This is a genomic window from Mesorhizobium sp. C268A (genome assembly GCF_040324475.1).
Lineage (GTDB): Bacteria > Pseudomonadota > Alphaproteobacteria > Rhizobiales > Rhizobiaceae > Mesorhizobium.
This window is the reverse complement of the sequence record NZ_JAMYVX010000001.1, coordinates 4,419,043-4,532,719: the sequence shown is the minus strand read 5'-3', so window position 1 is coordinate 4,532,719 and position 113,677 is coordinate 4,419,043. Positions and strand designations below refer to the sequence as shown.

Sequence of the window (113,677 nt, the reverse complement as noted above, 5' to 3'; positions counted from 1 at the left end):
GCGTGGTACCGTCAGCGCCTTGCACGGACCCGATAGGAACAGCCCATGTCCCATTTGTCGCTTCCCGCGCCGTCGCGCAGGAGGTTGTCGCTGCACGATACGAAGGTGCGGGGCATCTTCTACCAGCTCTTGCTCGCCGGCTGCCTGCTGGCCTTGGCCCTGGGCATCGGCATGCAGACTGCATCGAATATGCGGGTCCGGGGGATTCCGCTCTCATTCGACTTTTGGAATGAGTCTGCCGGCTTCGACATCAATCAAACCCTGATACCGTACGATGCATTGTCCAGCTACGGTCAGGCGTTCTGGGTGGGAGTGGCCAACACCCTCTACGTCAGTCTCCTCGCAATCCTGTTCGCGACCTTGCTTGGCTTCGTCATCGGCGTTGCCCGCCTGTCGCCGAACTGGATCGTTTCGAAGGTGGCGACCGCCTATGTCGAGCTTGTGCGCAATGTTCCGTTGTTGCTGCAGCTGCTGTTCTGGTACAACGCCGTCCTCAAGCCGTTGCCCTCGCCGAAGGCGTCCATCGCCATTCCCGGCGGCATCTACCTCAACAATCGCGGCCTCATCGTTCCGGAGATTCATTTGCATCCGGGAGCGGGTCTGGTGGGCCTGGCATTCGTTGCGGCCATTTCCTGCTGCGTTGCGTTCTGGTTTCGCGCCAGGAGCATCCAGAGACGGACGGGCAGGCAGCTGCCGGTGCTTCTGGTCAGTCTGGCGACCTTGATAGGACTTCCGCTGGTCCTGTTCCTGGCGGCTGGCGAGCCGGTCTCGTTCGTCGCCCCGCAGCTACGGGGTTTCAATTTTCAAGGCGGGCATCAGCTCTATCCGGAGTTTGCCGCTCTCCTGATCGGTCTGTCGGTCTACACCGGTTCATACATCGCCGAGATCGTGCGAGGTGGAATCCAGGCAGTGCCAAAGGGCCAGACCGAGGCTGCGCATGCGCTGGGGCTGGCGCCGGGCAAGACGCTTCGTCTGGTCGTCGTTCCCCAGGCGCTGCGCATCATCATTCCCCCTTTGACAAGCCAGTATCTCAATCTCATCAAGAACTCGTCGCTTGCCGTGTTCATCGGCTATCCCGACCTCGTTCAGATCTTTGCAGGCACGGTGCTCAACCAGACCGGAGCCGCCGTCCAGGTCATGGCGATTACCCTGTCGGTCTATCTCGTTATCTCCCTTGCCACGTCATTGGCCATGAACGCGTGTAACCGACATTTTGCAATCGTTGAAAGGTGACGGATGAGCGATCAGTCCATGCGTTCGCCAGTTGACGTCAGCGCGCTCATACCAGCCATGGCGCCTCCCGCGGACGTTCGACCGGGTCCAGTGAGCTGGATGAAAAAGAACCTGTTTTCGACGCCGTCTTCAGGCGCGCTGACGGTATGCTTTGTCCTCCTCGCCGCGTGGCTGCTGCATCACTTCCTGAGCTTTGCGATCTTCAATGCGGTCTGGAGCGGCGGCCACGAAGCTTGCCGTGCGAACAGCCAGGGGGCTTGCTGGCCTTTCATCGCCGAGAAGTTCGACTACCTGCGATACGGCGCGTATCCGGTTTCCGAGCGGTGGCGGGTGGACCTTGCGCAGGCGATCGGCGCCATCCTCATCGTTTGGCTCCTGTGGACGAAGGCTCCGCGGCGCAAAGTGGCGGCGTTGCTGTTCTTCCTCGTCTACCCCGTGGCCGCGTTCGTTCTCGTGCGCGGCGTTGCCTGGCTTCATTTGCCTGTCATCGATACGACGCTCTGGGGCGGTCTCTTGATCACGTTGCTGATGTCGATCGTGGGTATCGTCTTCTCGCTTCCGATCGGGGTTATCCTGGCGCTTGGACGCAGGTCGGAACTCCCTTTCGTCAAGACGGTTTGCGTCACGTTCATCGAAGTCGTCCGCGGCGTGCCGTTTATCACAGTGTTGTTCATGGCGAACTTCATGATGCCGCTCTTCGTCCCGGATTATCTGACGCCTGATCGACTGTTGCGCCCGCTCATCGCGATAGCGTTGTTCTCGTCCGCCTATATGGCCGAGGTCGTGAGAGCCGGCCTTCAGGCGATCCCGAAGGGCCAGTACGAAGCGGCCAAGGCGCTCGGGATCGGCTACTTCGACATGATGCGCCTGATCGTCCTCCCTCAGGCGTTGACGATCGTCATACCGAGCATCGTCTCGACCTTCATCGGTCTGTTCAAAGACACGACTCTGGTCGCCATCGTCGGCATCGCGGATTTCCTGAAGGCCGTCGAAACGGCGCGCGTCGATCCGAACTGGGCAGGCCCGACGATCTCATCAACCGGCTACCTCTTTGCGGGGTTGGTCTACTGGAGCTTTTGCTTCGGCATGTCGCGTTACTCGCAATCTATGGAGCGCCAATTGGCGCGTGGCCACAAATCCTAGGAGGCGATGATGATGCCACAAGCAATGCCCGCGGCAAGGTGACTATCAAATGGCTTGTGCAGACACGCCCGCATCGGCGCATGGGCAGCGACATATCGCGGGAATAGATTTCGACCAGATCCACGACCGTCAGCAGTTCGGATCCGTCAAATGGGCCAACCAGTGGGACGAGTTCTCTCCCCAGGTCGAGGGCCAGGACCTGCTGTCGCTGTGGACGGCGGATATGGACTTCCGCGCTCCGGAAACCGTCATCGCGCGACTGCGCGAGGCCGCGGAGCATGGCATTTACGGCTACACACGCCGCGATCCGCGCCACTATGAGATCGTGCAATCGTGGTTCGCGCACCGGCACAACTGGTCGCCGAAACTGGAGACCTTGCTTCCCGCGCCGGCGATCATGCCGTCTGTGGCTGCGATACTGCGAACCTTCACCAAGCCCGGTGACGGCGTCATTGTGCAGTCGCCCGTGTACTCGCCCTATTTCGAAGTTGTTCAGGGAAACGGGCGGGTTCTGCTTACGAACCGGCTGAGGCTGCAGAACAACAGATATGAACTCGATCTGGATGATTTCGAGAAACTGGCGGCCGGCGGTGCCAAGGCATTCCTGCTGTGCAATCCTCACAACCCTGCCGGAATGGCCTGGACACGCGAAGAATTGGCGGCGCTCAACGACGTCTGCGAGCGCCATGGGATCCTGGTCATATCGGACGACATTCACTGCGACATAAGGTTGTCGGATCGTCCTCACATCGTCTTCTCCTCCATCTCGGAAGATGCTGCCGAGAAATCGTTCATCTGCACCGCTCCAACGAAGACTTTCAATCTTGCCGGGGTTCCTTCGGCAACCATTTCGGTAGCCAGCAAAAAGCGCCGCGGGGCGCTTCTTGCCGCAATGCAGGCGTCATTCATGGTGAATGCGAACTTTTTCGGCCGCCTGGCCCTGGAGGTTGCTTACAGCAGCGGCGCGCCATGGCTCGACCAACTCACGCGCTATATCGCCGGCAACATCGATCTGGTTTGCGAGTTCGCCGGTGAACACCTTCCAGGCATCACGCCCATGCGGCCCGACGCATCGTTTCTGGTGTGGTTGGACGCGTGCGCGCTTGATCGCCGAGTGGGTGGAATTCAGAAATTCTTTGTCGATCGGGCCGGGGTTAATCTCTACGACGGCCGCGTCTATGGGCCTGGCGGCGAAGGCTTCATTCGCCTGAATGTCGGCTGCCCGCGTCCCCTGTTGCGCCAAGGGCTGGAGCGCATGTCCAGCGCGCTGGCATCCCTGTGATCGAGCGCCAGGGTGCTTCGGATGCGAGCCTGGTACTTGATGCCGGCAGCCGGTAAGGAAACGTCCGAGAGCGACGAGCCGGGTGGCCCGCAAGTCCGGATTCCATAGCCGTGCCGGACACGACGCTCAAGCCAAGGTCGACATGTCCATCTCGGTCGCGGCTACCATTTCACAGCGAACCCGAGCTTGGCGCCCAGGGCGTGGCTATCGCCAAAATCCTTGAGGCTTGTCCGCGCTGTCCCTTCTCCGAAGACGGCGTAGCGGCCGTCCGCCCAGCTCAGCGAGCCACCAAGGCCGACACCGCCCCATAGCGCCTGATTTTCGCTGACCAGCTTCGTGCCAGAGACATCGACATCATTTCCGTCGAGGAAGTCGTAGTAAAGGTTGCCGAGCCCGTAAATGTGGGTGCGGCTTACTTGCCCGGCATCGTCCACCCACTGGTCTTCATAGTCCGCGGAGAGGCCGAGGCGGCCAACGAGGCTGTTGCTGCTGCCGGGCGACACGACGGCGCCAAACGGGTCCGTGAACGTGTCGAAGTCGACCGACGAATAGGCAAGCTGGGCTTGGGGCGTCAGCGACCAGTTGCCGTTGAGGGCGATCTTCTGTCCGGTCTCCACGCTCAGCCCGTAGCCGAAACCGTTGTTGCCGTCCGCAAGCGTGGTGCCCAGCGTGGCCGACCGGATGTCACTGTCATACCATGTCGCCTCGGCCTGCGCGTCGACGTAGAAGCCACCGCTGCCGAACCAGGTGAGCGTGCTGCCGACGCCGTAGCCGGTGGCAGCGATCGACCCTGCCCCGAAGATCGAGGAGACGTCCGACGACGCGGTTCCGTAGTGGGCCGTAATCCCTCCGATCAGGGTACCGGCGTCGCTTTCGTGCAGCAGGCCATCGACGCCGGCCTGCAGCTTCCAGGTGGTCACGTCATAGTTCGTGCCGGAGGTCGACGTCTCCGGCTTGATCTCGGCATGGGCAGCTTCGATGCGCGCCCATATCGCCTTGCCGTCGACCGAGCCCTGGCCTGGCAGGTCCGCACCTTGCGGCGTAGCACCCTCGCCCCACGAGCGATTGCCAATGCGTTGCTGCATGGTGCCCAGTTCATTGAAGGCCTGCAGCACCCCTTCATAGGCCTCGTACAAAGGCACGCCGGGCGAATAGAGCGGCTGCGGATCGGGATCGCCGTTGACCAGGGCCGAACGCAGATACCAGTCGCCGTCGGCCGGCGTGCTGACGCCGTTCTTGTAGAGCCTGTATGCATAGGCCCCACCGACCACGGCCTGGTCGCCCTGGAAGACATAGTCGCCAAGCAGGCTGAAGGTGCCCGCCGACGTGCCGCCGATGTCGACCACCTTGATGCCTTCGACAGTCTGCGCCCCGCCGCCGCCCAGGTTGACGACCTTCAGATCGGTGGCGCCCGACGTATTGCCGGTGACCACGAGCTTGTCGGTGGGTGAAGCATCACCGCCGAGCACAGTCTCGATCTCCAGCACGCCGCCATTGCCGACATAGTTGCCGGCTACCGTCAGCGTGCCAGGCACGCCGGGATTGCCGGCCGCGATAACGCCGCCGGCGAAGTTGTTGGTGTCACAGACAGTGCCGGTGCCCTGGAGACGGCCGCCCGCGTTCACATTGACGATGCCGCACAGGCTGCCCGACACGGCGAGCGTACCAGCATCGATCGACGTCGTGCCGGCAAAGCCCGAGCTGTCCGAGGCGATGGCCATCGTCCCCGTGCCGCTCTTGGTCAGGGTGCCGGCGCCGGCCAGGGTCCCGTCCCAGGTCAGCGTCGTGCCGGCGTCGGTGAGCACCGTGCCTTGGCCGAGAAGGTTCATCGCGCGGCCACTGTTGAAGCTGGCGGTCGTGTGCAGCGTGCCGCCGTTGAAAGCGAGAGCGCTGGCCGCATCCCCGAGATTGCCGTCGGCGGAGACCTGGAGCGTGCCGCCATTGATCGCGGTGCCGCCGGTGTAGCTGTTGGTGCCGGTCAGCACCAGCGTCCCGAGATCGGTCTTGACCAGCTGGGTGTTGCCGGTCAGCTGCGCGGCGATGGTGGCCGTGATGCCGGCTCCGGCCGCGGTGCCGTCGCCGACACGGATATTCGATGTCGGTCCGCCGGCCAGCGCGACGGGACCGCCCTGGATGACATAGCCGTCGGTCAGGAACTGCATGCCGGAAGCCGCGACCTGGCCGAGGCCGTTGTCCACCGTTACCGTGCCTGCCGCGCCCGCGAAGATCGCGAATGCGCTGTCCGTGAAGGGGGCATTGACCGCGCCTGTGCTGTCTGCCCAATTGTCGTTGCCGGTCGAGTTCTGCCACACACCGTCGCCGCCATCGATGACGCCGTTGAACTTCGGACCAGCAGCCCCGTCCCAGTAATTCAGTGTCAGCCCTTCAGTGTTGACGAGGTTCACCTGGTTGGCGATTGCCGTCTGCACGAAATAATCCGTCGACGGGATCGTCCCGACCGACAGCCCGTTATTGGTCAGGGTACCGTTGTAGTTGAACACCCGGTAGACGCCGGGGCCGAACGTGCCGCCTGGCGAAACCGAGACGTTGAGCGTGCCGTCAAGCACCAGATTGCCGCCGACCGTGGTCAGGTCGTTGAGCGCGCCGCCTGCAACATTCGCCTGACCGAAGCTGTAGTTCAGGATCGAGCCGCCCGAGAGCGACAAATTGCCGGCGATCGCGAGCGTGCCTGGAGTGCCATCGGCCGCACCGGGAGACAGCGTGGCGCCGTCGGCGATTGTAACGTCGCCGCCGAGCGTGCCGGTGCCACCGAGCGTGGCGCCGCTCTGGACCGAGGTGAGCCCGGTTGCCCCGCTTTGGTTGCCATTGACGAACAGGCTGCCGGCCGAGACCGTGGTCGGGCCGGTGTAGCTGTTGGCGCCGGTGAGGGTAAGCGCGCCGCCGCTGGTCTTGGTGAACCCGCCCGCGCCGCCGATCAGGCCCGACAGTGTCAGACCGGCATTGGTCTCGAAGGTGCCGCCGCCGGCATTGAGCGTCACGTCGCGGGCGGAACTGAAGGCCGCGGTGTTGCGCAGCGTGCCGCCGTCGAAGCTGAGCGCTCCGGCCGCGGCACCCAGGTTACCGTCGTCCGATACCTGCAGCGTACCGCCGTTGATGGCGGTGCCGCCGGTGTAGCTGTTGGTCCCGGCCAGAAGCAACGTGCCGAGACCGGTTTTCACCAGTTGGGTGTTGCCGGTCAGGTTCGAACTGATGGTCGCGCTGTAGGCCGCGCTGGCGGCCGTGCCGTCGCCGACGCGGATGATCGACTGCGGACCGACCAGGGCGATGTCATTGCCCTGGATCAGGTAGCCCCCCGTGGCAAACTGCATTCCGGAAGCGCTGACGCCGCCCAGGCTGTTGTCGACCGATACGGTTCCAGCCGCGCCGGCAAAGATGGCAAACGCGCTGTCGGTGAAGGGAGCGTTGACGATACCGGCGCTGTCGGTCCAGTTGTCGTTGCCGGCCGAAGCTTGCCAGAGCCCGTCCCCGCCATTGACGAAACCGTCGTTCTTCGGTCCGGCCGCGCCGTCCCAGTAGTTCAACGTAAGTCCGGCCGTGTTGACCAGATTGACCTGATGATCGATTGATGTTTGCACAAAGAAGTCAGGCGAAGGGATGGTGCCGATATTCAGGCCATGGTCGAACAGGGCGCCGTCATAGCTGATCACCCGATAGATGCCGGGGCCAAAGGTTCCCCCGGGAGAAACGGCGACATTGAGCGTGCCGTCGAGGATGAGATCGCCGCCGACTTCAGTCAGGTCGTTGAAGGCGCCGCCGGGTACGTTCGCCTGGCCGAAATTGTAGTTGAGGGTCGAGCCGTTAAGCAAACTCAGACCGCCGTTGATGGTGAGCGTTCCTGGTGTGGCCCCGACATCACCTGGGTTCAATGCGCCGTCATTGAAGACAAAGACATTACTGCCGATGATGCCCGTACCGCCCAGCGTACCACCTGCATTGACGGCTGTCAGGCCTGTGGCCGCCGACTGGTCGCCATCGACCAAAAGCGTGCCGCCATCGACAACCGTATTGCCCGTATACGTGTTGTTTGCGGTCAGGATGGTCGTGCCGCTGCCGAACTGCCTCAAGCCGCCTGCGCCGCTGATCGTGCCGCCGAAGGTGAAGTTATCCGAGCGGTTGAACGCCAGCGTGCCGTTGTCCGTCACGTCGCCGGTGAACGAGCCCGCAGAGCCGCCATTGCCGAGCTGCAGCGTGCCGGCCGAGATCGTCGTGCCGCCGCTGTAGCTGCTGTTGGCCGTCAGCACCGTGGTGCCGGTTCCGATCTGCCGTACGGCGCCCGTGCCGGTGATCGCGCCACCAAAGGTCAGGCTGTCCGAACGATTGAAGGCCAGGACGGCGTTGTTGGTCACGTTGCCGGCCAGCGTGCCGGCCGTCGCCCCGTTGCCGACCTGCAGGATGCCCGCGGCGATCGTCGTGCCGCCCGAATGCGTGGCATCGCCGGCGATCACCAGCGTGCCGGCGCCGTCCTTGGTCAGCCCGCCTGCCCCGGTGATGCCTCCGGTCAATGTGGTCGTCGTGCCGCCATTGGTCAGGAACGTGCCGGCGCCGGCGAGCGTAACGGCACGCCCGGTCGTGATGTCTGCAATCGTGTTCAGCGTGCCGCCGCCGAACGTCAGGCCGCCAGCGGCGTTGCCGAGATTGGCGTCCTGCGAGATCCGGACTGTTCCGCCATTGATGCTCGTGCCGCCGGTATAGCTGTTGGTCCCCGAGAGAACCAGCGTGCCGAGATCGGTCTTCACCAACTGGCTGTTGCCGGTCAGGCTCGAATTGATCGTCGCGACGTAGGCTGCACCGGCGCCCGTGCCGTCGCCGACGCGGATGATGCTCGCGCCGCCGACCAGCTCGATCGGGCCGCCCTGGACCAGATAGCCATTGGTGGCAAACTGCATCCCCGCGGCCTGTACCTGGCCGTTGGTGTTGTCGACGGTCACCGTGCCCGCGGCGCCCTGGAAAATCGCGAAGCTGGCATTGGCGAAGGGAGCGGCGAAAAGGCCGGTGGAGTCGGTCCAGTTCTGGTCGCCGGCGGCGCGCCAGGTGCCATTGCCGCCATTGACGATGCTGTTGGAATGCGGACCGGCATCGCCGTCCCAGTAGCTAAGTTGTAGCCCCGCCGAATTGACCAAATTGACCTGGTTGGCGACCGAGGTCTGCACGACATAATTTGGGTCGGTGACGTTGAGGCCATTGTTCGTCAACGTGCCGCCATAGTTGATGACACGGTAGACGCCAGGGCCGAACGTGCCACCGGGGCTCTGTGTCACGTTCAGCGTCCCGTCCAGCGTCAGATTGCCGCCGACATTGACCAGATCGTTGAAGGCGCCGCCGGCCACATTCGCCTGGCCGAAATTGTAGTTGAGAGCCGCGCCGCTGGTGAGGCCCAGACTGCCGTTGATCGTCAGGGTTCCGGCGGCGTTGCCGGGAGCACCTGGGGCAAGCGCGCCGGAGACGTTCGCGCTGCCGCCTATCGTTCCCTTGCCGCCCAAGGTAGCACTTGGACCAACGGTGGTGGTTCCGGTCGCGCCCGACTGGTTGCCGTCGACGATGAGTGTTCCGCTAAGGACAGTTGTCGTACCAGCGTAACTATTGTCCGCGGTGAGCGTGGTCGTGCCGAGATTGTTCTTCGACACTCTTCCCGAGCCGGTGATCGTCCCGCCGAAGGTATAGTCGTTGTTCAGGGCGAAATTTAGAGCGCCATTGTTGACGACAGTTGGCGTGTTCAGCGTGGCCGCCGTTGGTCCGTTGCCAACCTGCAGCACCCCGCCGCTGATCGTCGTCCCGCCGCTATAGCTGTGGTCTCCGAAAAGCGTCAGCGTACCAGCGCCCTGCTTGTCCAGGCTCTCGAAGCCGCTGACGCTGGCGCCCTGCAGCGTGCGATTTATCGCGGTGACCACCCGAAGCGTGTCGCCTGCACCGCTCTCGCCGCCAGTGCCGGCGTTGACGCCAACACCGCTGATCGCGGCGGCATCGTTGAGCACCAGCGTATCGTTGCCGGCGCCGAGGTTCAGCGCGGCGGCGCCCGTATTGAGCGTGCCGCTGACATTCACCGTGTCGTTGCCGCCGCCGAGGTCGCCATTGGCCAGCAACGTGCCGCCCAAATTGACGTTGATCGTGCTCGCCCCGGCATCGCCGGTCACCGTCGACGACGTGGCGCCGGGACCCTGCACGGTGCCGTTCACGGTCAGCGTGCCGGCGCCGTTCATGGCGATCGTCGCCGTGGTCAGGACTCCGTTCACCTGCAGCGTGCCCGCGTTGACGCTGGTCGCGCCGATGGTGTTTCCGACCGAGGTCAGGACCGTGGTGCCGGAGCCGATCTGCGCCAGGCTGCCGGGTCCGCTCAGCGTCCCGGTGAAATTGAAGGTGTCGCTGCGGTTGATCGACAGCGTCGAGGTCGGCGAATTGACGATGACGTTGCCGGCGCCGGCATTGCCGGTGGTGCCGCCATTGCCGATCATCAGATTGCCGTCGTTGATGACGGTGTTGCCGGTAAAGGTGTTGTTGCCGGTCAGAGCCCAGGTGCCGCTGTCGTTCTTGGCCAGCGTGGTGACGCCGCCGGGGCCGTTGGCGATGGCGCCGCCCATCGTGTTGAGGCCGGTGTTGGTGCCGCCGAGCGCGATCGTGCGGTCACCGTTCCCGGTTTGCGTCACTGCCGCCGTGTTGCTGAAGACGACCGCGCCGGTGCCGGACGACTCGATGAAGCTGGTCCCGGTCGAGAGTGTGAACAGGCGGTCGGTGGTATCGCCCGCCCCGGTATAGCGCAGGGTCGAGCCGGTGCCGATCACCAGGTTCGACGCGAGGCTGGATGACTGGCCGATACTGCTCGCCTGGCCGCCATTGGCCAGCTTGTCGACGCCGAGCACGCCGCCGCCGCTGATGTTGGTGGCGCCGGTATATGTGCTGGCTGAGTTCTTCAAGATCCAAGTGCCGGTACCGGTCTTGGCCAGCGCTGTGGTGCCGCCCGAGGGATTGTCGATGCGCGCCGAGAGCGAGTTGTTCCCGGTGTTCGTGCCGGTCAGCGTCAGGGTTCGGTTGCCGGCGCCGGTCAACGTCACCGGCGCGGTGCTGGTGAAATTGATGGCGCCGGTGCCGGAGGCGTCGAGCGCGCCGCCGGCCGTCCCGATGGTAAACTGACGATTCGTGCTGCCACCCGTACCGATATAGACGAGCGCGCCACCATCGAGAACCAGACTGCTCGCGGCGCTCGTGGACGCCCCGATGGAGCTGTTGGTGCCACCATCACTCAGGCAGGTCACGTTAAGGAATCCTGACTCGATCACGGTCGAGCCAGTGTAGCTGCTCGCGCAGCCGGTCAGAGTTTCGGCGGCTCCCGGGCCACCGCTCTTGCGTAAGCCCCCACTGCCGCTGATGACGCCGGAAAAGGATGCATTGCTGCCGTTGCTGATGGTTAATGTGGCGCTGCCTAGCATAATGCTGCCCGGGCCAGGATTGCCGGAATCATCGCTGAGAAAGCGCACGGTATTGCCGAAGCCGTTCAGGTCCGCTGTAGCGCCGGCACCGACACTCAGGCCGCCGGTCCCGCCAAAGGCGCTTGCCGATCCTGCCCGCAAGATACCGGCCCGGACGGTGGTGTCACCCGTATATGTATTGGTTCCCGACAGCACGAGCGTGCCCGGTCCAGACTTTACCAGCGCACCTGCCCCAACCACCGAGCCGCCAAGTCCAAGGGTGGTTGCGGCGTTGCTTACCTGGATGAAGTTGCCGCCCGAGGCCAGCGTCAAGCCCCGGTCGATGCTGACGTTGTTGCCGGTGTATACCAGCGTACTTGAGGCGAGCACGAGATTGGAGGAAGCTGCCCCCGACATGCCGATGTCGCTGGCCGAGCCGCCATTGGCAAGGCAACTCACAAAGAGATTGCTATTCGTAACAGTCGTGACGCCCGTGTAAGTGTTGCCACAGCCGGTGCTCATAATCTGCGTTCCAGCTGCAATAGTCACACCGCCGGCACCGCTGATCACGCCGGTAAAGCCGGTGCCAGTGCTATTGTTGTTGATCCGCAAAGTGGCGCTGCCAAGCGTGACCGCGCCGCCTCCATTGAGGCCGCCGACCGTGTTGTTGAGGCCGTTGAGGTCCAGGGTACCGCCAGCATTCACCGTCATGGCGCCAACGCCTGTGCCATTGGAGTCACTGCCGCCAAAGGCTTGGGTGGAACCGGCCCGCAAGACACCTGCGTTTACAATTGTTCCGGCCGTATAGGTGTTGGTTCCCGTCAGAAGCAGCGTGCCCGCGCCCTCTTTGCGCAGAATGCCGCTGCCTGTCGCTTGCCCGCTCATGGTCAGGGTCGTGGCGGCGTTGCTAACGTCGACACCGCCGCCGGTTACGCCTGCACCTAGCGTAAAACTCCGGTTGGTGCTCGTGGAGGCGCCCGTGTATTTCAGATTGGCGGCCGAGCTTATGATCAAATTGGCCGCGTTGCTGCTTGCGGCCCCAATACCGCTCGCCAGCCCACCGTCGGCGAGTGTGCTTACGGCCAGCGTGCCGCCGGCAATGGTGGTGACGCCGACATAGTCATTGTTCGCGTTTGCGAGGGTCAATGTACCCGCGCCGGACTTGGTAAAGCCGGCATCGTCCGGGCTGGTGACCTGGCCGGTGAAGGTCAGGTTGGTGACGCCATCGACCTGGACCGTGCGCGACGCGCCTCCATTGACCAGCGTAAAACCGCGATCGGTGGTGGCGGTGGCGCCGGTGTAGTGCAGCGTGCCGCCCTCGATCACCAGATTGGACGAGGCCGCCGACGAGGCGCCGATGGCGCTCGCCGCGCCGCCATTGCCGATACTGTTGACGTTGAGAATGCCGGAACTCAGCGTCGTGGCGCCGGTATAGGTGTTGGCGCCGTTCAGCGTGACCTGCCCGGTCCCGCTGCCACCGCTGACAAAGCTGGTGGCGCCGCCATTGTTGACGATGGTGGAATTGATGATGAAGCTGCCGGCGCCGTTCTGCAGCACGCCCAGAACGCTGCCACCAGCACCTCCGGTCAGATTGCCGCCGGTGATGGTCTGCGTCCCTGACGTTGACGACACGATGATCGCGCCGTCTACGCCCAACGTGTTGCCGGCGCCGACGGTCACTGTCGAGTTTGCCGCCGCCGTGTATTTCAACCCGCCGAGTTGTTTGCTGCCGCTGACCGTACCGAAATAAGGCGTGTTGGCGGCGCCGGCCGTGTCGCTGACCACATCGCCGTTTACCCAGGTGGCTGCGTTGTCCTTGTTCGCGTAGGCGGTGAAGGCGACGATGTTGTTGCTGCCGTCCACCGCGGCATAGTCGGTGCCGTTGACGGTGGCCCAGCCGCCCAGCGTCGCCGAGGTGGTCTTGATGTTGCCGCTGGCCGGCAGTGTGAAATCCACCAGGCCGCCAGTACGGTTGACGGCGCCGAGATTGACGGTGAGGCTGCCGCCGCTCGCGCCGGACGTTGCGGTCACCTTGTTGCTGCCGGCGGTGATGTTCAGGCCGTTGAAGGTCTGGGTGTTGGCTTCGCCGGCGGCGCCGGTCACGGTCAGAGTGCCGCCGTTCATGTTCAGGGTGGACGCAGCGGAGACGATGTCACTGACTGGTCCGCCGGCTGGAGAAAAGTCCAGCTTCAACGTGCCGCCGCCGATCGTCGTGTCGCCCGTATAGCTGCTGGCACCGGTCAGCGTCAGCGTGCTGAGGCCAAGCTTGGTGAGACCGCCGCTGCCGGTCAGGCTGCCGGCATAGGTCTTGCTGGTATTGCCATTCAGGATCAGGTCGGCGCCGGCATTCAGTGCCACGCTGCCGCCCGTGCCCTCGAGCGACGCAAAGGTCATGTCGAAGCCGTTGAGGTCCACCATGCCGCCATTGACGACGAGCGGATTGGAAAGCCCGAACGCAGTAGAACTGCCGGCCGTGAGGGTGCCGTTTTGGACCGTGGTGGTGCCGGTGAAGGTGTTGGCGCCGCTCACCACCCAGGTGCCGGCGCCGTTCATCGTCAGATTGCCCGCGCCGGAGATCAGGCCGGAAAACGTGTTCGACCCCGCGAAGCCGCCGCCCAGCGTCAGTGTGTCGGCGACCCCGCCCGCGACGAAGCTCGTCGGCCCGCTGAATGCGAGCGCGCCAGTGCCGTCGTTGCCGATGGTGGTAGGGCCCGAGATGGTCAGCGTACGATCGCTGGCCGAGCCCGCTCCCGTATAGCTCAGCGTACTACTTTGAAAGTTGATCGTGTTGCCGGTGCCGAACGAGCTGTTGGCACCACTGTTCGCCAAGGTCGCGGCCTTGACGGTGATGGTGGTGATGACGGTCGGCCCGGTATAGGTGTTGGCATTTCCCAGGGTGATGGTCCGGCCGGCGTTGCCGCTGAATTGAATCGTCCGGGCGGCCGAGGAACTGATGACGCCCAGCAGGTCCATGTCGGCGGATGCCGCAGAAAAATTCATGGTGAGTGTGAAAGCGCCTGCCGCCGCGATGTCACCAGTCAGCGTCAGCTTGCCGGTGCCGGCGTTCTGAAACGTATTGCCACCGCTGGAAGTGTTAGTGAACCGCCAGTTGCGGTTGGAGCTGTCGCCATCACCGGAATAGATGATCGACCCACCCAGGCCGCCGCCAGCGCTGACCGCGATCGTGCCCAGGGTCGCGTCGGTCGGCGCGCCAAGCGAACTCGCCACACCGAGATCTGCGACGGAGGTGAAGCCGTTTGTGCCTTGGCCGAAAATCGTTTGGCCCGTGTAATCATTGGCGTTGTTGCTGATCGTGCCGGAAACTTGTAGGCCTCCAGCGCCGGTGAAGCGCGCCGTAAGAGCACCGCTCCCGGCGACCGCACGCCCACTAACGATTGTGATGACGCGGCTGGCGGCCAGCGCGCCAGTCGAGCTGATAGAGGTACCGTTTGCAAGCGACACGCCATTGCTGGCGTTGCCGAGCGCAGCATCATTCGCGAGCCCAAGCCCTCCGCCCGAGACGGAGATACCACCGGTAAATGTATTGACTCCGCTGAGCGTGAGTCCGCCTGCGCCTGTCTTGGTGATGCCCGCCGATCCCGCGATGATCGAGCTGATGGTGGTCGCACCTGCCGTGGAGATGGTTGGCGTGGCGCCGCCGAGCGTCAGCGTGCTGCCGTTGAGGATATAGCCGCTGGTTTCAAAGGTGAGATTGTGCGCGGTGATCGGCACGCCCAGCGTCACCGTGCCGGCCGTAGTGCCGCCAAAGAAGGCGTCGTCGAGCGCGCCATTGCTCCAGAAAGTATATGGCCCGCTGGTGCCGTCATTGTTCGGGCTCCAGAAAAGCCCCGTCGTGTTCCAGGCACCCGTGCCGCCTCGGCCCGCGGCCGTGCCGTTGGGGTCCCAGTATCTGTCGGCGCTGCTGGCCGAACCCGCGGCAAGCCCCATCAGCAGCGCCGCCGGCAAAAGCCGGGCGCCCCACGCGCGAACGGTGGCTGTGACCAGCTGCGCCATCGACGGCGCATAGCTGGCAGCTTCGCCGTTGCACTTGGTCATGCGGCCACCGCGCAACAGCCGCGAATCGAAAGCTGCACCTCGCAGGTTTCCGGATACGCCGAAGCAAGACTGACCAGCGCCGTCGCGGGACCGGGAGAGCAACTGGGCCGCCTCGCCACCGAGCAATTCCGACATGCAGCCTCCCCCGCCCTATATCATGGATGGCTAATGTGCACATCCATTCTCCTCGACTCAGACACATACTTGAGAAGAAACCTAGAGTTGAGCATTACCTCGCAATATTGTTGAGAGCATCTTAATTTTTCGGCGCTCTGTCACATCCATGCCACGTTTTCGCCACTTGTCGAAGACTGCCTCGCAGCCTGCTTACTCGATCCCCCAGATCTGGCCTCCCGAACCGCGCTGAGTTCACTGTCTCAGCCCGTCTTCAGGACCCGGTTAGCGACGTCAAGCAGGGGTAACCCCCCTGAAGTGCGAGCTGCGAGGCCGGTGGCGTGCGCCTATCCGCTGCTTGATGATTGCCACAGCGGCGGCCATCCGGTTCTGGAGCGAAGTGGGGAGAAAGACGCCGTTTCACTGCCTGTGGCCGAATCCCCCGGAACACGGGCGATCCTCAGCGGAAACGGGGTTTTCGCTCGGCAAAGGCCGCATCAAGGGCTTCCAATTGACGAATGCTCGTCGCAGGGCTGCTTCCTGCTTCTAAGCTTCCTGGACGACAGAAGCTGCCACGGAAACCGAAGGCGCTTCCAGGCTCCATGTTATGCCATGCGGACCGTGTTCGAGAATTCCCTGCCCACTAACCGCTGCGGGCGCGACCCGCTTCAGCACCACGGTTCCAAAGCCACCTTGTCCGACAGTCTGAACCTGCGGCCCATCGGTTTCGACCCAGGTGAGGTGAAAGAGCCTCGAAGCACCGGAACCGGTGATGCCCCATGTGACCGAGATCCGGCCCTTGTCCCCTGAGAGAACCCCGTATTTGGCCGAGTTGGTCGCCAGTTCGTGGAAGGCAATCCCGAGATACTGAACTGCGTTGGGACTGAGCACCAATGATGGGCCCGACATTTCGATCAAATCCCCCCGCGGGAAAGGCTCGACCTGGGCCGCCAAGAGGTCGCTGATCGTGGCACCCTTCCAATCCGCCGATACAAGCAGGTCGTGAGATCGTGACAACGCCATGATGCGCTCGCGCACCTGGGTTTCAAATTGTTTTGGCGTCTCCGATCGCTTGTTGGTCTCCCGGATCATCGACAGGATGACCGAATACTGGTTTTTCACCCGGTGGTTGACCTCGCGCATCAGCATGCGGATGCGATATTCATTCTCCTTCGTCGACGTGATGTCTCGCGCTATCTTCGATGCGCCCGTGATCTGCCCGGTTGCGTTACGCACGGGCGATATCGTCAGTGAAACCGGAACCAGGCTGCCATCCTTGCGCTGGCGGGTCGTTTCGAATGGTTCGACGCGCTCGCCGCGGCGAATGCGTTGGAGAATGCGGGGTTCCTCGTCCTGATGGTCTTCGGGGATCAGCATGGTCACCGACCGGCCAATCGCTTCGTCGGCGGTATAGCCGAAAAGCCGTTCGGCGCCCTGGTTCCAGCTTTTTATGATGGTGTTGAGATCCTTGCTGACGATCGCGTCAAATGAGGATTCCACGATCGCTGAGAGGTGCTGCCTGGTTTCTTCGGCACGTTGGCGGTCCGTCAGGTCCAGCAGCATGTTTACGGCGCCGATCAGAGCGCCGTGCTCGTCCCGCAGCGGTGTCGGGTAGGGCAGGAACGGAAAAAACGATCCGTCGGGACGTTGCGCAACAGCTTGCTGATTGCGGACCGGCCTGTTCTCCTTGAGCGCAATGGCCATCGGGCATTCATCGTGCGGCAATTCCTTGCCGTCGGCAGTGAACAGCTTGAACGTCACGCACCATTTATCCTTGCCGATTTCAGGCTCCCTGCCTGCCAGATCGGCCGCGGCGCGGTTGTAGTAGGTGATCGTCCCATCCTGATCGGTCGTGTAGATGGCGACGGGTAGGCCGTCGAGTATCTGGTGATAGGTACTGTCATGCTGCCTGAGCTCCGAGCGGGTGTGCACCAAGTCGGTTACATCGACCGTGAAGCACCGGGTGTTGATCAGCTTGCCGTCCCGGAAATGTCCGCTTGAGGTGACTTCGACGTGCTTGATCGATCCATCGCTGGCCCTCAATCGCGCCGGATATCTTACGATCTTCTCGCCATTGGCAAGGCGACCCAAAATGTCCTCTATGACGTCCCGGTCGGGATAGAACTCGGCGATGTGGCAACCGAGGTAGTCCTCTGCGGGATAGCCGAGAAGGTCGAGCTCAGCCTGGTTGGCATGCACGATTACGCCGTCTGCGTTCACCAGATGGAGGGCAACGGCGCCGTTTTCGAAGAAATCCTTGTAATCGAAATCCAGACCGTCATTGCTGGACACCCCCGGGTTTTCGAAGGCGACAACATTCGCCTGTGTTGCTTCATGCATCCCAAACACCTTGTCCAGTCCAACCAGATATAATGCGGCTTGGATCAGTTGGTTCCCATTGCTCGCGGTCTCGACCCGCTGCGTACGGGAACCGGACCCTAAAAGGGTCGTAGCCTCGACTCGTCTTCCATCTACAAACGTGCGATCATCCGCGCATGGGCAAACCCTTGGTCCTTGTCGTCGACGACGAAGCCTTGATAGCACTGGATATGGAGTCCACTCTTTCGGAGGCGGGCTTTGCCGTGGCATTGGCGGCGACATGTTCCCAGGCGAAACGTTTTCTTGCGGACCATACCCCCGCCGCAGCGATCCTGGACGTCAGGCTGTCGGACGGCGAGGCTGTTGACGCGGCAAAAACCTTGGCAGGGCGGGCGGTTCCTTTCATCGTCTATTCCGGCCTGGGGCTCGAGGAAACCCCCGAAGCGTTCTCGTCTGGCGTAAGAGTGATGAAACCCGCCGGACCTGCAGAGGTGGTCCGGGCTCTCAAAGCGATGACCGCCGGGCAGCAGAAGGCGACGGGATAGCCGTGCTCTGAGCACCTTCGGTCTAAATTAGCCAGGCGCTGCCGGAGCAGCTGCCGCGCCTCACGGAGCAGCGAGTTGCGGCCGGTGCCGATCAGGCGAACAAGTTCGCGCCCGTGATCCTCGGTGATGCCGGTCTCCCTGGCAATTGACAGCACCAGTGCTTCTTCCCTTCCACTTTCTTAGGGTCGTGCGTTGCCCGTGCTGATCATGCCTTCTCCATCGGCTCAACGCCAAGATCTGAGAGAGACTCATTCCTCGACGCACGGTCAACCTCGTTGTGCCGCGTTTGAACGGCAGAGATAGCGGCTCAATTATTGCGTTGCCAGGATCGATCCTGGCACAGCCAAGTGGCCGATCCATTCGCACGATAATGCGCCCCGCGCAGGGACGGCGCCAGCACGGGCCAGATCGACCGGACAGATTGAGCAGTCCTATGCCTCTCCGAACTCGGCTTCGTTTCTCGACTTCGGGTGCCGCTCGTAGTCAACGGGCGGCGGCAGGAGCATGATTTCGGTCTCCTTGCGGCCGAACTCTCGGCCGATCTGGAACGCCGCGTAGATCGCGCCGAGGCGGATAAGGAATCTGAGCATGGGGTTCTCCTTCGGTGTTAGGAACCGCAAGGCCGCGAGATTGTTCCATGGCTTGCGAGTGGGGGACGATCTTGCCGTCTCACCAGGCATTCCAGCGCCGGCGCGGCAATCTGAGACATGGCGGTGCGGCTAGGCTGTTGCGGCCGTTGCCTGGGCCGGGATCCGTTTTCGAGGGGCCGGACGCCGTCGATCGCGGCGTTTCGAAACGACTTTGAGGGGAACGGCCGGCGCTGGAGAAAGTGCGCCAAGCACAGCGTTGACCATGCCGTGGGCTACGAAATCGGCGCTGATGTCGGCGGCCAAAGCTTGCCTTTCTTGCCCGACATCGCCCTGCTCCGCGTCTGACCAGAACACAATCCCAATTCTCAAACCTGCCTTGGCGCGCTTCAGTCTGCGGACCAGAAAGCGGGCATGCTTGAGCGAATCCCGGTTCAGGAAACCGACCACGACGGTGTCGATCGCCTCTAGTTCGAGACGACGAATACCTGCCGGCTCCATATCGACAAAACTGGCCTTCGCCACCGTAGCACCTTGCACCTCCAGCACCTGAGCGAGCATGGCGGCAGCGGCATCGTCGAGTTCGCCGCGACCGCCGGCACAAAGCACCGACATGTCCTTGCCGTCGGGCAGTTCGATCTCTTCCTCTTCGATGCCATCTGTTTCCTTGCTCGCGCTCCCTTCCGCGGTGGTTGTCGGCGCATCTTCCTCGCTTGCCTCTTCCTGTGCATCGTCGGCAAGATTTGCCACAAGAATTTGGGCGCTCGCCGCCACCTGCCTTCGCTGTTGATCGCCCATCACGCCACGCATGCGGTCCTGCTCGCCCAACAGGAGAGCAGGAATGGCGACAGTGTCGTAGAAATCGATCAGGTACTTCTCCTCGAGGATCTCCTCGGCATGGTCAGTTGCCTCGTCGGGATCGCCGGCCAGGAGCCGTTGATAGAGCCGGGCGTGAGCTTCAAGGACGGGCTCGTTGCCAAACAGGACGTCGAGAAATTCGAACTGCGGAACATGTCGCCCGAGGACGACGAGGCAAACTGTCAGCGGCGTCGAAAGGACCAGGCCGAGCGGCCCCCACAACCATGTCCAGAAAATTGCCGCAACGATGATTGCCAAAGGAGAAAGTCCCGTGCGCGAGCCGTAGAGCCACGGTTCGATGACGTTGCCGGTTACCAATTCCATGACGACAAACAGTGCGGCGGTCCACAGCACCAGCGACCAGCCGGGCGCAACCGCCAAGGCCAGAAACAAGGGCAGCAGCATGCCGATAACAGGGCCGATATAGGGAACGAAGCGCAGCGCCAGTGCCAGCAACCCCCACAGCAGCGCGTTGGGAATGCCGAGCACCCAAAGGCCAATCGCGATTGGTATGGCGTAGACGATGTTGACCACCAATTGCATGATCAGATAGCGGCCAACCCGTTTGCCGGCATCCTGCAATGCCTGCGTTGTGCGATGGAGGTCGCCATAGCCGACGAGGCGGATAAACCGGTCGCGCAGATCCTCGCGCTCAAGCAACATGAAGATGACGACGATGATGATCAGGCCAGCTGATGCCAGCGGGCTGATCAACGGTCCGATGATGTTCTGCAATACCTCCAGAGGTCTCTCGCGGGCGACGATCTCGACGGGAACAGGCTCGCGCCGGGGCTTGTCGGCCGCAGGCGGCGCCACATCCTGCTTGTCGATCTCCTGACCGACACGCTCGATCACCCCGCTCAGCCTGGCAATTATGCCGCCACCAACGCCCGTCTCCTTGAGGGAACGTACCTTGGTCAGAATGTTTGTCTGGTAGACGGAAATGTTCTGAGCAAGCTCGCTTACCTGGGTCGCAACAATGAAGCTGAACAGGCCCAGGGCCGCGAATGCGCCAATCACGCTCAGAAGCACTGCGGGCAGCCGAGGCAAGCCGACACGCTTCAGTGCGGAGACCATCGGCACCAGAGCAAAGGTCAAAAGCAGCGCGATGGCAATGGGAAGGAACACCTCACGACCGAAATACAGCGCAGCTACTGTCGTGACGATGGTTGCCACGGTAGGCAGAGCTGTGCGCGGATGGGCATTGCCTGCCGCAAGAATCCGTCCTAGCCCCCGCTCGGACGATGAGATGTCGTTTCGACGATTGGCAGCCACGTGATTCCCCCCGTTTCCTAGCGATAGTTAGACCCATTCGCCTGCCGGGCAATGTTTAGCAGGGCCGAATACATACGTTTTGCGGTTTTGCGCCCTGGGCGCTGTGCTCTGACGGTTCAGTCGATATCGTCGGAGCCGCAAATCTGTGGTAAAGCCGCCGCCCAACCAACCAAAGGACGACATCTGTGAGCGAACCGACTGTGGCCGAAGCGACCGAAAGTATCTATGCCTCGCTGCGGGCGGACAATGCCGACATCGACGCCCATATCGCGACGCTCAAGGCAGCGCTGACACGAGAGGGCGCAAAACAGGCGGTGTTCGATCCGGCAAAATTGGCGCAGAACAACCGCTCGGGCCGTAAGTTGATGCAGGCTTATTTTCGCCAGCGCGGCGTGAGCGTGAAGTTTTCGGACCAGTAGCGCGCGGCAGCTTGGGGGAACCGCGTCTCGACGGACGGTCCGTATCTCGCCCGCTCCGCCCTGCGGTGGACTTTCGTCAATCGCAGGCGAATCCCGCATTGCCCCTGCCCAGGTCGGTGTCGCCCCCTGCCCCTGCAGCTCTTGACGGAAACCGGTGCCTCCTGTTTGAGGTGGACCAGGACGTTTGCTGCATGGGGAGATGGTGGGCAAGGGTGGGCAAACAGTGAAGCGCGTTCTTCGGATGCTTGCCGCGGCGATCATCGCGTCCGGGGCGACCGGCTGCACGAGCATTTCCTACTACGCGCAGTCGTTGCAGGGTCACGCGCAGATCATGGCCGCCCGCAAAAATATTACAAAACTCATCCGTGATCCTTCGACGCCCGAGGCATTGCGCGCCAAATTGACGTCGGCCAGCGCGATAAGACGGTTTGCGACGGATGAACTGGCATTGCCCGAGAACAGCAGCTACCGCAGCTATGTCGACATCCATCGCGACGCCGTGACCTGGGCCGTTTTTGCCGCGCCGCAATTCTCGCTTGCGCCACGAACATGGTGCTTTCCGGTTTTCGGCTGCGTTCCATACCGGGGTTATTTCTCCCGGAAATCCGCGACTGAGAACGCAGTCGAACTTCAAAGACAGGGGCTGGACGTCTATGTCTCGGGCGTCACCGCCTATTCCACGCTTGGCTGGTCGAGTGACCCGCTACTGAGCACCATGCTGCGTCAGGACGACACCTATCTCGCCAGCCTTGTTTTTCATGAGCTGGCGCATCAGCGCCTCTATGTGGATGGCGATTCCGCATTCAACGAGGCGTTCGCCGTTGCCGTCGAAACCAGCGGCGTCAGGAAATGGCTCCGCGCCGCCGGCGACCGGGCCGGATTGCGCCGCTACGAAGCCGATCGCAAGCGCAGCGCCGATTTTCTTGGACTGGTGGCGAAGACGCGCGACGAGCTAAGGCAGGTCTATGGTAGTCCCCGCACCCCGGAAAAGATGGCGGCCGCCAAGGCAGCAACCATCGACCGGTTGCGGATGCGCTATCGGCGGATGCGCGACAGGCACTGGGCCGGATACCGGGGATACGACGCCTGGTTCGCTGCCCCGATCAACAACGCCAAGCTCGCGGCAACTTCTGTCTACGGTGAACAGGTTCCGGCCTTTCTTCGCTTGTTCGACCTTTGTTCGGGCAACTATCCAAGGTTTTACGCTTCTGTCCGGCGGATCGCGGATTTGCCCAAATCGTCCCGCGCCGAAGCGCTCAAGGCTGCTGACACGTGCAATTGACTTGAACAAGCACAGGCAGGTCCTGACGATCACCCCAGCGACAGTTCCTTCGTCTGGTGTCTCAAAACGAGGCCGACCGCGCCCAGCAAGGCATCGTTCTCGGTGTGCTTGCCAACGATGATGCGCGTGCGCAGGGCGGGAGCGATATCGCGGGACTTGATCAGCGTATGGCGTTCATAGGACGCGATCAGCGGCGTCAACAGAATGTCCCCTGCCAAAGCCATGTGGCCGCCGATGATGATAAGCGGCGGATTGAGCACCGAGCCGATCAGGCCGAGACCCCGGCCGGCGATCTCGGCGGTATCCTCGATCATCCGCAACGCCCTGACGTCGCCCTGCTCGGCCATGGCGATGACATCGTCCATGGTGACTTGCCGCCCAACGACACGCGAAATCTGTTCCAGCGGCCGGGTAAAACTCGCGTAGAGCTCCAGGCATCCGCGATTGCCGCAGCGGCAAAGGTCGCCGCCGGGATCGATGCTGATGTGCCCGAATTCGCCGGCGCCGCCGGCGACGCCCGTCACCAGCCGGCCATGCTGGACAATGGCGCCGCCGACACCCAGATCGATCTTGAACAGCACGAAATCGTCCTGGCCGACGGCCGCACCCCACATCAGCTCGGCAATGGCCGCGCAGTTGCTCTCGTTGTCGGCGAAGATCGGCTGTTCCAGGACGGGTCCGAACACATCTCGTATGTTGACGCCGGCCCATGTTGGAACCATGCTTGCGCGCAGCACCACTCCATCGCGGCTGACAGGGCCGGAGACGGAGACACCAACCCCCAGGAGCCCCGCCATCGGCAGACCATTTTCCCTGTAGGATTGGGCAATCGCCGATTTGACCGCCTGGGCCGCCTGTTGCGGCTGGTAGTCCAGCGCCATTGGAATATTTTGTTCGGCAATGACGGAATGCGAGACATCGGCGACGATGAGCCGTATCTGCTGAAGAGCCAGGTGAATGCCGACGCAGGTGCCCGCTGTCGGATTGAGCGTCACCGCCGCGGCTGGCCTGCCGATGCCTCTGATGCCGTCGCGGCTGGTCGGGGCTTCGATCACCATTCCAGACTTTTTCAAGCCGTTAAGCGCGGTTGACACCGTCGAGCGCGCCAGACCGGTGGCGCGTGCGATCTGCAACGCCGAGAGTGCGCCGCGCTCGCTCAGGCAGCGCACGATCATGCTCTCCGGCGACGCGGAGGGTCTGTCGATCAGCCAGGTTCTAAGCGAAGGTTTTGTCATGGCTCAACATAAACATCGTTGACTGATAGCTCCAATATGTCATCTTGGAAAGAACTCGAGATTGACGCATCTCGCCGGCGGCGGCTTCAAACCGCGGCCATAAGCGGTCGAGACGAACCGTGCAACACGATATGGGAGTGAAACGATGAAGTCCGTCATGACCGCGCTTGCGGCCGCTGCTGCGTGCACATTTTTCGCCGGGGCAGCCTTCGCCGAACCCAAGACGAACCTTTTGCACCAGTGGGCGACCGGATCGGACGCCCAGGCGATCGCCAAGCTCGGCGAGATGTTCACCGCCAAGGGCGGCAAATGGGAACAGACCTCGATCGCCGGCCACACCGCCAATACGCTGGCCAAGCTGCGCGCCGACGTGATCGCCGGCAATGCCCCGCCTGCCGTGCAGCTCAAGGGCCCGGAAATCGCCGAGTGGAACGAGACCGGCATGACCGCCGATCTCGACGAGTTGGCGGCCTCGGAAGGGTGGGAGAAAGTGGTGGCGCCGGAATTGCTTCCGGTGATGAAGCCGACCGGCAAATGGGTCGCCGCGCCCATGAACATTCACCGCATCAACTGGCTCTGGGCCTCGCCCAAGGTCATGCAGGCGGCCGGCGTGGCGGAAATGCCGAAGACCTGGGCCGAATTCAACGCCGCCTGCGACAAGATCATCGCCACAGGCAAGATCTGCATCTCGCATTCGACCGCCGACTGGACGGATTCGACGGTGTTCGAGGTCGTCCTCTACGGCCAGGACATCGATCTCTACCGCAAGGCCTTTGTCGAAGGCGATGTCGAGTCCATGCGCAGCCCGGGAATGGTCAAGGCCTTCACGCAGATGCGCCTGATGACGAGCAAATACATGGATCCGGGCATGGTCGGCCGCGACTGGGATTCGATGTCGGCGCTGGTCGGCAAGGGCGACGCGGCGTTCCACATCATGGGCGACTGGACGATCGGCCTTTTGACCGCCGCCGGCTTCAAGGAAGGCACCGACTATGTCTGCGCCCAGGCGCCGACCGATTGGGGCAAACCCGGCTTCATCCTCAACTCGGACTCGGTCGTGTTCTTCAAGCAGAAGGACCAGGATTACATCGACGGCCAGAAGCTGCTGGCCAGCCTGATCCTGTCGCCCGACTTCCAGACGGTCTTCAACCAGGCCAAGGGCTCGATCCCCGCACGCCTGGATATCGATCTGTCGAAGGGCTTCAATCCGTGCCAGCAGCTCTCGCAGAAGGATCTGCAGGCTTCGATCAAGGACGGCACGCTGGTCCGCTCGATGGCGCACAACATGACCATCCCGCAGAAGATGCGCGGCGCGATCATGGACTCCATTACCGAGTTCGTGGCGACGCCGGACATGTCGCCCGAGGATGGCGCCAATGCGATGGCCGACGCGGCGGAAGCACAGAAATAGATGGCAATGGCCGGGCGCCGTCCGCACCCGGCCATCCGCCATCCCGGTCCCGCGCTCCGCCAGTCCTGTGCTCTGCCAATCTCCGTGCTCTGAATGTCAAATCACGACCTGATCCTGTCGGTACCGGCGCCCGCCCGCCCCTGGCGCGAGCGGCTGGGCTCCGCGATGCCCTTGCTGGTGCTCGGCCCCTCTCTCGTGGCGAGCTTCGTCTACGTCTTCGTGTTCACCGGCTGGACGCTCTATATCTCGCTGTCCAACTCCTCGCTGCTGCCGACCTACGGCTTCGTCGGCCTGGACAACTACGCGTCGCTGTGGGCGAACCGGCGCTGGAACATCGCCTACAACAACCTGTTTTTCTTCAGCGCTTTCTACATCGTCGGCTCGATGGCGGTGGGACTGCTGCTGGCGATCCTGATCGACCAGCGCGTGCGCGGCGAAGCGGCCTGGCGCACGATCTTCCTCTATCCGCTGGCGGTGTCCTTCATCGTCACCGGCACGGTCTGGAGCTGGCTCTACAATCCGACCGACGGCATCCAGGCCATGGTGCGCGGTTTCGGCTGGACGAGCTTCAGTTTCGCACTGGCCAGCGACCGGCACTATGCGATCTACGCGGTGATCATCACCGGCGTCTGGCAGGCCTCGGGCTTTGCCATGGCGCTGTTCCTGGCCGGCCTGCGCTCGGTAGATTCCGACCTCGTCAAGGCCGCGCAGATCGACGGCGCATCGACGTTCCGCATCTATCGCAAGGTGCTTCTGCCAACCATTGCGCCTATCTTCCTGGCGGTCGCCGTCATCCAGATCCAGTTCGCCATCAAGACCTTCGACCTCGTGGCGGCCCTCACCAAAGGCGGCCCGGGGATCTCGACCACCTTCCCCGCCATCTACGTCTATGACCTGATGTTCCAACGCGGCCAGATCGGCGAAGGTGCGGCCGCCGCCATCATGATGCTTGCCGCTGTTGCCGTGGTGCTGGTGCCCTATTCATTCTGGGTGGTCTGGCGCCGGCGCAAGGAAGCCGGCCATGGCTGACGTCTCCCTGGACCAGTCGCTCGACCGTCGCGCTGCCGCAGTCGCGTCGCGCCGGCATTTTCTCACCCGCTTCGCCATCTATGGGCTGCTGGTCGTCTTCGCGGCGATCTACCTGGTCCCGTTGCTGGTGGTGGTGCTGAATTCATTCCGCGACCAGCAGGAGATCGCGCGCAACGGGTTGATCTCGCTGCCGCGCAGCTTCCGCCTCGATGCCTGGGGCCAAGCCTGGAGCACCTATTGCATCGGCGGCACCTGCGAGGGCATGCAGCGCAACTTCTACAACTCCCTGAAGATGACGATCCCGGCCACGATCATCTCGACGGCGGTCGGCGCGATGAACGGTTACATCCTGTCGAAATGGCGCTTCAGAGGTTCGGAAGCTTTGTTCACCTGCATGCTGCTCGGCGTCTTCATTCCGGGCCAGATTTCGTTGATGCCGTGGGCGTTCATCCTCGGCAATCTCGGCCTCAGCAATTCGGTCTACGGGCTCGTCCTCATCCACGTTATCCAGGGCATTTCGTTCACCACTTTGTTTTGCCGCAACTACTACGTCAGCATCCCCGACGACCTGATCAAGGCGGCGCGCATCGACGGCGCCGGCTTCTGGCGCATCTTCCGCAAGATCATTCTGCCGCTCTCCTCGCCGATCCTGATCGTCACGGTGATCTGGCAGTTCACCGGCATCTGGAACGAATATCTGTTCGGCGTCGTCTTCACCTCCGGGCAGCAACAGCCGATCACGGCAGCGCTCGTCGCGCTGACGGCAAGCGGCACCAATGTGCGCGCCTACGATGTCATGAGCGCCGCCGTGCTGATCGGCGCGCTGCCGCCGCTGCTGATCTATCTCTTCGGCGGCAAGTATTTCGTTCGTGGCCTGACCCAAGGGGCGATCAAGTGAGGCGCCGTCAAGTGAGGCGCGATCCAGTGAGCGGAGCCTGTCTCCTGTCGCCGATCGTCCCGTCCGCCAAGAAGGGCATCGCATGTCGACATTGACCATCCGATCGCTGCGCAAGAACTTCGGCGCGGTCGAAGTGCTGAAGGGCATCGATCTCGAAGCGCGGAACGGCGAGTTCATCGCGCTGGTCGGACCGTCCGGCTGCGGCAAGTCCACTCTGCTGGCGATGATCGCCGGGCTCGAATCTGTTACCTCCGGCGAGATCCGCATCGACGGAAGGCTGGTCAATTCGGTGCCGCCGAAGGACCGCGACATCGCCATGGTGTTCCAGTCCTACGCGCTCTACCCGACGATGACGGTGCGCGAGAACATCACCTTCGGCATGGAAAGCCGCCGCGTCCCGAAGCCGCAGCAGGACGAGGCCGTCAAGCGGGTTGCCGCTTTCCTTCAGATCGAACCGCTGCTTGGCCGCAAGCCCGGACAGCTCTCGGGCGGCCAGCGCCAGCGCGTCGCCATGGGCCGGGCGCTGGTTCGCGATCCCAAACTGTTCCTGTTCGACGAGCCGCTCTCCAATCTCGATGCCAAGCTGCGCGTCGACATGCGCACCGAAATCAAGAAGCTGCATCACCGCGTCGGCAAGACCACGGTTTACGTGACCCACGACCAGGTCGAGGCGATGACGCTGGCGTCGCGCATCGCCGTGATGCACCAGGGCGAGGTCCAGCAATTCGACGATCCCGCCACGATCTACAACCGTCCGGCCAACATGTTCGTCGCCGGCTTCATGGGCTCGCCGGCGATGAATTTTTGGCCGCGGAACTGAGCCAGGAAGGCGGTCACGCCACTGTTGTGTTGCAGGCCGCCGATGGCAAGACGGCCAGCCTGCCGATCGTCCAGGCGCTCCCATCCGATACGCCGCGACAAATCATTCTCGGCATCCGGCCGGAGCACATCTACCGCTTCGATCCGGATCTTGCGCGCCGCAAGCCGGGTATCGCGCAAATCGATGCCGTGGTCGAACTGGTCGAGCCGACAGGTGCGGAGACCATGGCCGTCCTGCGCCTGGGCGGCAAGGAGATCACCGGCCGTTTCGACCCCGACGGCACGCCGCTTATGGGCGAGACGGTGACGCTCGGCATCGACATGGCGCGGGCGTGCCTGTTCGACCCGACGACCCAACGCCTGATCTGACCGAAGCTTGATCTGAAAAGAGTTCCGCCTTGTCCTTCGCCACCTATCCGAGCCTGTCCGAGCGTGTCGTGCTGATCACCGGCGGCGCGTCGGGCATCGGCGCCGACACGGTCCGCGCCTTCTGCGCCAATGGCGCGCGCGTCGCGTTTCTCGATCTGCAGCAGGAGGCCGGCGAGCAGCTTGCCCGCGACCTCGCCGGCACGGCAGCGCATCCGCCCCTGTTCCTGCGCTGCGACGTGACCGATATCCCTGCCCTGCAGGCCGCGATCGGCACGGTGCGCGACCGCCTGGGGCCTGTCTCGGTGCTGGTCAACAACGCCGCCGATGACAATCGCCAGCCGGTCGCCGACGTGACCCAGGCGACATGGGACCATGCCCAGGATGTGAACCTCAGGCACCACTTCTTTGCCGCTCAGGCCGTGCATCCGCACATGAAGGAAGTGGGCTTTGGTTCGATCGTCAATTTTTCCTCGATCTCCTGGCGTTTCGGCGCGTCAGAGATGGCGCCCTATGCGGCGGCCAAGGCTGCGGTGGTCGGGCTGACCTTCGCGCTGGCGCGGGCGTTTGGCCCCGACAACATCCGCGTCAACGCCATCGAGCCGGGCGCCGTCATCACCGACCGGCAGCGGGAGCTTTGGTACAAGACCCAAGGTTCGGTCGACCAGGTCGTGCAGCGCCAGGTGATCCGCAAGGTTCTGCTCGGCGAGGAGATCGCGCGCACGGTGCTGTTCCTCGCCGCCGACGACAGCCGCATGATCACCAAGCAGTCGATCACCGTGGATGCCGGCCTGAGATGACCACACCTGACTCAAAGGATCGCTTCATGCTCGAGGTCGGCCTGAACCCCTACGGCCTGACCTATCATCTCGGCCTCCAGGGCCGCGGCACGCCACGCGCCAATCCTAGACCTGCGGGGCTCGAAGGTTTCATCGCGCTCGCGACCGAACTCGGCGCGCGCGTGCTGGAGATCTGGGTGCCATGGCTGACCGAGCTTTCCGACGACGCGGTGATCGCGCTGCGCGAACGGCTCGCCGGCCTTCGCATCGCGCCGGTCGTCAGCGGCGGCCTGCTGGTGGGCGAACCGCTCGACGATGCCTTTCGGGCCGCGCGCCTGCTCAAGGCCAAAATCATCCGCACGGCGCTGACGCCCATTCTCTGCGGCGACCGCAACGCCGCCGGCGAAAAATGGAGCGAGTACGCCGGCATTATTCGGGGGCGATTGGTGGAGTGGGGTCCCCGCGCGAATGCCGAAGGGTATGTCCTTGCGATCGAAAACCACCAGGACTTTACCAGCCGGGAACTCGTCGATTTCTGCGCCCTCGGTGGTGACAGTGTGGGCGTCACCTTCGACACCGGCAACACGTTCCCGGTCGGCGAAGCGCCGCTCGATTTCACGCGCGCGATCGCCCCCCATGTCCGCCATGTCCACCTCAAGGATTACCGCGTGCAGTTCACGACCGAAGGTTACCGGCTGATCCGCTGCGCCATCGGTGACGGTGCTGTGCCGTTCGCCGAGCTGTTTGCAATTCTTGCCCAGCACCATGATCGCCTGACCGCCGTCCTCGAACCGGGCGCATTGGAGGCGCGGCATGTCCGCTATCTCAGCAACGACTGGTGGCGCGGCTATCCCCCGAAGACGGCACGCGAATTTGCCGCCTGCCTGGCGGCCGCGCAGCGCAACCGGCTGCCCGACGATGCCGACTACCGCACGCCTTGGGAGCGCGAGGACGACGTCTCACTGGTTTCCTATGAGCTCGACATGATCCGGCGCAGCGCCGCCAACATGCGCAAATTTGGTTTGATGGAGAAAATCCGATGACGGCACGTGAACTCGATGGATTGACCGCCTTCGTAACCGGCTCCGGCCGAGGCCTCGGCCGCGTGATGGCCGAGCGCCTGGCCGAACTCGGCGCCAATGTCGCGATCCACGACATGAACGAGGAAGCGCCGGCCAAATATGGCGAGTTCGCCAATCTGAGCGAAGTGGTCGAGCGCCTGAAGCGGCACGGCACGGAGGTGACGTCGGTGACCGGCAACATTGGCGACCAGAAGGCGGTGGCCGCGATGAAGCGCAAGATCGAGGCCGATCTCGGTGACGTGCATGTGCTGGTCAATTGCGCCGGCGGCGACATCGGCGCCAAGGGCGGCAAGCCGAACCCGAACAACGCCCTCGACATCGAACTGGACGACATCCGCGTGCTCACCGAGAACAATCTGATCGGCACGATGCTGGTCTGCCAGGCCTTCGTGCCGCCGATGAAGCAGCGCGGCGGCGGCTCCGTCATCAACATCGCGTCGGCGGCGGCACATCTCGGCTGCTCGCCCGAGGTCGTTTACTCCACCTTGAAGGCCGCGGTCGTGCATTACACGCGCTGTCTCGCCAAGGAACTGATCGACGACGGCGTGCGCATCAATGCGGTCAGCCCCGGCGCCACCAAGACGGCACGCTTCCAGGCGACCCGCACGGTCGATCCGGAGCGCATGGATTCGAGCAAGAAGTCGCTGAACCGCTATGCCGAGCCGGAGGAGATCGCCGAGGCGGTGGCCTTTCTAGCCGGCCCCCGCGCACGATTTATCAATGGGCAGGTGCTCCGCGTCGATGGCGGGTTTACGATCTTTCCGGGGTGATGGGGGAGGCCTCGAATTTCAATTTCGGGGCCGAAAGCGGAAGGTCCGTTTTCGGGATTCCTGGGTTAAATTGCCCCCTCACGCCTCGATCTTTTCGCAGCGTCAAAACGGCTGTGGAGGGATTGGCAGGCTATACCGCTGACGAAGCGCACATGTGACGCACCGAGGATAAGTAACCCCGCTTGGTCACGAGGGCGCTGCCGACCGGTTGGTCGAAACTGGCGCTGGCACTCGCTATTCACGAAATTGCCGATCACCCTGACGAGGTCCACTAAGCAATGGTGAACGTCATTTCTGAAGTCGCAAGCAACTCGGCCGCCCTACTCCATTGAGGTCAGCCATGCCTTCGCGGAGCCGACGCAATCTCTGCTGGAGCCTGCATGCTTCTTCAGGCGCGAGCGCTGTGTCTCAGTGCGGCATGAATCCTTTTCTCAGCCAAGCCAATATCTTGCTCCCATTGAGGACCCTGCGGACACGCCCGGCGGCCCAGCCAGCCTGCATGGTGGCGCCGGTGTGGCAACTGCAGACGATCTCATGCAACTGCCAATCGGAGAGTTCGAAGAAGCGTCTGGCTTCCCCGTAGGTATCCGATTGCATGCCCGACGCACGCAGCAGTGGATCGTCAAAGGCGACACTGATCGCCGATCCGACCGCGCGCGCTTCTCCGCGGACAGAGGGATGCAGATGCTCAGTCCCGGTGAGAGCCACAAGGGAGCGCGTCGGATTTCGATAGAGCAGTTCCGCCCACCGCTCTATCCGTTGCGTCCTTGTAGCCAGCAGAGCCGGCGATAGTGGACTGATGTCCGCGACTGACTGGAGTTGATCGAGTGTCTGGTGCTTCATGACTGCCTCCTGTTGGTCGTTCCAATCCCTAGGCCTTTGCTGCAGGATTGGCTCACACGCTAAGCCGCCTCGTAAAGGAGCGGCGGCCGATCAGGTGTTGCCACCAATCGCCCACAGGCACCACGCGGCGGCATCTGCAGCGACACCAACTGCATTCCTTCGCCAATGTTCCAGCGGGATGAAAAAAACTGTGCGGCCGGCCGACCCGACGGACCCGGCTGGCGCACGCAGGATCCTGAACTGCTGGACGATGATGACGCAGGCCTGGAAAGGCGGCTAGGTTGGACCTTGCTTTTCAGGCTTGACCATGATGTTTCACTACCCGCTCGGTCATCGCGGGAAGGCCAGGAGCAGAGCCGCTGGCGGCAACGATGAGTTGCGGACGAGGTCGGGCGGTGGAGGACGACGCCCTTGGGCCGCCAGGTCACTGAAGGACCAACCGAAGCGGCGCTTCGGGCGTAAAAGCGATGTCCTTGTAGGTCTGCAATGTCTGCTTATGGAGGAACGGCGGCAAGGCCTGTTTGACCGCATGGGGCGCATTGCTGACCGGCAGATTTTCGGCCGACAGCAGACCCTCTGCTGCTTGGGTACCCAGCACGCAAGCTGACATGTGAGACCTCGGTGCGAAGGCCGGGACCAGGCCCACTGCGAACGTACGTGTTGGTTCGCATGTTGGCGCTGAAGCGCCTCATCGTTCAGCCTCGCGGCACATAGATCATATGAACCGTATCGTCATCGATCAATGTGCTCGACACCAGTTGCAGCGGAGGCCTTGCCTCGTGGAAGAAAGGCTTGCCCTTGCCGAGCACGAACGGCCTCACGTGCAGGTGATATTCCTCAATCAGGCCCAGCCCGGTCATAAGACCGGCCAGTTCCGGACCGGAAACGCTCAGGATACCCTCCGTGCGGGCCGCGATCTCGCGAATCTGCGTTTCAATATCGCCGGAGATGAGGGTGGCGTTCGGGCCGACCCGTGAAAGTGTGCGCGAAACGACCCATTTGGGCAGCTCGCGCCAGAGTGTCGCGAACTGGCGAAGCGAAGCATCCCATTCCGCGTGATCATCGTCCCAATAGCGCATGACCTCGTACATCCGGCGGCCATACACAGCGCCGGCATGGTTGCGAATCGTCTCGATCCAGTACTCGAAGTGCTTCTGGCTTGGTGCGCCCATGACCAGATTTCCGGCAAGGTCATCGACATAGCCATCGATGGAAACGTTCATTCCCAAGATAAGTTTGCCCAAAAGCAGCGCCTTCGCATAGTGGGTCCACGGACCAACCGCTTGTAATGCAAGCGGTCAGAGGCTATCGCAACTGATTGCAAATCGCAAGCAGCATGGAAGGAAGCGTTCGTGCCGCAAACGAGCCCTGCCTTGTCCCATCAACCCTGCACTTGAACAGCTGGGTGATCCGTCCCGGCTACCGCCATCTACGCCTGCCGTCCCGAATCGAGTTGCACCCCAAGTCGCTCGTTCCGTCTCCACCGCACCACGGCGCGATAGCTGGTATGATCGACCGGCACGTGAAGCACGAAACGGTCGGGGATTGCGATATCGGCCTTCACCCGCAGCTCCGCACCGTGGGCGTGCTGGTTACAAACCAGACAATTGATACTGGCGTCGCCAACGCGGATTGTCGCTTCCTTCAGAACAAGATCACGGATATGCGACCGTCGCTCTATCGGTGGGTCAGTCGGCATTGCCTTATCCCTCTGATTTGACGACCTGAAACTCTTCTGAACCCGGAATGGAAAGCGCACTACCGGCCCAGCGGTTGCCTCGAAAGACTGACGAGCTCGGCTTCGTCGACCACGCCGGCCATATAGTTCGCGATAATCCGGGATGCGATGGCGTCGCGTGCTTCGGGCGACTGACCGTCGCGCTTAAGCTGCTCGAATACACGGCCCAACAGCTCGAGTTCGGATGGCTGCAAAACGCCGGCCTCGGTGGCTTTGCGTCGAATGGGCATTTGTGATCCTCCACTACGGTCAACAACATACGACCGCGGCAGGGAAACTCAACTCACCTGTCGAGGGCGCCGCGCGGGCGGCGCCGACCACAAATCCCGTTTACCCGAGCGGGGAGTTTTTGACTTAAAGCCACAGTGATCTGGCGTCCATACAAAGCCCGCCAGCAAAGCCGGCGGGCGCAATAGTCATAAGATACGCCGCTAGAACCAGCTTCGGTCGCGTTCCTGGCTTTGCCCGAGCAGCATGCCGATCAACAACCCGGCAATGCCGCCAAGCACGAAAGCGCTGCTGATGGTGCCGGGATTTTGCTGGACGGCTTCGGACACCGTCTGCGCCTGCGATCTCAGCTGCTGCGTTGCCCGTGCCGCGCGCTCGGTCGCGCTGCCGTACCAGCCGCCGGCTTCGCCGACGGCATCTTCTGCGCGCTCGGCAAGCGTCCGGTTGATCTTGCTGATCTCGCGCTTCAGCGATGCGACCTGCTTCTCCAGGGCCTCCTGGGCATCTCGGGCGGAAATCTTCGGGGTGTCCTTCGGGGTGTCCTTCGGGGTGTCGTTCTCGGCCATGGCTGTTCCTTTCGTTGAGGCAGGGGGAACGGCCAACGGACAAGGATGGTTCCGCTGCCTGCGCTCACAGTCATTCGCCGGGCCGGCCGCCAACTTTGGGAACACTCTCCCGATCCAACGGTTGTGGCTGATGGAGGGCACGCATTTGTCGAATCGATCGAGCCATGCTGAAACGCTGCGGACGGTCTCCGACCTGCTCCACCGGGCCCGCCGTGTCATTCGCGACGGCGGCCATGCGGCGGCGATGTTCGAAATAGACACGCTGCTGCAGGTCGCACAAACAGAGGTTGCGCGCCGCCTCGAACGCAACGATCGCTGAACCTCGATAGGCCACCGCGGGCGGTGTTCATTTGCCGGCGGCGAAGGCCTCGTTTCCCTTTGCGATGGACTTGCAAGGCGCCCATCGAGCGGGTCGCCGTCCGCGCCACGCGTCGACATCGCAAAGGCGCAAAAGCCGAGGATGAGGGGCCATCATCGCGGCATCGACCCTCCCGGTTATAACGCTTGGGCGGCGGAACAAAGCTTGGCCGCACTGGTTAGGCTCACAGCACGATGTGTGCCCCAACGAGGATCTCTGTCCATGAAAACACGTGTTCTTCTAGCTTCGCTGGCCACCGCCACAGCCATGGTCTTTGCCCTGCCCGCCTTCGCCGCCGACAGTGCTCAGGACTTTGTCGACAAGGCTGCCATCGGCGGCCTGTTCGAGGTGGACTCCAGCAAGATCGCAGAAGGCAAGGCCCAGGATCAAGGCGTCAAGGATTTCGCCAAGAAGATGATCGACGATCACGGCGCCGCCAACGCCAAGCTTGCGACCATCGCCGGCGAACAGAAGCTGAAAGTGCCGACGGAGCTGGACGCCAAGCACAAGGCCGATCTGGAGGCTCTGCAGAATGCCAACGATGCCGTCGACAAGCCCTATGTCCAGATGCAGCGCGATGCGCATTCGGAGGCGGTCACGCTGTTCGAGAGCTATGCCAAGGACGGCGACAACGCGCAGTTGAAGACCTTCGCCTCCGAGACCTTGCCGACGCTCAAAATGCATCAGGAAATGGTCGAGAAGATCGCTTCCGCCGACAATGCATCGTCGACCACCAGCTCCACCACCCCGGCCGTGAGCACGACCGACACCACCAATCCGGCCGCCCCGGTCCCGGGTGCCAACAGCTTCACCGAGGATCAGGCGAAGAGCCGCATTCAGGATGCCGGCTTCTCCGGCGTGTCCAAGCTGACCAAAGACGAGCAGGGCATCTGGCGCGGTCAGGCCACCAAGGATGGCAAGACCACGACCGTGGCGCTCGATTATCAGGGCAACGTCGTTGCCGGCGCCAACTGAACCCTCTGAACCAGAACGAGGAGATCAAGACCATGAAAACCGTAACCGGACTTTTCGACAACTACGATGATGCCTCCGATGCCGTCGGCGAGCTGGAGGCAATCGGAGTGCCGCAGGCCGACATCAGCATCGTCGCCAACAATTCGGATGACTGGTACGACGACGGCGACACTTCCAACGCCGCCGAGGATGCAGCCGGCGGCGCCGGTCTTGGAGCCGTCATTGGCGGCGCCGGCGGGCTTCTGACAGGGCTCGGCATCATGGCCATTCCGGGCGTCGGTCCTGTCGTGGCCGCAGGATGGCTGGCCGCCACCGCGGTCGGCGCCGTTGGCGGCGCGGTCGTCGGTGGCGCTGCCGGCGGCATCGTCGGGGCGCTGACCGAGTCAGGCGTCCCCGAAAGGGATGCGCATGTCTATGCCGAGGGCGTTCGCCGCGGTGGCACGATGGTGACCGCCAGGGTCAGTGACGAACTCGCCGATGAGGCCGAGCGTATTCTTGGCGAGTCCAACTCGGTCGATCTGCAAGACCGCCGACGCGCCTATGAAGCCGGTGGCTGGACCGGCTTCGATGCCAATGCCGACCCCTACACCGACATCGAGGCCGAACGCGACAAAACGCGCAACGCCAGCCCACTCTGATCATCGAGCCCCGCCGCCGTACAGCGGCGGGGCCAAGGGTGCTGTCGGTGCGCTGCAAGCGGCGTTCAGATTCGGCCATAAGGGGCGGGTTCTCATCGGACCTGCCCCTTTTCGCTGTTACCTTGGCTTGACCGGCTCTTGCCGTGTTAGCATCGAGCCAACGAAACCAGCCCAAGGAAAGCATGAGCCCGTCCCCGCAACTGATTGCCGAATGGCCGCTGTCGCCGTCAGCGACACTCGGGTCCGCCGTGCGCTCCAAGGGGATCGAACGTGAAGTCAGAGCCCGGCTGCCATGGGCAGTCAGGAAGCACGTCAAGGCCGAGACGGGCCGCATCGCATTGCGAATGTCGAGATCCGAAGCGGAAGCGTTCAAGGCCGCCTCTGCCAGTATCTCCAAAACACTGGAGGGAGTGGAAACGCTGCCTGTGCTTCCACGCGAGGTCGAGGATATTCTTACGATCTCTTCGCGCGAGCGCCACAAATGGCTCAAGGACGGTCGGCTGCAAAGCACCGGCACACGTACCGTCAAGATGCGTGGGCGATCAAAGTCTGTCACCTTCCACGTTTTCGACGCGCACCACATCGAAGACGTCCTGGACCGCGATCTGGCAACCGTGTGGAGAGAGCAGGATGTCCAGGCGGTCGCCGAGAACAGGCGGCGCGGCGCGGGCAAGGCCGCGCTGACGCGCGCGGGAAAGGGCACCGGGCAGGCTCGCACTGCGAGGAACGCCCGGGACACGGATGGCCCGCCGCCCGGACTGAAGGGCTGGGATGCGTTCGAGGACGAAGGCCTGCTGCGATAATGATGCTGGCGCTTGCCCTTGTCCTTTGGGCCGGGCGAGCCTCAGCCTCAGCCTCAGCGCATCAATCCCGCTGCCCTGAGCGCGTCCTCGATGACCTTGGTGATCCCGGCCGCCGGACCGCCTGGCGGATTGACGGGCTCCGGGGTCGGATCGACACGGACGGCTCGCGGTTTTTCCTTCGGCGAGAAAGGCTGCAATACAGTGCCTGAAGCGGCCTCGGCTTTCGCCGCGCGTCGTACGTCTGGCTTCGTCAGCCCCCAGAAACGGGCGATGTGGCGCGTCGAGGAAATCCCGACATCCAGCATGAACGGCCCTGCTTTGCCGAGAGCATTGTCGCCGCTCGCCTGCAATGGCGTGCCATGGCCCATGCCGGCAATGCTGTATGCCTCGACCACGTCGCGGCCTTTCCCATCGCACCAGACTTTTCGGCTCTGACCGTCGACCTTTTCCGTGCGTGTCGGCGCTTGAGCGAGGCCGTGCACGCCCTGCCATTGCGCCAGCACCGCGTCGGCATTGGAAGGCACCACGGTCGTATCGGCCGAGCCCTGCCAGACCGAAATCCTCGGCCACGGCCCCTTGTGCGGCGAGGCCTCCCGCAACAGACGCTGCAGCTCGGATCTGGACGGGCCGCCATGGCCACGCATGCGGTCGAAGGCTTCGGGGATGGTCGAGGCGCTGCCATAGGCAAGCCCGGCGATGATCGCGCCACCGGCAAACACGTCCGGGTAGGTCGCCAGCATCACCGCCGCCATGGCGCCGCCGGCGGAAAGGCCGGTGACGAATATCCGCTTGCGGTCGAGACCGTGGGTGACCACCGCCGCCTCGATCATCTGGCGGATGGACAGCGCCTCGCCGCCGTCGCGGCTTATATCGCCTGGCACGAACCAGTTGAAGCAAAGATTGGCGTTGTTGGCGCGCTGCTGCTCGGGGAAAAGCACGACAAAACCCTGCTCGTCGGCGAGCTCGGTCCAGCCGGAACCATGATCGTACGCGGCTGCAGTCTGGGTACAGCCATGCAGCACCACGACCAGCGCCGCCTGCTTCGGCAGGTTTTCAGGGAGATAAAACCGCGCGCGCAAGGCGCCGGGATTGGACCCGAACCCTGTCATCTCGGACAGGTGGTCGTCCTTGCTCAGCCCTGCACCGGCTGGCCGGCCGCGCATCGGGCTCAGCCGGGCGATCGTATCGGATATGTCTCGCAAATCGCTATCCTTGCGCGCCGGAATGGGCAGACTCGTGCACACAACGCACACGCAGCAATATCGTTGCTGCACTGCACAATAACAAGCGGCGCCGCCGATTAAATGACCGATGGATCATAGAATCCGCTGCACGGCTTGTGACGGACGAACGCAATTTGGCCCGGCTGACCTCTGGTCGGTCAGCCGGTCGAGGCCGGCAGGCGCCGGGTTACCAGCGCTGATGCACGTAGGGCTTGATGTTCTCATCATAGACCGCCTTCACCTTGGCCATCAACTCGGAGGACAACGGCGCAAGCTCCGCCGCTTCCGCATTGGAAACCGCCTGCGCCGGATTGCGGGCGCCCGGGATGACGACCGTCACCGCGTCGAACATCAGGATCCAGCGCAGCGCGAATTTCGCCATGGTTGTGTCGCCTGACACCAGCGGCCGCACCTTCTCGACCGCCGCCAGCCCGACCTCATAGGGCACGCCCGAAAACGTCTCGCCGACATCGAAGGCTTCGCCATTCCTGTTGAACAGGCGATGGTCGGTGGTCTCGAACTTTGTGTCGGCCCTGAACTTGCCGGACAGCAGGCCGCTGGCCAGCGGTACGCGGGCGATGACGGCGACATCGTTCTTCTTCGCCTGGTCGAAGAACAGCTCGGCCGGGCGCTGGCGAAAGGCGTTGAAGATGATCTGCACGCTGACGACACCGGGATATTGCATCGCCTTCAGCGCCTCTTCGACGCGCTCGACGCTGACGCCGTAATTGCGGATCTTGCCCTGCTCGGTGAGCTTGTCGAGACGCTCGAACACCTCCGGATGATAGTAGAGATCGGTCGGCGGGCAATGCAGCTGCACCAGGTCGAGCGTGTCGGTCTCGAGGTATGTCAGGCTGCGGTCGATCCAGCCGGTGAGGTTCTCGACGCTGTAGCCCTCGACGTTCTGCCTCGGCAACCGCCGTCCGGCCTTGGTGGCGATGAACGGGCGCGCGCCACCGCGTTCCTTCATCACCCGCGCGATCAGCTTTTCCGAACGGCCGTCGCCATAGACGTCGGCCGTGTCGAGGAAGCTGACGCCGGCGTCGAGCGCGGCATGCAGGGCGGCGACCGCATCGTCGTCATTGACCTCGCCCCAGGCGGCGCCGATCGCCCAGGCGCCGAAGCCGATCTCGCTGACTGATCTGCCGGTACGGCCAAATTTCCGTGACTGCATTTTGCTTCCTGACTTGCGGCTTTGATGACGGTTCTGATTTCGGGAGCCTCATACCGCATGGCAACGCGATTGACATCCCTCTTCCTGGGATTTACCAGATTACAGGGTTGTATGACAACGGGGTAAGACTGCAACAGTGGGAGCCGGGAGGAACATGTCGCTGATGCGCGAACTCTATCTCGGCGGGGTCGCCGGATGAGCAGTCCGTCAACCGTGGTTGGCCCCCTAATCGTGAACAGCTTTGTCGCGCAGATCCTCAAACCTGGCATAACTTTTGGTCAGATGGCTGCGCATGGCGCGCCGCGCGGCATTGACGTCCCTGGCTCCGATTGCCCCGAGAATGGCGCGATGCTCGCGCTGCATGCGGTCGAGATATTTTTCCCGCTCGGCCTCCGTCATCCGGTCGAGCCGCGTCCAATGGCGCGGGACCATGACGCTGCCGAACGTGTCGAACAGCCGGGTGAAATTCGGGTTCTGCGTCGCGGCGAGAATGGCGCGGTGGAAGCCGAAATCCTCTTCCGAGCCGGAGCCGCCGGCACGCACCGCCGCCTCCAGCGCGTCGAGCCGCGCGCTCATCTGTTGAAGCGCCGCCTCGCTGCGCCTTTGGGCAGCGAGGCCGGTCGCCTCCACCTCGATGCCCATGCGCAGTTCGAGCACGCGCAGCACCTCGTCGATCGATTCGAGATCGTCGGGCAGCACGGAAAACGTCTTCGGCGGCGGATCCTTGGCGACGAAGGCGCCGAGCCCCTGGCGCGTGGTAATCAGCCCGCGCGCACGCAGCGCCGCCAGCGCCTCGCGCACCACGGTGCGGCTGACGCCTGTGGCAGCAACAATCTCCTGCTCGGTCGGCAGCCGCTGCCCCGGCGCAAGGTCACCGGATTCGATCTGCGCAATCAGCGTGTTGACCAGACCCGTCCGCAGGTTGGGCGCCTGCGGTATGGCGTCGAAAGTCATGGGCTCCGCCATCGGTGGCACTCCGGTTCGATTCTTGTTCGAAGGCCGAATCTTATTCAAAGAATTGCATCGACGGGTGCCCGCCGCAAGGTGACGAAAGTTAAGCCCGCTGGCACGGGCCATGGGAGGATTGCATGAAAGAACGCATCGGCTTCATCGGCCTGGGCAGCATGGGCGCCGGCATGGCCGACAATCTGTTGCGCAAGGCCTGGCCGCTGACGGTCCATGTCCACCGCAGCCGCACCGCCGCCGACCGGCTGATCGCCGCCGGCGCCACCGAAGCGGCAAGCCCGCGTGCGCTTGCCGCCGCCTGCGACATCGTCATCCTGTGCGTCACCGGCACGCGCGAGGTCGAAGCGCTGGTCAAGGGACCGGACGGGCTGGCAGCGGCCGCGACGCCTCTGCTCATCATCGACTGCTCGACCTCCAACCCGTCATCGACGACAGCGCTTGCCACCGATCTCGCCCAGCAAGGCATAACGCTGATCGACGCGCCGCTGGCGCGCACGCCCAAGGAAGCCACTGAAGGCAAGCTCGACGTCATGGTCGGCGGTCCGGCGGAAGTCGTTGCCCGCGCCCGGCCGGTGCTCGAAGCCTTTGCCGCCCGTGTCGTCCACACCGGCCCGACCGGCAGCGGCCACACCATGAAGCTGCTCAACAATTTCGTCTCGATGGGCTATTCCGCGATCTATTCCGAAGCGCTGACGCTGGGCGCCAAGGGCGGCCTGACGCCGCAGGTCTTCAACAGCGTCATCTCCGGCAGCCGCATGGATTGCGGCTTCTACCAGGCCTTCTTCGACTTCGTCCTCAACCGCAACGAAAACGCCCAGCGCTTCGCCATCGCCAACGCGCTGAAAGACATGACCTACCTCGCGTCGTTCGCCCAGGCCGCAGGTGTGGCCAACCCGATCGGCGCTGCCGTGCGGAATGGGTTTGCCACGGCGGTTGCCACCGGCCACGGCGAGAAGTTCGTGCCGGCATTGTCGGATATTGTCGCGGGGTTGAATGGGGTGTCGCTGGTGGAGACGGCGGGGGAGTGATGGGACTGGAGCGATAGGGCAGCGCGATCATATATTTGAGCGCCATGGGTGCCAGAGGATTATCGAACTGAACCCCGCGATTTGGCGATCTGGGTGTACTCGGTGATGGCAAAGTGCGCGCCTAGCTGAGCGAGTTCCATCGACGGAAACTCCCAATCGAATTGACGCTCACCATCCAACCAATCGAGATATTGGACGATTGACCCAGCGTAGCGCTCTAGTGCCCGCACGGCGCGCGTGAATGTATAAATCTCTTCGGAGCTCACCTCGGTATGGGTGCCGATATGCACGTCGAGTTTGTGTGGGCTCTTTCGGTAGCGCGTCACGTATGATTGGCGAATGTACGATGTTACCCCACTAGTGATTGGGTCGTGGATAAATCGGTTGCGGGCTGCTCGAATTTCACCATCGATCAAGTCAACCAGGATAGGGATATGGTCGCTGTGGCGCTCCCAGCGGTTAGCGACCGCATGTCCCTTGCAGACCTGCAAAGCACCGCGAAGGTCGAGCTCGTTTCGGATAAGTTCATAGGCCGTGTATTCGATATCCCGCATGGTGTAAAAGAGGACCATGAAGCACCCTTCCTCAAGATGTGCCCATGCAATGCACATGTCGCCAAGAGCGTGCTTAATTCTGTCAATCTCAAATTCGTCGTAGGCCATTCTAGAACCTAGTGAAAAACGGATATATGCAGCTAAAGACACGCTGAAGCGAATGCTCAAAACGCCGCAGCTGCATGGCTACAGTAGAGACACAAAGACGAATCCGCAGGCCTGGGCAAGTCCAGAAAGCGCAGATAGCAATCAATCCATAGTTATGTCATTATCCGTGCTCACTTCATCGAATTTGGGGAACCCGATGTTGCGGGCAGCACTGATTTTTCTTGCAACAACATCGGCCGCGCTTCCAGCATTTGCTGGCGATGTACAGAAGTGGATTGAGATGCCTCCCGATCAGAGTGGGATAGCAGTCTATGTCCAAAATCCGTCCAAAGAACTGTCCATTTCCGCCACCGATGCGAAGGGCAATTCTCTCGACAATTTTGAATGGAACCTGCCCGGTTTTCCCCTCGTAAGGCAATACCGCGTGCCGCCTGGGGAATATCAAGTGATGCTTGATGGGCAGCCAGGTGCATTGATCGCCAATGCCAAGGCCGGACAGATTTCATACATCGAGGTGTCACAAAATGACGCTTCTGATTTTCGCGCCGTTCTAAAATCTGACAATTTCGACGCGTATAAGTCTGGCTTCGTTGATGCGCTTGGAGCGATAACTGAAAAACTTGGATACGAGAGTATCAAACCTCTCATATTTGCTCCGGTCGGGAATAAGATCTATATTAGGATGGCGGGGCCGGGAGTTAAACCGCCCCCAAACTGATGGCAAATGCGATGCGCGAACCGTCTAAAATCAATTTTGATGCGCTCAGAAACGCGATCTACCACACCGCGCGGCGCAACTACTACGACCTGCTCAACCGGCTCATGAGCTTGATAATTGTCGCAGCGGGCGCAGCGGCCGTAGCCGATTTTGAGAAGACCTTCGCTCCCCCGGCGGTTCTGGCTTTTGTGGCAACCATGGCGGGACTATTGCAGTTGGTGTTCGACTTTGGAGGTAAGGCGCGCACACATGAATTTTTGCAACGCCGTTTCTACGAACTAACGGCGGAAATCGCTGAGGCCGACAAGCCTAGCCCCTCAACGGTCAGAGATTGGGAGGCGACCCTTAAACGCCTCTACGCAGAGGAGCCGCCTCCGATGCGCGCAATGGACGCCATAGCCTACAATGCTGCTGCCGAAAGCCTAGGCAGCGACAAGTCAAAGCGCATTTACTTGACTTGGTGGCAGATTATTAATCGCTACTGGTGGGCATTCAACGGCGCGGAGTTTCCCTTCGTTTCTGACGTAAAAGCAAAAGACGCGTCGCCTTCTGCTTAGCTTCACCAATCCGACGGGTACGGCAGGTCATTCACACTGCCGCCAGCGACCTTAGCCCTGCGATGATCACTCTCGATGTCGTGTTGGAACAGTCCGCCGACCGGACAGACTGAGCCACTGCCTATCTTGCGACCTGCCCGCAGCCATCCGCAGTCGTTAATGCGCGCCGGAGATGCGGCACGCGTCCATCCATGTCAAACCGCAAGATCGGTCGAGCGCGACATGTCCCAGTGCGCCTATCTGGTGTCGCCACGCAGGACGAGACGATTGATGACGCCACTCGAAAACTACCAAGCCCGGATGCAGCGGGTGCTGGATCACATAGACCAGCATCTGGACGGCGATCTGGGCCTGGAATCCTTGAGCGGCGTCGCGGCGTTCTCGAAATACCATTTCCACCGGCAGTTTACGTCCACCTTCGGGTTGTCCGTGCATCGCTATGTCCAGCTCGCCCGCCTGAAGCGCGCTTCGTACCGGCTTGCCGAGAGCGACGCCCAAAGCGTCACCGACATAGCGATGGATGCCGGTTACGACGCACCGGATGCCTTCGCCCGCGCCTTTCGGCAACGGTTCGGACAATCGCCTTCGTCGTTCCGGAAGTCTCCCGACTGGGGGGCGTGGCTCATGGCCTTCGGGCCGCTCGACAAAGCAAGGACCACGCTCATGCAGATAATCTTCGAACCCGCCGACGTCATGATCCGCGATGTGCCCCCGACGCCGGTGGCGATCATGGAGCATCGCGGCGACCGGGCGACGCTCCAGGACACCATCCAGCGCTTCATCGCCTGGCGCAAGGCCGCCGGCCTGTCGCCCGAGACAAGCCCGACCTTCAACATCTTCCGTTCCGAAAGGGAGCCGGCGAACCCGGCCGATTACAGCATGGATATTTGTGCCAGAACCGACCTGCCGGTAGAAGGCGGGCCGATCGAGGACGCGCAGATGAAGGCCGGCGTGATCCCCGGCGGACGCTGCGCGGTGCTGGGCTATCCCGGCAACACCAACAATCTCGAGCCCGCAGCGCTCTACCTCTACCGCGAATGGCTTCCGGCCAGCGGCGAGGAGGCGCGCGACTTTCCGATCTATTGCCAGCGACACTTTTCGTCGAACGGACAGGTGCGCGAGGTGGTGCTTGAGCTGTTTTTGCCGCTGAAATAGCGCGGTGGGTGGCGGCCTATCTCCGGCCCTGAGCTGGTTGAGCCGACGACCGAGTGAAATCTGATATGGCGCTCCCCCACTCCGTCTCGGCTTCGCCGAGCCACCTCTACCCCCACATTCGTGGGGGAGAGGAAACCCAAGCTTTTGAAGGGCTGCGATCTCGGAGATTGGCATTTCCTCATCCCCCATGAAATGGGGGGTCCGAAGGACGGGCGAGACCCGTGGCTCGCCCCGGCAAGGTGGCTCGGCGAAGCCGAGACGGAGTGGGGGTCAGCGCCGCCATAGGCGATTGGCCCAGCGCGCGGATAAGGCAAGGCTATCCCTAAGCCTGCCCGCGCACAGCCTTCCGCAACCGCGAATGCCGTACCGGAGACGCTGCCTCGGGCCCCGGCGCTATCTCCGCAGCTTCCCCCTCATGCAACCCCACCCGCAGCGCCGCGCCCGCCAGATGGTCGCGCATCGCGGCTTGCGCCCCTTCGGCGTCGCCGGCACGGATCGCTCTCAGGATGCGCTCATGTTCGCCGAGCGTGATGCGGGCCATGTCGTCCGACTTTTGCTGGTTGCCGGCGGCGAGAATGCTTTCGCGCACCCGCTCGGACACGAAGACCAGGAATTGGCCCATGTAGGAATTGCGCGTCGCCTCGGCGACGGTGCGGTGGAATTCGAGGTCGCTGCGCAGCCAGGCGACGCTGCCATAGGGGGCGGCGCGCATGCCGGACAGCGCATCGCCCATGGCTTTGAGATCGGCGTCGCTGCGCCGCTTGGCGGCAAGGGCCGCCGCCTGCACTTCGAGGATGCCGCGCAGTTCGAAGAGGTTGCGGAACGAATCGGCGCGCTGCAGCGTCTCATGGTCGATGGTCAGCACCGTCGGGTTGGTGGTCTCGACGACGAAAGCGCCGCGTCCCTGCTGCGACCAGATGCGGCCTTCCGAGCGCAGCCGCGCGATCGCCTCGCGCACCACGTTGCGGCTGACCCCGAAAGTGGTTGCCAGCGCCGCCTCGGTCGGCAGCTGGTCACCCGGCTTCAGCCGGCCTTGCGCGATCTCGCGCGAGATGGAACTGGCCACCAGAGTGGAGAGGTGTGGGCCGCGATTGACCTTGTCGAGTTTCAGCGTCATCGCTCACCTATAGTCGACGGCGGGTGCGGACGCCAGAATGCGGCCGTTGCTGAGAATGTGGCGCGGGTCGAATGCGTCCTTGATGCCGGCGGCGAGGTCGAGCGTCACCGGATCGATGCGTTCGAGGAACGCCTTCTGCTTGACCCGGCCGATGCCGTGCTCGGCGCTGATAGAGCCGCCATAGCGATCGACGACGGTGAAGATCTCGGCTTCCGCCTGCTCGAACAGATGTTCCATCGCCTCGGTGCCCATGCCTTCCGGCGGCACGACGTTGAGGTGGATGTTGCCGTCGCCGACATGGCCGTAGGTGACGGCCAGCGCGTCGGGCCGGGCTTTCTCCAAGCCGGCCAGCGCATCGGTGACGAAATCGGCAAGCCTGGAGATCGGCACCGACACATCGGTGCGCAGGTAGCGACCGCCCCTGCCCTGCCGCTCGACCATGATCTCGCGATAAAGCCACAGTCGCTCGCCCTGCGCCCTGGTCGAAGCGATGACGCCGTCCTCGACGATGTCCTCGACGCTGCCGAGAAACCCCAGCAGCATATTGGAGAGGTCGATCAGCCCGCCCGACGACACCTCGATCAGCACATAGACGGGATAGGGCTGGCTGAGCGGATCGGGAAAATCCTGGCCTTCGCGCATGGTGATCTCGATGCCGCCGCGCAGGATCAGTTCGAAGGCGGTGAGCAAATCGCTGCAATCGCGCCGCGCCCTTGCATAGAGTGCCATCGCGTCCTCGACGGAGCGCAGGCCAACCAGCGCGGTTTCGATCTGCGTCGGCTTGGGGAATAGTTTCAGCGCCGCCGCGGTGACGATGCCGAGCGTGCCCTCCGAGCCGATGAAGATCTGCTTCAGATCATAGCCGCGGTTGTCCTTGCGCAGCACTTTCAGCCCGTTCCAGATGCGGCCGTCGGCCAGCACCACTTCGAGGCCAAGCACCAGGTCGCGCGTCATGCCGTAGCGCAGCACGTTGAAGCCGCCGGCATTGGTGGCGACATTGCCGCCGATGCGGCAGCTGCCCTGCGCGCCGAACGTGATCGGCAGCAGGCAGTCGCTCGCTTCAGCCTCGCGCTTGGCGTCCTCGAGGATGCAGCCGGCCTCGACCACCATGGCAAAGTCGATCGGGCTGATCGAACGGATACGGTTCATGCGCTCCAGCGAGATGACGATCTCGCCGCCATCCGCCGCCACTGCGGCGCCCACGAGCCCGGTCAGGCCGCCTTGCGGCACCACCGGAATGCGCTCGGCATGGCAGAACCTCATCAGCGCCGACATTTCCTCCACCGAAGAGGGCCGCGCCACGACCAGCGGCCGGCCGAAATGGTCGCCCGACCAGTCGCGGCTGTAGCGCGCCAGATCCGCTTCGTCGGTCAGCAGCCCGCCATTCGGCAGCACGCCGGCCAGGGCTGCGATCTGCGATGCGGAGGTTGGCGGCACGGCATTCATGGATTGGCTCTGGGCCCCTCGGCAAAACGACTGGACAAATATCGATGTTGTCGTGTTATCATACAACCCTGATTGAGAACATCAAGCGAGGCCGTCTTGCCGCCAAGCGTGCGATGTGGATGATCAGACCCGCAAAGAATTCGGAGGACTCCCCCAATGAGCGACGCCCCGGGCTTTCGCTATATGCACACCATGATCAGGGTGCTCGACCTTGACAAGTCGATCGCCTTCTACACCGAGGTGCTCGGCATGACCCTGCTGCGCCGCGACGACTACCCCGGCGGCAAGTTCACCAACGCCTTTGTCGGCTATGGCCCCGAGGACAAGGAAGCCGTCGTCGAGCTGACGCTGAACTGGGGCCGCGACGAACCCTACGAGATCGGCACCGGCTTCGGCCATCTGGCGCTCGGCGTCAACGACATCTACGCCGTCTGCGCCGAACTGGAAAAGCGCGGCGCCAAGATCCCGCGCAAGCCCGGCCCGATGCAGCACGGCACCACCCACATCGCTTTCGTCGAAGACCCCGACGGCTACAAGATCGAGCTGATCGGCCTCGACACGATGTGATCCGATCGGGCCGGACCGCATCGGCCTCGCGCCGATGCGGTCCCGTCCTGTCCGCGCTTGCCTGGGAGGCGGGATCACTTGATGACCGCGATCTTGCTGCGGTCGATGGTAATGGCGACGGCAGCGATCAGCACCGCGCCGAACACCATGTTTTCCAGGAAGATATTGACGCCGACAAAGGTCATGCCGATGCGCACGATCGAGATGATCAGCGCGCCGACCGCCGTGCGGGCAACGCCGCCGAGCCCGCCGGTGATCGCCGTGCCGCCGACGATGACGGCGGCGATGGCCGGCAGCAGCAGCTGGTTGGCCAGCACTGGCGAGCCGCTCGACAGCCTGGCCGCCAGCACGACGCCGGCGATGGCCGCGAGCATACCCGACGCGGCAAAGGCGATGATCTTGGTGCGGTTGACATTGATGCCCGCCGCCCACGCCGCCGGTTCGCCGGCGCCGACCGCGATCGCCTGGCGGCCGAAGCGCGTGTAGCGCAGCGCCAGAAAGGCGGCGATGCCGATCACCGTCGAAATCAGCACCACCACGGGAATGCCGGCGACAGTGGCGTTGATCCAGGCGGTGTTTTCGCGACCAGCCTCCTCGATGGTGATGGCGCGGCCATTGGAGACCCAGAGCGCAAGGCCGGTGACCACGCCGCCGGTGGCGAGTGTCGCGACGAAGGACGGCACGCGCAGCTTGACATGGACGACACCGCTCAACACGCCGAAGGCGAGCCCCGACAGGATCGCCACCGGAAAGGCGGCGAGGCCGAGCGACGGCAGCAATTGCGCCAGGATGACGCTGGCTAGTGACGCCACCGCCTGGATCGACAAATCGATGCCGCCGAGCAGAATGGCGAAGGTGACGCCGGTCGCCAGGATGAACAGCACGGAGGTGTTGGCAAACAAAAGCGCCACGGTTTCGCCGGTGAGGAAGCCGGGCGCGGCGATCTCGATGATCAGCAGCAGGCCGACCAGCAGGATCAGCGGAATGGCGCCTTGCGTCCACTTGCCCTCGAAAACCTGCCTGATGGAGAACGCCTCATTCATCGGTTCACACCATCGCCCTGAGAAGATCGACCTGGTTCGGCTTGTTGCCCGGACTGGCATCGAAGCGCGCGGTGATTGCACCGTCGCGCATCACCAGCACCTGGTGCGACAGACCGATCGTTTCCTCCAGCGTGTCGGAAATCAAAAGGATCGCCACGCCTTGCGCCGAGAGATCGCGCACCAATTCGTAGACCTCCTCCTTGGCGCCGACATCGAGCCCGCGTGTGGGATGGTCGAGCACCAGGATGCGCGAGCCCGCCGTCATCCAGCGCGCCAGCACCACCTTCTGCTGGTTGCCGCCGCTGAGCTTGCGGCAGGCGGCATCGGGACCGGGCGCCTTGATGCGCAGCCGCTTGATCCAGTCGGCGGCAAGCCGGCGCTCCTTGCCATAGTCGATGGCGCCATGGCGCATGACGCTGGAGAGATCGGCCAGCGAAATGTTCTCCGCGATCGACAGGAACATCACCAGCCCTTCGAGCCGGCGCTCGCGCGGGACATAGCCGATGCCCTTGCGCACAGCCGGCCCCGGCGAGGAGAAGCGCACGGCATCGCCGGCGATTTTCATCTCGCCCGCATCATGCTGGACGAAGCCGCCAACGGTGCGCGTCACCTCCTCGCGGCCGGAGCCGACGACGCCGGCAATGCCGACGATCTCGCCCGCCCGGATCGAGAGATCGACGCCGTGATAGTAGCCGTTGGCGCCAAGCCCCTTGGCCTCGACCATCACGATATCGCGCGGCGCGAGCTGGCGGGCCTCGCGGTAATATTCGGCCTGCAGGCCGCGCCCGACCATGATCTCGTGCAGCTCCGGCGCGGTGACTTCAGCTGCGCGGTGCTCGGCGACGACCGCGCCGTCCTTCATCGTGTAGACACGGTCGGAGATGTTGAGCACCTCGTCGAGGCGGTGCGAGACGAACACAAAACTGGCGCGGGATTTAAGCGAGCGCACCCGCGCGAACAGCACCTCGATATCAGCGGCGTTGAGCACCGAGGTCGGCTCGTCGAGCAGGATCAGCAACTGCCGCTCGACCACTTCCTCCAAGGTCAGCGCCTTGGCGAGCTCGACCATCTGGCGTGCGGCGAAGGTGAGTTCGGAGGTGCGCGCGGTGACGTCGATGTCGATGCCGATCTTGGCCAGTTGCCGCCGCGCCGCCGCGTTCATGGCGCGCCAATTGACGAGGCCGAAGCGGGTGAAGCGGTCCTCTTCGCCGAGATAGATGTTTTCGGCAACCGTCAGGTTCAGCACCAGCGACTGCTCCTGGAACACCATGCCGATGCCATGCCTGGCCGCATCACGGGCGTTGCGCATGCGCAGCTGTTCGCCATCCAGCGTGAGCGAGCCGCCATCCGGCCGGTAGCCGCCGGCCAGCACCCGCATCAGCGTCGACTTGCCGGCGCCGTTCTCGCCGATCAGCCCGACAACTTCATTGGGCCGCACCTCGATGGAGACGTCGCGCAGCGCCTGGACGCCGGGGAAATTCTTGATGATGTTGGACGCCTGCAGCATGGCGTTCACTTGACGATTTTCAGGCGGACACGGTCGAGCGACAGCGCCACCGCGGCGATGATCATCAGACCCTGCACCGTCTGCTGGATGTAGGGCGAGATGCCGAGCAGGATCATGCCATTGGCAAGCACGGTGACGATCAGCACACCGATCAGCGTGTTGACGACGCCGCCCTCGCCGCCGGTCAAAGCGGTGCCGCCGACGACCACTGCGGTGACCGCTGCAAACAGCCTGCCGTCGCCGATGACGGCGTGCGACTGGCCGAGCTGTGCCGCGGCCAGCACGCCGGCAATGCCGAAGAAGAACCCTGCCAGCGCAAAAGCGGTGATGCGCACGCGCACGACATTGACGCCGGAGAGCTTGGCGACATCCTCATCACCGCCGATCGCCAATATGTGGCGGCCGAGCTTGGTGTGATACTGGATGACGGTGGCGAGCAGGAAGGCGCCGAACGCGACCCAGACCGCCACCGGAAGGCCGAGGAAACGGTGCAAGGCCAGGTCGCGGATCGAGGCGTCGTTCAGCTTGATGGCCGTGCCGCCCAGCATATAGACCGACAGGCCGAGGCCGATGAACCACATGCCGAGCGTGCCCATGAAGGACGGGATGCGCAGCATGGTCTGGACGAGACCGCTGACGAAGCCCATGGCGGTGCCGGCGGCGATGGCAGCGAGCACCGCCCACCAGCCATAGTCGTTGCCGTTGCCGTCATTGGCGGCGAGCAGCACAAGCACCATCGCCGCCACCGAAAGCGTGCCTTCGACTGCGAGGTCGATGCTGCCCATCAGGATGATGAAGGTCAGCCCCATCGCCAGCGTCAGCGGCACGGCGGCGGAATTCGCAAGCCGCACCAGATTGCGCAGCTCGATGAAATTGGGGTTGGCAATGGCGATGAGTACGCAGAGTACAATCAGCACCGCCAGCGGCGCCAGGCTGCGCCAGCGCCTGCCGCCCAGGAATGTCGCGATGCGGCCGGGGAACGATGCCATGGGCGTCGTCCGCTCTATGTCCGAAACGGACTTCAGGGGTTCTGTATGGATTGTCAAGAAACCGCTTCCCGTCTGCTGGTGACAGCCGTCGCGACAAGGGGATCGCGACGGCTGCGGGAGGAAGCGGGCCGCCAGGGAGTTGCAGCCCACTCCGATGGATCAGGTGCGGATTGCTCCGGTGACCCGGCCCCACAGATCGTTCCAGTCGATCTCGGGCTTCGCATCGACATTGGTCTTGTAATATTCCTCGACATTGTCGTGCGAGATCAGCACCGCCTTGCCGTAGAACTCGCGGTGCTCCGGGGGCTCCTTGGTCGGGTCGAACTTGCCGATCTTGGCGTTGTAGCCGATGGCTAGACCCATGCCGCCCTGCCAGAACGGATCCGAAGTGACCGTGCAGGCGAACTCGCCGGTGCGCACCGCATCGACCGCCGTCTTGATGCCGTCGACGCCGACGATCGGCACCTTGCCGGCGAGATTTTCGGCACGCAGCGCTTCCAGTGCGCCGGAGCCCATATCGTCATTGGCCGCCCAGATGCCCTTGATGTCGTCGCCGAAGCGGGTGAGCAGATTGCCCATCAGGTCGAAGGCTTCGGTCGACTTCCAGTTGGCGACCTGAAAGTCGAGCAGCTTGATGTCCGGGTTGGCGGCGAGCGCCGCATCGAGGCCCTTCTTGCGTTCGATCGCCGCCGTGGTCGAGATCAGGCCGCCGAGTGCGACGATGCCGCCCTTGCCGCCAATGGTCTTGAACAGGATCTCGGCGATGGTCTTGCCGCTGTCGATGCCGTCGAACTCGATATGCGAGACATAGTTCGGGTTGAAATCCTTCGGGTGCAGATCCCCAGGCTTGTTCCACTGCGTCACCACATAGGCGCCGGCCTTGGCGCAGGCCTCGACGATCGGGCGCGCATCGGGCGTGTCGTTGGGATCGGAATTCAGCACCATGTTGCCGCCGGTCTTGGCCAGCATCGCCTTGATGTCGGCAATGCCCTTCTCGCTGTTGCCTTCCGAAACCAGCGTGACGTGTTCCAGCCCGGCCCATTTGGCATACGCTTCCGCGCCGGTCTTCCACACCGCGTGATAGGGGTTGGACAGCGAGCGGATCGACGTCACCAGAGTCGGCTTGTCCTGCGCGCGCAGCACGCTCGGCATGGCGAGTGCCGCCACGCCGGCGGTGGCGCCCATCATCAGCGTGCGCCGGTTGACCGCAAAATTCTTCGTGTCGTTCATACCTCGAAACCTCCCGATTGAATTCTGTTCCGCCCGGCATCTTGCGCAGGGAGCGCGGCCGGGACCTCCTGGTGAGGATCGTCAAGCTCCTCCACTTGTACGACAACCCTTCAACACGATAACCATACCCTTTCTCTTGACGTGGCACAAGCGACTTGAGATCGTCGCGCGCAAGAGGAAGGGGCGGTGATTTCACCGCTGGCAGGAGCTTGATCCCGAAAAGTGGGAACCGGTTTTCTCGGACAAACGGGAAACCGTTTTGTCCGGAGATCTTGCTCCCAAAAGAGAGCCTGTAGTGGAAATGACGGATTACATCATTGTCGGCGGCGGTTCGGCTGGCTGCATTCTGGCCGCCCGGCTGAGCGAGGACCCGGACGTGTCCGTCGTGCTGCTCGAGGCCGGTCCGCCCGACACCGATCGCTACATCCATCTGCCGGTCGGCTTCTTCAAGATGACGTCGGGGCCGCTGATCTGGGGCTATGACACCGCGCCCGGCAAGGAAATCGACGGCCGCACCATGGTCTATCCGCAGGCCCGCGTGCTCGGCGGGGGCTCCTCGATCAACGCCCAGGTGTTCACCCGCGGTTGCCCGCAGGATTATGACGGCTGGGCGGCTGACGCCGGCTGTGCCGGCTGGAGCTATGCCGACGTGCTGCCCTACTTCGTCCGCTCCGAGGGCAACGACACTTTTGCCGATGCGCAGCACGGCACTGACGGCCCGCTCGGCGTCTCCAGCGGCGCGCCGCATCCGCTGACCCGCATCTTCGTCAAGGCGGCGCAGCAGGCGGGCCTTCCTTTCCGGGCCGACTTCAACGCCGGTGAGCAGGCGGGCGCCGGCTTCTACCAGACGACGACGCGTCGGGGGAAACGCTCGAGCACGGCGGTCGCCTATCTGAAGCCGGCGCTCGGCCGCAAGAATCTGACGCTACGCACCGACGCCTCGGTCAGCCGCATCGTGGTCGAGAACGGCCGCGCCATCGGTGTAGAGATCATCGTCAATGGCCGCACCGAACTGCTCCGCGCCGAGCGCGAAGTCATCGTCGCCGCCGGCGCCATCGGCTCGCCGAAATTGCTGATGCTGTCCGGCATCGGCCCGGCCGTGCATCTCGGCCAGCACGGCATCAAGGTGGTCCACGATTCCAAAAACGTCGGCCAGAATCTGCACGATCACATGGACGTCGATGTCGTCGCCGAGCTCAACGGACCGCACGGCATCGACCGTTACAAGAAGAAGCGCTGGCAAGCGGTCGCCGGTCTTGAATATGCGCTGTTCGGCAAGGGGCCGGTGGCCTCCAACATTGTAGAGTCCGGCGGCTTCTGGTGGGGCGACCGCGCGGAGAAGACGCCGGACATCCAGTTCCATTTCCTGCCCGGCGCCGGCGTTGAGGAAGGCATCGGCTCGGTTCCCGGCGGCAATGGCTGCACGCTGAACTCCTACCATGTGCGCCCGCGTTCGCGCGGCAGCGTCACGCTCAAGTCCGCGGACCTGCGCGATGCGCCCATCATCGACCCCAACCCGTTCGCCGAGCGCTATGATCTCGAACGCGCCATCGACGGCATCGAGATCAGCCGCGAAATCCTGTCGCAGCCAGCCTTCGCCAGATACATCAGCCGCGAGCATCTGCCCGGCAAGGCGATGCAAGGGCGCTCAGCACTCGAAGCCTTCGCCCGAGAACATGGCCGCAGCGCCTATCACCCAGTCGGCACCTGCCGGATGGGCGGCGATGCCGACAGCGTCGTCGATCCCGAGTTGCGCGTGCGCGGTCTGCAAGGCCTGCGTGTCTGCGACAGCTCGGTCATGCCAAGCATCGTGTCCTCCAACACCAACGCGGCCGTGGTCATGATTGCGGAGAAGGCTGCGGATCTGATTGCGGGGCGAACGCTGCCGGTGGCGTAAGCAGGACAATCGCATGTGGTGGCGCCACGCGATTGCCCTGCCTTGAGCACCTGTCGCTGAGCGCATAGCACTCGAACCGCACTAAAAACGACAGCCTCCCGCAGCGCCTTCAACCGACGCTTGCGCAACCCACCAACCGACCGGAAACCCCCGGTTGCGGGCTCGTTGCCGACGCCTGCGCGGGGATGTGAAAGCGCTTTTGCGCCAGTTCCGCGATCACACCATATGAACCGATCCAAGCTCTGCTAGCTTGTGGGCGTGGGACTTGTCCCGCTTTGGCCGGTGCTTCAGGCAACCCCATCCCAACCCCCGCCCCCTGCGGTACCGGCCATCCCCCTCCCCCTTTTGGCAGGCTTCTCGACCTGCCATCCTCAGCCGTCCCTGCCAACTTCGAGGTCGACGACGAGGCCTGATGCGTGGCATGCAAATCAAGACCATCGGCAGCGTATCGAGGGATTTCACATCGGCTGTCTGGACGACGTCCTGGAGAGCGACAGATCGGGGTCGAGCCGCCTCAGCTCCCGGTTGATGGCCGCCAGGCGCTCCGGTTCGCCTTCCGTGTTGCAGACATTGAGAGTAACGACGCGTAAGCGCATCAGCGAACCACCGCCGCGATGCGTTCCAACGTGGTGCGCGAAACGGCTCGGCCATCGGCGCGGTTCGGCTTGCCAAATGCCGCCATGCCGCCCATACACGGCTTGAACAACCGCCCCGAGGGTCTGCGCCCATTTTGCCAAAGGATACTCTCCGATGTCTGTGACGCCGTCCCCCTGGTCAAAGCCGTGACGGCCTCCCTCGCAAGCCTGGGCTGGACGGATTTCTTCGGCGACCAGCTTGAAGCCGATGAGGCAGACCTCGTGCCGACGCGCATCGCCTCGGTGCACCGCGACCGCCTGGCCGGCCTGTCCCGGGCAGGGCCAGTGGATCTGACGCTGCCGGCCAATGCCAACACCGGCGACTACGCCGTCGGCGACTGGGTGCTGGTCGAGCAGCATACACATCTGCTGCTCCGCCGGCTGACCCGCAAGACGGTGCTGGAGCGCCGTACCCAGGGCGGCAGGATCCCGCAGCTGGCCGCGGCCAATGTCGACACGCTGTTCATCGTGACGTCCTGCAATGCCGATTTCAACATCGCCCGGCTCGAGCGCTATCTGGCGCTGGCCAACGAGGCTGGAACGACGCCGGTGATCCTGCTGACCAAGGCCGACACCGCTGACGATGCCGAGAGATACCAAAGCCAGGCTGCCGCCCTTCAGCGTGGTTTGCCCGTAGTGACGCTGAACCCGCGCGTCGCCGATGCCGCAGCGGCGCTTGCTCCCTGGTGTGGCGCAGGGCAGACGGTGGCGCTGGTCGGCTCCTCCGGGGTCGGCAAATCGACGCTGGTCAACACGCTGGCCAGATCGGCGCAGCAATCGCCGCAACAGACGGCGGGCATCCGGGAACACGATGCCAAGGGTCGCCACACCACCACGGCGCGGTCGCTGCACCCCATTGCCGGTGGCGGCTGGGTAATCGACACACCGGGCATGCGCACGCTGCATGTCAGCGACGTCGCCTCCGGCATCGACACGCTGTTTGCCGAAATCACCGAGCTCACACCGCTGTGCAAATTCCGCGACTGCACCCATGTCCACGAACCGGGCTGCGCGGTGCAGGCTGCGTTGAAGGCGGGTACGCTCGACCCCGAGCGCCTTGCCCGCTGGCGCAAGCTGTCGGAGGAAAACCAGGGCAACACGCCGGTTCAGAGCGGCCCGCGCGGCAACAAATCTCCCGCGAGCCGCCCGAAGCGGCGTTGAACATCCGGAAAATTCCAGCGAGAGAAATTGGAGGCCTGGCCATGTGCCGGGCCTCCGTGCTTTCACTCTCCCCGCATCGTCGCCTGGAATGTCGGCAGGTGCTTCTGCTGCGCCTCCAGCATGCGCTCGCGGTAGACGCCGTAGATGACGTCGGTGTCGTGCAGCGTCACGCCGGCAATGGTCGGCGAGGCGAAGACCGGCAGTTCGATGCCGCGCTTGGCGAGCTGCTCGGCCGTGCGCGCGATCAGCTCATGCGCCAGGATCATGGCAAGCACCGTCGATGAGCCCGACACCGGCCGGCTCCAGCCCTCGACCGGCACGATGGCGTCCTCGATCGGCGAACAGGTGTCGATGACGAGGTCGGCGGCATCCGCCAGCCGCTTGCCGGACGAGTGCGTCGCCGGTTTGTCCAGATTGTTCTTGCTGGTGACAGCGACGACGAACATGCCGCGCTTCCTGGCGTAGAGCGCGGTGTCGATGCCCGACGAGTTGCGGCCGCTATGGCCGAAGATTATGATGGAATCACCCTTGTTGAGCGGCTGGTGGTCGAGGAATTTCTCGGCGTATTTTTCCGTCCGCTCCAGCCACAACAGCTCGCGCACGCCGCCGGCGCCGAGCACATTGTGCCACATCACGCGCGGGTCGGTCAGCGGGTTGAAACCGACATAGCTGCCATAGCGCGGAAACACTTCCTGCACCGGCAGCACCGAATGGCCGGAGCCATAGAGATGCACCAGCCCGCCGCCCTCGAGGGAGTCGGCAAAGCGGCTGGCGGCCTGGCCAAAGGCCTCTTCATTGGCTTTCGCAGCCTGGTCGATGAGGGCGGCGAGACGGTGGATGTAGAGATCGGACACGTGGGTACTCCTGTTTGCTGTGTCGGTCTGGAATGGATCAGCTTCTCGGGTTCAGCGGCACGCGTCCGGCGCGCAGCGTCGAGCGGATTTCGTAGCGGTCGCCGCGCATGATCGAGACGGTGAATTCGAACGGGCCGCGCTCGTCGGTGGTGATGCGTTCGACGACGAAGGCCGGGCTGCCGACAGCGAGGTCGAGCAGTTCGGCGTCCGCCGCGCCGACCGCGCCGACCCGGTAGTTCTCCCGCGCGGCCACCGGCACGATGCCGTAATGGCGCTCCAGCGCCTCGTAGAGCGAGCCCTGCAGCAGGCCGGCATCGAGGAAGCCCGGCACGCGCACCGCCGACAGCTGCGCCGTCTGGATGCCGATCGGCTCGTTGTTGCCGAGCCGCAGCCTGCGAATGCGCACCACCGGATCGCCCTCCTCGATCTCCAGCGCGCCGGCAGCCGCCGCATTGGCGGTGGTCAGGCTGCAGTCGAGCAGGCGCGAGCCCGCGACCACGCCCATATTGCCCATCTCCTGGGTAAAGCTGGTCAGCTCGCGCGTGCCGGCGACCAGCGTGGTCGAGCGCACGAACGTGCCGCGGCCATGTTCGCGCCTGAGCAGTCCTGCCTCCTCGAGATTGCGCAAGGCGTGGCGCAGCGTGATGCGGCTGACGCCGAACAGGGCGCACAGCCTGTCCTCCGCCGGGATCTGGTCGCCCGTTGCCCATTCGCCGCTCTTGACGATGGCTCGGATCGCCTCTTCGACCTGGTACCAGAGCGGCTCCGGCCGTCTGCGGTCCGGTTGCTGAAAGCTTGCTTCGCTCATCGCACCTGCCTCCACCCTTGCCCAACGGCGCCGGCCAGCGCCGCGCCGACCAGACCGGCGCGGGGACCGAACTTTCCAGCCTTGACGTCGATGCCGCGCAGATGTGGCGGCAGTTGACGTCGCAGCGCCGCAAGCAGCGGCGGCCGGATCACATCCAGCGCCTCCGCCAAACCACCCGAAATCAGCACCGCTTGCGGATCGAGCAGCGCGACAGCGCCTGCCAGCGCGGTGCCGAGCTGTCGCGCCGGCAGTTCAAGCAAGGTGAGTGCAGCCAGCTCGCCGGCCTGGGCAGCGGCGATCAGTTGGCGGCCGTCGGCAAGGCCGATCTGGCCGGCAAGGGCATCGAGCGCCCGGCCCGACGCAACGCGCTCCAGCCAGCCGCTGCGCTCTTCACCATGATCCCTCACGTCGGCGCAGGCCCAGCCGAACGAGCAGGCGCCGCCATGCGCGCCGGCAACGATGCGGCCATTGGCCAGCACCGCCGAACCGATACCGGTGCCGATGGCGAGCAGGATCGCATCCGGCATGTTTTTCGCACTGCCTTCGACAGCCTCTCCCAGCAGCGCGATCTGTGCGTCATTGCCGAGCGCTACGCGCACTTTGGGAAACAGCGGCTGGATATCGACGCCGTCGAGGAACGGCAAGTTGGGGATCCAGCGGCAGATTGAGCCCTCGACCAGACCCGGCACCGCGATGCCAAGCGCTGAGACCGACCCGGCCTCAGTGCACAGCGCGTCGATGCGCGCAATGAAGGCATCAAGGGTTGCCGGCGCCGGCTCGCTGCCCAGCGCCTCCAACGCACCGACATCGCCCGTAGATACGGCAGCGCGCAGATTGGTGGCGCCGAGATCGATGGCGAGTACCCGCGTCATCGACCCGACCCTTTGCCGAAGGGGAGCGAGAACAGACCGCTGCCGGCATTCCACGAATGCGACGCCGCCGCGAAGGCCTGCGCATGGCGCGTGCCGCGCAGGCAGCCGCGCAGCCGGTAGAGCGAACTGTAATAGTCGACATAGGGGAAGCTGCTCAGGCCGCGCGCCAGCTCATACTCCATGACCGCGTCGCGCCAGGCCTCGAACCCGTCGCTGACATCGACGAGATGCTCGGGCCGGAAGCCGTCATCGTCCTCCCAGTTCTCGCCGAACAGCAGCAGTTGCGGCGTGTGCGCCGGATGGTCGCTGGCAACGGTCGGCAGTCCGGCGAAGAAGATACCGGTCTTCGTCAAATGGGCGGCGGCGCGATGGTCCTTGTGCCAACTGCCATGCCAATGGGTGATGACGATCTCGGGTTTCAGCTCGCGAATGATGTCGCCCACTTCGAGCGCCGTCTGATCGTCTGTGGGCAGGAAGCCGTCGCGCAGGCCAAAGCCACGCATGGTGACGCCGAGCCGCTCCGCCGCGCTGCCCGCTTCCTCTTCCTTCTGCACGCAATAATGCGCGGGAACCAGGTACGGATGGCCCTGCTCACCCATGGTCAGATGCAGGAAGGTCACCGTGGCGCCGCGCTTGACGGCAGCGGCCGCCAGCGGCCCGGCCATCACCTCGGCATCGAAGGCGTGCGCGCCGACCACCAGGATGGATTTCGCCGCATAAATTCTGTCTTCGATCATTTCATGCCTCCTCCGGTGCCCACGCCTTCGCGAATCTGGCGCGCCAGCAGACAATACATGATCAGGATGGGCGCCATGGATATCGCCAGCGAGGCGAACACCAGGCCCCAGTCGGTGCGGAACTGGCCGACGAAGATGCTGATCGCCAGCGGCACCGTCTTGTAGCGGTCGTCGAAGATGAAGATCAGCGGGAAGAAGAAATCGTTCCACACCGCGATCGCGGTGAAGATGGCCACGATCGACACCGCCGGCTTGACCATCGGCAGGATGATCTGGAACAGGATGCGGACCTCGCCGGCGCCGTCCATGCGCGCGGCCTCGTCCAACTCGGAGGGCAAGACGCGCATGAAATTGGCGAAGATGAAGACGGCGAAGGGAATGCGGATCGCCGAATAGACCAGGATCAGCCCGGTCAGCGAATCCAGCAGGCCGAGATTGCGCATCAGCGTGAACAGTTCGACCGAGGCCAACCGGATGGGCAGCATGATGCCGGACAGGAACAGGCCGAGCATGATGGCATTCCAGCCAAGCTTGTAGCGGCTGAGCGGATAGGCGGCCATCGCCGAGACGACGATGGTGAGGATGACGGCGCCGCCCGTGACGATCAGGCTGTTGATGAAATTCTGGCCGAGATCGGCGCGCGTCCAGGCGTTGATGAAATTGTCGAAGGCAAAGCTTTGCGGCAGGCCGAGCCTGTTGTCGTAGATCTCGGCCGTGGTCTTGAAACAGGAGACGACAAGGATGTAGAGCGGCAACAGCACAGCCGCCGTCCAAACGACCAGCACCGTCCAGCCGGGCAGCCGCGCCAGCTGCCGAGAGATGTCTGGCCTCTGCGCAATCGCCAGCGCGCTCATAGCTGCACCGTGCGGCGGTCGAAGAAGCGCAGCATCATGAGCGTGCCGATGCTGAGGATCAAAAACAGCACGGTGCCGAGCGCCAGCGCCAGACCGATATCGGTGATGCCGACAGCGCCTTCCGCGCCGAAGGCCAGCCGGTAGAAGTAGGTCACCAGCGTGTCGGTCGAATAGCTCGGATTGCCCTGCACGCCCTGCATGACATAGACGATGTCGAACTGGTTGAAGGTGTTGATGAACGACAGCGTCGTCAGCGTGCCCAGCGCCGGCATCAGCAGCGGCAGCGCGATCGAGAACAGCATGCGCGCATTGCCGGCGCCGTCAAGTTTTGCCGCCTCGAAAATCTGGCCGGAAATCTGCCGCAGACCTGCCGTGTAGATCAGCACCGGCAGGCCCATCCAGTTCCAGGCATCGACGGCGATCAGCATGGCGAGCGCGGTGTGGCTGTTGCCGAGCACAGTCAGGCTGCCCTGGTGCAGGCCAAGCCCGTTCAGCGCCCATTCGACGACGCCGCCCGGTGCCAAAAGCAACCGCCACAGCGCGCCGACGATGACCGGGCTCAGCACCGCCGGAAAGAAGAACACCGACTGGAAGAACGCAGCACCCCTGTCGCGCAGGAACAGCAGCCAGGCGAACAAAAGCCCGATTCCGTTCTGGAACAGCATGATGCCGAAGAACCAGGCGGTGTTGTGCCACAGCGCGCCGTAGATCCGCGCGCCGCTGGGGAAAACGAACAGCCTTGAGAAATTCGACAGGCCGGCGAACTCGACCATGCGCAGCCCCTTCCAGACGAAGAAGCTGCCCCACAGCGACATCCCCAGGGGATAGAGGACGAACAGCGCATAGACCGCCAGCGCCGGCAGGATGAACAGCACGGCCATGCGCTGCTGCGTGCGGCGAAGGCTGCTGGTGCGGCGAAGGGTGCTCATGCGCTTTTCTGGTCCGTGAGAGGCCGGCCGCTTTTGCGACCGGCCGCGCCTACTGCTTCGGCTTGAACCAGGTGGCGACCGCGGCCTGCATGTCGGCCGCCAGCTTCTCCGGCGCGATGTTGCCTTCGACCATGTCGATGATCTCCGACTGCAGCACCGAAGACGCCGTCGGCGACTGCCAGCGGAAGCCGACCAGCGTCAGATAGGGCGTCGAATTCTTCGCCATCTCCATCATCGCGGCCAGCACTGGATCCTTCACCGTCACATCCGTGCGGGCCGGCGGCCAGCCGAGCTCGTCGGCGAACATCTGCGCGAACTCTGCCGAAGCCATGAAGCCCAGCACCTTGGTCGCGGCTTCCTTGTTTTGGCTCTCGGAGACCAGGCCATAGGAGCCGTCGGAGAAGGCCGAGGTGTAGAGCTTTGCCCCGGCATCGTCGGCGGGGAACGGGAAGATCGAGAATTTCAGTTTCGGGTTCTGCGCCTTGAAGCTGCCGTTCTCGAACGAACCGCCGAGGAACATCGCCGCCTTGCCGCCGATGAACTGCTGCGTGGCGGTGGTGTAGTCGATGCCGGCGAAACCATCGGGGAAATACGGCTTCAGCTCGGCAAAGCGCTTCAGCGCCGCGACATAGCGCGGATCCTCGAAGGTCGCCTTGCCGCTCATCATCTCGTCGTAGAAGCCGGGACCATAGACGGTCGGGCCGACGACGCCGACGGCGATCTCCAGCTCCCAGGCCGAGCCGTTGGCGCCGCCGGTGGCGATCGGCGTGATGCCGGCCGCCTTCAGCTTCTCGCAGACAGCGGTGAAATCCTTGTAGGTCTTGGGGATCTCGATGCCTTGGGCGGCGAAAATATCCTGGTTGTAGAAGACGCCCATCATCGGCACCGAGTAGGGCACGCCATAGAGCTTGCCGTCGCTGCGGCCGCGCGCGCCGCCAAGCGCCGCGTCCTCCATGTTCTTCAGCTCCGGCACGCTGTCGTCCAGCGCGTCGAGATAGCCGGCCTCGACGAAGGGCTGCAATTCGCCATAGGCCTTGAGCTGCGCGATGTCGGGCCCGCGCCCGCCGCGCAGCGCCGTGCTCAGCCGGTTCTGGTAGTCGGCATCCGGCGTGAACTGGATGGCGACCTTGATGCCGGGATTCTTCGCCTCGAAGGCATCGAAGATGCGGCGCATCGCCGCCTCGTCCTCGGTGCGCCAGCTCCACAGCGTCACCGTGCTGTCGGCGGCTCGCGCCGGCAATGAGGCAAAGACGCCGGCGCAGGCGGCGGCAAGGCCGCCGATCAGCCTAAGCGCTGCGCGCCGGTGAAGTGAAAGCATGCTCATTGCCAGTCTCCCATTGTTCTCTGTGCTTGGCGTCCCGCGGCGTTCCCGTGCCGTGAGAAGTCATTGGTTCGGCAAAAGTCATTATAACGACATAGCGGTATTCGCAAGAGGTCTGCTGCGCCTCAGGAATGGCGGCGTTGGCCCCCTCACGACATTGCAGTACCTGCATCCATTTGTTACCTAACGATAAATATCCACATTCAAGCGCCGCAAAGAAATCTGTGACCGTACCATGTGAGACTTTTTCGCCAGCAAGCCCTTGCGTCGCCGCGCTGACTTGTCATAACGTCATTGTGAACCGATAGGAGGATGAGGAATGTCGTTTGCCTGGACGTCGAAACTGGCACTGGCCGCAGGCCTCGCCATCCTGCCCACCACCGGCTGGGCGCAATCGGTCAACATCTCCTATCTCACCCACTGGTCGCCGGAGACGGTCGCGCTGCTGGAAGCGGCGGCCAAGGATTATGCCAAGACCAATCCGGATGTCAGCGTCACCGTGCGCGCCGTCCCCTTCGGCGACCTCCTGACCACGCTGCGCTCGCAAGGCGGCGGCGCGGACGGCCCGACGATCGGCGGCATCTACGATCTCTGGTTGCCGGAACTGGCGCGCGACAAGCTGGTCGCGCCCGCCCCCGATGCGGTGGCCAGCGAGGTCAAGGCCGCATGGCCGGCGGGCATCACCAGCGCCGCCTCGGTCGGCGGCACGCTCTACGGCATCCCCAACGAAATCGACGTCTATGCGCTGAACTACAACAAGGCGCTGTTCAAGCAGGCCGGCATCGCGGCGCCACCCAAGACCTGGGACGAGTTCAAGGATGCGGCCAAGAAGCTGACCAACCAGGATGCGGGACAGCAAGGCTTCGGCATGATCAACTCCTGGGCGGCCGGCGTCGTCCACCCCTTCGCCTCGCTGCTGGTCTCCAATGGCGGCGACCTGGTCAAGGACGGCAAGCCGGTGCTCGACAGCCCGCAGGCCGCGGAGACTTTCCAGCTCTATGAAGACCTGATCAAGTCGGGCGCCAGCGTGCCGTCGATGGCGACAGCCGACGCCAACACCACCGGCCCCTTCCTCGACAATTTCGTCTCCGGCAAGACCGGCATGATCATCATGGCCAATTGGTGGGAGAGCGCACTGAAGGCCGGCATGGGCGACAAGTTCGCCGACATTGCAACGGCGCCGCTTCCCGTCGGCCCGAGCGGCGACAAGCCGCATTCGATCTCCTACTCCTGGATGACCGTGGTCAACGCCAATGCAGGTGCGGCCGAGCAGAAGGCGGCATGGGACTTCCTCGCCTGGCTGAACAATCCAAAGTCCGGCAAGAACGGCGCTTCCGCGATGTCGGATATCCTGATGTCGATGGGCATCCTGCCCTCACGCCTCTCCGACATCGAGGCGCACAAGGACAAGCTCGGCTCGGAATTCCTCTCCGGCTATGTCAGCGTGCTCACCGACGCCAAGCCGTTCCCTGTCGTGCCCGGCGGCCAGGAATTCTCGGAATCGCTGCAGCAGACGCTCGAGGCGTTGCAGTATGGCCAGGTCTCGGCCAAGGATGCGCAGGCGACGGCGCAGGCCGACGCCATTTCGATCCTGGAGCGCGCCGCCAAATAATGATTCAGAGGTACCGTGCCTCGGCGGGCATCATGCTGGCGCCCGCCGTGACGCTGATCGGCATCTTCGTCCTGTTGCCGATGCTGCTCACCGTCTGGCTGTCGTTCCAGGACTGGTCGACGCAGACACCGTTTTCCAGCGCCGGCTTCATCGGCCTCGACAATTTCCGCGAGATTTTCGGGGTCTCCTCGGTCGGCCGCGATTTCAAGGCCGCGCTCGCCAATACCGCGATCTACACCGCGCTCTCCGTCATCCTCATCCTGCCGCTGTCGGTGGCCTTTGGGCTGATGGTCTACCAGCGCGATGTCGCCGGCGGCACGGCGCTGCGCACGGTGCTGTTTGCCACCTACATGGTGCCGATGATCGCCGTGGCGCTGGTCTGGTCGAAACTCTATTCGCCGAGCGAAGGCCCGCTCAACCAGATGCTCGGCCTGATCGGCATCGGCCCGCAGCCTTTCCTGTCGTCGCCGCGCTCGGCGCTGATCTCGATCATCTTCCTCAATGTCTGGCAACAGGTCGGCTATTTCACCGTGCTGGCGATCGCCGGGCTGACGCAGATCCAAGGCAGCCTCTACGAGGCGGCGAAGCTCGATGGCGCCAGCCGCTTCGAGCAGTTCCGCTTCATCACGCTGCCGCTGATGCGGCGCACGCTGCTGTTCAGCGCCGTCATCGCCATCATTAACGCCGTGCAGGTGTTCGAGCCGGTTGCCCTGATCACGCAGGGCGGGCCGGTCGGCTCGACCAATGTGCTGACCTACCACATCCGCCGCGTCGGCATCGAGCGTGCGCAGGGTGGACTGGGTTCGGCCATGGCGGTGATGCTGATGCTTTCGCTGATTGTCGTCATCTGCGCGCTGTTTGCCTTCGCCAACCGGAAGAACGGCGAATGAGCGCGGGATCGTCGAGCCGGCTGTCGCGCCGGCGCCCGTCCGGCCACAAGGCGCTGCTGGCGACGCTGATGCTGCTGGTCGCCGTCGCCTCGGCCTTCCCGCTGGTATGGATGGTGCTGTCGAGCCTCAAGACGCCGGCCGAGAGCATGCAGGTGCCGCCGGTGTGGATCCCCCTTACGCCGAGCTTCGACGCCTATGAGAAGGTGTCGGGCGTGGTCAATGTCGGCCGCTCGATGTGGAATTCCCTGGTCATCGCCTCGATCACCACCGCCGGCATCCTGTTGACCAGCATGATGGCCGGCTACGCCTTCGCCAAATACCACTTCCCCGCCAAGTCGCTGCTGTTCTCTGTGCTGATCGCCACCATGTTCCTGCCGCCGATCGTGACGCTGATCCCGCTCTATCGCCTGGTCGGCTCGATCGGCCTCAACGCCAGCCTCGCCGGCATCATCGTGCCCAATCTCGCCAATGCTTTCGGCATCTTCCTGATGCGCCAGTTCATCTCCGGCGTTCCCGACGAGCTCATCGACGCCGCGCGCATGGACGGCGCCTCGGAGTTCTTGATCCTCTACAAGATCGTCGCTCCCAGCGTCGCCCCCGCAATCGCGGCTCTGGCCCTCTTCGCCTTCGTCTATCACTGGAACAGCTATCTGTGGCCGCTGACCGTGCTGCAGGGCAATGCCGACGCCTATCCGATCGTCATCAGCCTGAGCCGCCTGCTCAGCTACAACAGAGGCGCGGTCAACACCGGCCTGGTGATGGCCGGCGCCACGCTCGCCGTGCTGCCGCCGCTCATCCTGTTCGTCTTCCTGCAGCGCTTCTTCGTCGATTCCATCGTCGGCTCGGCGATCAAGGGATAGCGCACCAAACCCTCAAGCGCTCGGCCTGGTTCCGCCACAGATCAGATAGTAGCACTCGTCGTAGCGCATGTAGTCAGCCGCGCCCTTGTCCGGCCATTCGCCCGTGTCGAAACGGATTTTGAGAAGGCTTCTGCACTGCGCCACCTTCGCTGCATTGCTGTCCGGGAACAGGGTGACGAGCAGGCCTTGCGGAGCGCCGAAGGAAACCGCCGAGAGAACGAGGCAGCCGAGGCTGGCAGCAAGGAAGAGAGACAAGTTGCGCATTGTTACCGAATACGGCTGGGCCGATGCTCTGACAATGAACAACCGATATCATGATTAACACATGCGTAGCAGTGTTTTGCCCAGTAAAGCGACCGAAGAGTACTTGGCGCCCCGCCGCTGCCAGGTCTGCTGCGGCGGCGGTAGCGCCTTCGGCAGGTCAATCCCTTAGGGCAACGCCAGTCCCCCAGGTGATTGCTTCTACCGCTGAAACACGGCAGCTCCCGTCCTCACCCGAACCTTGCCGCCGTCCAAGCCCCACCAGCCGCATCCGACTCCACCGCCGCCGCAACAAACTTCACCCCGCGCGCGCCCTCCACCACATCGGGCACCTGCGCCGCGCGCGCCGCATCCACCACCCCACCAGAGCGATGGGCGCGAATGATATCAGCGGCGTCGCGGTAGAAATTGGCGAAGGCCTCGATATAGCCTTCCGGATGTGCCGCCGGCATGCGCGACACGCGCTGGGCCTCCGCCGTCGAGCCATGGCCCCCGCGCACCAGCGTGCGGGTTTCCTCGCCATAGACGGAAAAGCGCAGTTCCTCCGGCCGGCCGCCCGACCATTCTAGGCCGGCTTTGTCGCCATAGATGCGCACGGAGAGATCGTTGTAGTGGCCGGGCGACGTCTGGCTGGCCAGGATCGTGCCGCGCGCCGCGCCGGTCCAGCGCACCAGCACATGCGCATTGTCGTCGAGCCGCCGTCCCGGCACGGCGGTGAACAGATCCGCCGACACGGCTTCAGCCTCGCAGCCGGAGATATAGCTTGCCAGGTTGAAGGCATGCACGCCGATATCGGCCAGCACCGCCGACTGCCCAGCGCGCGCCGGATCGGTGCGCCACTCCGCCTGCTTCTGGCCCTCGGCGTCGATCGGCTTCGTCAGCCAGTCCTGGATGTAGGCGCCATGCACGGACACTATGCGGCCAAGCGCGCCCGCCGCCACCATCTCACGCGCCTGGCGGACCATGGCGTAGCCGGTGTTGTTGAGCGTGACGACGAAGCGACGCTTTTTCTCCCGCGCCAGCGCCACCAGCGCCTCGGCCTCATCCAGCGTCGTCGACAGCGGCTTGTCGCAGATGACGTCGATGCCGGCCTCGAGAAAGGCCGTGGCGATCGGCGCGTGCAGATGGTTGGGCGTGACGATGACCACCGCCTCGATGCCGTCCGGCCGCGCTGCTTCGGTTCGCGCCATCTCGCGATAGTCGGCATAGCTGCGATCCGGCGCGATGCCGATCTCGGCGGCCGATGCGGCGGCGTTTTCCGGGTCCGACGACAGCGCGCCGGCGACCAGCACGATCTGGTCGTCGAGGCGCATGGCGAGCCGATGCACCGCGCCGATGAAAGCGTTGCGGCCGCCGCCGACCATGCCGACCCGCAGCCGCTTGCCCGCCCATCCGTCCGATGTTGCGTAGACCATGTTTCCTCCTGGGAAGACAGTTTTGCCGTCGTCGAGTTCTGTCGCCGCCCCCCTCTGTCCTACCGGACATCTCCCCCACGAGGGGGGAGATCAGGCACCACAGCGGCCTTTGCCAATCTCAGACGTCGCAAGAGGGCGCCGAAGGCGAAACTGCCAATCTCCCCACCCGTGGGGGAGATGTCCGGCAGGACAGAGGGGGGCGCCGTAGAGCGCTGCTTTTGACCGCTCGCATCAGTCACACTTTCGAACATGATTTCCAATTTTCATATTGTAAAACGATCGTATCGCGCTAGCCTGAAATCATGAGTGGGGCAAGCAAGGCATCCGCACGGTCCAGCACCGACGAGGCGGCGACGCGCAAGCGCGGGCGCTCTCTGGCCGCGCTCGGCTACATCCAGCCGCAGACCTATGAGGAGCTGCGCGCCGTGCTGTCGTCGGGCACGGTGCACTTCCCCAAGCGGCTGCGCCAGGTGGCGATCTTCCTGTGGCAGCACCCGAGCGACGTCGCGCTCGGCACCATCGCGCAGGTTGCGGCACAGGCCGGCGTGCAGCCCTCGACGCTGGTGCGCTTTGCCCAGATCTTCGGCTATTCCGGCTTTTCCGATTTCCAGGGCCTGTTCAAGGAGCACATCAAGGGCTCATGGCCGGAAGGGCGCGGCGAACCGCGCACCGAGACCGAGCCAAATCTGCATTTCCTGCACGGCATGGTCGGCGCATCGCAGGCCTCGCTGGGCCGCATCGAGACCGGCTTCGACGTCGAGAGTTTCGACAAGATGGTGGCGCTGCTGGCGGCGGCCGAGCTGATCTATGTCATCGGCTCCAAGCGCGCCTTTCCCGTCACCGCCTATCTCTCGCTGACGCTCTCGCAACAAGGCGTGCGCAACGTGCTGGTCGACAATGTCGGGTCCTCGGCACTCGACCAGATCGGCTGCATCGGCGGCCGGGATGCCGTGCTCGCTGTCTCCTTCAGCCCCTACAATTCGATCACGCCCGATCTCGTCGCGGTGGCGCATGAGCGCAAGGCGCGTATCGTCACCGTCACCGACAGCACCTTCAGCCCGCTGATCCCGCTCTCGGACAGCTGGCTGGAAGTGGTGGAATCCGACTTTGCCGGCTTCCGCTCACTGGCGGCCTCGCTCGCCGTTGGGATGGCGCTGGTCCATGGCGTGGCGGCGCGGCGCGACGAATGAGGCGTCACTGGTCCAATTGACAATCGGGAATTGCCGTTCCATATTTCTCAAAATAGAAACTTTATTCCCGGGAGGAGGAATGGAGATCCGGCTTGACGGCAAGGTGGCTCTGGTCACCGGGTCGACGCAAGGCATTGGCCGCGCCATTGCCGAGACGCTGGCGCGTTCCGGTGCCGCCGGGCTGCTGGTCACCGGGCGCGAGAGGGCGCGTGGCGAGGCCGTGGCGGCCGAGCTTTCGCAATTGGGCACGCCGACCATCTTCGTCGCCGCCGACCTTGCCGATGCTGACGCCCCCACCCTTCTGGCGCAGGCCTGCATCGAGCGCTTCGGCCGCATCGATGCGCTGGTCAACGCCGCCGGCCTGACCGATCGCGCCTCTTTCCTCGACGCCAGCCTCGACGATTGGGCGGCGCTGTTTGCCGTCAATGCGCGCGCGCCGTTCTTCCTGATGCAGGCGGCGATTGCCGACATGAAGCAGCGCGGCCAAGGTGGCGCCATTCTCAACATCCTGTCGATCAATGCCCATTGCGGCTCGCCGGAGCTTGCCGTCTATTCCGCCACCAAGGGCGCGCTGGCGACGCTGACCAGGAACGCCGCCAACGCCCACCGTTTCGACCGCATCCGCGTCAACGGCATCAATGTCGGTTGGACGGACACGCCGGCCGAACGCATCATGCAGGCGGAGACTTTGGGCAACGGCCCTGGCTGGCTTGAGAAGGCCAATGCCGCGCAGCCTTTCGGCCGGTTGCTGACGCCGGACGACATCGCCAGCCTCGCCGTCTTCCTGCTGTCCGACGCCGCCGGCCCGATGACCGGCGCGGTCATCGACCAGGAGCAGGCGGTGATCGGGGCGAACCGGTGAGCGCCTCCACCGAAACGCTTGGGCCGGCGCTGCTCGACCGCTTGCCGGCCTCGGTCCAGACACCGTCCTATGACCGTATGCTCCTGGCGCCCGGCATGGCGCATCTCGGCGTCGGCGCTTTCCATCGCTGCCATCAGGCCGAATACACCGACGATCTCATCTCGCTGCGCTTCGACCGCTGGGGCATCGTCGGCATCAACATCCGTCCGCCCAGCCTTGCCGACACGCTGGGACGGCAGGGCGGGCTCTACACAAGGCTGATCCGCGAGAACAGCCACATCGAGGCGCGCGTCATCGGCAGCATCGTCCGGGTGGTCGACAGCCAGGAGAGTGCGGCACCGGCGCTCGGCGTGCTGATCTCACCCGATATCGAGCTAGTGACGATGACGGTGACCGAAAAAGGCTATTGCCACATCCCGTCCAGCGGCGAACTCGACCTCGGCCACCCTGATATCGTCCATGACCTCGCCAACCCCGAGACGCCGCGCAGCGTGCCCGGCCTGTTGGTGCGGGCGCTGGAGCAGCGCCGGGCCACGCATGGGCGGCCGCTGACGCTGCTGTCCTGCGACAACATTCCGGCCAATGGCGTCATCCTCGGCAACGTCGTGCGCAGCTTTGCCGAACCGCGCGGCAATGGGCTGGCCGATTGGATCGCGGCCAACGTCGCATTCCCCTCGGCCATGGTCGACCGCATTGCGCCGGCGGTGACGCAGGATGACCTCGATAGTGTCGAACAATGGTTCGGCTACCACGATGCCGCCGTCGCTGTCGGTGAGCCGTTCCGGCAGTGGGTGATCGAGGAAAAATTCGCCGGCCGCATGCCGCGCTGGGATCTGGTCGGCGCCACCTTCGTCGACGACGTCACGCCGTTCGAGCATCTCAAGATGCGGGTGCTGAACGGCGCCCAGACGACACTGGCTACGCTCGGCGTGCTGGCCGGGCTCGAGCACACATCGGATGCCATAGCCAACCCGCTGCTGTCGGACTTCATCAGGCGCATGCTGGTCGAGGAGACTGTGCCGACGCTGATGCCGGTATCCGGCGTCCTGCCGCTCGCCTATGTCGAGCAGAGCCTTGCCCGGCTGAAGAACACCGCGATCCGCCACCGCAACCACCAGGTCGCGACCGACGGTTCGCAGAAGATCGTCCAGCGCCTGCTCAACCCGATCCGCGACCGGCTGAGCCAGGGCCAAAGCATCGGGCTGCTGTCGGTGCCGGTCGCCGGCTGGATGGCCTATCTGATCCAGGCCTCGGGACGTTTCGGCAGACGCTGGCCGGTGTCGGACCCCTATGCCGGCAAGGTCGCCGCAATCGCCGACGCGACCGGTCACGATGCCAGCGCGCTGGTGTCCGCCATCCTTGCCATCGACGGGATATTCGACCCCGGCCTTGCCGCCGACGATACGTTCCGCGCGGCCGTCACATCGGCGCTGGGCGACCTGCTGTCGGACGATCCGATGGCGGCTGTCCGGCACAGTCTTGAACAAGATGAGGTCGCGAGGTTGAAGCGATCCAAACAATCGGCATTATAGTCGTCGGGTCTAGGGAGGCAGAATGAAACTAGGAGTGCTTACAGCACCGTTTGCGGAGACGCCGCTTGGCGAGGTCGCCGGCTGGGCGCACTCGGCCGGCTTCGAGGCGCTGGAAATCGCCTGCTGGCCGAAGACCTCCGGCGCGACGCGGCGCTATGCCGGCACCAGCCATATCGACGCCGCCTCCACCTCGCCCGCGCAGGCCAAGGAGATCGTCGCCTCGCTGACGGAAAAGAAGCTGACGGTCTCCGGCCTCGGCTACTACCCCAACCCACTGCATCCGGACCCTGCCCATCGCGAGGCCGTCATCGGCCATCTGAAGAAGGTCATCGTGCTGGCCGCCAATATGGGCGTGCCGGTGGTCAACACCTTCTGCGGTGGCGATGCCTCGAAGACCGTCGACGTCAACTGGCAGGACGCGCTGAAAGTCTGGCCCGAGACCGTCGCCTATGCGCGCGATCACGGGGTAAAACTCGCCTTCGAGAACTGCCCGATGATCTTCAGCTATGACGAATGGCCGGGCGGGCACAACATCGCCTATTCGCCGCTGGTCTGGCGGCGCATCCTCGAAACCTGGGGCGGCGAGGTCGGCATGAATTTCGACCCCTCGCACCTGGTCTGGCAAATGATCGACCAGGGCCGTTTCATCCGGGAGTTCGGCCCCTACATGCTGCATGTCCACGCCAAGGATTTGATGATCGATCATGATGGTTTGTATGAGCGCGGAATCCTTTCCGCCGGGATAGGCTGGCAGGTGCCGCGCATGCCGGGATTGGGCGATGTCGACTGGAGCGGCTTCTTCTCCGGCCTCTACCGCGCCGGCTATGACGGCTCGGTCATCATCGAACATGAGGACAGGCGGTTCGAAGGCAACGACGATGCGGTGAAGCGGGGCTTCCTGCTCGCCCGCGACGTGCTGCGTCCCTTCGTCAAATGACGAGGTAATGACTTGGTCCGATCCTGCCGAAGGGTCTGGCCCTGAGACGAAAAACAACAATGTGGAGGAGTACTGACATGAAGAAAATACTGACCATGGTCCCGTTGCTTGCGGGCGCTGCCTTGCTGGCATCGATGGGCGTGTCGTCGGCCGAAGCCAAATATACGATCGGCATTTCCAACACCGTGCAGGGCAATGGCTGGCGCGAGGAAATGGTCTGCGCCATGAAGGCGCAGGCGCTGGCTTCGGGCGAAGTGACGAAGCTCAACATCGCCCACCGCAACACCGATGCCGCCGGCCAGCTCGAAGACATCCGCAATCTGATCAGCGCCAAGGTCGACGCCATCGTCGTCAACCCCGCTGATCCCGCCGGCATCAAGGCGGGCCTGGAAGAAGCCACCAAGGCCGGCATCGTCGTCGTTGCCGTCGACCAGGCGGTGACCGAACCGTCGGCCTACATCATCTCCAACAACCAGGAACAGTATGCCTATCTCGGCGCCAAATGGCTGTTCCAGCAGATGGGCGGCAAGGGCGAAGTGTTCTACATGCGCGGCGCCGCCGGCGCCTCGGCCGACAGCGATCGCGACAAAGGCTTCAAGAAGGCGCTGGCCGAAAACCCCGGCGTGAAGGTGGCGCAGGAAGTCTTCACCGGCTGGCAGCAGGATCAGGCCAAGCAGCAGATGCTGTCGTTCCTGGCCACCGGCACGCCGTTCAACGGCGTGTGGACGTCGGGCATCGACAACGTCATCGTCGACGCGCTGGTCGAATCGCAGGCGCCGCTGGTGCCGGTGGTCGGCGCCGACAATGCCGGCTTCGTCGGCCAGCTGAGCTCGGTGAAAGGTCTCGTCGGTGCAGCCGTCACCAACCCCGGCTCGATCGGCGGCGCGGGCGTGACGCTGGCGCTGCAGATCCTCGACGGCAAGAAGCCGGCGCAGCAGACCGTGCTGGTCGACCCGCAGCTTTGGGACAACGCCACCGACGAAGGCAAGGCCAAGCTGAAGGCAGCCGCCGATCCGTCGCTCAGCCCGGAATGGCCGGTCTCGATCTCGATCCCGGAGTGGACGACCTACACGAAGGACCAGATCGTGGCCTGCAAGGGGCCGGGGGAGTAAGCCTGGTTTGAATGAACTGGCGAGGACGGCGAACGACCGTCCTCGTCACACAGACTAGCGCTCTACGGCGCCCCCTCTGTCCTGCCGGACATCTCCCCCACAGGTGGGGAGATTGGCTGTCATCTCGGCTTTCGCTAATTTTCTACGTCGCAAGACGAGGGGCGGCGCCGGAACTGCCAATCTCCCCACCTGTGGGGGAGATGTCCGGCAGGACAGAGGGGGGCGCAGTAGAGCGCCGACATTATTTTCTGGAACCATCAATTTTGACAACAAACCAGTTGACCACCAGCCCCCTCCTCGACGCCACCGGCGTCGCCAAGAACTACGGCGCGGTTGCAGCGCTTCGCAACGCGTCGCTCTCCGTGCTGCCGGGCGAGGTCCACGCGCTGATGGGCGCCAACGGCGCCGGCAAGTCGACGCTGGTGAAGATCCTGACCGGCGCCATTCCGGCGAACTCCGGCCGCATCCTGATCCGTGGCGAGGCGCGCGACATTCGCTCGCCCGCCGCCGCGCGCCGCGCCGGGCTGCTGCCGGTCTACCAGGAGCCGTCGCTAATCCCCGATCTCGACGTTCTCTCCAATCTCAGGCTCACCGGCACGCCGGTCGAGCCGTTCCGCGCCTGGGTGCGCGAGCTCGGCATCACCGACCTCGATCTGCGCGACACCGCGCGCGACATTCCGCTGGCCGTGCTGCGCGTGCTCGACCTGGCGCGGGCGCTCGCCGTCGAGCCGGACGTGCTGCTGCTCGACGAGATGACGGCGGCCCTGCCCGCCAACCTCGCCGAAAAAGTGCTGGAAGTGGTGCGCCGCCAGGGCGATGCCGGTCGCGCCGTGATCTTCATCTCGCACCGCTTCGTCGAAATCTCCGCACTGTGCGACCGCGCCACCGTGCTGCGCGACGGCGAGACCGTCGGTGTCGTCGACATCGTACCCGGAGTCGAGGAAAAGATCGTCGAGCTGATGCTCGGCACCCGCATCGTGAAAACTCATGTCGCCGCCCGCAGCGCCGCCGAGAAGGCCGCGCCCGCAGCTGCCCGGCCGCGCATCTCCGTGCGCAATCTCCGCGTCGGCGCCAAGCTCAGCGACGTCTCCTTCGATCTCGCCGACGGCGAAGTCGCCGGCGTCGTGGCGCTCGAAGGCCAGGGCCAGGACGAATTGTTCGCCGCCCTTGCCGGCTCGATCCGGCCCTCCGGCGGCACGATCGAAGTCGATGGCCAGCCAGTGAAATTCGCCCACCCGATCGACGCCATCCGCGCCGGCATTGCCTATGTGCCGGGCGACCGCTCGGAAGCGCTCGCCATGCAGCGCTCGGTGCGCGAAAACATCGCGCTGCCTTTCAGCGCTGCCTTGCGCAACTGGGGGCCGATCAACATGCGCCGCGAGCGCGCGACCGTGCTCAGCGCCATCGAGCGGCTGCAGATCGACACCCGCGCCCAGGGCGAAGTGCAGCGCCTGTCCGGGGGCAATCAGCAGAAGGTGACCATCGCCCGCTGGATCGCGGCGGATGCCCGCACCATCCTGTGCTTCGACCCGACGCGCGGCATCGATGTCGGCACCAAGCAGGAGATCTACAAGCTGCTGCGCGAACTCGCCGGCAACGGCAAGTCGGTGCTGTTCTACACCTCGGAACTCGAAGAGGTGCAGCGCGTCTGCGACCGCGTCATCGTCATCTTCGGCGGCCGCCTGGTCGACATTTTTCCGGTCGAGGACGCCGACGAGCCGGCGCTGATGCGCGCCGCCTACGGCCTGCCGCGCGGCGCCAAGGCCGATATCGGCATATTGGCTGATCCGACCGCGAACACTTCGGCTTCGCCGGAGGCCGCGCCATGAGCCATTTCCTGCGCCGCCAAGGCTGGGTCGTCGGCCTGTTCGCCCTGCTCATCGTCCTGTTCATCACCACCAGGATCATCCAGCCGGCCTATGGCAGCAATGATTTCGGCTCGCTCGCCCGAGCCGTTCTGCCCTATGCCTTCGCAGTCGCCGCGCAGACGGTGGTCGTCATCGCCGGCGGCATCGATCTGTCGGTCGCCGCCATGATGGCGCTGACCAGCGTCACCGCGGCGTCGATGATGAATGGCGCGAGCGAGGAATACGCGCTGTTCGTGGTGCCCTTCGTGCTCGCCATGGGTTTCGTGCTCGGCGCGCTCAACGGCCTGCTCATCGTCGTCACCCGCGTGCCCGACATTGTCGTCACCCTCGCCATGCTGTTCGTGCTGCAGGGCGCCGCCCTGCTGGTGCTCGACACGCCGGGCGGCGGCATCGCCGAATGGCTGAAGGCGCTGATCTCCGGCACCGTGCCGATCCCCGGCCTGCCCGACGCCATAGACGCCTGGCTGCCCAAGGCCCTGCTGGTGCTGATCGTCTGCCTCTGCGTCATCTGGATACCGCTCAGGCGCTCGCGCCTCGGCCTCTCCATCTACGCCATCGGCTCCAGCGAACTGGCGGGGTTTCGCTCCGGCGTGCCGGTCAAGCGCACCCGCATCATCGCCTATGCGCTGTCCGGCCTGTTCGCCGCCTTTGGCGGCCTGGCGCTGACCATGAGCACCGGCATCGGCGCCCCCATCCCCGGCCCCTATCTGCTCGCCAGCGTCGCCGCCGTGGTGCTGGGCGGCGTCGCGCTCGGCGGCGGCAAGGGCGGCCTGCTCGGCCCCATCGTCGCCGTCTTCGTGTTGAGGCTGGTGCGCACCGACCTGACGCTGCTCGCCATCGACCCGAATGTCACCGCGATTATTGAAGGGCTGATCATGGTGGCGGTGGTGATGTTCGGGGCGTTTATCACCATGCGGGGGCGGCAATGATGGGTGTGCTGTCGCAGAGAGACGTCGGCGTTCCTTCGCGCCCCCCTCTGTCCTGCCGGACATCTCCCCCACAAGGGGGGAGATTGGATGTCGCGACGACCTTCGCCAATCTCCAACCTTGCAAGAATGAGCGAGGCGCTGAAGCTGCCAATCTCCCCACAAGTGGGGGAGATGGCCGGCAGGCCAGAGGGGGGCGCCGTAGAGCACTGTCCTCACCAACTTGCCGCACCTTGCAAACCTCATCGCGAGCAAGAGCCGCCCCATGAGCACCGCCGCCATCACCGCCGTCCCCTTCGGCCGCCGCATAAAGCGCTTCATGGCCGATCGCCCGCTCATCCCGCTGATCGTCCTGCTCGCCATCCTGGTCGTGATCCTGCAGGTCCTGCGCCCCGGCATCGTCAACGAGCGCTGGATCGCCAACACCATCAAATTCGCCATCCCGCTGGCGATCCTCGCGGGATGCCAGACCATGACCATGCTGACCGGCGGCATCGACCTGTCGGTCGGCACGGTGGCAACGATGAGCGCCTTCATCATGGCGACGCAAGTGGTCAACCAGGACCCGGCGGTGGCGTTCCTGCTGGCGATGATGCCGGCGGTGCTGATCGGCCTCGTCAACGGCATCGGCGTCGGTGTCTTCCGCGTCCACCCGCTGATCATGACGCTGGGCACCAGCCTGATCGGCACCGGCTGCCTGCAGGTCTACCAGCGCACGGTGATCGCGTCGGGCGCAAAAATCCCCGACTTCCTGGCTTGGCTCGGCACCGGCGTGACATGGGGCTTCCCCAACGCGCTGCTTTTGTTCGTGCCGCTCGCCGCCCTCATCGTCTTCACGCTCGCCCGCACCGGCTTCGGCCGCCTGCTCTACGCCGTCGGCGACAATGAGCGCGCGACCCGCCTGTCGGGCGTGCAATACTGGCAGGTCATCACCGCGCTCTACGTCACCTCCAGCGTGCTCGCCGGCATCACCGGCCTGCTCTATATCGGCCTGATCAAGGCGCCGTCGCTGTCGCTCGCCGAACCGCTGGTGCTGCCCTCGGTCGCCGCCGCCGTCATCGGCGGCACCTCCATCTTCGGCGGCCGCGGCGGCTACACCGGCACCATCATCGGCGCCCTGATCCTGACCGTGCTGACGACGCTGCTGACCATCCTGCAGATGCCGGAGGGGGCACGGCGGATCTTGTTCGGGCTGATCGTGCTGTTCGTGACGGCGGCGTATTTGCGGATTGTGGAGGAGCGGTAGGGGGCCGAGGCCAGCGCCAGCCCCCACTCCGTCTCGGCTTCGCCGAGCCACCTCTACCCCCACGTCCGTGGGGGAGAGGAAATGCCAAGCTTTTCGAGCGAAGAAAAAACTCAACACTGTCGAGGCCGCAACCTCGAAAATTAGCGTTTCCTCTCCCCCACGAATGTGGGGTAGAGGTGGCTCGGCGAAGCCGAGACGGAGTGGGGGGCACCCTAAGCGATTGCCATCACCCTGGGCGCCTGTGCCCACCCAGAGCTCGCCCGCCCTCCTACTTCAACGAAATCGCCATCCCGCTCAAATCCGCATTCACCTGCAGGCCCACCTGCCGGCCCGTAAGCTCGAGCTGGGCGCCCTTGTCGTTGGTCATGACGATCACCTGCGCCCCCTTGCCGAGCGCGCCGCCACCGCCGGCCGCGCCATAAACCCCGGTCGCATCCCGCACCCTGCGGATATGGCGCACGGTGCCCCGGAAATAGGTCTTGGAAACCCCGAAGGCGAAGCCGCCCGAAACGCCGCCGATCGTGATGGGATAGGAGCGGCCGTGGAAGGTCAGCGTCCCCTCGCCGCCGGAACCGCCGACGAAGAAGGCCGCCTTGTAGACGGCAAAGCGGATCGTGCCGCTATCGGCATGCGCGGCGCTGGCAGCGCTGACGGACACAGTTGTGATGGCCGCAACCGCGAGCGAACGAAAGCTGGACGAGATGGTCATGGTGGGAGCTCCTCAAGTGCGCCGCTCACCCAACCGGCAGGGCTCGTCGGCGTCGTAACCAACTTGAACAATCTAGCCCGTGATTTGGTTCCAGGCAGGCTGTGACAAGATCCGACGAAACGTGACGTGGTGTACTTTCGGGTTGCGGAGGAGGCGGCGGCTATTTCCTCTTCCTGAGCACTTTTCGCAGCGTTAACTTCAACCGCCTCATCTGGTAATGGCGCCGCAACTTGGCCAGCGCCGACTGGTGGGCGGTGTCGATTGCAGCCAGCGAGTCCGCCTCGGTAGCCTGCGGCAGCGCGAGCAGCGCGTCGGCCTGAAGATCGGCAAAGGGCTTGGGGTCATAGATGGCGAACGGCGTCGGCGGGTCGCTGAGCACGGTGGGGTTGCTGTTGATCTCGAACACTACAAGCCTGCCGTCCACGAAAGTGTAGTCGATGCGGCCATACTGCATGCGGGCTTTTTCGAAGACCTGCATGACCGCATTGGCGTCAGGATTCGTATCGACATAGGTCCTGATTTCTTCGATATGCGCCGGCAGCAATTGCTCGGGCGAATTCTTGACGAACCACGATTTCGACATGGCGCAATGCTGGCCGTAGATCGTATCGCCGACCCGAAACGCCGCGTACTTCCTGAAATAACCGTCCATTCCGGGGGTGCCGATCATCTCCACCACCATCGGCCGCACCAGATCGCTACCGTCCAGCCGGGCGATCGCGGCGTCCAGCGCCGGCCGGTCGTGCAGCAGCGGCGGCTCCCTGTAGAGTGCGCCCGTCTCGTCGCGGATGAAAACGGGATAGCGTATCGCCTCTTCCAGCTCGTCCGGCCTGAACACACGAAAAGCGTTGCTGCCGTCGGCATGAAGCAGGCGCAGCAGGTCGAAGCGCTGCAGGCTGGCGGTCGGGTGATTGAGCTGCGTCAGGCCGGTGTTGTCAGCCAGTTCGGCGCTGATGCCGGCCGCGCGGCTCAATTCGTCCGATGTCAGCCGGTCCATGTCGGACCAGATGACCACCCCGGCGCGAACGCCGCGCAGCAGCCCGGCATCCTCGTAGCGCACCAGCCGGAACCACGCCTCCAGGTCAGTCCGGTGATACAGAAGCACCACCGCCTGCGTGTAGGCGTGCTCCCGGTGCGCGACGTAAAATATCATGCGTTTCCGTTGTCCGTATGTAATTGCAAAGGGGAACCATGATAATTAGACAGGCTTGTGAAAGCCGTGAAATGGTTCTCGATCCGGCATGCGTCAAACAGGAGATAGAACAGGTTGACGTTTCCGTGAAGCTGCAAACCGCATTGGCAAGAAACTGCCATGCGCCATCAACGCGTTAGAAGTCGAGGCAGCCGACACATGAATTTAGACGATGTTGCGATACCCATCCGCCGGTTAGACCTGGAAGACATCCCTTTGCTGATGGAGCTTGAGGCTGCCGCCTGGGCCGCACCGCTGCAGGCGAGCGAAACGACCATCCGCCACCGGCTGGCACTTGGACACACCATGTTCGGCGCGATCGATGGCGATCTGCTTGCTGGCACCATCTGCTTTACCGAGACCAGCCAGGATCCGCTGGTGCGCGCCGATTTCCCCAGGAATTTCGATGCCTATGCATCGCTGCCGCGCAGCGAGCCGGTTTACGCACTTTACGCCTACAATCTCTGCGTCCGGCCGAGCCATCGCGGCTCCAACACGGCGGTGCGGCTCTTGAAGGAGATGGAGAGCCACGGCCGCCGCCTGGGCGCCAGCTGGCTGATCGGCGATGGCCGCTGCTCGTCCTATGCCGGCTCCTCGGGCGAAGAGTATGATCATGTCAAGGCCGATGCGCGGTTCCGCGCCACCATCGACCGCTGGAACCAGACCGGCACAAGACCGCCGCTGGAAGAGATCATCCGCGATCCGCTGCTGCGCATGCACTACCGCGTCTACGGATGCGAGTTCCTCTACGTCATGCCGGACTTCTTCCCGCAGGACGCCACGTCAGGCGGCTTCAGGGTCATTTCAGCCAAGAATCTCAAGGCATGAGATTCGAGCCGTCATGACAGCTCCGCATTTCGATCCGTTCGCGCTCGGCGACGACCCGTTTCCGCATTTCGCCCGCATGCGCGCCGCCGGCGGCATTGCGCGCGGCGTCGCGCCCTATCCCGAGCTGGCCGACGCGCATTATGTGTTCAGCCATGAGCTGGTGTCGGGCGCGCTGAAGCATCCCGCTCTTCTTCAGGCGCCGCCGGGTACATATGAAGAGGTCCGCCGCAAGCTCGTCGACCATGCGCCCATGGCTCTGCTCAGCCGCTCGGTGCTGCTCGCCGATCCGCCTCAGCATGGCGCCTTGCGCCGGCCGGTCGCTGGCTTTTTCTCACGGCCGGCCATCGAAGCTCTGACGCAAGGTCTTCGCGCGCTGAGCCACGAGCTGGTCGAGCGTGCGCTGGCGGATGGCCGCGTCGACGCCGTCGCCGGGCTCGCCGTGCCGGTGTCCTTCTGGCTGCTGCAGGAAATCCTCGGCATCGAGATCGAGGACCCTTGGGCGTTGAAATCGGTGACCCGCCGCATGGCCAGCGCATTCGACCTGCGAAGAGCGCAGCCGCCGGCAGCAAGCGCCGAGGCTTATCGCGAATGCCAGGCTTTTGTCGAGGAGCGGCTGGCTCGACAGGCCTACCGGCCGGACGGAATGGTTGCCGGCATGGTGCGGGAGGTTGCGCAAGGCCGCTGGTCGCGCGGGGACATGGTGGCCAACATCGTCTTCATGCTGTTTGCCGGACAGGAGACTGTCGTCGACGCTCTCGGCAACGCAATTGTTGCGCTGGATCGCTTTCCCGAACAGCGCGCGCTGCTCGAGCGCGGCGCTGTCGACTGGAGCAGCGCGGCGGCCGAACTGCTGCGCTATGGCGCCTCGGTGCAATACGCCGTCGCCCGCATCGCGGCGCAGGACATCGACCTCGGCGACGTCAGGATTGCGGCTGGCGAAGCGGTCGTGCCGGTGCTCGGCAGCGGCAATCGCGACGATGCCGTCTTCGCCGATGGCGACCGGCTGGACCTCACGCGCCCGCCAACCATGTCGATGACCTTCGGCACCGGCCTGCATGTCTGCCTCGGGCAGCATGTCGCCCGTATCGAGATCGCGGCGATGATAGAAGCCCTGTTCACCCGTGCGCCCGGATGGCGGCTCGATGCCGCAAATGCCGAGCGCCGCGCCTCGATGTCGTTTCATGGCATGGCTACCGCGCCGCTGATCCTCAACCCCGCTGCGTGAAAAGCGGCCGCGTCTGGGGGATGACCGCCGGGTCGAGCGACCTGACGATTTCCGAAACCTTTGCCCGCAAGGCGCCCACCGTCGCATCGTCGAGCGGATCGAGAATATCGTTCTGATCTCTCGATACCCGGTACTCGTCCAGCGACGGCGCCTCGCTCGACGGCGTGAAGCCGCCGCCGCGGGCATGCTTGTCGGCCAGTTCCTGCCTCGATTTCACGGCATAGTGGCGGATCCAGCCGATCTTCCATTCCATCGGCATGGCCGCCGGGTGCTTGTCGAGCGTCATGCCGTCGACCAGCGTCCTGCGCAGCGAGATGCGGAAACCGTGCGGGTGCGGCATGAACTGCCCGGGATCCCGCAGCGCCTTGCGCAGCACCGAGGACACGCGGGCAAACGACTTCTTCCAGCGCGCGGTCGGGGCGTCATGCGTGCCGCGCCTTTGAAACCGCACCGTCACCAGTTCGTCGTCATAGGCCTCTTTGCCGTCGCTGCCGAAATTCACCCAGCGAAAGGCGACGCTGCGCACGCCCGGGCGGCTCAAAAGCGAGCGGACCAGTTCGGCTCCGCTCCAGGGCGGCGCGTCGAGCGGCTCGAGGAACTCGTCGGCGTCCATGAAGCCCAGATAGCGATAGCCGTGGAGCAATGCCTGCCAGTAAAGATAGGAATAGGCCCGCCGCTGCGGCAGCACCGTGTCGTGTCGCCAGTCGACCAGCCGAATCCAGCCGGCATCGCGCAACGCCTGGAGCACCGCCGTCTGCGGTCCGGCGCTGCAGTTGTCGGCGATCATCAGGTCGAAGCCATGCAGCTTGTGCCAGGCGACCCACTCGATCACATAGGGCTGCTCCAGCTTCATGATCGCGCAGATCACCGGCCTGTTGACGGAAAACGGAATTCTCATCGCAACGCTTTCCCCGCGCCACCCGCTGCTGCTTGAGGCTCGACCTGCCGGAACGGGATCGCATCGCCATAAAATGCCGCAAGCTGCTCCGAAGAGCCCGTCCAGTCGCCCATGTCGAACTGGTGGAACCGATAGCGTGGGTCGTCAAGGGGCAGCAGGTCGATATCCGGCCTGATGCACCGGTCGAATATGCCGGCCACCGGCAGATGGATCGTCCGCGCCGAAGACAACCAACCGGCCAGCCAGGAGAAGCTGCTCACCCCCGTGACGAGATGGCTCGCCCGGCGCAGCGTCTCGAAATCGGTCAATGGCGACGCCTTCGGCGCGAAGACAGCATCGGGAAAACGCTGACGCAGGCGCCGGCAATAATCGTTGTCGTCATGGGTCTGGCCGACGAAGACCGGCTTGCGGCCGCTATCCTTGATGAGCGTCTCGAAGAAGCCGAATGGCATCGGGCAATAGTTGCGGTGGAAGCCGTCGAGGATGTCGCCGGCCCGCACATGGATGACGAGAAAATCGTCGCCATGGGTCGGCGCGGCGACGGCACGCCCGTCGAACAGCCCGGAGACCTCGTCCCGGTCATAATAACCCAGCCGCTGCGCGAAGCCCTTGAAGCGGATGCTCCGCGCCCGCCTGTCGCGGAACGCGGCTATGATCCCGTCGAGGTCGTAGCGGTGATAGCCGTCGACCCGAAGCAGCCGGTATTTCCAGAACAAAGGCGGCCGCACCCTGGCAATGGACCATTCCGGCAGGTCGGCGTCGCAGACATAGCCACCGGGGATACGCTTCGCCAGCACATGGCAAAACATGTACTGGAACATCTTGTTCGCCATGCCGCCAAACGGCTGCATCACGATGGGCACTTGCCGCATTGGACCCCTTTCGCCAAAGACGGTCATTGTTACCCGAGCTGCGCGGGCCGGTCGACTGGCCTCTGACGCCAAGGGCGCATCATGATCGCCGCCGGCAAGCCACCCTCAGGGGTAATGCGTCGGCTTTGGCGCGTAGATCTTTGGATCGAAGTCCAGATCCCTCGGCAAGGGCAGGCTTGAGCACTGCAAATGCACCTCGCGTGCGAGCAGCCTTCGCTGCTTCTGCTCGTTCTCCTTGATGGCCGCCACGAGGCCCATGCTGTAGGGCCCCAGCACGACGCCGGCGGCCCATCCCGGATGCTCCTTCTCGCGCGCGTCGTAATTCATGGCATCGGTGCGGGCCTGCTGGCATTCCGGCGTCGCCCATTTCGGGTCTTGGGTCGAGAGCGAGGCTCCATACTGGACCGGAGACGATACGCACCCTGCCACTGTCGCAGTCAACGCGACGACCATTGCAATTCTCATCCGCAAGCCCCTCCTAATGTAGGAGGCGACTACAAGACGATTCCAGCGGGAAAAAGGCAGCTCCAGGATGCGGATTTTGCAGGGCCGCTCACCCCAGCAGGTTGCGCGCCGTGCGCATGAAGATCTTCGAACCGATCGGGATCAGATCGTCGGGAAAATCATAATCGGGATTGTGCAATGACGGGGTGCGCTCGCCCGCGCCGAGGAAGAACATCGCCGACCTCGCCTTGTGGCCGAAGATGCCAAAATCTTCCGAAGCGCGCATCGGCAAGGCTTCCTCGCTGCGCGCGACGCCCTCTTCGTCCAGCGCGCGGTTGAGATGTTCCACCGCGTCTGGAGCGTTGACGCTGGCGACGAAGATCTCGTGATAGTCGCAGCGCACGGAAAGGTGGTGCTCGGCCGCGATCCTGGTGGCCAACGCTTCCGCCGCCGCGACCAGTTCCGCCATGCGCTCGTCGCGCCTTGTACGCAGCGTCGCCCACACCTCGGCGTAGCCGGGCGCGATGCCGAACACGGCCTCGCCCATCGTCGCATGGGTGACGGTGACCATGCTGAAATCATCGTCGGCAAAGGTGCCGCGCCCCAGTGCCGGAAGCGTCGGCATCAGCTGGCTGATCGCCGGCATCGGCGACACGCCGGTTTCGGGCATGGAGGAATGCGCGGTCTTGCCCTCCAGCACGATGCGGATGCCGCGCGAGGCGCAGTTGACCACGCCGGGCTTGAGCCGCACCTCGCCGAACGGCACGCCCGGCAGATTGTGCAGCGAGAAGGCGAAGTCCGGCGCGATCTCGCCAAAGCGTGGATCGGCGACGACGCCGGCGGCACCATTGCCGGTCTCCTCCGCCGGCTGGAACATCAAGACGACGCGGCCGCGCGCCGGCCGTTCTCGTCCGAGCTGACGGCCAAGTGCGGCCAGGATCGCGGTGTGGCCGTCATGGCCGCACATATGCGATTTTCCCGGCACCTGCGAGGCATGCTCGACGCCCGAAAGCTCCTCGATCGGCAGCGCATCGCTCTCCGAGCGGAACAGCACCGTCGGTCCCGCCTGGCCGCTGTCATAGACCGCCGCCACGCCATGACCGCCGAGGCCGGTCAGTACCTTGTCCGGCCCTGTATCGGCGAGGAAGCTGACGACTTCCTTGGCGGTCTGTTCTTCCTCGTTGGAGATCTCCGGGTTTTGGTGCAGCTTGCGGCGCCATGCCGTCAGCTCGATGATATCGCGATTGGTGAGGGTCATGGCTTGGGCTCCGCTTTGGTGCTGCAGGTTACACAAACACGATAGGGTTTTTCTCACGCCGTGCCATGCTGATCAATTCCACTGGTCCATCTGCCTGTCTTGTGTGAGCGTAGATGACGACATCCCATGACCACCACACAACCCAGAGAATTTCCAGCTCCGCACTGAGGCCGTCGATCTCATCTCCGACATCCGGTGGCTTCTCCTGAGAAGCGCCGCGTGCTCGCCTGTGCGACATCTTTGCTTCCATCCACCCGAAGGAACGTTTCGGAGCAACAATGGCCAGGCGGTTTGCGTTTCTCTTGGTTCGCGACTTCACGCTGTCGCCGCTGTCGCTGTTCATCGACACGCTGCGGCTGGCCGGCGATGAGGGCGACCGCAGCCGCCGGATCGAGTTCGACTGGGAGATCGTTGGCGAGCGTGGCCTGCCGATCCGGGCGAGTTGCGGTGTCGAGTTGCTGCCGACCAAGGCGATCGGCAATCCGCAGGAGTTCGACAATGTCGTCGTGGTCGGCGGCCTGCTCGACACCAACCGCAGCCTCAGCTCCGAAAAGGAGGCCTTCCTGTTGCGGGCGGCCGAAAAGGGCGTGCCGCTGACGGCGCTTTGCACCGGCAGCTTCGTGCTCGCGCGCTACGGTCTGCTCGATGGCTACAGTGCCGCCGTCAGCTGGTTTCACATCAAGGATTTCCGCAGCCAATTCCCTGATGTGAACGCCCATGCCGACAGCCTGTTTTCCGTCGATAGGGGCCGCTCGACCTGCGCCGGAGGCACGGGTGCGGCCGACCTTGCCGGCCATTTCGTGTCGCAGTTCATCGGCCGCAAGGCTGCGGAAAAAGCCGCCAAGATCCTCGTGCTCGACCGCATCCGCTCGAGCCTGGATGTGCAGCCCGTCGGCGATCTCTTTCCGGCCGCGTCGAGCCGAGCGGTGAAGCGGGCGCTGCTTCTGATGGAAAGCAATCTCCAGGAGACGCTGTCGGTCGCCGAGATCGCGGGCCGGTTGCATTTATCCCGGCGGCAGCTTGAGCGGCTGTTCGGCGCCGAGCTCGGCATCGGCCCGATGGCCGCCTATCTTGCGCTGCGCGTACATCAGGCCAAGTCGCTGCTGGAGGGGAGCGACTTGGCAATCGGCGACATCGCCTACCGCTGCGGTTTTCCCAATGCCGGCCATTTCAGCCGTGTCTTCCGCCATCAGACCGGTATCACGCCGACCCATCTCAGGCATCCGAACCGAATGTCGGGCGGGGCGCCCTCGCCTATCGCTCCGTGAACGCCCGCGCGAACGAGTCCAGCATCGGCCGCGCCAGATATTCGAGGAAGGTTCGGTCGCCGGTACTGATAAACGCCTCGACCGGCGTTCCCGGGTAAAGCTGCTCGGCTTTCACGCCCTGCGGCAGCGTGTCGGTGATCTTCAGCCTGGCGCGGAAATACGCCTCATGCGTGGTTTCATCGATCAGCCGGTCGGCGGAAATTTGCGTCACCGTAGCCGGGACCTCAGGGGTGAGGCGCGCGTTCAGGGCGGACAGCCTGAGCTTCGCCGGCTGGCCGACGCGAACCAGATCCACGTCCTTCGGCCGCAGCTTCGCGTCGACGATGAGGCCCGACGCGGTCGGCAGGATCTCCATGATCTTCTGCCCCGGCGCAATCACGCTGCCTTTGGAGTTGTAGGTCGACGATACTACTATGCCGGCTGCCGGCGCCTTGATCGTCGTGCGCCCCAGCACCGCCTCGGCTGCGGTGATCTGTTCGCCGATGTCGGCCAGGCTGGTGCGGACCTCGTCGAGCTTGGTCAGCGCGTCCTCTACGCGTTGCGTCGTCGCCCGCTCGATCTGCGCCTGGGCTTCGACGATCTGCGTCTTGGTCGCTGCGATATCCGCCTCCAGCGCGCCGGCCTGGCCGACCAGATCGGCCTCGCTGCGCAGAAGCTGCGAATATTCGCTGCGGTTGGTGAGACCCTTGTCGAGCAGGCCGGTCTTGATGCCGAGTTCCTTCTTCACGATCTCGGCCTGTTGCTGGATGGCCAGTTTCTGCGCGTCCAGTCCCAGCGCCGACTCACGATGCATGGCGACGCGCTGCGCCAGGATCGACTGCTCGGAGCGGAACCGGGCGAGCCTGGCCTCGAACTCCTTCTGCTGTTCGTGCACCAGATTGTCGAAATCGCGCTGGAACGGCGCGGGTGCTGCCTCTGTGATCGGTGCCAGCCTGTCCGATCCGTCGCGCTCGGCCTCCAGCCGCGCGGCACTTGCCCTGAGCGCGATCGACTGTCTGGTCAGCCGGTTGAGGTCGGCCTCGGCCGCCGTGCGGTCGAGGAGGACCAGCGGTTCGCCTTGTTGCACGCGGTCGCCTTCATGCACCAGCAACTGCTCGATGATGCCGCCCTCGGGGTGCTGGATGAGGATGTTGCCGCCCGTCGCCGAGATCGTGCCGGAGGTGATCACCGCGCCGGAGAGCGGCGCGTTCGCCGCCCAATAGCCGAAGCAGCCGACGAAGAGCGCTATGGCCACGTAGCCGACGACGGCCATGCGGCGGAAGTCGGTGCGCGGTCGACCTTCGAAGGCGAGGCTCTGCTGCATCATCGTCTATGACCCGAAGCGGACGCTGTGCGGGCGCACGGTCGGCACGAACGAGCCTGTCACCACCGCGCTCCCGGCCTTGCCGGCCGCCGGTTGCCTCAGCACCTCGCTCGCAGGGCCGAAAGCTTCGACCATGCCGTTGCGCAGGACCATGACGCGGTCGCAGGCCGCGGCGATCGAAGGGCGATGCGTGATGACGATTGTCGTGACGCTTGCATTTCGCGCGGCCGAAAGCATAGCTTCGAGCGCCGCCTCCCCACTACCGTCGAGATGGGCGTTGGGCTCGTCCAGCACCAGCATGCGTGGCTTGCCGTAGAAGGCGCGCGCCAGCCGGATCCGCTGGCGCTCGCCGCCCGACAGCACGGTATGCGACGGGCCGATCACAGTCTGATAGCCGTCGGCCAGCGTGAGGATCAGCTCATGCGCCTCGGCGCGCCTGGCCGCTTCGACGATCGCGGCGTCATCGGCGTCGGGTTCGAAGCGGGCGACGTTTTGCGCGATCGATCCGGGGAAAAGCTCCACCTCCTGCGCGAGATAGCCGATATGCCTGCCAAGCTGGGTTTCGTCCCAGCTCCTCAGGTCGGCGCCGTCGATCCTGACCGCGCCGCCGGTCGGCTGCAGCGCGCCCACAAGCAATTTCGCCAGCGTCGATTTGCCGGCCCCGCTCGGGCCGACGATCGCCACCGCTTCGCCGGCGCCGATGGCAAAATTCAGCCGCTTGAGGATGGGCTCCGTGCCGAAAGAGGCATTCGGCGCGATGAAGAACAGATCCTGCACCGAAATCGCGCCCAATGGATCGGGCAGGACGAGCTTGCGCCCCTGCGCCGGTTGCGCTGCAAGGGCTGTGTCCAGCCGCTTCCAGCATCGTCTGGCGTCGACGATCTGCCGCCACGATCCGATCAACTGGTCGAGCGGTTGCAGCGCGCGCGAGGACACCAGCGACGAAGCGAAGATCATGCCGGCGGTCATCTGCCCCTGCAGCACCAGCCACGCGCCGGCGCCGAGGATCGCCAGTTGCAGCATCATGCGCAGCGCCCGCGACGTCGCGCTGAAGATCGCATTGGCGCTTCCGGAACGGTCATGCAGGGTCAGCGCCTCAGTGACGTGCTGTCCCCAGACCGCGGCAGCATTTTGCACCATGCCCATGGCGCGCAGCGTGTCGGTGTTGCGGGCAAAGGCCTGCTCCGCCTGGCTGGCCACCGCCGAGCGCTCCGCCGACATGGCATCGTTCCTGCCGATGGCAAGCTGGTTGGCCACGACCAGGAGAAACAGCAGCACGGCGCCGGCGAGCGTCAGCCAGAACAGGACGGGATGGATGAAATAGAGCAACGCCAGGAAGACGGGCGCAAACGGCAGGTCGAACAGCACCGCCACGCCGCGCGACCTGATGAAGGCGCAAGTCGTGGCAAGGTCGTTCAGCGGCGACAGCCCGCTGCCGGCATGTCTGGCGCCAAGCGAGGCGGCGAATGTCCGCGCGCCCAGTTTCTGGTCGACGGTGGCCGCAACACGTTGCGCGTAAATGGCGCGGACCGCGTCCAGCAGGCCGAGGAAGGCGAGCGCGACGACCGCCATGACCGAGAGATAAAGCAGAGTCTCGACGCTGGAGGACGGCAACACCCGGTCATAGACCTGCAGCAGATAGAGCGGGATCACCAGGAGCAGGATGTTGATCAGCAACGAAAAGATGCCGATATCGGCGATGCCGCGCAGGAAAACCGGGCGCAGGCCGATGGCCGCATCCCTGAGTGGCGCGCGGTCCCGTGACATCTAGACCGCGTGCTCGGCTGTCGTGCTCAGATGGCTCTGCTGCAAATCGTTCAGCGTATAGGCGTGGATATAGTCGATCTTCATTTGCGCGGGCGTCGCCAGATGGTCGGGCGGCGCGCCGGCTTGACCGCCGACCGCAAGGTCGACCAGCATATACATGGGCTTGTTCATATCGGACGGCGTCGCCGCTTCCGCGACCTGGACGCCATCATAGGTCCAGACCAGCTTGTCCGGCGTCCACAACAGGCCATAGGTGTGATAGCCGTCGGTGTTGGAGACATTCACCGTCGACCCGACCGTGGTGTGGGTTCCCGTCTCATTTGTGTGCGCGGTCATGAGAAGCGCATTCGGGTTCTGCCCATACATTTCGATCACGTCGAGTTCCGGGGGCCATGAACCGTCTTCGGGCAGAAGCCAGAAGGCCGGCCACGCGCCGGCATTTTCCGGGGGATCGGCCCGCATTTCGAAATAGCCATAGGTCTGCGAGAAGGTGTCGTGCGTCGTCAGTATGCCGGAAGTGTATTCGTAATTGTTGATCAGCGGCTTGATGTCGTCGGGCGCATGCGCCGCGGTTATGGTGAGCACGCCGCTTGCGACGCTGAACGGATGGACCGAGCTGGTCGGCGCATAATTGGCGTCGATATACCATTGCAGCTCGCCGTTCTGGGGCTGCGAGCTGCCGTTCTGCGCCCCCCACCAGAAATTGGAATCCCAGATGCCGCTCTGGCCGTTCCACAGGCTCAGCGTGTTGAAATCGTCGTTGAAGGACAGCGTCATGCCGGTCTTGTCGATCGGCAGCTCGAACTGGCCGGGCTGAAACTTGTCGATCGTGGTGTTGTGGAACACCAGCACCTCGCTCGAGCCGAGGTTCAGCTGCACGTTCGATCCCACCTGGACCATATTGGCGTGGACGGCCTCGAACGAGGTGAAGGCATAGCCGTTGAGGCGCACCGTGTCGGTCGCGCCGAAATCGGAGATAAGGTCGCTGCCATTGCCCTTGGTGATGATGAAGGTGTCGGCGCCGGCGCCGCCGATCAGCACGTCATTGCCCTTGCCGCCGTCCAGCGTCTGGCTGCCAGCGCCGCCCGTTATGATGTTGTCCTGAGCATTGCCGAAGGCATAGTGGCCGTCGCCGGTGACGACGAGGTTCTCGAAATTGGCGGGCAGCTTGTAGCTCATCCAGGTATCGATCGTGTCGACGCCCGCGCCGTAGTTCTCGACCGCTTTGTTGATCGTCGAATAGAGATGGTAATAGTCGTCGCCCGCGCCGCCATACATGGTGACCTTGACGTTGGTGTCGCCCCAGAAGGAATCGTTGCCCGAGGTGCCGTAGCGGTAAGGCGCGCCTCCAGTCGCCGAGAACCAATGGGTGGAAGCGCCGGTATAGGGAAGTGGAATGCCTTTGGCGTTGAGGACTGTGGTCATTCCGACACTCCTTGCGCGTGCTGCCTTGGTCGTTCGACAACCTTCGAGCGACCATTTCGGATCAACTCTTAAATTGATCCGTCGTTCCAGGGAATCATTCTATAGTACACCAAGGAGATCGTCGCCCATCATTTAATAGATAATGCCGAAGGCGTTAAGCTGATCCTAATACAACTTTGTAGGAGAGACTTACAATTTTAATAAATTGTGAGATCCGCGCCGAAAGGTTAGGCAACCTGTCAATGATTCATGCAATTTGACGCGACACGACCGCCTGCCTGAGGCGGCGACTCGAAGTCGCGGGCGGATGGCTGCCGGCAAAGGGCTCAAGAAAATTTGACAGGCTATGTCGGACCGGGTGAGGTTCACCCGTCCTTGGGGCATCGAACAACGAAACCACAAAGGATACCGAAGAGATGCCAAGCACCGTACGTTTGCACCGCGTTCTGACGACCAGCCCGGAGAAGGTCTACCGCGCATTCACAGAAGCCGACGCGCTGGCGAAATGGCTTCCGCCGAACGGCTTCACTTGCACGGTACACAGCTTCGACGCGAAAGTCGGTGGCGCCTTCAAGATGTCGTTCCGAAACTTCACGACGGGCGGCAGCCATTCCTTCGGCGGCGAATATCTCGAACTCGTTCCCGGCGAGCGCCTGCGCTACACCGACAGGTTCGACGACCCCAATTTGCCCGGCCAGATCGAAGTGACCGTGCTCCTGAAGAAAATGTCGGTCGGCACGGAACTCGACATCACGCAGGCCGGCATTCCGGACGTTATTCCGGCCGAAGCCTGCTATCTCGGCTGGCAGGAGTCGCTGCGCAATCTTGCAAAGCTCGTCGAACCCGAGATCAATCAGTAGAGCCCATCGGATCGGCGGCGCCGCCCAGCCAGTCCGCGCCGCCGACAATGCCGAGCCGAGGACTCATCCCTCACGGCCCGGTGCAGATCGGCAACGGTTGTGGCGGCGGTGGCGGGTTGTCCTTGGCGTATTGCGCGATGATCGGCTCAAGGCTCTTTCGCGGCCAGAATTTCGGCTTGCCGATCTCCTTCAGGCAGGACGCATTCCAATAGGCGCCCGATTTACCAACGGCGGTGATGTCGCGCGATTCCGGGTAGATATAGAGCGTCGTCGGATTGCCCTTCACCATCGAAATGATCTGGTCGGCGTCGGACGGCGACCAGCTGGTGCAGCCATTGCTGCGGCCGCCGGCATAATCCACCAGCTTGCCGTATGGCACGAAGCCGTCATGGTCGGCATAGGAGCTGTTCGGGTTCTTGCGCAGGCACATGCCGCGCAACAGCCGCGCCGCGTGGCCGCCGATCACCCGCTGCCTGGCATTCGCCGTCTCGCCCTCGCCGTCGAACTGGATGAAGGTGCGCAGCAGCGCCTGGTCCTTTTTTGCGCCGATGCGGTAAAAACCCTTGAATGAGGTCTTTGCCTCGCCGGTCATATAGGCGCCGCCGGTCGTCAAGGACGAGTCCAGCGCATTGCCGAAGTTTTTCGCGCAGCGCTTCCCGTTGGAGAAATCGACCACGCCCTTCAGATTGCGGCCGCCGCCATGGCCCGACGAGATCGCCCTGAACGACTGCTTGGCCTCGCAAATGACGTAGTAGCGCCGCCCCAGCACGCCATTGCCGAGATCGCCGGGGCGCGTCGCATCCATGGCGAAATAGCAGCCATTGTGGACCGCGCCTTGCGCGACCTTCTTCAGGTAAAGCGCGCGCGCCCGCTCCAGCACCACTTGCGAAATCTCGCCGTCGTCATTGCCGACGTGGGCCTGCAGCCACGCCGGTATATCGGAGGACGCGGCAAAAGACCGGGCAGACATCGTCAAGGCGATGCCGGCGATGGCGAGGAGGCCAAAGACAAAGACAGCCAGAGATTTCAACCGCACCGGACAACCCTCCCGCCCGAACCGTTCTGCGATTCTCGGAAACCCATCATAAATCGTCGCGCGCCGATCGGCGAAACACATCTTGTTCAGAACCGCGCAAGCAAGTCAGGTAGCTGCCTGTTCGCCTTTCACAGCGCCAGGCTGCCCTGTTCCGCCTCCGCAGCATTGGGGTCGCCCGGCGCCGTCGCCCAGGCGAGCTCGACCAGCGTCACCGTGCGGCGGCCGGTGCCGTCGAGCTGGCAGACGATGAGGCCCTGCTCCTCGATATAGGTGAGCAGCCGCCGGGCGCGCCGCAGCGAATGCGAGCCGTAGGCGCGCGCGATCGCCGCATCGCTCGGGCACGGCCAGCCCTCCTTGGCGGCGCGGGCGATCATCATGAACACGCCCTGCATGTCCTCGGGCAGCAGCGAGGCGCGCACGGAAACGTCCTGCCAGGCGTCATCGCCTGCCATGTCGGCGCCGAGCCCGGCGCGGGCGCGCGTCAGCATGCGACGGAATTCTGAGAGGTCCGGCACCACCGAAGCGAGGCCTTCGATGCGGCAGCGGACGACGAACTCCTGATAAAGCACGCCGATGACGCGGAAACCCGCATCGGGCTGCGCCAGGATGGCGCGCAGGACACGGTCCACCCGCTCTCGCCGCTCGGCCATATCCTCGGCGCTTACCGCCGGTTCCGCAGGTTCCGGGCGGATCTCCATCGCCGCCGATTTGGCCGCCATCAGCTGGTCGAGCAGCTCCGGCGACGCCATCCGGCGCGGCGCGCGCATCGTCTCGGGCGGCGGCGCCGCCAGGATGATGGCGCGCGCGTCTTCAAGCGCTGTTTCCGGCATTGCCATCAGCCGCGGCGTACCGTTGCGCGGGCTGGTCTCGGTCTGGCCGATGCGCACGCCCAGCGGACGGCGCGACAGCGCTGGGCCCAACGCCATGAAGTGCCCGCGCTCCAGGTCTCGAAACGCCTCGGCCTGACGCCGTTCCATGCCCAGAAGGTCGGCGGCGCGCGCCATGTCGATATCGAGGAAGGTACGGCCCATGAGGAAATTGGACGCCTCCGCCGCGACATTCTTGGCGAGCTTTGCCAGCCGCTGCGTGGCGATGATGCCGGCAAGGCCGCGCTTGCGGCCGCGGCACATCAGATTGGTCATGGCGCCGAGCGAGAGCTTTCGCGCCTCGTCGGACACTTCGCCGGCCACGGCGGGCGCGAACAGCTGCGCTTCGTCGACCACCACCAGCATCGGATACCAATGCTCGCGGGCAACCTCGAACAACCCGCCGAGAAAGGCAGCGGCGCGCCGCATCTGGTTCTCGGCATCGAGCCCTTCGAGATTGAGCACCGTGGAGACGCGGTGGATGCGCGCCCGCTCGCCGGCTGCTTGCAGGCCACGCTCCGTATGCTCCTCGGCATCGATGACCAGATGGCCGTAATGGTCGCCCAGCGAGACGAAATCGCCTTCCGGGTCGATGATGGTCTGCTGCACCCAGGGCGCGCTCTGCTCCAGGAGCCGGCGCAAAAGGTGCGATTTGCCGGAGCCGGAATTGCCCTGCACCAGAAGCCGGGTCGCCAGCAGCTCCTCAAGGTCGAGCGCCGCCGGCGCACCCGCCGTCGTCTGTCCCATCTCGATGGCTACGGTCATGTCACGACTCTCCTTGCGGAGAGGGCTTATCAACCCGGCCGCGAGCCGTCGAGCGCGCCATGGCAACTCGCCCGCTGTTCCACACCTATGCTGCCAAAGCGCCACACATCAGCCCATCTGCCCAAAGGGAAGGCACATCAAGCGGAGTTGACCGGCGGCAGAAGCGGCGCTTCCAGCCCGTCGAAGGGATCGCGCCAGGCATCGATGGCTTCGAGCCGGCGATACCAACCCAGAACAGAGGGATAGTCCGCCAGCGGCAGGCCGGCTGCATCGTTGAACGGCAAAAACGTCGCCATGCGGAAATCGGCATAGGAAAGCGACTTGCCCACAAGCCATGGCCGCTTGGCGAGCTCCGCCTCGAGAATCGCTGCCGCGATGCGGAACTCCGCCAGCCCCTCCTCGACCTTGCCCTGGTCGACAGGCCCAATCCCGTAGCGCTGCTTGGTTCCGCGCTCGAAATGCACGGTGTCGCAGGCCCGGACGAAATTTTCCTTGCCCCAGCTCAGCCAGCGGATCATGTCGGGTTGGTCGCCGCCGCCGCGCCAGAAATCCGAACTCGCTTCGCGCGACAGAAGGCAGGCTATGGCGTCGGCTTCCCACAGGCTGCCGCCCGTCCATGCCAATATCGGCAGGGTAAGATTGGGATTGAGCTGACGAAACCGCTCAGCCTGCCCGGGCGCCATGGGTGCCGCGAACTCAAACTCGACCTTGGCCTGCAGATGACGTGCCGTTGCTACCGCAAGGCGCGGATTGGGATTGCGGCTGAAGTACAGTTTCATATCCGGTCCTGGACGCTGTGGGCTCGACCCTATCAAACACGCAAACGTGCCCTCCCGGCAATCTGGTCGGACCACGATTCCGCTGGCACACGCCGTTGTTCGGCGTATTATTTCCTTCGGGAGAGGGTTCTTGGCAGGAGGAAGCCATGAACGTAGTGCCGAGCGTACCTGTCATCGACGTGACAACCCAGAACCTTGTTTCCTCTGCGCTTTCCAGATTCCGCGCTGGCGATACCGTCTCGACCAGTGCGGCGCTCGACGCCATCCGCCGCATGGATCCAACCTGTGTCGACAGCGACGACGATCTCGTCGAACTCGTCGTCATGGCGGCAATTGGTAAGACCATGGCGGTCGTGTTCGACCACCGCTCCCGCTAGCCCTGTGGGACGAACCTGTGCCGTTCAACTCGCTTGAGTTCGAGTGAGTTCGGTTGGCGCCGCGCCGAGCTTTTACAGCCGCAGCCCGGGAAGCGGACGTCTTCGTGCGCGAAGGACGGCAATAGCATGAGCGGCAAGACTCAGATCCCCAAGGGATGTGGCATGTAGCCGACGAAGCCGCCGATCTTCCAGTGGCCCGCCACCTTCCTGCAAAAATACAGCGTCTGCCATTTCAGCTTGTCGACGCTGCCATCGGCCTTGGCCACCGAGCCGTTGAACTTCTTGTGCAGCACGGCGCGGTCGCCATCGACGTCGATGTCGCGCATGTTGGTGACGCGAAACAGCGCCTCGCGCAGCGGCTCGGCGAATCTGGCCGCCGCCGTCTCCTTGGCCTGGCGCAGCCATTCGTCGCGATAGACGGCAAGGCTCGGGAATTGCAGACGCCAGGCGTCGGCATCGCTGAGGAAATGCGCATGCATGCCGAAGAAGCTGTCGGCGAGGAAATCATCCTCGACCATCGACCAGTCCTGACCGATAAAGGCGTCGATGTCGCGCCGCACCAGCATTTCCCAGAGCGCGTGACGATCCGCATCGCCCTCTGGAAACGGGTTCTTGTCGAAGGTCATTGAAATCTCCTGTCGGGAAAATGCGACGCGCAAGATGCTGGCGAGCCTGCGATAAAGCAACACGCGTTTGGAAAAATGTTGCTTTCCAAAAAGCCCCCTATGAGGATCACCGGGACAGGCGTAGAGCGGTCGGCGAAAACGGGGCGCGGCCCGCCATTCTGAACAGGAGTTTCCCTTGCCCAAAGAGTGTTTTGGAACATCCCACGTGCCGCTGTCGCCGGCCGTGCGCGCCGGGGATTTCGTCTACATCTCAGGTCAGGTGCCGGTCGACGGCGACCGCATTGTGGTCAAGGGCGGCATTACCGAGCAGACCGAGCAGGTGCTGCAGAATGTGAAGGCGGCACTCGCGCTGGCCGGCTGCACCATGGACGATGTCGTCAAGACCACGGTCTGGCTCGAGGACGCGCGCGACTTCGGCGCCTTCAATGCCGTCTACGCCAAGCACTTCCCGAAAAATCCGCCGGCCCGCACCACGGTCGAATCGCGGCTGATGATCGACATCAAGATCGAGGTCGAAGCCGTCGCTTACCGGCCGGTTTGACCAGTCGGGGCATGATCCCGAAAAGTGGAAACCGGTTTTCTCGGACAAACGGAAACCGTTTTGTCCAAAGATCATGCCCCGAAACAAAGAGAGAGGCAGGCGCCGATGCAGTTCGATCTCCTGATCAAGGGCGGCCGCCTGATCGATCCGGCCTCGGGCCTGGACGCGCCGCGCGATGTCGCCGTTGCGGGCGGACGCATCGTGGCCATTGAGGCGGCGATCGATGCCGAGCACGCCACCGAGATAGTCGACGCTCGTGATTGCATCGTCACGCCCGGCCTCATCGACCTGCACAGCCATGTCTATTGGGGCGGCACCTCGCTGGGCGTCGACGCCGACCGGCTGGCGGCCAAGAGCGGCACCACGACCTTCATCGATGCCGGCAGCGCCGGCGCCGGCAATTTTCTGGGCTTTCGCCGCCATGTCATCGAGCGCTCGAAGGTGCGCATCCTGGCCTATGTCAACATCTCCTTTGCCGGCATATTCGGCTTCTCGCAATGCGTCTCTGTCGGCGAATGCAGCGATCTCAGGCTCTGCGAGCCACGCGAGACGGTGGCCGCGGTGCGCGAGCACGCCGGTGTCGTCGTCGGCGTAAAAGTGCGCTCCGGCAAGCATGCCGGCGGCACCAGCGGCATCGCGCCGGTGGACCTCGCGCTGGAAGCCGCCGACCGGGCCGGCCTGCCGCTGATGGCGCATATAGACGAGCCGCCGCCCGGCCGTTCCGAGGTGCTGCCGCGCCTGCGCAAGGGTGACATCCTCACGCACTGTTTTCGCCCGTTCCCCAACGCGCCGGTGTTCGCCTCCGGCGCGGTGCGGCCGGACATGCGGCTGGCCCGCGAACGCGGCGTCATCTTCGACATCGGCCACGGCATGGGATCGTTCGACTTCGCCGTGGCGAAAGCGATGCTGGCCGAGGGCCTCGCGCCCGACGTCATCTCCAGCGACGTGCATCTCTATTGCGTCGACGGTCCGGCCTTCGACATACTGGTCTGCATGTCGAAGCTGATGGCGCTGGGCATGCCGCTGGTCGAGGTGCTGCGCGCCGCCACGCAAAGGCCAGCCGAGGCGATCGCCAGGCCGGAGCTTGGGACGCTGAAAGTTGGCGGTGTCGGCGATGTCGCGGTGCTGAGACTGCGCCCCGGGCGCTTTACCTTCGTCGATGCGGTCGGTGCGGCGCTGATCGCGGATCAGCGGCTGGTCTCAGAAGGCATTGTTATCGGCGGTGTCTGGTGGCCGAACGAGGCGCCCGACCACAACGAGACCGAGCGCTTCGAGCCGCATGCGGCACATACGCATGTCGAGGTCGCGGCACGGCATTTCGGGCGTGGATAATCTCCCTCCTTGAGGGGGAGATGGCCGGCAGGCCAGAGGGGGTCGGTTCGACCGGACGCAAGCTCCTCGCGGCAGTTGGAGGTCAGCGCTCCACGCGCGGCGACCCCCTCTGTCGCCTTCGGCGACATCTCCCCCACAAGGGGGGAGGAGATCGCTAGCGCCCTGCGTTACTCACCGCCCCAAACACCGGCGTCGCAATCCCTTCCATCCGCGCCTTGATCTGCAGCGCCACATATTTCGAATAAAACCGCGACAGCGCCAGATTGCCGCCGTGGAACCACAGCGCGTCCTGCGCCGTCGGCTTCCACATGTTGCGCAGCTCGCCTTGCCACGGACCGGGATCGCCCTTGACGCCGGAGCCGAGGCCCCAGCATGGCCCGACCTTGTCGGCGACCTCGCGCGAGACGATGGCCGCCACGGTCTCGTTCATCGACTGGTAGCCGGTACAGGCGACGATCGCATCGACGGCCAGCTCGCTGCGGTCGTCGAACAGGATGCCGGTCGGCGTCAATGAACTGATGCCGACGCCGCTCTTCACTTTGATCTCGCCATTGATGATCAGTTCGCAGGCGCCGACATCGATGTAGTAGCCGGAGCCGGTGCGGTAGGCCTTCATCAACAGCCCGGTCTCGTCCTCGCCGAAATCGATGGCGAAGCCGGCGGCGCGTAGCTGGTCGTAGAAGTCTGCGTCGCGTGCCTTGATCACCTCGTAAAGATCCCGCTGGCCCTTGGGTACAAGCGCGAACGGCGTGGACGCGACGATCAGGTCGGCCTTGTCGGTGCTGATGCCGCGCGCCAAAGCCTTTTCCGAGAAGATCTCGAAGCCGACTTCCATCAGAGTGTCGGATTTCACCACTGTCGTCGGCGACCGCTGGATCATGGTGACGTCTGCGCCGCTCTCCCAGAGGTCGACGCTGACATCGTGCCCCGAGCTTGCCGCGCCGATGACAGCGACACGTCTGCCGCGGAATTTCTCGCCGCTTGCATACTGGCTGGAATGCAGGAGTTCGCCCTTGAAGGTCTCGGCGCCGGGCAGCGCGATCTGGCGTGGCGGGCCATAGGCGCCGGTGGCAAAGACAATGTGCTTCGGCTTCAGCGTGATCTGCCGGCCGACGCGGTCGACCACCACAGTCCACACCTTCTCGGCCTCGTCATAGCTGGCGCTGACGCATTTGGTGGCGACCCAGTAGTTGAGCTCCATCACCCTGGTGTACATCTCCAGCCAGTCGCCCATCTTGTCCTTGGGCGTGAACACCGGCCAGTTCTCCGGGAACGGAATGTAGGGCAGATGGTCGTACCAGACCGGATCGTGCAGCACGAGCGAGCGATAACGGTTGCGCCAGGAATCGCCGGGGCGCGCATTTTTCTCGATGATGATGGTGGGCACGCCGAGCTGCCTCAGCCGCGCGCCGAGCATGATGCCGCCCTGCCCGCCGCCGATCACCAGGCAATAGGGCTGCTCGGTGGCGCCGAGGTCGCGCGTCTCGCGCGCCCGCGCCTCCGCCCAGGTTTCGCGCTTCGGATCGGCCTTGTGACGGATGCCGAGCGGCCGCGCCGGTCCCTTTTGTTCCTCGAACCCCTTGAGATCACGCATCGCCGTGAACAAGGTCCGGCAGCGGCCGTCCGTGAGGCGCACAATCCCCTCGCCCCGCGCGACCGCCGTTTCGAACGTGAACCAGGCCTCGACGGTGCCCTCATCCGAGGTCGCCTCGCCGGACAGCGTCCAGTGTGAGGGCTTCGCTTCCGCCAGCGTCGCTTGCAGCATGTCGCGGATCGCATCGCGGCCTTCCATCGTGGTGATGTTCCAGGTGAAAGCCAGCAGATCGCGCCAGTAGCAATCCTCGACGAACAGGTTGGCGGCCGCCTCGGCGTCATCAGCTTCCAGCGCCCGTGCAAGCGCGCAAAGCCATGTCGCCGCCTGTTTCGATGGTGCCATGTCGAGCATCTGTTTTTCCCTCGTTTTGCGTTCCCATTGTTTCGAAAGACGGCGGCGCCGCAAGAGGGGTCGCGATATCATGGCCTCGGTTTCTAGCGGCCCGGAACGGAGCCATCTCCCGGAAATCTTTATAGGAATTTTATATCTTTCCTCCGCGGCCCGTCTCGAACCTTTATGGCGATCGGGTCCATATTCCACTTCGAGCAAAACGCTCCGGACGCCATAGCCCTCGAAGCTACGGCGGGTCGTCCTCATGGAATTTATGGCTCGCCAGTCGCTGGCGCCAAATACAAGCAGAAGCAAGGACCAACACAAATGGACATCGTCGTCATCGGGATCGAGGTTTTGTTCTTCGGTCTTTCCCTCGCCTACATCAAAGCTTGCGACGCTCTTTAAGCGGAAGGATCGCAACATGTTTGTCGATTACATCCTCGGTGGCGGCGTGACCTTGTTCCTGCTCGTCTACCTCACATACGCCCTCGTTCGCCCAGAACGCTTCTGAAGCAAGGCACGGAAAGCCATGACACTCAACGGATGGATACAGATCCTGGTTTATTGCGGGATCGTCGTTTTGCTGGTGAAGCCGCTCGGCGGCTACATGTACCGCGTCTTCAATGGCGATCGCACCTTTCTCTCGCCCATACTCGGGCCCGTTGAGCGCGGCCTCTACCGCATTTCGGGAACCAGTGAACGCGAGGAGCAGCACTGGACGACCTACGTGGCAGGAATCATCTTCTTCAGCCTTGCCAGCTTCCTGGTGCTGTACTTTCTGCAACGCCTGCAGGGCGTCCTGCCTTACAATCCGGCCGGGATGGCATCGGTCGAACCCAATCTCGCCTTCAACACTGCCGTCAGCTTCGTCACCAACACCAACTGGCAGAATTACGGCGGCGAAAGCACGTTGTCCTACCTCGTACAGATGGCCGGCCTGACCGTGCAGAACTTCATGTCGGCCGCCGTGGGCATTGCCATCGCGGTGGCGCTGATCCGCGGCTTCGCCCGCGCCTCGGCCAAATCGATCGGCAATTTCTGGGTCGATATGACCCGCTGCACGCTCTACATCCTGCTGCCGCTCAGCATCGTGCTCACCCTTGTCTATGTCTGGCTCGGCATGCCGCAGACGCTCGGGCCTTATGTCGACGCCACCACGCTGGAGGGCGCCAAGCAGACGCTCGCCCTTGGGCCCGTCGCCTCGCAGGTTGCCATCAAGATGCTCGGCACCAACGGCGGCGGCTTCTTCAACGCCAATGCCGCGCATCCTTTCGAAAACCCCGACGCCATCTCCAACATGATCCAGATGGTGACGATCTTCGCGCTGGGTGCCGCACTCACCAACGTCTTCGGCCGCATGGTCGGCAACCAGCGCCAGGGCTGGGCGATCCTGGCAACGATGGGTGTGCTGTTCATCGCTGGCGTCGTTATCTGCTACTGGGCGGAAGCCGCGGGCAATCCGCTGGTCCATGCGCTGGGCATCGATGGCGGCAACATGGAAGGCAAGGAGAGCCGCTTCGGCATTGCCGCTTCGGCACTATTCGCCGTCATCACCACGGCTGCGAGCTGCGGTGCGGTGAACGCCATGCATGACTCGTTCACAGCACTTGGCGGCCTGATCCCGATGCTCAACATGCAGCTCGGCGAAGTCATCGTCGGCGGCGTCGGCGCCGGCTTCTACGGCATCGTCATGTTCATCGTCATCACCGTGTTCGTCGCCGGCCTGATGGTTGGCCGCACGCCCGAATATCTCGGCAAGAAGATCGAGGCCAAGGAGGTCAAGATGGCAATGCTCGCCATCCTCGCTCTGCCGCTGGTCATGCTGGTCTTCACGGCAATAGCGGTCGTGCTGCCAAGCGCCGTCGCCTCGATGGCCAATGGCGGTCCGCATGGCTTCTCCGAGGTTCTTTATGCCTACACTTCGGCGGCGGCCAACAACGGCTCGGCCTTTGGCGGCCTTTCCGGCAACACGCCCTGGTACAACATCACGCTCGGCATCTCCATGTGGGTGGGTCGCTTCTTCGTCATCATTCCAGCGCTTGCCATTGCCGGCTCGCTAGCGACGAAGAAGACGGTTCCGGCTTCCGCCGGCACCTTCCCGACCGACGGCCCGCTGTTCGTCGGCCTGCTCGTCGGCGTCATCCTGATCGTCGTCGGCCTGACCTTCTTCCCGGCACTGGCGATCGGACCGATCGTCGAGCACCTGGCTGCCATCAACGGCCAGACATTCTGAGGCTTGTCATGTCCTGGTTCTACCCAAAACGCATGAAGGCCCGGCCGCGAGCCGGCCCACGAGCCGGCAATGAGCGGGAGGAAACGCCCCCTCCCTTCCCCAGCGTATCTACCTTCCTCGGCCTCGCGGCAGTCATGATCGTGATCTGGCTGCTGGCCTATGGTCCGCCGCCCCTCTTTTCGGCATCCGATCGGTCGGTGCCGGCCAACAGTTCAGATACTGGAGCCACCAAATGAGCCAGTCCAAATCCGCGAGCATCATGGATGCCCGCATCCTGTGGCCGGCCATCGGCGGCGCCTTCAGGAAACTCGACCCCCGCACGCTGGTCAGGAACCCGGTGATGTTCGTCGTCGCCATCGTCTCGCTTCTTACCACGGTCCTGTTCGTCAAGGATCTCGCCACCGGCGGCGGCGATTTCGGCTTTACGCTGCAGATCATCATCTGGCTGTGGTTCACCGTGCTGTTCGCCAACTTCGCCGAGGCCGTCGCCGAAGGCCGCGGCAAGGCGCAGGCCGATTCGCTGCGCAAGGCGCGCACCGAAACCCAGGCCAAGCTGCTTGCCGGCGAAGACCGCTCCAGGTTCAAGCTGGTGCCCGGCACCAGCCTGAAGGTTGGCGACATCGTGCTGGTCGAAGCCGGCGACATCATCCCGTCCGACGGTGAAGTGATCGAAGGCGTGGCCTCGGTCAACGAGGCGGCAATCACCGGCGAGTCCGCACCCGTCATTCGCGAATCCGGCGGCGACCGTTCGGCGGTCACCGGCGGCACGCAGGTTCTGTCCGACTGGATTCGCGTGCGCATATCAGCCGCCTCCGGCCACACCTTCCTCGACCGCATGATCTCGCTGGTCGAGGGTGCCTCGCGCCAGAAGACGCCCAACGAGATCGCGCTCAACATCCTGCTCGTCGGCATGACGCTGATCTTCGTGCTGGCCACCGCCACGATCCCGAGCTTTGCCTCCTATTCCGGCGGCCATATCCCGGTGACGGTGCTGGTCGCGCTGTTCGTCACCTTGATCCCGACCACCATCGGCGCCCTGCTGTCGGCCATCGGCATTGCCGGCATGGACCGCCTGGTGCGCTTCAACGTGCTGGCCATGTCCGGCCGTGCCGTCGAAGCGGCGGGCGACGTCGATACGCTTTTGCTCGACAAGACCGGCACCATCACGCTCGGCAACCGCCAGGCCACCGAATTCCGCCCGGTCAAGGGCGTCACCGAACAGGAACTGGCCGATGCCGCGCAGCTCGCCTCGCTCGCCGACGAGACGCCTGAGGGACGCTCGATCGTCGTGCTTGCCAAGGAGAAATACGCCATCCGCGCCCGTGACATGGCAACCTTGCATGCCAGCTTCGTGCCCTTCACCGCGCAGACCCGGATGAGCGGCGTCGACATCGATGGCTCGTCGGTGCGCAAGGGCGCCGTCGATTCGGTTCTCGCCTATGTCAGCCAGTCGACATCGGCCACTCACGGCGCGCGCCCCGGCAGCGACACCGTCAAGGATCTCCAGGCGATCGCCGACGAGATCGCCAAGTCGGGCGGCACGCCGCTGGCCGTCGAGCGTGACGGCCGCCTGCTCGGCGTCGTCCACCTCAAGGACATCGTCAAGGGTGGTATCCGCGAGCGCTTTGCCGAACTGCGCAAAATGGGCATCCGCACCGTGATGATCACCGGCGACAATCCGATGACTGCGGCGGCGATCGCAGCCGAAGCCGGCGTCGACGATTTCCTCGCCCAGGCCACGCCCGAGGACAAGCTGAAGCTGATCCGCGACGAACAGGCCAAGGGCAAGCTGGTCGCCATGTGCGGTGACGGCACCAACGACGCGCCGGCCTTGGCGCAGGCCGATGTCGGCGTCGCCATGAACACCGGCACGGTTGCCGCCCGCGAGGCCGGCAACATGATCGACCTCGATAGTGACCCGACCAAGCTGATCGAGATCGTCGAGATCGGCAAGGCGCTGCTGATGACGCGCGGCTCGCTGACGACCTTCTCGATCGCCAACGACGTCGCCAAATACTTCGCCATCATCCCGGCCATGTTTGCCGTCTTCTACGTTGCGCCGGGACATACAATCGGCCCCCTGCAAGCGCTCAACATCATGCATCTGGCGACGCCGCAGAGCGCCATCCTGTCGGCCATCATCTTCAACGCGCTGATCATCATCGCTCTGATCCCGCTGTCGCTTAAAGGCGTCAAATACCGCGCCATCGGCGCCGGCGCGCTGCTCAGCCGCAACCTGCTGGTCTACGGCCTCGGCGGCATCATCGTTCCCTTCGCCGGCATCAAGGCGATCGACATGATCGTCACCGGCCTCGGCCTCGCTTAAGGAAATACGTCCATGCTCACTCAGATAAGACCCGCTGTTATCATGATCGTCTTTTTCACCGTTTTGACCGGCCTGATCTATCCCCTGGGCATGACCGGCATCGCCCAGGCGCTGTTTCCGCACCAGGCCAATGGCAGCTTGATCGAGAAAAACGGCACGGTCATCGGCTCCGAACTGATCGGCCAGGGCTTTGCCGACGACAAGTATTTCCATGGCCGCCCCTCGGCTGCCGGCGACGGATACAACGCCGCAGCGTCCAGCGGCTCCAATCTCGGTCCAACCAACCTCAAGCTGATCGACCGCATCAAGGGCGATGTTGCAAAGCTGAAGGCGGAGAACCCGAACCAGCCGGTGCCGATGGATCTGGTGACGACGTCCGGCAGCGGCCTCGACCCCGCTATCAGCCCGGACGCCGCCTATTTCCAGGTCGCTCGGGTGGCCAAGGCCAGGGGCTTCGACGAAGCCAAGGTCAAGGCGCTTGTCGACAGCCATGTCGAAGGCCGCGAACTCGGCTTCCTCGGCGAGCCGGTCGTCAATGTGCTGGCGCTCAACCTGGCACTGGACGATACCAAGCAGTGAGAGACAATCTCTGAAGCCAGGGGCCGGGATCGACACGATCCTCGGCGCCGTTCATGATCGAGCCTGATGCCGGACGCCAGAAGCAACGATACCAGACCCTCTCCGGACGCGCTGCTCGAGCATGCGGAACGGGAAGAGCGCGGCCGTCTGCGGATATTTCTCGGCGCTGCCCCCGGCGTCGGCAAGACCTATGAAATGCTGATGGCCGGCCGCGCCAGGCTGGCTGACGGCGTCGACGTAGTGGTCGGCGTCGTGGAGACCCACGGCCGCAAGGAAACACTGGCGCTGGTCGAAGGCTACGAGGTGATCCCGCGCCAGAAGGTCGACTACAGAGGCCGCGTGCTGGACGAGATGGACATCGATGCCATTCTCGCCCGCCGGCCGGCGCTGGTGCTCGTCGACGAACTCGCCCACACCAATGCGCCAGGCAGCCGCCACCCCAAGCGCTATCTCGACGTCCAGGAAATCCTGACGCGCGGCACCGATGTCTACACCACGCTCAACATCCAGCATGTCGAGAGCCTGAATGACGTCGTGGCACAGATCACCCGCGTCAGGGTGCGCGAAACGGTCCCGGACTCCATCATCGACCAGGCCGACGACATCGAGATCATCGACCTCACGCCCGACGACCTGATCAAGCGGCTGAAAGAGGGAAAGGTCTATTTCCCCAACACTGCCCAGCGCGCAGTCGAAAACTATTTCTCGCCGGGCAATCTGACCGCGCTTCGGGAATTGGCGCTGCGCCGTACCGCCCAGCGCGTCGACGAGCAGTTGCTCAACCACATGCAGTCGCACGCGATTCCCGGCCCTTGGGCGGCGGGCGAAAGGGTGCTCGTCTGCGTCGATGCGCGTCCGGGCGGAGCGTCTCGTGTCCGCTATGCGCGCCGGCTGGCCGACCGGCTGCGCGCACCGTGGACGGCGCTGCATGTCGACACGCCGCGTTCGGCCGCCATGTCGGAGGAAGACAAGGACCAGCTGGCCACGCTCTTGCGCCTGGCCGAGCAGCTCGGCGCCGAGGTGACGACCATTCCGGGCCAGAACGTCGCCCAGGACATCGTCCGCCACGCCACGGCCAACAACTTCACCCATATCGTCGTCGGCAGGCCGACCCGCTCGCGCTGGCGCGAACTGATCGAGGGTTCGCTCACCTACGATCTGATCCGCAATGCCGGCGATATCAGCGTCCATGTCATTTCAGGAACGGAGCGCGACAACGAGGCCACGTCGAGGGTCAAGGCGGCGGCCGAGCAGACGCCATTTCAAATCTGGCCTTATCTTTTCTCGACCGTCTATGTCGCCGGCGCGCTTGCCGTCAGCGCCGTCCTCGATCAGTTCCTCGACGTTCGCAACCTTGCCAGCGTGCTTCTGCTGGCGGTGCTGACATCGGCAGTGACCTTTGGCCTGTGGCCGGCGCTGTACGCCTGTTTCCTCAGCGCCATTGCCTTCAACTTCTTCTTTCTCGAGCCGCGCTACACGATGACGATCCGCGATCCGGAGAGCATCGTTGCCTTCGCCGTCTTCCTCGTCGTTGCCGTCATCGCCAGCAATCTGACGGCGCGTGTGCAGCGTCAGGCAGCCGCCGCCCGTTCACGCGCCCGGGCCACCGAGGACATCTACCTCTTTTCAAAGAAGCTCGCCGGCGCCGGCACGCTCGACGACGTTTTGTGGGCCACAGCCTTCCAGATCGCCTCGATGCTGAAGCTGCGCGTGGTGCTGCTCCTGCCGGAGGACGGCACGATCACCGTCAAGGCCGGTTATCCCCCCGACGACACGCTGGCCGAGGCCGACATCGCGGCTGCACGCTGGGCCTGGGAACACAACCGGGCTGCCGGCCGTGGCGCCGATACCCTGCCCGGGGCAAAACGGCTCTACCTGCCCTTGCGGACCGGCCGTACCGCCATCGGCGTCGTCGGCCTCGACAATGACAAGCAGGGGCCGCTCTTGACGCCCGAGCAACAGCGCCTGCTCGACGCGCTGGCCGACCAGGCGGCGGTTGCCATCGAGCGCATCCAGCTGGTCGCCGATGTCGATCGCGCCAGGCTGGCGGCCGAGGCCGACCGCTTGCGCTCGGCACTGCTGACGTCGATCTCGCATGATCTGAAGACGCCGCTGGCGGCCATCATGGGCGCGGCCGGCACGCTCAGGGAATTTGCGCCGGCACTGCCCGAGAACGATCGGGCCGAGCTGCTGACCACCGTGCTCGACGAGTCCGAACGGCTGAACCGCTTCATCGCCAATCTGCTCGACATGACCAAGATTGAATCCGGCGCCATGGAGCCGAATTTTGCTCTCCACTATGTCGGCGATGTCGTCGGCTCGGCCTTGCAACGGGCGCGCAAGATCACTGCCGGGCACAAGACCGAGGTTGATATTCCGGCCGACCTGCCGATGCTGAAGCTTGATCCCGTGCTGTTCGAACAAATGCTGTTCAATCTGCTCGACAATGCCGCGAAATACGCGCCACAGGGATCGACAATCCGGCTGCAGGGCTGGGCCGACAATGGCTCCGTCGCGCTGCAGATCATGGATGAGGGACCGGGCATTCCGCCCGCCGACCTGGAGCGCGTCTTCGACAGCTTTTACCGGGTGCGCAAGCGCGATCAGGTCCAGGCCGGCACCGGGCTCGGCCTGTCGATCTGCCGGGGCTTCATCGAGGCGATGGGCGGCACGATCATGGCGGCGAACCGCAGCGATCGCCCGGGCGCAGTCTTCACAATCCGCATGCCGAGGTTGGTACAATCGTCCGATACGGACGTATCAGGTGTGGACGAGCAAGCATCTGGTGATCCGGCATGACAAATTCCAATGTCAGCATACTGGTCGTCGATGACGAGCCGCCGATCCGCAAACTGCTGCGCGTCGGCCTCGGCAGCCAGGGCTATGCGGTCAGCGAAGCGCCCAACGCCAAGGCTGCGATCGAACTCGTCGATGCACAAAAGCCGGATCTGATCCTGCTCGACCTCGGCCTGCCCGGCATGGGTGGCCTCGATCTCCTGCGGAAATGGCGCGACGACGGCCTCGACGTGCCCGTGGTCATCCTGTCCAGCCGCACCGACGAAGCCGGCATCGTCGCGGCGCTCGAACTCGGCGCTGACGACTACATCACCAAGCCGTTCGGCATGAACGAACTGGTCGCCCGCATCCGCGTCGCGCTGCGCCACAAATTCCAGCAGCAGGGCGAAAAGCCGGTGTTCCACACCGGAGATCTCAGCGTCGACCTGGTCAAGCGCATCGTCAAGGTCGAAGGCAAGGAGATAAAGCTCTCCCCCAAGGAGTACGACATATTGCGCATTATGGTGCAGCATGCCGGCAAGGTGCTGACCCACCATTTCCTGCTGAAGCAGGTGTGGGGCGATTCGACCGACGTGCAGTATCTCAGGGTCTATGTCCGCCAGCTCCGGCAGAAGATCGAAAAGTCGCCCGACCAGCCGCGCTACATCACCACCGAGACCGGCGTTGGGTACCGGCTGCGCGAGGTTGAGTGACCGGACGTTTTCCGCTCAGTCCGCCGAGAGTTCCGCGGTCCGTGCCAGTGCGCCGCCGAAGCCGTTGAGCGGGATGGTGAAACTCACCGCTTGACCAGTGTCGGCCGCGAAGGCGTCGATCTTCAGCGTGGTGGCTGCCTTGAGCAGCGGCGTGACGCTGGCATCGAACGCCACCGGCACCAGGCAGCCGACGGCCTGGCAGGTGTTGAACGGCAGGCTGCCTTCCAGCTTCTGGTCGTCGATGGTCAGGCTGACGCCTTTGGCGAGCGCCAGGCCGAACGGCAGCGCCAGCGTTCCGGCGGCATCGTCGCCGCTCTTGCTCGACAGCTCGATCGCCAGCAGGCGCTGGTTGGACTGCTTGTTGAACTGCTGATGCGACAGGCTGCAAACCTTGGCCGTGCCGGTTACCTGGCAATTGACCGTCCAGTCGCCATGTGTCTCGGACAGCGCCGAGGCGCCGCCAGGCAATGTCGGGCCGGCAGCAGGGGCGGGCGCTGCGGCGGCAGGCGCCGCCTTGTCGGTCTTGGTTTGCGCCGCGACTGCCACCGGGCCAAGAATACAGATGCTGCCCAGTAGCGCCGCGAAATATACTTGCCTGCTTTTCATCAATATGCTCCCGATTGTGCCTCGAGTCAGCCGCGATTGAGCCCGAGATCCGCGCCCGATAGAGCGGTCAATCGATCTTTTCTGTCAAGTGCGGCAGGCCGCATCCTCAGGGATTTCGCCAACCCGTGGCAGATCCGCCAATGGCAGACCGGCCCATGGCAGATCGAGACGAACGCCCTATATAGAGAGGAGGTTATATCTGTACGGGAATGAACTGATGTCGACGCTTCGCCTATCGACAGTTCTCATGTCGGCAATGCTGGCGGCGGCAACGCTCGCCGGCATCATGCAATTTGCTGCGGCTCAGTCCGTCAATCCCAGCGCCAACCGGCTGATCCAGCAGAACCAGCTGCAGCAATTGCGCAACAGCCTGCAGCGGCAGCAGTTCCAGCAACAGCAGCAGCAATATCGCGAGCAGGACCGTCGGATCGTGCCGCAGCCGCGCCCCGAAGTGCCCGTCGTCCGGCAAGCTTGTCCGATTCAGATCGTCAACAACCAGATTGTGCGTGTTTGCCGTTGATATCGGTCGCTTGCGATTTACTTAGTCGACTTATTTACTAAAAATGCCTCATTGCCTCGCGGGCATATCAGGGGTTTGCAGGCGGCGTGCGGCGGTGCGCCCGCCGACCGGATTTTCAGCACATGGCGACGACCAAGAAAAAGGCGGTACGCAAGGCAAGGCGAGGCGAACGCATTCGCCAGGTTGCCGCCATTCCCTTTCGCCTGGACGTTTCAGGCAATTTCGAAGTGATGCTGGTGACGTCGCGAGCGACGAAGCGGTTCATCGTGCCCAAGGGCTGGCCCATGAAAGGCAAGAGCGGGCGCAAGGCCGCCACCATCGAGGCGCGCGAAGAAGCCGGCGTGCTCGGCAAGACCCGCAAGGCGCCGGCCGGCAGCTATTCCTATTGGAAACGGCTGGAGCACAATTTCGTGCGCGTCGACGTCGTCGTCTATCTGTTGGAGGTGTCCGAGGAACTGGCCAACTGGCAGGAGGCCAAGAGCCGCCAGCGGGCATGGCTCAAGCCGCAGGACGCGGCGTTGCTCATCGATGAGCCGGATCTCTCGACGCTGATGGCCAACCTGGCGCCGCCTCAGCCGGCAGTGCCGGACCCGGCCTGACCAACCTCACTTGCCCTCGTCCCCTTCAGCGGGACCCTGGTCCCCTGGAAATGGCCGCAGCGGCGTGCCCGTATAGGCCCACAGCCATTCGCGCGGCAGCGGACCTTTGTTGCGCTCGCTTTGCTGCGACTGCTCCCATGCATGCGCCAGGATGCCGACCGAGCGCGAGAGCACGAACAGGCCGCGCGTCAACGGCGGCGGAAAGCCGAGCTCGCCATAGATGACGGCGGTGGCGCCGTCGATGTTGAGCGGTATTTTCTTCCCCTTGCGGCGCGCGACCTCCGCCTCGACGGCCTCGGCGATGTCGGCAAAGCGTCCGCTGACGACGCCGCGCGCGGCAAATTCGCGCGTCACTGCGATCAGGCGCGGCGCGCGCGGATCGACCGGGTGAAAGCGATGGCCAAAGCCCGGCACATAGCCTTTCTCCTCGGCGAAGAAACGGTCGAGCCGTGCGGCTACGGCTTGGTCCAGCGCAACACCCTGGTCAATTGCCACGGCAATGTCGCCATAGAAGGACAGCGCCTGTTCGCCGGCGCCGCCATGCACGTCACCCAGCACGTTGACGGCGGACGCCATGGCGCTGTTGATGCCGACTCCGCAGGTAATGGCCATGCGGGCAATGGCGATCGACGGCGCCTGCGGCCCGTGGTCGACGGCCGCCCCCAGCGCAATGCCGAGCAGCGCCGCCTGCTCCTCGCTTGGCAATTCGCCACGCAGCATCAGCCAGATCGTGGCCGGAAAGCTGACGCGGCCGATCAGCTCCTGGATTTCATAGCCGCGCAGCCGGATGATGCCGGGGCCCATCTCGATGATGCCGGTCTGCCACCACTCCTCGCCGCGCTCGCGGCCGGTTTTTCTCTCGCTCACGCGCTTCTCCTGGCGCGCGGCGGCAGGGTGGAAAAAACCTCGTCCATATGCTCACCCAGCACCGGTGGCGGCAGGACCGGCAAGGGTGCCGCGCCATCGACCATGAAGCCGCCGCGCACCACTGTCAGCGGCTGCTCCATGCCGGGCAGGCCCTGGAAACGCGTGGTCATGTCGCGCTCGACCACCTGGCGCTCGCCAAGCACCTGCGGGATCGTCAGCACCCGGCCCGCCGGAACACCGGCGCGGTTGAACTTTTCTTCCCAGGCAGCCGCCGAGGCGCTCGCAAGCGCTGTCTCGATCAGCCCTTTCAAGGAGGCGCGGTTCTGCTTGCGCGTCTCGCGCTCGGCAAAGCGCGGATCGTCGGCCAGTTCCGGCTGGCCGATCAGCCGGCAAAGCGTGACGAACTGCTCCTGCTTGTTGGCGGCGATGTTGAGCAGGCCGTCGCCGGTGCGAAACGCGCCGGAGGGCGCAGCCGTCATGTTCTCATTGCCCATCGGCTGCGGCTCGACACCGGCGGTCAAATAGTTGGACACCGGCCAGCCCAGCGCCGACAGCGTGCATTCGAGCATCGAGACATCGAGAAACGCGCCCTCGCCCGAGGTCTTCTGCTTGACCAGCGCCGCGGCGATTGCGAAGGCCCCGACCAGCCCGCCCAGCGTGTCGGCGACGGGATAGCCGACCCGCAAGGGTGCTGTCTCCGGCGTGCCGGTGATGCTCATGATACCGGACAGCCCCTGGATGATCTGGTCGTAGGCCGGATTGTCGCGCATCGGCCCGCTCTGGCCGAAACCGGATATGGCGCAATAGACGAGACCGGGGCGGACCGCTTTCAGCACCTCATAGCCGAGACCCAGCCGCCCCATCACGCCCGGTCGAAAATTCTCGACCAGCGCGTCGGCCGAGGCGACGAGATCGAGGAAGCGTTCGCGGTCGGCTTCGCTTTTGAGGTCCAGCACCACCGATCGCTTGCCGGCATTCTGCGCCAGGAACGACGCGCCCATGCCGGCTTTGTTGAGCGCCGGCGAGGCGCCGAGCTGGCGCGCCAGATCGCCGCCTTGCGGCGTCTCGACCTTGATGACATCGGCGCCGAGCAGCGCCAGCTGATAGGCACAATAAGGGCCCGCCAGCACATTGGTCAGGTCGAGGATGCGGATGCCGGCAAGCAGATCGGTCATGATGCTCCAGGTTGCTCAGGCATCGCCCGGCACATGCTCCGGTCCGCGACGGCGCCGGTGCTCGATGAAGGCCCAGATATGCGGCCCGGCTAGGCCGATGAAGGCGAGGATCAGCAGCACCAGCGACAGCTTGTGGGTGTAGAACACCGACCAGTCGCCGTTCGAGATCGTCATCGCCCGGCGGAACTGCGTTTCGGCGAGCGGCCCCAGGATCATGCCGATGATGACCGGCGCTGTCGGGAAATCGAAGCGCCGCATCAGGAAGCCGGCGGCCCCCAGGAGATAGAGGATGACGAGGTCGATCGGCGATTGCGAGATGCCGTAGGTGCCGACGGTCGCGAACACCAGGATGCCGGCATAGAGCTGCGGCGCCGGGATTTTCAACAGCCGTACCCACAGCCCGATCAGCGGCAGGTTGAGGACGACCAGGATGACGTTGGCGATGAACAGGCTGGCGATCAGGCCCCAGACCAGATCGGCCTGCGTCGTCAACAGCAGCGGTCCCGGATTGATGCCGTAGCTCTGGAAGGCCGACAGCATGATTGCGGCGGTCGCCGAGGTCGGCAGGCCAAGGGTGAGCATCGGCACCAGCACGCCGGCGGCAGACGCATTGTTGGCGGCTTCCGGTCCGGCAACGCCCTCGATGGCGCCGACCGTGCCGAACTCCTCCTTGTGCTTCGACAGCTTCTTTTCGATGGCGTAGGACAGGAAGGTCGGGATCTCGGCGCCGCCCGCAGGCATGGCGCCGATCGGGAAGCCGATAAAAGCGCCGCGCAGCCATGGCTTCCACGATCGTCCCCATTCGGCCGCTGTCATGTAGAGCGATCCCTTGAGCGGCACGATCTCGTCCTTGCCGGCATAGCGGCGCGAGGCCATGTAGAGCGTCTCGCCGACGGCAAACAGGCCGACCGCGGCAATGATGACATCGACGCCATCGAGCAGTTCGTTCATGCCGAAGGTGAAGCGCGGCTGTCCCGTCTGCAGGTCGACGCCGATCATGCCGATGACGAAGCCGATGAACAGGCTGGTGAGGCCGCGCACGGAGGACGAGCCGAGCACCGCCGAAACCGTGATGAAGGCGAGCACCATCAGCGAGAAATATTCGGCCGGACCAAAGGCCAGCGCGAACTTCACCACCACCGGCGCCAGGAAGGCGACGCCCATCGTGCCGATGGTGCCGGCGACGAAGGAGCCGATCGCCGAGGTCGCCAGTGCCGCGCCGCCGCGACCCGAGCGGGCCATCCTGTTGCCTTCCAGCGCGGTGACGATGGTGGCGCTTTCGCCCGGCGTGTTGAGCAGGATCGAGGTCGTCGAGCCGCCATACATGGCGCCGTAATAGATGCCGGCAAACAGGATGAAGGACGCCTCCGGCGCCACCTGGTAGGTGATCGGCAGCAGCAGCGCGATGGTCAGCGCCGGCCCGAGGCCGGGCAGCACGCCGATGGCCGTGCCGAGCGTGGTGCCGACCAGGCACCACAGCAGGTTCATCGGCGAGAAAGCGACGGAAAATCCGTGGGCGAGATGGCCGAGCGTCTCCATGGCGTCAGCCCCTCGCAGTGGCGATGATCGCGTCGATCACCGTGTTCAGCTGGTTTTCGATGAAGCCGGCGCCAATGTTGACGCCGAGCGCCCTGGCAAAGCCGAAATAGGCGGCAAGCGCCAGGATCAGGCCGGTCAGCGCATCGCGCAGCGTGTGCTTGCTGCCGAAGCCATAACAGACGAGCACGAACATGATGACCGAGGCGGCGGTGAA

At 64.0% G+C, this 113,677-nt stretch carries 100 protein-coding genes and 1 pseudogene (1 of these 101 cut by a window edge); 51 read left to right on the top strand and 50 right to left on the bottom strand.

Annotated features, from left to right (window positions below; translation table 11 throughout):
* Positions 1 to 45 precede the first annotated feature (45 nt).
* The 3 genes from NKL06_RS22080 to NKL06_RS22070 are packed head-to-tail and all read left to right on the top strand — an operon-like array spanning position 46 to position 3,658.
* Positions 46 to 1,233 carry an amino acid ABC transporter permease gene (locus tag NKL06_RS22080; protein WP_023691869.1) on the top strand — a complete coding sequence of 396 codons (1,188 nt, stop codon included), beginning with the start codon at positions 46 to 48 and terminating at the stop codon, positions 1,231 to 1,233.
* Positions 1,234 to 1,251: 18 nt separating this feature from the next.
* Entirely contained in the window at positions 1,252 to 2,376 is a 1,125-nt protein-coding gene (locus NKL06_RS22075) for an amino acid ABC transporter permease (RefSeq protein ID WP_031207836.1), read from the top strand.
* Between the two features lie 49 nt (positions 2,377 to 2,425).
* A complete protein-coding gene (locus NKL06_RS22070; RefSeq protein WP_050587023.1) occupies positions 2,426 to 3,658 on the top strand; it encodes a MalY/PatB family protein in 1,233 nt (410 codons plus the stop codon).
* 161 nt (positions 3,659 to 3,819) lie between these two features.
* On the opposite strand, the gene NKL06_RS22065 is transcribed toward NKL06_RS22070, so the two are convergent.
* Together NKL06_RS22065 and NKL06_RS22060 are read right to left on the bottom strand one after the other, a co-directional pair.
* On the bottom strand, positions 3,820 to 15,135 hold the full coding sequence (locus NKL06_RS22065) for an autotransporter-associated beta strand repeat-containing protein (protein ID WP_198027040.1): 11,316 nt from the start codon (positions 15,133 to 15,135) through the stop codon (positions 3,820 to 3,822).
* A gap of 660 nt (positions 15,136 to 15,795) precedes the next feature.
* On the bottom strand, positions 15,796 to 17,589 hold the full coding sequence (locus NKL06_RS22060) for a PAS domain S-box protein (protein ID WP_023691873.1): 1,794 nt from the start codon (positions 17,587 to 17,589) through the stop codon (positions 15,796 to 15,798).
* 155 nt (positions 17,590 to 17,744) lie between these two features.
* Here NKL06_RS22060 and NKL06_RS22055 point away from each other — a divergent pair, with 155 nt between their 5' ends.
* Positions 17,745 to 18,113 (top strand): response regulator, encoded by a 369-nt coding sequence (locus tag NKL06_RS22055; RefSeq protein ID WP_023671108.1) that lies wholly within the window; start codon positions 17,745 to 17,747, stop codon positions 18,111 to 18,113.
* Between the two features lie 431 nt (positions 18,114 to 18,544).
* Here the strand turns inward: NKL06_RS22055 and NKL06_RS22050 are convergent, their stop codons facing one another.
* Together NKL06_RS22050 and NKL06_RS22045 are read right to left on the bottom strand one after the other, a co-directional pair.
* Positions 18,545 to 18,703 (bottom strand): hypothetical protein, encoded by a 159-nt coding sequence (locus NKL06_RS22050; RefSeq protein WP_023807227.1) that lies wholly within the window; start codon positions 18,701 to 18,703, stop codon positions 18,545 to 18,547.
* 129 nt (positions 18,704 to 18,832) lie between these two features.
* A complete protein-coding gene (locus NKL06_RS22045) occupies positions 18,833 to 20,833 on the bottom strand; it encodes an AI-2E family transporter (RefSeq protein ID WP_023691875.1) in 2,001 nt (666 codons plus the stop codon).
* Between the two features lie 185 nt (positions 20,834 to 21,018).
* Here NKL06_RS22045 and NKL06_RS22040 point away from each other — a divergent pair, with 185 nt between their 5' ends.
* Positions 21,019 to 21,252: a hypothetical protein gene (locus NKL06_RS22040; RefSeq protein ID WP_023686482.1), complete on the top strand. Its 234-nt coding sequence runs from the start codon at positions 21,019 to 21,021 to the stop codon at positions 21,250 to 21,252.
* A 241-nt stretch (positions 21,253 to 21,493) separates the two neighbouring features.
* Positions 21,494 to 22,534 (top strand): aminopeptidase, encoded by a 1,041-nt coding sequence (locus tag NKL06_RS22035; protein ID WP_031207829.1) that lies wholly within the window; start codon positions 21,494 to 21,496, stop codon positions 22,532 to 22,534.
* A 29-nt stretch (positions 22,535 to 22,563) separates the two neighbouring features.
* Here NKL06_RS22035 and NKL06_RS22030 read toward each other — a convergent pair whose 3' ends face one another.
* On the bottom strand, positions 22,564 to 23,769 hold the full coding sequence (locus NKL06_RS22030; RefSeq protein ID WP_023683166.1) for an ROK family transcriptional regulator: 1,206 nt from the start codon (positions 23,767 to 23,769) through the stop codon (positions 22,564 to 22,566).
* A gap of 145 nt (positions 23,770 to 23,914) precedes the next feature.
* On the opposite strand from NKL06_RS22030, the gene NKL06_RS22025 reads away from it, so the two are divergent.
* The 7 genes and pseudogenes from NKL06_RS22025 (at position 23,915) to NKL06_RS21995 (ending at position 30,923) form a co-directional block, all read left to right on the top strand.
* Positions 23,915 to 25,180 (top strand): ABC transporter substrate-binding protein, encoded by a 1,266-nt coding sequence (locus NKL06_RS22025; protein WP_023691877.1) that lies wholly within the window; start codon positions 23,915 to 23,917, stop codon positions 25,178 to 25,180.
* Between the two features lie 93 nt (positions 25,181 to 25,273).
* A complete protein-coding gene (locus tag NKL06_RS22020; protein WP_023691878.1) occupies positions 25,274 to 26,209 on the top strand; it encodes a carbohydrate ABC transporter permease in 936 nt (311 codons plus the stop codon).
* On the top strand, positions 26,202 to 27,107 hold the full coding sequence (locus NKL06_RS22015) for a carbohydrate ABC transporter permease (RefSeq protein WP_023671100.1): 906 nt from the start codon (positions 26,202 to 26,204) through the stop codon (positions 27,105 to 27,107). The genes NKL06_RS22020 and NKL06_RS22015 overlap by 8 nt, the downstream gene beginning before the upstream one ends.
* Before the next feature lie 82 nt (positions 27,108 to 27,189).
* Positions 27,190 to 28,295, top strand: a pseudogene (locus NKL06_RS22010) (ABC transporter ATP-binding protein).
* Positions 28,296 to 28,324: 29 nt separating this feature from the next.
* Positions 28,325 to 29,092 (top strand): SDR family NAD(P)-dependent oxidoreductase, encoded by a 768-nt coding sequence (locus NKL06_RS22005; RefSeq protein WP_023691880.1) that lies wholly within the window; start codon positions 28,325 to 28,327, stop codon positions 29,090 to 29,092.
* A complete protein-coding gene (locus NKL06_RS22000) occupies positions 29,089 to 30,114 on the top strand; it encodes a sugar phosphate isomerase/epimerase family protein (protein ID WP_023691881.1) in 1,026 nt (341 codons plus the stop codon). Before NKL06_RS22005 ends, NKL06_RS22000 begins: the two co-directional genes overlap by 4 nt.
* Positions 30,111 to 30,923, top strand: coding sequence for an SDR family NAD(P)-dependent oxidoreductase (locus NKL06_RS21995; RefSeq protein WP_023691882.1), 813 nt, complete (start codon positions 30,111 to 30,113; stop codon positions 30,921 to 30,923). Before NKL06_RS22000 ends, NKL06_RS21995 begins: the two co-directional genes overlap by 4 nt.
* 408 nt (positions 30,924 to 31,331) lie before the next feature.
* Here NKL06_RS21995 and NKL06_RS21990 read toward each other — a convergent pair whose 3' ends face one another.
* The 6 genes from NKL06_RS21990 to NKL06_RS21965 form a co-directional block, all read right to left on the bottom strand.
* Positions 31,332 to 31,766 carry a hypothetical protein gene (locus tag NKL06_RS21990; RefSeq protein WP_023671095.1) on the bottom strand — a complete coding sequence of 145 codons (435 nt, stop codon included), beginning with the start codon at positions 31,764 to 31,766 and terminating at the stop codon, positions 31,332 to 31,334.
* A gap of 424 nt (positions 31,767 to 32,190) precedes the next feature.
* Entirely contained in the window at positions 32,191 to 32,376 is a 186-nt protein-coding gene (locus NKL06_RS21985; RefSeq protein ID WP_023691883.1) for a hypothetical protein, read from the bottom strand.
* An 85-nt stretch (positions 32,377 to 32,461) separates the two neighbouring features.
* Complete coding sequence (locus NKL06_RS21980; RefSeq protein WP_023691884.1) at positions 32,462 to 33,010, bottom strand: dihydrofolate reductase family protein; 549 nt, start codon at positions 33,008 to 33,010, stop codon at positions 32,462 to 32,464.
* A 185-nt stretch (positions 33,011 to 33,195) separates the two neighbouring features.
* Positions 33,196 to 33,465, bottom strand: a complete 270-nt coding sequence (locus NKL06_RS21975) for a PilZ domain-containing protein (RefSeq protein ID WP_081725353.1) — start codon at positions 33,463 to 33,465, stop codon at positions 33,196 to 33,198.
* A 59-nt stretch (positions 33,466 to 33,524) separates the two neighbouring features.
* Positions 33,525 to 33,734: a hypothetical protein gene (locus NKL06_RS21970; protein WP_023671091.1), complete on the bottom strand. Its 210-nt coding sequence runs from the start codon at positions 33,732 to 33,734 to the stop codon at positions 33,525 to 33,527.
* A gap of 201 nt (positions 33,735 to 33,935) precedes the next feature.
* A complete protein-coding gene (locus NKL06_RS21965) occupies positions 33,936 to 34,298 on the bottom strand; it encodes a hypothetical protein (protein ID WP_023691886.1) in 363 nt (120 codons plus the stop codon).
* Positions 34,299 to 34,428: 130 nt separating this feature from the next.
* Here NKL06_RS21965 and NKL06_RS21960 point away from each other — a divergent pair, with 130 nt between their 5' ends.
* From NKL06_RS21960 to NKL06_RS21945, 4 genes are all read left to right on the top strand, one after another.
* Positions 34,429 to 34,617: a hypothetical protein gene (locus NKL06_RS21960; RefSeq protein ID WP_023671089.1), complete on the top strand. Its 189-nt coding sequence runs from the start codon at positions 34,429 to 34,431 to the stop codon at positions 34,615 to 34,617.
* A 261-nt stretch (positions 34,618 to 34,878) separates the two neighbouring features.
* The gene (locus tag NKL06_RS21955) at positions 34,879 to 35,631 is read left to right on the top strand and encodes a DUF4142 domain-containing protein (RefSeq protein WP_023691887.1); all 753 of its coding nucleotides are present in this window, start codon (positions 34,879 to 34,881) and stop codon (positions 35,629 to 35,631) included.
* A gap of 32 nt (positions 35,632 to 35,663) precedes the next feature.
* Entirely contained in the window at positions 35,664 to 36,269 is a 606-nt protein-coding gene (locus NKL06_RS21950) for a general stress protein (protein WP_023671087.1), read from the top strand.
* Positions 36,270 to 36,451: 182 nt separating this feature from the next.
* Positions 36,452 to 37,072, top strand: coding sequence for a hypothetical protein (locus NKL06_RS21945; protein WP_031207827.1), 621 nt, complete (start codon positions 36,452 to 36,454; stop codon positions 37,070 to 37,072).
* A gap of 53 nt (positions 37,073 to 37,125) precedes the next feature.
* Here the strand turns inward: NKL06_RS21945 and NKL06_RS21940 are convergent, their stop codons facing one another.
* From NKL06_RS21940 to NKL06_RS21930, 3 genes are all read right to left on the bottom strand, one after another.
* Positions 37,126 to 38,274 (bottom strand): extracellular catalytic domain type 1 short-chain-length polyhydroxyalkanoate depolymerase, encoded by a 1,149-nt coding sequence (locus NKL06_RS21940; protein WP_023691889.1) that lies wholly within the window; start codon positions 38,272 to 38,274, stop codon positions 37,126 to 37,128.
* 208 nt (positions 38,275 to 38,482) lie between these two features.
* A complete protein-coding gene (locus NKL06_RS21935) occupies positions 38,483 to 39,469 on the bottom strand; it encodes an aldo/keto reductase (RefSeq protein WP_023691890.1) in 987 nt (328 codons plus the stop codon).
* Positions 39,470 to 39,694: 225 nt separating this feature from the next.
* Positions 39,695 to 40,435, bottom strand: coding sequence for a FadR/GntR family transcriptional regulator (locus NKL06_RS21930; protein ID WP_023691891.1), 741 nt, complete (start codon positions 40,433 to 40,435; stop codon positions 39,695 to 39,697).
* Between the two features lie 122 nt (positions 40,436 to 40,557).
* On the opposite strand from NKL06_RS21930, the gene NKL06_RS21925 reads away from it, so the two are divergent.
* Positions 40,558 to 41,463: an NAD(P)-dependent oxidoreductase gene (locus NKL06_RS21925; RefSeq protein WP_023691892.1), complete on the top strand. Its 906-nt coding sequence runs from the start codon at positions 40,558 to 40,560 to the stop codon at positions 41,461 to 41,463.
* A gap of 59 nt (positions 41,464 to 41,522) precedes the next feature.
* Here NKL06_RS21925 and NKL06_RS21920 read toward each other — a convergent pair whose 3' ends face one another.
* A complete protein-coding gene (locus tag NKL06_RS21920; protein WP_023691893.1) occupies positions 41,523 to 42,125 on the bottom strand; it encodes a hypothetical protein in 603 nt (200 codons plus the stop codon).
* Between the two features lie 52 nt (positions 42,126 to 42,177).
* Between NKL06_RS21920 and NKL06_RS21915 the strand changes: the two genes are divergently transcribed.
* The 3 genes from NKL06_RS21915 (at position 42,178) to NKL06_RS21905 (ending at position 44,555) form a co-directional block, all read left to right on the top strand.
* Positions 42,178 to 42,843: a hypothetical protein gene (locus tag NKL06_RS21915; RefSeq protein ID WP_155927100.1), complete on the top strand. Its 666-nt coding sequence runs from the start codon at positions 42,178 to 42,180 to the stop codon at positions 42,841 to 42,843.
* An 11-nt stretch (positions 42,844 to 42,854) separates the two neighbouring features.
* Entirely contained in the window at positions 42,855 to 43,400 is a 546-nt protein-coding gene (locus NKL06_RS21910; protein ID WP_023728487.1) for a hypothetical protein, read from the top strand.
* Positions 43,401 to 43,667: 267 nt separating this feature from the next.
* On the top strand, positions 43,668 to 44,555 hold the full coding sequence (locus tag NKL06_RS21905; RefSeq protein ID WP_023691896.1) for an AraC family transcriptional regulator: 888 nt from the start codon (positions 43,668 to 43,670) through the stop codon (positions 44,553 to 44,555).
* A gap of 322 nt (positions 44,556 to 44,877) precedes the next feature.
* Here NKL06_RS21905 and NKL06_RS21900 read toward each other — a convergent pair whose 3' ends face one another.
* Positions 44,878 to 45,672 (bottom strand): FadR/GntR family transcriptional regulator, encoded by a 795-nt coding sequence (locus NKL06_RS21900; protein WP_023691897.1) that lies wholly within the window; start codon positions 45,670 to 45,672, stop codon positions 44,878 to 44,880.
* 3 nt (positions 45,673 to 45,675) lie between these two features.
* Positions 45,676 to 47,118, bottom strand: coding sequence for an FAD-binding oxidoreductase (locus NKL06_RS21895; RefSeq protein ID WP_023691898.1), 1,443 nt, complete (start codon positions 47,116 to 47,118; stop codon positions 45,676 to 45,678).
* 156 nt (positions 47,119 to 47,274) lie between these two features.
* On the opposite strand from NKL06_RS21895, the gene gloA reads away from it, so the two are divergent.
* Complete coding sequence (gene gloA / locus NKL06_RS21890) at positions 47,275 to 47,685, top strand: lactoylglutathione lyase (protein ID WP_023691899.1); 411 nt, start codon at positions 47,275 to 47,277, stop codon at positions 47,683 to 47,685.
* Between the two features lie 74 nt (positions 47,686 to 47,759).
* On the opposite strand, the gene NKL06_RS21885 is transcribed toward gloA, so the two are convergent.
* From NKL06_RS21885 to NKL06_RS21870, 4 genes are all read right to left on the bottom strand, one after another.
* Complete coding sequence (locus NKL06_RS21885; RefSeq protein ID WP_023691900.1) at positions 47,760 to 48,728, bottom strand: ABC transporter permease; 969 nt, start codon at positions 48,726 to 48,728, stop codon at positions 47,760 to 47,762.
* A 4-nt stretch (positions 48,729 to 48,732) separates the two neighbouring features.
* Positions 48,733 to 50,235 carry a sugar ABC transporter ATP-binding protein gene (locus tag NKL06_RS21880; protein WP_023691901.1) on the bottom strand — a complete coding sequence of 501 codons (1,503 nt, stop codon included), beginning with the start codon at positions 50,233 to 50,235 and terminating at the stop codon, positions 48,733 to 48,735.
* Positions 50,236 to 50,240: 5 nt separating this feature from the next.
* Positions 50,241 to 51,224, bottom strand: a complete 984-nt coding sequence (locus NKL06_RS21875; protein ID WP_023691902.1) for an ABC transporter permease — start codon at positions 51,222 to 51,224, stop codon at positions 50,241 to 50,243.
* 159 nt (positions 51,225 to 51,383) lie between these two features.
* Positions 51,384 to 52,454 (bottom strand): sugar ABC transporter substrate-binding protein, encoded by a 1,071-nt coding sequence (locus NKL06_RS21870; RefSeq protein ID WP_023683136.1) that lies wholly within the window; start codon positions 52,452 to 52,454, stop codon positions 51,384 to 51,386.
* 301 nt (positions 52,455 to 52,755) lie between these two features.
* Here NKL06_RS21870 and NKL06_RS21865 point away from each other — a divergent pair, with 301 nt between their 5' ends.
* Positions 52,756 to 54,351, top strand: coding sequence for a GMC family oxidoreductase (locus tag NKL06_RS21865; protein ID WP_023691903.1), 1,596 nt, complete (start codon positions 52,756 to 52,758; stop codon positions 54,349 to 54,351).
* Between the two features lie 458 nt (positions 54,352 to 54,809).
* Here NKL06_RS21865 and NKL06_RS21860 read toward each other — a convergent pair whose 3' ends face one another.
* The gene (locus NKL06_RS21860) at positions 54,810 to 54,947 is read right to left on the bottom strand and encodes an endonuclease/exonuclease/phosphatase family protein (RefSeq protein WP_023691904.1); all 138 of its coding nucleotides are present in this window, start codon (positions 54,945 to 54,947) and stop codon (positions 54,810 to 54,812) included.
* A 174-nt stretch (positions 54,948 to 55,121) separates the two neighbouring features.
* Between NKL06_RS21860 and rsgA the strand changes: the two genes are divergently transcribed.
* Entirely contained in the window at positions 55,122 to 56,147 is a 1,026-nt protein-coding gene (gene rsgA / locus NKL06_RS21855; RefSeq protein ID WP_023691905.1) for a ribosome small subunit-dependent GTPase A, read from the top strand.
* A gap of 62 nt (positions 56,148 to 56,209) precedes the next feature.
* Here rsgA and NKL06_RS21850 read toward each other — a convergent pair whose 3' ends face one another.
* From NKL06_RS21850 to NKL06_RS21820, 7 genes are read right to left on the bottom strand one after another with little or no spacing between them, the layout of a single operon-like run.
* Positions 56,210 to 57,001: a sugar isomerase domain-containing protein gene (locus NKL06_RS21850; protein ID WP_023691906.1), complete on the bottom strand. Its 792-nt coding sequence runs from the start codon at positions 56,999 to 57,001 to the stop codon at positions 56,210 to 56,212.
* A gap of 37 nt (positions 57,002 to 57,038) precedes the next feature.
* Positions 57,039 to 57,809, bottom strand: coding sequence for a GntR family transcriptional regulator (locus tag NKL06_RS21845; RefSeq protein WP_023683130.1), 771 nt, complete (start codon positions 57,807 to 57,809; stop codon positions 57,039 to 57,041).
* A complete protein-coding gene (locus tag NKL06_RS21840) occupies positions 57,806 to 58,681 on the bottom strand; it encodes an ROK family protein (RefSeq protein ID WP_023691907.1) in 876 nt (291 codons plus the stop codon). Before NKL06_RS21840 ends, NKL06_RS21845 begins: the two co-directional genes overlap by 4 nt.
* On the bottom strand, positions 58,678 to 59,418 hold the full coding sequence (locus NKL06_RS21835) for a PIG-L deacetylase family protein (protein WP_031195993.1): 741 nt from the start codon (positions 59,416 to 59,418) through the stop codon (positions 58,678 to 58,680). The genes NKL06_RS21840 and NKL06_RS21835 overlap by 4 nt, the downstream gene beginning before the upstream one ends.
* Positions 59,415 to 60,272 (bottom strand): carbohydrate ABC transporter permease, encoded by an 858-nt coding sequence (locus tag NKL06_RS21830; protein ID WP_023691908.1) that lies wholly within the window; start codon positions 60,270 to 60,272, stop codon positions 59,415 to 59,417. The genes NKL06_RS21835 and NKL06_RS21830 overlap by 4 nt, the downstream gene beginning before the upstream one ends.
* Positions 60,269 to 61,201, bottom strand: a complete 933-nt coding sequence (locus tag NKL06_RS21825) for a carbohydrate ABC transporter permease (protein ID WP_023683126.1) — start codon at positions 61,199 to 61,201, stop codon at positions 60,269 to 60,271. The genes NKL06_RS21830 and NKL06_RS21825 overlap by 4 nt, the downstream gene beginning before the upstream one ends.
* Positions 61,202 to 61,250: 49 nt before the next feature.
* Entirely contained in the window at positions 61,251 to 62,525 is a 1,275-nt protein-coding gene (locus NKL06_RS21820; RefSeq protein ID WP_023683125.1) for an extracellular solute-binding protein, read from the bottom strand.
* Positions 62,526 to 62,841: 316 nt separating this feature from the next.
* Between NKL06_RS21820 and NKL06_RS21815 the strand changes: the two genes are divergently transcribed.
* From NKL06_RS21815 to NKL06_RS21805, 3 genes are read left to right on the top strand one after another with little or no spacing between them, the layout of a single operon-like run.
* Entirely contained in the window at positions 62,842 to 64,134 is a 1,293-nt protein-coding gene (locus tag NKL06_RS21815; RefSeq protein ID WP_023691909.1) for an ABC transporter substrate-binding protein, read from the top strand.
* Positions 64,134 to 65,024 (top strand): carbohydrate ABC transporter permease, encoded by an 891-nt coding sequence (locus NKL06_RS21810; protein ID WP_023691910.1) that lies wholly within the window; start codon positions 64,134 to 64,136, stop codon positions 65,022 to 65,024. The genes NKL06_RS21815 and NKL06_RS21810 overlap by 1 nt, the downstream gene beginning before the upstream one ends.
* Positions 65,021 to 65,884, top strand: coding sequence for a carbohydrate ABC transporter permease (locus NKL06_RS21805; RefSeq protein WP_023691911.1), 864 nt, complete (start codon positions 65,021 to 65,023; stop codon positions 65,882 to 65,884). The genes NKL06_RS21810 and NKL06_RS21805 overlap by 4 nt, the downstream gene beginning before the upstream one ends.
* A 12-nt stretch (positions 65,885 to 65,896) precedes the next feature.
* On the opposite strand, the gene NKL06_RS21800 is transcribed toward NKL06_RS21805, so the two are convergent.
* Positions 65,897 to 66,148, bottom strand: coding sequence for a hypothetical protein (locus NKL06_RS21800; protein ID WP_023683121.1), 252 nt, complete (start codon positions 66,146 to 66,148; stop codon positions 65,897 to 65,899).
* 227 nt (positions 66,149 to 66,375) lie between these two features.
* The gene (locus tag NKL06_RS21795) at positions 66,376 to 67,560 is read right to left on the bottom strand and encodes a Gfo/Idh/MocA family protein (protein WP_023691912.1); all 1,185 of its coding nucleotides are present in this window, start codon (positions 67,558 to 67,560) and stop codon (positions 66,376 to 66,378) included.
* A gap of 302 nt (positions 67,561 to 67,862) precedes the next feature.
* Between NKL06_RS21795 and NKL06_RS21790 the strand changes: the two genes are divergently transcribed.
* From NKL06_RS21790 to NKL06_RS21755, 8 genes are all read left to right on the top strand, one after another.
* Positions 67,863 to 68,750 carry a MurR/RpiR family transcriptional regulator gene (locus NKL06_RS21790; protein WP_023691913.1) on the top strand — a complete coding sequence of 296 codons (888 nt, stop codon included), beginning with the start codon at positions 67,863 to 67,865 and terminating at the stop codon, positions 68,748 to 68,750.
* 79 nt (positions 68,751 to 68,829) lie between these two features.
* The gene (locus NKL06_RS21785) at positions 68,830 to 69,612 is read left to right on the top strand and encodes an SDR family oxidoreductase (RefSeq protein WP_023691914.1); all 783 of its coding nucleotides are present in this window, start codon (positions 68,830 to 68,832) and stop codon (positions 69,610 to 69,612) included.
* The gene (locus NKL06_RS21780) at positions 69,609 to 71,144 is read left to right on the top strand and encodes a mannitol dehydrogenase family protein (RefSeq protein WP_023691915.1); all 1,536 of its coding nucleotides are present in this window, start codon (positions 69,609 to 69,611) and stop codon (positions 71,142 to 71,144) included. The genes NKL06_RS21785 and NKL06_RS21780 overlap by 4 nt, the downstream gene beginning before the upstream one ends.
* Before the next feature lie 22 nt (positions 71,145 to 71,166).
* The gene (locus NKL06_RS21775; RefSeq protein ID WP_023807220.1) at positions 71,167 to 72,081 is read left to right on the top strand and encodes a sugar phosphate isomerase/epimerase family protein; all 915 of its coding nucleotides are present in this window, start codon (positions 71,167 to 71,169) and stop codon (positions 72,079 to 72,081) included.
* A gap of 77 nt (positions 72,082 to 72,158) precedes the next feature.
* Positions 72,159 to 73,193, top strand: coding sequence for an ABC transporter substrate-binding protein (locus NKL06_RS21770; protein ID WP_023683115.1), 1,035 nt, complete (start codon positions 72,159 to 72,161; stop codon positions 73,191 to 73,193).
* Between the two features lie 278 nt (positions 73,194 to 73,471).
* Complete coding sequence (locus NKL06_RS21765; RefSeq protein ID WP_023691916.1) at positions 73,472 to 75,022, top strand: sugar ABC transporter ATP-binding protein; 1,551 nt, start codon at positions 73,472 to 73,474, stop codon at positions 75,020 to 75,022.
* The gene (locus NKL06_RS21760; RefSeq protein WP_023691917.1) at positions 75,019 to 75,990 is read left to right on the top strand and encodes an ABC transporter permease; all 972 of its coding nucleotides are present in this window, start codon (positions 75,019 to 75,021) and stop codon (positions 75,988 to 75,990) included. The genes NKL06_RS21765 and NKL06_RS21760 overlap by 4 nt, the downstream gene beginning before the upstream one ends.
* 262 nt (positions 75,991 to 76,252) lie before the next feature.
* Positions 76,253 to 77,233 carry an ABC transporter permease gene (locus tag NKL06_RS21755; protein ID WP_023691918.1) on the top strand — a complete coding sequence of 327 codons (981 nt, stop codon included), beginning with the start codon at positions 76,253 to 76,255 and terminating at the stop codon, positions 77,231 to 77,233.
* Positions 77,234 to 77,501: 268 nt separating this feature from the next.
* Here the strand turns inward: NKL06_RS21755 and NKL06_RS21750 are convergent, their stop codons facing one another.
* Both NKL06_RS21750 and NKL06_RS21745 read right to left on the bottom strand, forming a co-directional pair.
* On the bottom strand, positions 77,502 to 77,942 hold the full coding sequence (locus NKL06_RS21750) for a lipid-binding SYLF domain-containing protein (protein ID WP_023686526.1): 441 nt from the start codon (positions 77,940 to 77,942) through the stop codon (positions 77,502 to 77,504).
* A gap of 160 nt (positions 77,943 to 78,102) precedes the next feature.
* On the bottom strand, positions 78,103 to 79,095 hold the full coding sequence (locus NKL06_RS21745) for a hypothetical protein (protein ID WP_023686527.1): 993 nt from the start codon (positions 79,093 to 79,095) through the stop codon (positions 78,103 to 78,105).
* 198 nt (positions 79,096 to 79,293) lie between these two features.
* Here NKL06_RS21745 and NKL06_RS21740 point away from each other — a divergent pair, with 198 nt between their 5' ends.
* The gene (locus NKL06_RS21740; protein ID WP_031202403.1) at positions 79,294 to 79,962 is read left to right on the top strand and encodes a GNAT family N-acetyltransferase; all 669 of its coding nucleotides are present in this window, start codon (positions 79,294 to 79,296) and stop codon (positions 79,960 to 79,962) included.
* Positions 79,963 to 79,975: 13 nt separating this feature from the next.
* Complete coding sequence (locus NKL06_RS21735; protein WP_023686529.1) at positions 79,976 to 81,187, top strand: cytochrome P450; 1,212 nt, start codon at positions 79,976 to 79,978, stop codon at positions 81,185 to 81,187.
* Here NKL06_RS21735 and NKL06_RS21730 read toward each other — a convergent pair.
* The 4 genes from NKL06_RS21730 to NKL06_RS21715 form a co-directional block, all read right to left on the bottom strand.
* Positions 81,171 to 82,085: a glycosyltransferase family protein gene (locus tag NKL06_RS21730; RefSeq protein WP_023691919.1), complete on the bottom strand. Its 915-nt coding sequence runs from the start codon at positions 82,083 to 82,085 to the stop codon at positions 81,171 to 81,173. The two genes, NKL06_RS21735 and NKL06_RS21730, sit on opposite strands and share 17 nt — an antisense overlap.
* The gene (locus tag NKL06_RS21725; RefSeq protein ID WP_023691920.1) at positions 82,082 to 82,957 is read right to left on the bottom strand and encodes an alpha-1,2-fucosyltransferase; all 876 of its coding nucleotides are present in this window, start codon (positions 82,955 to 82,957) and stop codon (positions 82,082 to 82,084) included. The genes NKL06_RS21730 and NKL06_RS21725 overlap by 4 nt, the downstream gene beginning before the upstream one ends.
* A gap of 105 nt (positions 82,958 to 83,062) precedes the next feature.
* Complete coding sequence (locus tag NKL06_RS21720) at positions 83,063 to 83,422, bottom strand: hypothetical protein (RefSeq protein WP_023691921.1); 360 nt, start codon at positions 83,420 to 83,422, stop codon at positions 83,063 to 83,065.
* Between the two features lie 88 nt (positions 83,423 to 83,510).
* Complete coding sequence (locus tag NKL06_RS21715; RefSeq protein ID WP_023691922.1) at positions 83,511 to 84,659, bottom strand: amidohydrolase; 1,149 nt, start codon at positions 84,657 to 84,659, stop codon at positions 83,511 to 83,513.
* 278 nt (positions 84,660 to 84,937) lie between these two features.
* Between NKL06_RS21715 and NKL06_RS21710 the strand changes: the two genes are divergently transcribed.
* Positions 84,938 to 85,927 carry a GlxA family transcriptional regulator gene (locus NKL06_RS21710; RefSeq protein WP_023691924.1) on the top strand — a complete coding sequence of 330 codons (990 nt, stop codon included), beginning with the start codon at positions 84,938 to 84,940 and terminating at the stop codon, positions 85,925 to 85,927.
* Here the strand turns inward: NKL06_RS21710 and NKL06_RS21705 are convergent.
* From NKL06_RS21705 to eglC, 3 genes are read right to left on the bottom strand one after another with little or no spacing between them, the layout of a single operon-like run.
* Positions 85,914 to 87,233: an HlyD family type I secretion periplasmic adaptor subunit gene (locus NKL06_RS21705; RefSeq protein WP_023691925.1), complete on the bottom strand. Its 1,320-nt coding sequence runs from the start codon at positions 87,231 to 87,233 to the stop codon at positions 85,914 to 85,916. The two genes, NKL06_RS21710 and NKL06_RS21705, sit on opposite strands and share 14 nt — an antisense overlap.
* 3 nt (positions 87,234 to 87,236) lie before the next feature.
* Complete coding sequence (locus tag NKL06_RS21700) at positions 87,237 to 88,997, bottom strand: type I secretion system permease/ATPase (RefSeq protein ID WP_023691926.1); 1,761 nt, start codon at positions 88,995 to 88,997, stop codon at positions 87,237 to 87,239.
* Positions 88,998 to 90,422, bottom strand: coding sequence for an endo-1,3-1,4-beta-glycanase EglC (gene eglC, locus NKL06_RS21695; protein ID WP_023691927.1), 1,425 nt, complete (start codon positions 90,420 to 90,422; stop codon positions 88,998 to 89,000).
* A gap of 416 nt (positions 90,423 to 90,838) precedes the next feature.
* On the opposite strand from eglC, the gene NKL06_RS21690 reads away from it, so the two are divergent.
* Positions 90,839 to 91,282 (top strand): SRPBCC family protein, encoded by a 444-nt coding sequence (locus tag NKL06_RS21690; protein ID WP_023691928.1) that lies wholly within the window; start codon positions 90,839 to 90,841, stop codon positions 91,280 to 91,282.
* A 70-nt stretch (positions 91,283 to 91,352) separates the two neighbouring features.
* Here NKL06_RS21690 and NKL06_RS21685 read toward each other — a convergent pair whose 3' ends face one another.
* The 3 genes from NKL06_RS21685 to NKL06_RS21675 form a co-directional block, all read right to left on the bottom strand.
* Complete coding sequence (locus tag NKL06_RS21685; RefSeq protein ID WP_023691929.1) at positions 91,353 to 92,318, bottom strand: hypothetical protein; 966 nt, start codon at positions 92,316 to 92,318, stop codon at positions 91,353 to 91,355.
* Positions 92,319 to 92,446: 128 nt separating this feature from the next.
* Positions 92,447 to 93,949 carry a helicase HerA domain-containing protein gene (locus tag NKL06_RS21680; RefSeq protein WP_023691930.1) on the bottom strand — a complete coding sequence of 501 codons (1,503 nt, stop codon included), beginning with the start codon at positions 93,947 to 93,949 and terminating at the stop codon, positions 92,447 to 92,449.
* A gap of 137 nt (positions 93,950 to 94,086) precedes the next feature.
* The gene (locus NKL06_RS21675; protein ID WP_023691931.1) at positions 94,087 to 94,728 is read right to left on the bottom strand and encodes a glutathione S-transferase family protein; all 642 of its coding nucleotides are present in this window, start codon (positions 94,726 to 94,728) and stop codon (positions 94,087 to 94,089) included.
* 146 nt (positions 94,729 to 94,874) lie between these two features.
* Between NKL06_RS21675 and NKL06_RS21670 the strand changes: the two genes are divergently transcribed.
* The gene (locus NKL06_RS21670; protein ID WP_023691932.1) at positions 94,875 to 95,105 is read left to right on the top strand and encodes a hypothetical protein; all 231 of its coding nucleotides are present in this window, start codon (positions 94,875 to 94,877) and stop codon (positions 95,103 to 95,105) included.
* Between the two features lie 140 nt (positions 95,106 to 95,245).
* Here the strand turns inward: NKL06_RS21670 and NKL06_RS21665 are convergent, their stop codons facing one another.
* The gene (locus tag NKL06_RS21665) at positions 95,246 to 95,731 is read right to left on the bottom strand and encodes a hypothetical protein (protein WP_023669704.1); all 486 of its coding nucleotides are present in this window, start codon (positions 95,729 to 95,731) and stop codon (positions 95,246 to 95,248) included.
* Between the two features lie 175 nt (positions 95,732 to 95,906).
* Here NKL06_RS21665 and NKL06_RS21660 point away from each other — a divergent pair, with 175 nt between their 5' ends.
* Both NKL06_RS21660 and NKL06_RS21655 read left to right on the top strand, forming a co-directional pair.
* On the top strand, positions 95,907 to 96,272 hold the full coding sequence (locus tag NKL06_RS21660) for a RidA family protein (RefSeq protein WP_023683098.1): 366 nt from the start codon (positions 95,907 to 95,909) through the stop codon (positions 96,270 to 96,272).
* Between the two features lie 105 nt (positions 96,273 to 96,377).
* Positions 96,378 to 97,604: an amidohydrolase/deacetylase family metallohydrolase gene (locus NKL06_RS21655; protein WP_023691933.1), complete on the top strand. Its 1,227-nt coding sequence runs from the start codon at positions 96,378 to 96,380 to the stop codon at positions 97,602 to 97,604.
* 154 nt (positions 97,605 to 97,758) lie between these two features.
* On the opposite strand, the gene NKL06_RS21650 is transcribed toward NKL06_RS21655, so the two are convergent.
* Positions 97,759 to 99,549, bottom strand: coding sequence for a flavin-containing monooxygenase (locus tag NKL06_RS21650; RefSeq protein ID WP_023691934.1), 1,791 nt, complete (start codon positions 99,547 to 99,549; stop codon positions 97,759 to 97,761).
* Positions 99,550 to 99,714: 165 nt separating this feature from the next.
* On the opposite strand from NKL06_RS21650, the gene NKL06_RS21645 reads away from it, so the two are divergent.
* From NKL06_RS21645 to NKL06_RS21615, 7 genes are all read left to right on the top strand, one after another.
* Positions 99,715 to 99,936 (top strand): hypothetical protein, encoded by a 222-nt coding sequence (locus NKL06_RS21645; protein WP_023691935.1) that lies wholly within the window; start codon positions 99,715 to 99,717, stop codon positions 99,934 to 99,936.
* 16 nt (positions 99,937 to 99,952) lie between these two features.
* On the top strand, positions 99,953 to 100,042 hold the full coding sequence (locus tag NKL06_RS21640; protein WP_023691936.1) for a K(+)-transporting ATPase subunit F: 90 nt from the start codon (positions 99,953 to 99,955) through the stop codon (positions 100,040 to 100,042).
* Positions 100,043 to 100,060: 18 nt separating this feature from the next.
* A complete protein-coding gene (gene kdpA, locus NKL06_RS21635; RefSeq protein WP_023691937.1) occupies positions 100,061 to 101,764 on the top strand; it encodes a potassium-transporting ATPase subunit KdpA in 1,704 nt (567 codons plus the stop codon).
* 232 nt (positions 101,765 to 101,996) lie between these two features.
* Positions 101,997 to 104,090, top strand: coding sequence for a potassium-transporting ATPase subunit KdpB (kdpB, locus tag NKL06_RS21630; protein WP_023691939.1), 2,094 nt, complete (start codon positions 101,997 to 101,999; stop codon positions 104,088 to 104,090).
* A gap of 12 nt (positions 104,091 to 104,102) precedes the next feature.
* Positions 104,103 to 104,669 carry a potassium-transporting ATPase subunit KdpC gene (gene kdpC / locus NKL06_RS21625; RefSeq protein WP_023691940.1) on the top strand — a complete coding sequence of 189 codons (567 nt, stop codon included), beginning with the start codon at positions 104,103 to 104,105 and terminating at the stop codon, positions 104,667 to 104,669.
* A gap of 66 nt (positions 104,670 to 104,735) precedes the next feature.
* Positions 104,736 to 107,468: a DUF4118 domain-containing protein gene (locus NKL06_RS21620; RefSeq protein ID WP_352580883.1), complete on the top strand. Its 2,733-nt coding sequence runs from the start codon at positions 104,736 to 104,738 to the stop codon at positions 107,466 to 107,468.
* Positions 107,465 to 108,157 carry a response regulator transcription factor gene (locus tag NKL06_RS21615; RefSeq protein WP_023691942.1) on the top strand — a complete coding sequence of 231 codons (693 nt, stop codon included), beginning with the start codon at positions 107,465 to 107,467 and terminating at the stop codon, positions 108,155 to 108,157. Before NKL06_RS21620 ends, NKL06_RS21615 begins: the two co-directional genes overlap by 4 nt.
* A gap of 15 nt (positions 108,158 to 108,172) precedes the next feature.
* Here the strand turns inward: NKL06_RS21615 and NKL06_RS21610 are convergent, their stop codons facing one another.
* Positions 108,173 to 108,763, bottom strand: coding sequence for an invasion associated locus B family protein (locus tag NKL06_RS21610; protein ID WP_023691943.1), 591 nt, complete (start codon positions 108,761 to 108,763; stop codon positions 108,173 to 108,175).
* A gap of 247 nt (positions 108,764 to 109,010) precedes the next feature.
* Here NKL06_RS21610 and NKL06_RS21605 point away from each other — a divergent pair, with 247 nt between their 5' ends.
* Positions 109,011 to 109,283 (top strand): hypothetical protein, encoded by a 273-nt coding sequence (locus NKL06_RS21605; RefSeq protein ID WP_155923979.1) that lies wholly within the window; start codon positions 109,011 to 109,013, stop codon positions 109,281 to 109,283.
* Positions 109,284 to 109,405: 122 nt separating this feature from the next.
* A complete protein-coding gene (locus tag NKL06_RS21600; protein WP_023669717.1) occupies positions 109,406 to 109,882 on the top strand; it encodes an NUDIX hydrolase in 477 nt (158 codons plus the stop codon).
* 6 nt (positions 109,883 to 109,888) lie between these two features.
* On the opposite strand, the gene NKL06_RS21595 is transcribed toward NKL06_RS21600, so the two are convergent.
* The 4 genes in view from NKL06_RS21595 to NKL06_RS21580 are tightly spaced (at most 15 nt apart) and all read right to left on the bottom strand, a layout consistent with a single transcriptional unit that may run on beyond the window.
* The gene (locus tag NKL06_RS21595; protein ID WP_031210406.1) at positions 109,889 to 110,749 is read right to left on the bottom strand and encodes a citryl-CoA lyase; all 861 of its coding nucleotides are present in this window, start codon (positions 110,747 to 110,749) and stop codon (positions 109,889 to 109,891) included.
* Positions 110,746 to 111,924 carry a CaiB/BaiF CoA transferase family protein gene (locus tag NKL06_RS21590; RefSeq protein WP_031195530.1) on the bottom strand — a complete coding sequence of 393 codons (1,179 nt, stop codon included), beginning with the start codon at positions 111,922 to 111,924 and terminating at the stop codon, positions 110,746 to 110,748. The genes NKL06_RS21595 and NKL06_RS21590 overlap by 4 nt, the downstream gene beginning before the upstream one ends.
* A 15-nt stretch (positions 111,925 to 111,939) precedes the next feature.
* Complete coding sequence (locus NKL06_RS21585) at positions 111,940 to 113,463, bottom strand: tripartite tricarboxylate transporter permease (protein ID WP_023686551.1); 1,524 nt, start codon at positions 113,461 to 113,463, stop codon at positions 111,940 to 111,942.
* Between the two features lie 4 nt (positions 113,464 to 113,467).
* Positions 113,468 to 113,677: the 3' portion of a tripartite tricarboxylate transporter TctB family protein gene (locus NKL06_RS21580; RefSeq protein ID WP_023683087.1), read on the bottom strand. It continues 327 nt past the right edge of the window; only the last 210 of its 537 coding nucleotides appear in the window; the start codon falls outside the window, past its right edge — the gene reads right to left on this strand; the stop codon is at positions 113,468 to 113,470.

What these genes read in the sequence shown, in the direction of transcription:
- NKL06_RS22080 (WP_023691869.1), top strand. Translation starts at nt 46, where the DNA reads ATGTCCCATTTGTCGCTTCCCGCGCCGTCGCGCAGGAGGTTGTCGCTG.
- NKL06_RS22075 (WP_031207836.1), top strand. Translation starts at nt 1,252, where the DNA reads ATGCGTTCGCCAGTTGACGTCAGCGCGCTCATACCAGCCATGGCGCCT.
- NKL06_RS22070 (WP_050587023.1), top strand. Translation starts at nt 2,426, where the DNA reads ATGGCTTGTGCAGACACGCCCGCATCGGCGCATGGGCAGCGACATATC.
- NKL06_RS22065 (WP_198027040.1), bottom strand. Translation starts at nt 15,135, where the DNA reads ATGACCAAGTGCAACGGCGAAGCTGCCAGCTATGCGCCGTCGATGGCG.
- NKL06_RS22060 (WP_023691873.1), bottom strand. Translation starts at nt 17,589, where the DNA reads ATGCATGAAGCAACACAGGCGAATGTTGTCGCCTTCGAAAACCCGGGG.
- NKL06_RS22055 (WP_023671108.1), top strand. Translation starts at nt 17,745, where the DNA reads ATGGGCAAACCCTTGGTCCTTGTCGTCGACGACGAAGCCTTGATAGCA.
- NKL06_RS22050 (WP_023807227.1), bottom strand. Translation starts at nt 18,703, where the DNA reads ATGCTCAGATTCCTTATCCGCCTCGGCGCGATCTACGCGGCGTTCCAG.
- NKL06_RS22035 (WP_031207829.1), top strand. Translation starts at nt 21,494, where the DNA reads ATGCTTGCCGCGGCGATCATCGCGTCCGGGGCGACCGGCTGCACGAGC.
- NKL06_RS22030 (WP_023683166.1), bottom strand. Translation starts at nt 23,769, where the DNA reads ATGACAAAACCTTCGCTTAGAACCTGGCTGATCGACAGACCCTCCGCG.
- NKL06_RS22025 (WP_023691877.1), top strand. Translation starts at nt 23,915, where the DNA reads ATGAAGTCCGTCATGACCGCGCTTGCGGCCGCTGCTGCGTGCACATTT.
- NKL06_RS22020 (WP_023691878.1), top strand. Translation starts at nt 25,274, where the DNA reads ATGTCAAATCACGACCTGATCCTGTCGGTACCGGCGCCCGCCCGCCCC.
- NKL06_RS22015 (WP_023671100.1), top strand. Translation starts at nt 26,202, where the DNA reads ATGGCTGACGTCTCCCTGGACCAGTCGCTCGACCGTCGCGCTGCCGCA.
- NKL06_RS22000 (WP_023691881.1), top strand. Translation starts at nt 29,089, where the DNA reads ATGACCACACCTGACTCAAAGGATCGCTTCATGCTCGAGGTCGGCCTG.
- NKL06_RS21995 (WP_023691882.1), top strand. Translation starts at nt 30,111, where the DNA reads ATGACGGCACGTGAACTCGATGGATTGACCGCCTTCGTAACCGGCTCC.
- NKL06_RS21990 (WP_023671095.1), bottom strand. Translation starts at nt 31,766, where the DNA reads ATGAAGCACCAGACACTCGATCAACTCCAGTCAGTCGCGGACATCAGT.
- NKL06_RS21985 (WP_023691883.1), bottom strand. Translation starts at nt 32,376, where the DNA reads ATGTCAGCTTGCGTGCTGGGTACCCAAGCAGCAGAGGGTCTGCTGTCG.
- NKL06_RS21975 (WP_081725353.1), bottom strand. Translation starts at nt 33,465, where the DNA reads ATGCCGACTGACCCACCGATAGAGCGACGGTCGCATATCCGTGATCTT.
- NKL06_RS21970 (WP_023671091.1), bottom strand. Translation starts at nt 33,734, where the DNA reads ATGCCCATTCGACGCAAAGCCACCGAGGCCGGCGTTTTGCAGCCATCC.
- NKL06_RS21965 (WP_023691886.1), bottom strand. Translation starts at nt 34,298, where the DNA reads ATGGCCGAGAACGACACCCCGAAGGACACCCCGAAGGACACCCCGAAG.
- NKL06_RS21960 (WP_023671089.1), top strand. Translation starts at nt 34,429, where the DNA reads ATGGAGGGCACGCATTTGTCGAATCGATCGAGCCATGCTGAAACGCTG.
- NKL06_RS21955 (WP_023691887.1), top strand. Translation starts at nt 34,879, where the DNA reads ATGAAAACACGTGTTCTTCTAGCTTCGCTGGCCACCGCCACAGCCATG.
- NKL06_RS21950 (WP_023671087.1), top strand. Translation starts at nt 35,664, where the DNA reads ATGAAAACCGTAACCGGACTTTTCGACAACTACGATGATGCCTCCGAT.
- NKL06_RS21945 (WP_031207827.1), top strand. Translation starts at nt 36,452, where the DNA reads ATGAGCCCGTCCCCGCAACTGATTGCCGAATGGCCGCTGTCGCCGTCA.
- NKL06_RS21935 (WP_023691890.1), bottom strand. Translation starts at nt 39,469, where the DNA reads ATGCAGTCACGGAAATTTGGCCGTACCGGCAGATCAGTCAGCGAGATC.
- NKL06_RS21930 (WP_023691891.1), bottom strand. Translation starts at nt 40,435, where the DNA reads ATGGCGGAGCCCATGACTTTCGACGCCATACCGCAGGCGCCCAACCTG.
- NKL06_RS21925 (WP_023691892.1), top strand. Translation starts at nt 40,558, where the DNA reads ATGAAAGAACGCATCGGCTTCATCGGCCTGGGCAGCATGGGCGCCGGC.
- NKL06_RS21920 (WP_023691893.1), bottom strand. Translation starts at nt 42,125, where the DNA reads ATGGCCTACGACGAATTTGAGATTGACAGAATTAAGCACGCTCTTGGC.
- NKL06_RS21915 (WP_155927100.1), top strand. Translation starts at nt 42,178, where the DNA reads ATGCTCAAAACGCCGCAGCTGCATGGCTACAGTAGAGACACAAAGACG.
- NKL06_RS21910 (WP_023728487.1), top strand. Translation starts at nt 42,855, where the DNA reads ATGCGCGAACCGTCTAAAATCAATTTTGATGCGCTCAGAAACGCGATC.
- NKL06_RS21900 (WP_023691897.1), bottom strand. Translation starts at nt 45,672, where the DNA reads ATGACGCTGAAACTCGACAAGGTCAATCGCGGCCCACACCTCTCCACT.
- NKL06_RS21895 (WP_023691898.1), bottom strand. Translation starts at nt 47,118, where the DNA reads ATGAATGCCGTGCCGCCAACCTCCGCATCGCAGATCGCAGCCCTGGCC.
- gloA (WP_023691899.1), top strand. Translation starts at nt 47,275, where the DNA reads ATGAGCGACGCCCCGGGCTTTCGCTATATGCACACCATGATCAGGGTG.
- NKL06_RS21885 (WP_023691900.1), bottom strand. Translation starts at nt 48,728, where the DNA reads ATGAATGAGGCGTTCTCCATCAGGCAGGTTTTCGAGGGCAAGTGGACG.
- NKL06_RS21880 (WP_023691901.1), bottom strand. Translation starts at nt 50,235, where the DNA reads ATGCTGCAGGCGTCCAACATCATCAAGAATTTCCCCGGCGTCCAGGCG.
- NKL06_RS21875 (WP_023691902.1), bottom strand. Translation starts at nt 51,224, where the DNA reads ATGGCATCGTTCCCCGGCCGCATCGCGACATTCCTGGGCGGCAGGCGC.
- NKL06_RS21870 (WP_023683136.1), bottom strand. Translation starts at nt 52,454, where the DNA reads ATGAACGACACGAAGAATTTTGCGGTCAACCGGCGCACGCTGATGATG.
- NKL06_RS21865 (WP_023691903.1), top strand. Translation starts at nt 52,756, where the DNA reads ATGACGGATTACATCATTGTCGGCGGCGGTTCGGCTGGCTGCATTCTG.
- NKL06_RS21860 (WP_023691904.1), bottom strand. Translation starts at nt 54,947, where the DNA reads ATGCGCTTACGCGTCGTTACTCTCAATGTCTGCAACACGGAAGGCGAA.
- NKL06_RS21845 (WP_023683130.1), bottom strand. Translation starts at nt 57,809, where the DNA reads ATGAGCGAAGCAAGCTTTCAGCAACCGGACCGCAGACGGCCGGAGCCG.
- NKL06_RS21840 (WP_023691907.1), bottom strand. Translation starts at nt 58,681, where the DNA reads ATGACGCGGGTACTCGCCATCGATCTCGGCGCCACCAATCTGCGCGCT.
- NKL06_RS21835 (WP_031195993.1), bottom strand. Translation starts at nt 59,418, where the DNA reads ATGATCGAAGACAGAATTTATGCGGCGAAATCCATCCTGGTGGTCGGC.
- NKL06_RS21830 (WP_023691908.1), bottom strand. Translation starts at nt 60,272, where the DNA reads ATGAGCGCGCTGGCGATTGCGCAGAGGCCAGACATCTCTCGGCAGCTG.
- NKL06_RS21825 (WP_023683126.1), bottom strand. Translation starts at nt 61,201, where the DNA reads ATGAGCACCCTTCGCCGCACCAGCAGCCTTCGCCGCACGCAGCAGCGC.
- NKL06_RS21820 (WP_023683125.1), bottom strand. Translation starts at nt 62,525, where the DNA reads ATGAGCATGCTTTCACTTCACCGGCGCGCAGCGCTTAGGCTGATCGGC.
- NKL06_RS21815 (WP_023691909.1), top strand. Translation starts at nt 62,842, where the DNA reads ATGTCGTTTGCCTGGACGTCGAAACTGGCACTGGCCGCAGGCCTCGCC.
- NKL06_RS21810 (WP_023691910.1), top strand. Translation starts at nt 64,134, where the DNA reads ATGATTCAGAGGTACCGTGCCTCGGCGGGCATCATGCTGGCGCCCGCC.
- NKL06_RS21805 (WP_023691911.1), top strand. Translation starts at nt 65,021, where the DNA reads ATGAGCGCGGGATCGTCGAGCCGGCTGTCGCGCCGGCGCCCGTCCGGC.
- NKL06_RS21800 (WP_023683121.1), bottom strand. Translation starts at nt 66,148, where the DNA reads ATGCGCAACTTGTCTCTCTTCCTTGCTGCCAGCCTCGGCTGCCTCGTT.
- NKL06_RS21795 (WP_023691912.1), bottom strand. Translation starts at nt 67,560, where the DNA reads ATGGTCTACGCAACATCGGACGGATGGGCGGGCAAGCGGCTGCGGGTC.
- NKL06_RS21790 (WP_023691913.1), top strand. Translation starts at nt 67,863, where the DNA reads ATGAGTGGGGCAAGCAAGGCATCCGCACGGTCCAGCACCGACGAGGCG.
- NKL06_RS21785 (WP_023691914.1), top strand. Translation starts at nt 68,830, where the DNA reads ATGGAGATCCGGCTTGACGGCAAGGTGGCTCTGGTCACCGGGTCGACG.
- NKL06_RS21775 (WP_023807220.1), top strand. Translation starts at nt 71,167, where the DNA reads ATGAAACTAGGAGTGCTTACAGCACCGTTTGCGGAGACGCCGCTTGGC.
- NKL06_RS21770 (WP_023683115.1), top strand. Translation starts at nt 72,159, where the DNA reads ATGAAGAAAATACTGACCATGGTCCCGTTGCTTGCGGGCGCTGCCTTG.
- NKL06_RS21760 (WP_023691917.1), top strand. Translation starts at nt 75,019, where the DNA reads ATGAGCCATTTCCTGCGCCGCCAAGGCTGGGTCGTCGGCCTGTTCGCC.
- NKL06_RS21755 (WP_023691918.1), top strand. Translation starts at nt 76,253, where the DNA reads ATGAGCACCGCCGCCATCACCGCCGTCCCCTTCGGCCGCCGCATAAAG.
- NKL06_RS21750 (WP_023686526.1), bottom strand. Translation starts at nt 77,942, where the DNA reads ATGACCATCTCGTCCAGCTTTCGTTCGCTCGCGGTTGCGGCCATCACA.
- NKL06_RS21745 (WP_023686527.1), bottom strand. Translation starts at nt 79,095, where the DNA reads ATGATATTTTACGTCGCGCACCGGGAGCACGCCTACACGCAGGCGGTG.
- NKL06_RS21740 (WP_031202403.1), top strand. Translation starts at nt 79,294, where the DNA reads ATGAATTTAGACGATGTTGCGATACCCATCCGCCGGTTAGACCTGGAA.
- NKL06_RS21735 (WP_023686529.1), top strand. Translation starts at nt 79,976, where the DNA reads ATGACAGCTCCGCATTTCGATCCGTTCGCGCTCGGCGACGACCCGTTT.
- NKL06_RS21730 (WP_023691919.1), bottom strand. Translation starts at nt 82,085, where the DNA reads ATGAGAATTCCGTTTTCCGTCAACAGGCCGGTGATCTGCGCGATCATG.
- NKL06_RS21725 (WP_023691920.1), bottom strand. Translation starts at nt 82,957, where the DNA reads ATGCGGCAAGTGCCCATCGTGATGCAGCCGTTTGGCGGCATGGCGAAC.
- NKL06_RS21720 (WP_023691921.1), bottom strand. Translation starts at nt 83,422, where the DNA reads ATGAGAATTGCAATGGTCGTCGCGTTGACTGCGACAGTGGCAGGGTGC.
- NKL06_RS21715 (WP_023691922.1), bottom strand. Translation starts at nt 84,659, where the DNA reads ATGACCCTCACCAATCGCGATATCATCGAGCTGACGGCATGGCGCCGC.
- NKL06_RS21710 (WP_023691924.1), top strand. Translation starts at nt 84,938, where the DNA reads ATGGCCAGGCGGTTTGCGTTTCTCTTGGTTCGCGACTTCACGCTGTCG.
- NKL06_RS21705 (WP_023691925.1), bottom strand. Translation starts at nt 87,233, where the DNA reads ATGATGCAGCAGAGCCTCGCCTTCGAAGGTCGACCGCGCACCGACTTC.
- NKL06_RS21700 (WP_023691926.1), bottom strand. Translation starts at nt 88,997, where the DNA reads ATGTCACGGGACCGCGCGCCACTCAGGGATGCGGCCATCGGCCTGCGC.
- eglC (WP_023691927.1), bottom strand. Translation starts at nt 90,422, where the DNA reads ATGACCACAGTCCTCAACGCCAAAGGCATTCCACTTCCCTATACCGGC.
- NKL06_RS21690 (WP_023691928.1), top strand. Translation starts at nt 90,839, where the DNA reads ATGCCAAGCACCGTACGTTTGCACCGCGTTCTGACGACCAGCCCGGAG.
- NKL06_RS21680 (WP_023691930.1), bottom strand. Translation starts at nt 93,949, where the DNA reads ATGACCGTAGCCATCGAGATGGGACAGACGACGGCGGGTGCGCCGGCG.
- NKL06_RS21675 (WP_023691931.1), bottom strand. Translation starts at nt 94,728, where the DNA reads ATGAAACTGTACTTCAGCCGCAATCCCAATCCGCGCCTTGCGGTAGCA.
- NKL06_RS21670 (WP_023691932.1), top strand. Translation starts at nt 94,875, where the DNA reads ATGAACGTAGTGCCGAGCGTACCTGTCATCGACGTGACAACCCAGAAC.
- NKL06_RS21665 (WP_023669704.1), bottom strand. Translation starts at nt 95,731, where the DNA reads ATGACCTTCGACAAGAACCCGTTTCCAGAGGGCGATGCGGATCGTCAC.
- NKL06_RS21655 (WP_023691933.1), top strand. Translation starts at nt 96,378, where the DNA reads ATGCAGTTCGATCTCCTGATCAAGGGCGGCCGCCTGATCGATCCGGCC.
- NKL06_RS21650 (WP_023691934.1), bottom strand. Translation starts at nt 99,549, where the DNA reads ATGCTCGACATGGCACCATCGAAACAGGCGGCGACATGGCTTTGCGCG.
- NKL06_RS21645 (WP_023691935.1), top strand. Translation starts at nt 99,715, where the DNA reads ATGGCGATCGGGTCCATATTCCACTTCGAGCAAAACGCTCCGGACGCC.
- NKL06_RS21640 (WP_023691936.1), top strand. Translation starts at nt 99,953, where the DNA reads ATGTTTGTCGATTACATCCTCGGTGGCGGCGTGACCTTGTTCCTGCTC.
- kdpA (WP_023691937.1), top strand. Translation starts at nt 100,061, where the DNA reads ATGACACTCAACGGATGGATACAGATCCTGGTTTATTGCGGGATCGTC.
- kdpB (WP_023691939.1), top strand. Translation starts at nt 101,997, where the DNA reads ATGAGCCAGTCCAAATCCGCGAGCATCATGGATGCCCGCATCCTGTGG.
- kdpC (WP_023691940.1), top strand. Translation starts at nt 104,103, where the DNA reads ATGCTCACTCAGATAAGACCCGCTGTTATCATGATCGTCTTTTTCACC.
- NKL06_RS21620 (WP_352580883.1), top strand. Translation starts at nt 104,736, where the DNA reads ATGCCGGACGCCAGAAGCAACGATACCAGACCCTCTCCGGACGCGCTG.
- NKL06_RS21615 (WP_023691942.1), top strand. Translation starts at nt 107,465, where the DNA reads ATGACAAATTCCAATGTCAGCATACTGGTCGTCGATGACGAGCCGCCG.
- NKL06_RS21610 (WP_023691943.1), bottom strand. Translation starts at nt 108,763, where the DNA reads ATGAAAAGCAGGCAAGTATATTTCGCGGCGCTACTGGGCAGCATCTGT.
- NKL06_RS21605 (WP_155923979.1), top strand. Translation starts at nt 109,011, where the DNA reads ATGTCGGCAATGCTGGCGGCGGCAACGCTCGCCGGCATCATGCAATTT.
- NKL06_RS21600 (WP_023669717.1), top strand. Translation starts at nt 109,406, where the DNA reads ATGGCGACGACCAAGAAAAAGGCGGTACGCAAGGCAAGGCGAGGCGAA.
- NKL06_RS21590 (WP_031195530.1), bottom strand. Translation starts at nt 111,924, where the DNA reads ATGACCGATCTGCTTGCCGGCATCCGCATCCTCGACCTGACCAATGTG.
- NKL06_RS21585 (WP_023686551.1), bottom strand. Translation starts at nt 113,463, where the DNA reads ATGGAGACGCTCGGCCATCTCGCCCACGGATTTTCCGTCGCTTTCTCG.